This window comes from uncultured Amnibacterium sp. (assembly GCF_964250715.1).
GTDB lineage: Bacteria > Actinomycetota > Actinomycetes > Actinomycetales > Microbacteriaceae > Amnibacterium.
This window is the reverse complement of the sequence record NZ_CAXUGX010000009.1, coordinates 1-112,596: the sequence shown is the minus strand read 5'-3', so window position 1 is coordinate 112,596 and position 112,596 is coordinate 1. Positions and strand designations below refer to the sequence as shown.

Sequence of the window (112,596 nt, the reverse complement as noted above, 5' to 3'; positions counted from 1 at the left end):
CCCCACCGTGTCCGTGATCTTCGCCGGCATCGCGTTCATCGTCACGCTGCTGCTGTTGGCGATGCTCGCCCTGATCGCATCGGGCAGTCCCACCTACGGCGATCGCCCCGTGCTGCACCCGCCCGAGGACGACCCGCCCCACGAGTGACCGGGCGCCGGCTCACTCCGAGTGCCGGTTCAGTCGGAGTGACGCGCGAGGTCGGCCGCCAGCCCCGTGTACGACGAGGGGGTCAGGCCCCGCAGACGTGCTCGTGCCGAGTCGCCGAGGTCGAGCCCGTCGATGAACGCGGCCAGCGATTCGGGCGTCACCCGCCGGCCGCGGGTCAGCTGCTTCAGCGCGTCGTACGGATCGGTGACGGTGCTGCGGCCCGCCACGATCTCCGCGCGCAGCACGGTCTGGATCGCCTCGGCCAGCACCTCCCAGTTGGCCGCCAGGTCGGCGGCCAGCACCTCGCGGTCCGGGTCGATCTCGAAGAGCCCCCGCAGCAGGTTGTCGAGCGCCACCAGCGAATGCCCGAAACCCACGCCGATGTTGCGCTGGGTGGTGGAGTCGGTCAGGTCCCGCTGCAGCCGGGAGGTGACGAGCGTGCGCTCCAGGGTGCCGAGGATCCCGGTGGACAGCTCCAGGTTCGCCTCGGCGTTCTCGAAGCGGATCGGATTGACCTTGTGCGGCATGGTCGAGCTGCCCGTGGCGCCCTCGACGGGGACCTGGCGCCACACCCCCTGCGAGATGTAGGTCCAGGCGTCGGTGCACAGGTTGTGCAGCACCCCGTTCGCGTGCGAGATCGCGCCGTAGAGCTCCACCTGCCAGTCGTGCGACTCGATCTGCGTGGTCAACGGGTTCCAGGCCAGCCCGAGGCCGGTCACGAAGCGCTCGGAGAAGGCGGGCCAGTCCACCTGCGGGGCTGCGACGACGTGCGCGGCGTACGTGCCGCTCGCGCCGTTCGACTTGCCCTGGATGCGCACCCCCGTGATGCGGTCGCGCACACGGTGCAACCGATGGGCGAAGACCGCCAGCTCCTTGCCCATCGTGGTGGGCGTCGCCGGCTGGCCGTGGGTGCGGGCGAGCAGCGGGACCTCCGCCCACTGCAGCGCCAGCGTGCCGATCCGCGCCCGCACCGCGTCGAAGGCGGGCAGCCACACCCCGTGCAGCGCGTCACGCACGGTCAGGGCGACCGCCAGATTGTTCACGTCCTCACTGGTCATCGCGAAGTGCGCCAGCTCCGTCAGGCGAGCAAGGTCCAGCTCGGCCAGCCGTTCCCGCAGCAGCAGCTCGACGGCCTTCACGTCATGCCGGGTGGCGGCCTCCAGCGTCGCCAGACGGTCGATCTGCGGCTGTCCGAAATCCCGCACCGTGGCGCGCAGCGCAGTCGCCGCCGTGTCGGAGGGGGGTTCCACGCCGAACTGGCCGGTGGCGACCAGTGCGAGCAGCCACTCGACCTCCACCCGCAGGCGCGCCCGGTTCAGCGCCGCCTCGGACAGGTGCTCGGCCAGGGGCGCAGTGACACCGGCATACCGGCCGTCCAGCGGCGACAGCGGTTGCGGGGGCAGGGCTGGCACGGTCGGGCTCCTCGCGGTCGCTGACGGAACTGTCGTCCCCATTCTCCGGCAAGCCCGCCCGCTCCTCCCCAGGCGGGTACCCAGGGCGCTCGTGCCGGACGGCGGCCGCTGGACCGGACCGCGCCGCCGCTGCGTCGGACGATGGTCGTCGACGGAGGTGCGATGGGCATTCAGGACGAACCGGCGGCCGCGGTGCTGGCGGCTTCGGTGCTGGCGGGCGACGCCCGCGGTCTGGTGCATCGCGCGGACGCGGTGCCACTGCCGCCGCAGCAGGTGGACGGCTGGGCGTCGCCGGCGGCCCGCGCGTACGCGGACGACGTGCGGGCCCTGCATCGCGCCGTCGCCGACCTGCGCGGCGCGCTCGCCGAGCTCGCGGGGCTGCTCGCCGGCGCGGTACGGTGAGCGACCAGATCACGGTCTCCGGCGGCGGCAGTGTGGCCGTCGAGACGCCGGTGATGCTCGCCGCGGCGGCCGCGCTCGGCGAGACGCACGACGAGCTGCAGCGGATCGACGCGATCCTCGCCGCTCTGCGGCTGCAGCCGGCCTGGGCGGCGCTCGATCCCGCGCTGCGCGCGCGGGCGGACGGGGCTGCAGCGTCAGCAGCAGCGCACTGCCGGGTCGCGACGCGCACCGCCGGCGCGACTGCGGATGCGGTGCGGACGGCCGCGGTGCAGTACGGCGCGGTCGAGCATCTGGTCGTCACGATCCTCGACTCGACCACCGCGGGGGTGGCGTCGATCTTCGGGGGCGCACTCCGGCTCGCCGCGGCAGCCGGTCCCCTGCCGCTGGCCGTCACCGCGGGGGCCGAGCTGCAGCTGACGCTGCTGCCTCTGCTGCAGCAGACCATCGCGCACACGCTGACGACCGGTCGCTTCGAGCCGCAGCTCGATCCGATGCTGCTCGCCGAAGCGCAGCGCGACATCTCGTCTGCCGACGACTTGCTGCGCGGCTTCCTGCTGATCGAGACCCCGCAGGAGATCGCGCGGAACGACCCGGGCGCACCGTTCGGCACCGAGGCGATCGCCGGGGCGCTCGGATTCGGCTATCTACTGCTGGAGCACCCCGACCCGCGGCTGCGCCTGCAGCGAAGCGGCTCGGGCCCGATGCCCCGTCCCACCGACCTCGCCGACCTCGGCCGCCGGGTTCCGCAGGACGGGCCCGCCACGCCGCAGCTGCGTATCGAGCGCTACGCCGACGGCGACGGCGCGGTGCGGTGGATCGTCTACTCCTCCGGTACGGTGCACTTCGCCCCGGTGCACAACCGGGAGCCGTTCGACATGCTCGCCAACCTGCAGGGTGTCGCCGACGAGCCGAGTGCCGCCCAGACGGCGACGGTCCGGGCGATGCACGCCGCCGGGATCCGGCCGGGCCAGCCGGTGCTGCTCGTGGGGCACTCGCAGGGCGCCCTGAATTTGACGCGGGTCGCCGCGGACGGCGGGTTCGACGTCGCGGGCGTGGTGACCCTGGGCGGGCCGACCGGCCAGATCGCCCTGCCGCGCTCGCTGCCCGTACTGGCGCTCGAGCACGACGAGGACCCCGTGCCCGTCATCGCCGGGATACCCGCCGCCGGCGCCGCCGGGCTGAACCGCGTCGTGGTGCGGCGGCGCCTCTACGACGACGAGGCGCCGCCCAGCAACGGAGTCGCGGTGCCGTCGCACGAGACCGACGAGTACGTGCGCACCCTGCTCGACGCCGAGCGGTCGTCCGCGGCGCCGGTGGCCGGGTTCCAGCGGCAGACTCGCGGCTTCTTCACCGGCGACGCCGGCACCGTGTCGAGCTGGCAGGCGAGCCGCGCCACCGGCGACGTGGATCAGCGGCGGCCGCGACCGGCTACGAGCGGGCGCTTCCAGTAAGCGGCCGCAGCAGCGAGCCGATCAGCCAGCCCAGCACGCCGAGCAGGACCGCGCCGAGCACGCCGTCCCAGAATCCGGCGACCTGCAGGCCGAATCCGAACCAGCTGCTGATCCAGGCCACCAAAAGGAACAGCAGCCCGTTGACGACCAGCGAGATCAGACCCAGTGTCAGCAGGTAGAGGGGGAACGCGACGATGCGGATGGCCGTGCCCAGCACGCCGTTGACCAAGCCGAAGAGCAGCGCCAGCAGCAGGAACGTCACGACCGCCGGCAGCGGACCGCCGGCGTACGGCTCCACCCGCACGCCGGCGGGCTGGCCGAGCAGGGCGAACAGCAGCGTCGTCAGCCAGAGGGCGATCGCGTTGCCGACCACGCGGACGACGAACCGGCGCATCCGTCCACTATGGCATCGGGCGTCCCGCGTTCGCGGTGTGCCCGCCGCCCCACACCTCCTCCGCTTCGGTGCCTCGTACACTCCGATGGGTGACGACCCGACCCGCGCAGGTGCGCCTGCGCCCCGAGATCACTGCGCTCGCCGCCTTCCAGCAGGGCCGCACCCCGCCGCCGGGCGGATTCAAGCTCTCCTCGAACGAGAACCCGTTCCCGCCCCTGCCCACGGTCGTCGCGCGGGTCGCTGAGTTGACCGAATTCAATCGGTACCCGGACGACTCGGCGACGGCGCTGACCGCGCGGCTCGCGGCGCGTCACGGGCTGCAGCCCGCCGAGGTGCAGGTAGGTGCCGGTTCCATGTCGGTCATCACCCAGCTGATCACGGCTGTGGCGGGGCCGGGCGACGAGGTGGTGCACGCCTGGCGCAGCTTCGAGGCCTACCCCGGGGTCATCACGGTCGCCGGAGCCACACCGGTCCCCGTGCCGAACACCGTCGAGGGCGCGCACGACATCGACGCGATGATCGCCGCGGTGACGCCGCGCACGCGGGCCGTCATCGTCTGCTCGCCGAACAATCCGACCGGCACCGTCGTGGCCGCCGCCGACTTCGAGCGCCTGGTGGCCGCCATCCCGTCCGACGTGCTCGTGCTGCTCGACGAGGCGTACTGCGAGTTCGTGCAGCGGAGTGCGGGTCCGGATGCGCCGGTGGACGGCGATGCGGTCGTGCACCGGCATCCCAATGTGGCGGTCGTGCGCACCTTCTCCAAAGCCTGGGGCCTCGCCGGACTGCGGGTCGGCTACGGGATCGGGTCGGCCGAGGTGCTGGCGGCGGCCCGCTCCTGCGCGGTCAAGTTCTCGGTCTCCGGCCTTGCGCAGGCCGCCGCCCTGATCTCGCTCGACCACGAGGCCGAACTGCGGGACCGCGTCGAGGCGATCGCGGCACTGCGCGACGACGTCTGGCGGCGACTGACCGACCAGGGCTGGTCCATTCCCCGGCCGCACGGCAACTTCGTCTGGCTGCCGACCGCCGAGCGCACCGACGATGCGGCGGACGTGCTGCACGCCCACGGGATCACCGCCCGTCCGTTCAGCGGTGAGGGCGTGCGCGTCACCATCGCCGAGCAGGAGTCCGTCGAGGCCCTGGTGCGGGCGGCGGCCGACATCCTCGTGGCCGGCGACGCGCTGCTGAGCGCCGCCCACTAGGTTGATCCGGGCGCCCGCCGGGTCGGCGGTGCCGGCCGACTGGAGCGGGCGCGGCAGCACCGATGGCGCACCGCACAAGGGTGAGGGCGAGGACGCGGTGGCCGACACGACGGATCTGATCCGCATGATCGGGACGGACGGCACCTGGGCGCCGACACCGGCCGCCGAGGAATACCTGGACGCAGCCGGAGCGGTCACGACGGAGCAGTTGGTCGGCTTCCTCGGTGACATGGTGCGCTGCCGCGCCTTCGACGTCGAGGCCGGACACCTCCAACGGCAGGGGCACCTGGCGCTCTGGGTCCCCTCGTACGGTCAGGAGGCGGCCCAGATCGGCTCCGGCCGGGCCGCCCGAGCGCAGGACAGCATCTTCCCCGCCTACCGGGAGCATGCCGTGGCCATGGTGCGCGGAGTCGACCCCGTCTCCATCCTCAGCCTGCTACGCGGGGGGACGCTCGGCGGCTGGGTGCCGTCCGAACGCGGCAACTTCCACCTGTACACCCTGGTCATCGGCTCGCAGACGCTGCACGCCACCGGGTACGCCATGGGTGCCCAGTTCGACGGCACCACCGCGACCGGCGATCCGGCGACGGACGAGGCGGTAATGGTCTACTTCGGCGACGGTGCGACCTCGCAGGGGGACACGAACGAAGCGCTGATCTTCGCCGCCAGTTACCAGACCCCGCAGGTGTTCCTGCTGCAGAACAACCACTGGGCGATCTCGGTCCCCGTCGAGCGCCAGTCCCGCGCCCCGCTGTATCGCCGTGCCGCCGGCTTCGGTATGCCGGGCGTGCAGGTGGACGGCAACGACGTGCTCGCGATGTATGCCGTCACCGGCACCTACCTGGACCGGGCGCGGGCCGGCGGCGGTCCGGCCCTGATCGAGGCGCTCACCTACCGGATCGGCGCGCACACCTCGGCCGACGATCCCACCAAGTACCGCACCGAGACCGAGCTCGCCTCGTGGACCGAGCGCGATCCGCTCACGCGCCTGCGTTCGTACCTCACCGGCCGCGGTGTCGGGCAGGACGTGTTCGACGGGCTGGAGCAGGAGGGCGCGCAGCTCGCCGCCGACGTGCGCCGGCGCACTCTGCAGCTGACCGATCCCGAGCCGGCGTCGATGTTCGCCCACGTCTACAGCGAGCCCCACCCGCTGCTGACCGCGCAGGCCGCCTGGCTCGCGGACTACGAAGCGTCGTTCGGCGGTACCGAATGACGATGCTCCCCATGGCCCGCGCACTGAACGCCGGGCTCCGCGAATCGCTGCTGCGCGACCCCAAGGTGCTGCTCGCCGGCGAGGACATCGGCCGGCTGGGCGGGGTGTTCCGCGTCACGGAGGGGCTGCAGGCCGAGTTCGGCGAGCAGCGCGTACTCGACACGCCGCTGTCCGAGGCGGGAATCGTCGGCACCGCGATCGGTCTCGCGATGCGCGGCTACCGCACCGTCTGCGAGATCCAGTTCGACGGATTCATCTATCCGGGCTTCGACCAGATCACGAGCCAGCTGGCCAAGCTGACCAACCGGCACGACGGCTCCGCCCGCTTCCCGATCGTCATCCGCGTGCCGTACGGCGGCCATATCGGGTCGATCGAGCACCACCAGGAGAGCCCCGAGGCGTACTTCGCACACACGCCGGGCCTGCGCGTCGTCACGCCCAGTACGCCGAACGACGCGTACTGGATGATCCAGCAGGCCATCGAGTCCGACGATCCGGTCATGTTCTTCGAGCCGAAGGGCCGGTACTGGCCCAAGGGCGAGGTGGATCTGACCCGGCCGGCCGCGCCGCTGCACGCGTCCCGCGTCGTGCGCCTCGGCACCGACGTCACCGTGATCGGCTACGGGCCGATGGTCAGCGTGCTGCTGCAGGCCGCCGAAGTCGCCGCCGACGAGGGCCGCAGCCTCGAGGTCGTCGACCTGCGCTCCCTCTCCCCCATCGACTGGGAACCGGTCGTCGCCTCGGTGGAGAAGACCGGCCGCGCCGTCGTCGCCCAGGAGGCACCCGGCTTCGTCAGCCTCGGCTCCGAGATCGCCGCGACCGTCGCCGAGCGGGCCTACTACTCGCTGGAGGCGCCCGTGCTGCGCGTGGCCGCATTCGACGTGCCGTACCCGCCTGCCAGACTCGAGAAGCTCTACCTGCCCGATGCCGACCGTGTCCTCGAAGCCGTCGACCGCACCCTGGCCTACTGAGGAGCCCGGCATGACGACATCGCACTTCGCGCTGCCCGACGTGGGCGAGGGCCTGACCGAGGCCGAGATCGTGTCCTGGAAGGTCGCCCCGGGCGACATCGTCACCGTCAACCAGGTGATCGTCGAGATCGAGACGGCCAAGTCGCTCGTCGAGCTGCCGTCGCCGTACGAGGGCCTCGTCGATGCGCTGCTCGTCGCCGAGGGCGACACGGTCGAGGTCGGCACGCCGATCATCCGGGTCGCCTCTACGGGTCCGGAGCAGCTGAGCTCGCCGCTGCACACGCCCGCCCAGTCGGCCCTGCCGACCGAGGTGCAGGTCACGAGCACGCAGTCGACCGGCACGCAGTCGGTCGAGGGGGCCCAGTCGGCGGACACCGAGGAGCCGGAGCGTTCCGGCGCGGTCCTCGTCGGCTACGGCATCAGCGGTTCGGTGCCCACCCGCAGGCGCGGTCGTCGCACCGCTCCCCCGGCCCCGAAGCCGGGCGTCGCATCACCGGTCAAGCCGCCGATCCGCAAACTCGCCAAGGATCTGGGCGTCGACCTGGCCCAGGTCATCCCGACCGGCAGCGCCGGCGAGGTCACCCGCGACGACGTGCTGCGCGAGAAGCAGCAGGCCGGCGTGTTCCGCAACGTCGAGACGCCGGCCTGGCCGAACGACCGGGAGGAGCGGATCCCCGTCAAGGGCGTCCGTAAGGCGATTGCGCAGTCGATGGTCTCCAGCGCCTTCACCGCGCCGCACGTCAGCCTCTTCGTCGACGTGGACGCGACCCGCACGATGGAGTACATCCAGCGGCTGAAGGCGTCGCCCGACTTCGCCTCCGTGCGCATCTCCCCGCTGCTCGTCGTCGCGAAGGCGATCATCTGGGCCGTGCGACGCAACCCCACCGTCAACTCCAGCTGGACCGACCGCGAGATCATCGTGCGCCACTACGTGAACCTCGGTATCGCCGCCGCGACCCCCCGTGGCCTGATCGTCCCCAACGTGAAGGACGCCCATGCGCTCACCATGCGCGAGCTGGCCGGTTCGCTCGAGCACTTGATCGTCACCGCCCGCGAAGGACGCAGCACCCCCGCCGACATGGCCGACGGCACCATCACGATCACCAACATCGGCAGCTTCGGCATGGACACCGGCACCCCCATCCTGAACCCCGGCGAGGTGGCGATCATCGCCCTCGGCACCATCCGGCAGAAGCCCTGGGTCGTCGACGGCGACGTCGTCCCGCGGTACGTCACCACCCTCGGCGCCAGCTTCGACCACCGCGTCGTCGACGGCGACGTCGCCAGCCGCTTCCTCGCCGACGTCGCCAGCGTGGTTGAAGAGCCGGCGCTGCTGCTTGATTGAGGGCCGCCGGCACGGCGGCCCTCAATCCGTGCCTATTGCGGCGCCGCCGTCCCCCGCCCGGTAGGGGCGGTGGGCCCACCTGCGGCGCCGGTCGTGGGTAGTCCGCTGCGGCGGGAAACCCGCCACCGCTCCCGTTCCCGAGGCCGGAGCACGGTGCTGTAAGGTTTGTGGTTGGCCGCGTCGCGGTCGTCGGGGCGCGCGAGCGTCACCGGCAGACAAGTGATCTTGGGTGGTACCGGCTTGGTCGGTGGCACGGTAGAGCATCAGGAGGATCAAGTGGCAGGAGTCTGCCAGGTGACCGGCGCCGGACCCGGCTTCGGCAACAGCATCTCGCACTCGCACCGGCGCACCCGCCGTCGGTTCGACGTGAACATCCAGAAGAAGTCGTACTTCGTCCCGTCGCTGAAGCGCTCCGTCACCCTCACGGTGTCGGCCAAGGGCATCAAGGTGATCGACGCCCGCGGCATCGAATCCGTGGTGAAGGACATCCTGGCCCGCGGAGAGAAGATCTGATGGCCAAGCAACAGGACATCCGCCCCATTATCAAGCTCAAGTCGACCGCCGGTACCGGGTACACCTACGTCACCCGCAAGAACCGTCGCAACGATCCCGACCGTCTCGTGTTGAAGAAGTACGACCCGGTCGTCCGCAAGCACGTCGATTTCCGCGAAGAGCGCTAAGAGCGCGACAGCGCTCAAGAAGGAACAGTCATGGCGAAGAAGAGCAAGATCGCTCGCAATCAGCAGCGCGCAGTGGTCGTCGAGCGCTATCGGGTCAAGCGCGCCGAATTGAAGAAGGCGCTCGTCGACCCCGCGTCCAGCGACGAGGCGCGCGAGGAGGCCCGGCTCGGCCTGCAGAAGCTACCCCGCAACGCGTCGCCGGTGCGTCTGCGCAACCGGGATGCGGTCGACGGTCGCCCCCGCGGCAACCTCTCCAAGTTCGGAATCTCCCGCGTGCGATTCCGCGATATGGCCCACCGCGGCGAACTTCCCGGAATCACCAAATCCAGCTGGTGAATTCCGTAGCTCCGTCCGATGCACCTGATAGCTTGACCTCCGGTTCCGGCTCGAAGCCGGAAATGGACGAAGCAAGTGACAGGCGGTCGCGCCCCGCGCCCGCGATCGATGGAGGACGAATATGGCATCTCTCAACCGGACCGATCTGGTCGCCGCAGTCGCGGCCGAATCGAACCAGAGCCAGAGCTCGGTGAACAGCGTGCTCGACGCCCTGTTCAGCACGCTGGCCAAGAACGTCGCCGACGGCACCAAGGTGACCATCCCGGGGTGGCTCGCCGTCGAGCAGACCTCGCGGGCCGCCCGCACCGGTCGCAACCCTCAGACCGGCGAGCCGATCCAGATCGCCGCCAGCAAGGGCGTCAAGATCAGCGCCGGCAGCAAGCTGAAGGCCGCAGTCAAGTAGTTCGGGTGGCCCGGGTCACCTCGTCACCCGCGGACACGGCGATGCGCCGCCGCCCGCGTACCCTGATTCGGTGACCCGCACCTCCCCCGCTCCGGCGAATGCCGTGCACGAGCGGAGCGTGCAGGAGCGAGGCACGGACCGCAGGGGATCGGCACCGGCCTGGACCGTCCGGGTCGCCGGGCCCGCCGTGGTCACCGTCGTCGCGTTGCTCGCCGCCGCAGCAGCGCTTGAGATCGGCGGTGCCGCCCGGCCGCTCGCCCTCGGCGATCCCGGCCCGGTGGTGCGGTGGGGACTGCCCGCCGTGCAGGTGCTCGTCGACCTCGGTGCTGCCGGTGCCCTCGGCACTCTGGTACTCGCCTGCTTCGCGATCCCTGCCGGCACCGGTGCCTGGGACCGGGCACTGGATACGGCCGCCGCGTCGGCGGCCGTCTGGACCGTGGCCGCCGTCGCGACGGGCGTCTTCGAATTCGCCGACGACGTAGGCGGATCGACCCTGGTGCCCTTCTCGGGCGACTGGGGCAATCAGTTGCTGCTGTTCCTCACCGACAACCCCGCCGGCCAGGCGTGGCTGCAGACGGCGGTGCTCACCGCCGTCGTGACCGTGCTCTGCATCGCCGTCCGCTCCCCCGTCGGTACCGCGGTCGTCGCGGCGCTCGCCGGCCTCGCCCTCGTGCCGATGGCGCTGCAGGGGCACGCCGGAGCGACCGCGACGGCCAGTCACGACTCCGCGATCACCTCGTTCGGGCTGCACATCGTCTTCGCCGCCGTCTGGCTCGGCGGCCTGATCGCGCTCACCATCGTCGGCCGGGGTCTGCCCGGCGACCAACTGGCGGGCCTCGTGCGCCGCTATTCGTCCATCGCGCTGGTCGCCTATCTGGTGGTGGCCGTCTCCGGCGTCGTCAACGCGGCCATCCGCCTCGGCTCGATCCAGGGTCTACTGACCCCCTACGGTGCGCTCATCATCATCAAGGCGCTCGCGCTCGTGGCGATGGGGGGCCTCGGCGCGCTCTACCGGCTCGCGGTGATCCGCCGCATCCCCACCGCCACCGGGCGCCGCGCGTTCTGGTCGATGGTGGGCGCCGAGCTCGGCCTGATGGGTGTGGCGTCCGGATTCGCCGCGGCGCTGTCGCGAACCGCGCCACCCGTCACGTCGACCTCGCCCACCGCCGCCGCGGGCTTCACTCCCGCCCAGATCCTGACCGACGGGCAGGCCCTGCCGCCCGCGCCCAGCTTCGTGAACTACGTGACCCAGTGGCACGTCGACCTGATCTGGGTACTGCTCTGCGGATTCCTGCTGCTGTTCTACTGGGCAGGAGTGGTCCGGCTGCGACGACGAGGGGATGCGTGGCCCCTCTATCGACCCGTCCTCTGGACCATCGGCGTCCTCCTGCTTTTCGTGCTCACGAGCGGCGGCCTGAACGAGTACGAGAAGTTCCTCTTCAGCGCCCACATGCTGCTGCACATGATGCTGACCATGGTGGTCCCGCTGCTGCTGGTCCCGGCGGCCCCGGTCACGCTGGCGATGCGGGCGATCGCGCGGCGTCGCGACGGCAGCATGGGCGGACGGGAGTGGCTGCTGCTCGTGGTCCACTCCAAGCCGGCCGGCGTGCTGGCGAACCCAGTCGTCGCCGGCGCCCTGTTCGCCGGGTCGCTCGTCGTCTTCTACTACACGCCGGTGTTCAGCTGGGCGACGACCGACCACGTCGGGCACGAGTGGATGACCGCGCACTTCCTCGTCACCGGCTACCTGTTCGTCCAATCGCTCGTGGGGGTCGATCCGCTCCCCCATCGCTGGCCGTATCCGCTGCGACTGCTGGTGCTGCTCGCCACCATGGCGTTCCACGCGTTCTTCGGGCTCAGCCTGCTGAACGGCAAGGGACTGCTGCTGGCCGACTGGTACGGAGCGATGGGCTGGGGGACCAGCGCGCTCGCCGATCAGCAGACCGCGGGCGGCATCGCGTGGAGCGTCGGGGAGATCCCGACCCTCGTCCTGGCCATCGTGGTGGCGGTCAGCTGGTCCCGCAGCGACGAGCGGGACAGCCGTCGACTCGACCGGGCCGCCGACCGGGACGGCGACGCCGACCTCACCGCCTACAACGACATGCTCGCCCGGCTTCGGACGCGCACCTGACGCCTCCCCGTTCGGGTGGCATGTCGCGCTCTGGATGTCACCGCCTGCGCTGGCATCCTGCTCGCGTCGGCGTGGGGGCGCCGGCGTTTCACGAGCGGGTCTTGGGGGAGACATGTCGTTCGCACCACATCAACCTGTCCGGCGACGATCGGTGCGCGGAGGCGCGACCTGTCGTGGCTCGACCGCGGGGACGTTCACCGTCCGGTCGGGCGCGAGGCGCATCTGGGGCCGCGTCTGGCGAGTACAACCGAGGCCACCGCTGCTCGGAGGGACGTCGGTGGACGGAGCGGCTCCAGTACCGGGGCCGGTCGCCGTCCGGCGCGGACCGGAGCGTCGTATGAGTCGATCGATCGACGGGGCGCGGGGTCCCTGAGCGACGCTGTCGCCGCCCGCGTTAGGGTGGCGGCCGTGTCGGCGCACGGGGACGATCAGGGCGCATTCGCTCCGGTCGAGCTGACCGATCAGCAGCGCCTGGTCGAGCAGGCGATCGAGCAGGGCGGCGGTCATTTGCTCATCACCGGGCGTGCCGGTACCGGCAAGTCGACGCTCCTGAACCACGTCGTGGCGACCACGCGGCGCGTGGTGGCGGTGTGCGCACCGACGGGTGTCGCGGCGCTGAACGTCGGCGGCCAGACGATCCACTCGCTGTTCAAGCTGCCGATCGGACTGATCGGTCCCACGCAACTGCGGCAGGACAGGGCGCTACAGCGCCTGCTGACCGTGTTGGACGTGCTCATCATCGACGAGATCTCGATGGTCAGCGCGGACGTGCTGGATGCAGTCGACCGCAGCCTGCGGCTGGCGCGCAAGCGGACCGAGCCGTTCGGCGGCGTGCAGCTGGTCCTGTTCGGCGACCCGTACCAGCTGGCGCCGGTACCGGGCAGCCTGGAGGAACGCGTCTACACGCAGGCGATGTACCGGTCGATGTGGTTCTTCGACGCGCACGTGTGGGAGCAGGCCGAGCTGCAGGTGCACGAGTTGGAGGCGATCCACCGGCAGCGCGACGAGCGGTTCCGACGGTTGCTGACCGCCGTGCGGCACGGGCGGGTGACCGCTCCGATGGCGGCGGTGCTGAACGAGACCGGGGCGCGTCCCGTTCCCGTCGACCGTCCGCTGACGCTCGCCAGCCGCAACGACGCCGTCGCGTCGATCAACCGGGCGGCCCTGGCCGCGCTGCCGGGAGCCGTCGCCACCAGCGTCGCCGAGGTGAACGGGGACTTCGGCCAGCGCACCTTCCCGGCCGAGGAGGTGCTGCAGGTCAAACCGGGCGCCCACGTGATGCTGCTGCGCAACGACCCCGACTTCCGCTGGGTGAACGGGTCGATGGGGGTGGTCACACGGATCCAGAGCGGCCAGGCGCGGGTGGAGGTCGCCGGCGTCGAGCACGACGTGCTGCCGGCCACGTGGCAGCGGTACCGCTACAACTACTCCGTCACCACGAAGCAGCTGACCCGGGAGGTGGTCGCCGAGTTCACGCAGCTGCCGATCCGGCTCGGCTGGGCGGTGACCGTGCACAAGGCGCAGGGCAAGACCTTTGATGCCGCGGTGATCGACCTGGGGCGCCGAGCGTTCAGCCCGGGGCAGACCTACGTCGCGCTCAGCCGGTTGACCGCACTGGAGGGGCTGTACCTGAGCCGGCCGCTGATCCCGGGCGACATCATCGTGGACCCCGACGTGCAGCGCTTCATGGCCGAGTCGGTGCGGGCGGGAGTGGCGGCACCGGTCGCCTGACCGCGATCAGCACCGGCTACCGAGCAGTGCCGGCTACCGAGCAGTGCCGGCTGTCGATCGGTACCCGCTACCGAGCTGTGCCGAGCCACCGGTTCAGTGCCCCATGCCCTGCATCCCCAGGGCACCCAGCTCGGTGCCGCCGAGGGCGGTACTGGTCACGGCCGCCACGAGGCCGCCGCCGGCCACGACGCCGAGCAGGTAGGGGAGCGCGCTCGGTGTCCCGTCGACTCCCTCCGGTGCCATCGGTCCGCGACGCAGCCGGACCGCTATCACGATCGCGGGGATCAGGTCGAGCACGCTCGCCAGCAGCAGCGGAAGGCCCGGTAGCAGGGACATGCCGCTCGCGACATGCACTGCGCCGTGCCCGGGTCCGAGGACAGTTCCGACAACCGACCCGGCAATCGGTCCACCGGCTTCGCCGTGCGCCATCGCGCCGCTGACGAGAGCGACCGTGATCCAGGTCACCGGTGGCAGCAGGACGATCACGAGGCCGAGGCGCGGCAGGGGCAGTGTGCGCCCCGCGAGGGCGGCGACACCCCAGGCGAGTTCGCCCAGGCCGAACAGGGTGAAGATCGCGAGCAGTGCCGGGGGAGCGGTCGCCGCCACGCCCAGGTGCACCATGCCGGCGCCCAGGACCGCGAGCCCCAGCCAGGTGCGGATCAGCACCGCCACGGGACGGCTCAGACGGTCGCGGCGGTCGCGTGCACGTCGCGGTCGGCGCCGAGGCCGCTGGCCAGCAGGATCACCGCGCTGCCCAGGTGCAGGATGTGGTCCGCGGTGTTCAGCGACAGGAAGTTGATCGGCGACTGGCCGTTGTCGGGCGCCGCCAGAAAGAACCCGACGATGCCGAGCAGCAGGTACACCGCTCCGATGGTCGTATTGGTGCGCTTGGCGGCGTAGGCGGTGCTGACGCCGGCGAGCAGCAGCGCGGCACCGACCAGCAGGTGCACGGCGTTGTGCAGGGGGTTCACCTCGAACAGGCCGATGAGCAGGTTGCTGCGGCCGTCGCCGGGCCCGGCGAACGGCACGCCCTCGACCCAGAAGAACCCGAGCAGGCCCACCAGCAGGTACACGGCACCGAACAGTGTGCCGATGATGCGGTTCGGTGAGGTCTGGAACGCCGGACCGGGGTTCGACATGGGCGCCTCCTTCCGCGGCTTGCTCGTCTTTCGAGCGAGTGACGGGAATCGAACCCGCACTACCAGCTTGGGAAGCTGGAGTTCTGCCATTGAACTACACTCGCGCACCGGCGATCCGGTCCCCGCATCGACCGCTCGCCGCGCCTCGCCAGTGTAGCGAGGGGGCCGGGCACCGGAAGCAGCCCGGGGTCGGGCGCCGCCGATAGGTTGGCGGGGTGCTGCTCTCGGACCGCGACATCCGCGCCGAGATCGAGTCGGGCCGGGTGGCGCTCGAGCCGTACGAGCCGGGCCTGCTGCAGCCCTCCAGCTTCGACGTACGGCTCGATCAGTACTTCCGCCTGTTCGACAACCACAAGTACGCGGTGATCGACCCGGCGGAGGAGCAGCCCGAGCTGACCCGCCTGATCGAGACGCGGCCCGACGAGCCGTTCGTGTTGCATCCGGGGGAGTTCGTGCTCGGCTCCACCTACGAACTGGTGTCGTTGCCCGACGACATCGCCGCCCGGCTGGAGGGCAAGAGTTCGCTCGGTCGGCTTGGCCTGCTGACGCACTCCACGGCGGGATTCGTCGATCCGGGATTCTCGGGGCACATCACCCTCGAGCTCAGCAACGTGGCGACCCTGCCGATCAAGCTGTGGCCGGGCATGAAGATCGGCCAGCTGTGCTTCTTCCGTCTCTCCTCGCCCGCCGAGCAGCCGTACGGGTCGGCCGCCTACGCCTCCCGCTACCAGGATCAGCGGGGCCCGACGGCGTCCCGCTCGCACCTGAACTTCCTGCGCACCGACGTGGGCCGCGATCGCGCGGACGACCCCGACCGCTGACGACGACCCAGACCGCTGACCGCCGCCGGACCCACGACTCAGAGCACAACAGCAGGACAATGTCGCGATCGCAGGTCGGTGGTCGACCAGTGGCCTGCTGTGGAGACCTGGTCCTGCTGACGGGACCGGCGAGGTCGCCCTGTGGCCGGGAGGGCCTCAGGCGCGCGCGGCCGCCAGCGCCGGCAGTTGCAGGGTGAGCCACGGGCTGAACGCCCAGGGAGTGGCCTCGACGGCCGCGGCGAGCAGGTCGCGGTCCACCCAGCGGTACTCCATGACCTCGTCCGGATCGGCCAGCACCGGATCGTCCGCCCGAGCGACGTAGACGGGACAGATCTCGTTCTCCACGGTGCCGGCGGCGTCGGTGGCGATATAGCGGAAGTCCGGCAGCTGCACCGCGAGCTCGGTCAGGGTCAGCCCCAGCTCGGCCAAGGCGCGGCGGGCGACCGCTGCGCCCATCTCCTCACCGGGTGCGGGATGCCCGCAGAAGGAGTTCGTCCAGACGCCGGGCCAGGTGCGCTTGCCGAGCGCCCGGCGGGTGACGAGCAGCCTGCCGTCGTCGTCCACGACGTGGCACGAGAAGGCGAGATGGAGGGGGGTGTCGGCGGTGTGCACCGTCGCCTTGTCCGCCTGGCCGATCGGGGTGCCGTCGTCGTCGACCAGCACCACCAGCTCTCGCGCGTCCGTCATCCGCCCCGCTGTATTCTCGATCCGTGCGCAGACGACAGGCTCTCCGGCGCGGTCTCGCACCGGTCGTCCGCCGCACGAGCCTACCCGCCACCGGGTGCGCGCCCCGTTCGGCCGCCTCCGCGTGACCACCCCGCTGCAGCGCTACAACCGCGCGGCCGAGCGCTCGGCCGGCGTCGTCATCGGGCACTACTCCACCTCGTTCGGGCTCGCCACGCGGCTGCTGCCGGCTCCGACTCGCACCCACATCCGCAACGTGTACGCCCTGGTCCGCCTGGCCGACGAGATCGTCGACGGCGTGGCTGCCGAGTCGGGGCTCGACCGGGCGGAGGTCGCTGCGGCCCTCGAACTGCTGGAGCGGCAGACCGAGCAGGCCCTCGCGACCGGGTACTCGACCAATCTGGTCGTGCACGCGTTCGGCAGGACGGCGCGCGATGTGGGTATCGAGCTGGACGTCGTCACCCCGTTCTTCACCTCCATGCGCATGGACGTGCACCAGACCGTGCACGACGACATGTCTTTCGCGACATATGTGGACGGCTCCGCCGAGGTGGTCGGACTCATGTGCCTGCGCGCGTTCCTCGCCGCCGGTCCGCCCACCGATCCGGCAACCCGTGCCCGGCTCGAATCCGGGGCGCGACGCCTGGGCGCCGCGTTCCAGAAGGTGAACTTCTTGCGCGACCTCGCCGCCGACGCGCACGGCCTGGGCCGCTCCTACTTTCCGGGCGTCGAGGCCGGCGCGCTGGACGAGCCGACCAAGCACCGGCTTCTGGACGACATCGACGCCGACCTGGCTGCCGCAGCGACGACCCTGCCGCTGCTGCCCCGCGGTCCACGGCGCGCGGTGGCACTGGCGCACGGACTGTTCGCCGAGCTCTCCGCTCGGCTTCGGCGCACCCCGGCGACGGTCCTGCAGGCCAGTCGAGTGCGGGTCCCCGATCCGGTCAAAGTGCGCCTGGCCGCCCTGGCCGTCGCCGATCGCCTGCCGAGGACCCGATGAGCGCGCCGCGGAGGGCCGTCGTGATCGGCGGCGGCATCAGCGGGCTCGCCTCCGCGGCACTGCTCGCGCGGGAGGGCTACGCCGTCACCCTGCTCGAGGCGCGCGATACGGTCGGCGGCCGGGCGGGGGAGTGGGACACCGCCGGGTACCGCTTCGAGACCGGGCCGTCGTGGTACCTGATGCCCGAGGTCTTCGACCACTTCTTCCGGCTGCTCGGCACCTCCGCCGACGAGCAGCTGCGTCTTTCGAAGTTGGACCCCGGGTACCGCGTCGTGTTCGAGCCGACTGGGACCGGTCCCGGCGAGATCGTGGACATCCAGGGGGACCGCGAGCGCAACCTGGCCGAGGCGGAACGGCTGGAGCCCGACGGCCGGGCCAAGCTGGCCCGATATATGGACTCCGCGGCATGGGTCTATGGGATGGCCAAGCGCTATTTCCTGTACACGACCTTCGCCGATCTGAAGCCGCTGCTGCGGCGCGACGTGCTCGCGGGACTGCCGAAGCTCGTGCCGATGCTGGCGAAGTCGCTGAACAGCTACGTCGAGGCGCGATTCAGCGACTCGCGCGTGCGTCAGATCCTGCAGTATCCGGCGGTGTTCCTCGGCAGCTCGCCGTATTCGACGCCGGGCATGTATCACCTGATGAGCACCCTCGACCTGGAGGGCGGGGTGCTCTACCCGGAGGGCGGCATCAGCGCCTTGATCGAGGCCGTGCGCCGGGTCGCGGTGCAGCAGGGGGTCGTGATCCGCACGGGCGAGCCGGCCGTCCGCATCCTGACCGATGGAGCGATCGCCGGACGTCCGCGCGTCACCGGTGTCCGCACGGCCTCGGGCCGAGTCGAGGCCGCCGACCTGGTCGTGTCGTCCATGGACCTGGAGGCGGCCGAGCGCACGCTGCTGCCCGAGTCGCTGCGCACCTATCCCGCGTCGTGGTGGCGTCGCCGCACTCCGGGGCCGAGCGCCGTGCTCGTACTGCTCGGCGTCCGTGGACCGCTGCCGGCCCTGCTGCACCACACGCTGCTGTTCACCAAGGACTGGCGGGCCAACTTCAGTGCGGTCGTGCCGAAGCGGGGCGGCCCCCGGCCGCCGCTGCCCGACGAGCTGTCCCTCTACGTCTGCCGCCCCACCGCCACCGAGGCCGGCCTGGCGCCCGCGGGGCACGAGAACCTGTTCGTGCTCGTGCCCGTACCGGCTGATCCCGGCCTCGGTCGCGGCGGCGAGAACGGCGCCGGGTCCCGCGAGGTCGAGCGCATCGCCGACGGGGCGATCGACCAGATCGCGCGATGGCTGGACGTGCCCGACCTGGCCGACCGCATCGAGGTGCGGCGCACCATCGGCCCCGCCGACTTCGCGCAGGACCTGAACGCGTGGCAGGGCACCGCGCTCGGTCCCGCTCACACGCTCGCGCAGAGCGCCCTGTTCCGGGCCGGCAACATCAGCAAACGGGTGGACGGCCTGCTGTTCGCGGGCGGGTCCACGATCCCCGGGATCGGCCTGCCGATGTGCCTGATCAGCGCGGAGCTCGTGATCAAGCGGCTGCGCGGCGACACCTCCGCCGGTCCGCTGCCCGAGCCGCTCGACCCCGCCGCGCCGCCGGTGGTGCGCCCGAGCCCGGCGACGGCGTGATCCGGCCCCGCCCGTGACCGAGCCCTGCGCGTGAACGGGCTGTACCTCGTGGGGCTGCTGGTCGGGATCGCCGGGGTGACGGTGCTCGACCTGCGCTACCGGTTGTTCTTCGGTGCCGATCCGCTGCGTGCGGCAGTCGTGCTGGTCGTCGGAGTCGCGGGGTTCCTCGTATGGGACACCGCCGGTATCCACCTCGGCATCTTCTTCGAGGGCAATCGGTCGCTGATCACCGGCGTGCAACTGGGCCCCCAGCTGCCCCTGGAGGAACTGTTCTTCCTGATCCTGCTCTGCGCGACGACCATGACCGTCTTCGGTGCCGCCGCGCGCCTGCTCGCCCGGGCGGACCTCGCTGCGCGGTCGACCGCGCCTCGGGCCGAATGAGGCGGGCCGAGTGAAGCAGGCAGCGTCGTGACCACCTACCTGGTGCTCTCGGTCGCCGTGCTCGCGCCGGTGCTGACGCTCTCGGTCGTCGCGATCCTGCTGCGCTCCGGACCGCTTGGCCGCGGCCGCACCCTGCTCGCGTGTGCGGCGACCCTGGTGGGCCTCACCCTGCTGACCGTGGTGTTCGACTCCGTGATCGTGGGTACCGGCATCGTCGGCTACGACGGCTCCCGCATCCTCGGCGTGCGCATCGGCGCGGCACCGGTGGAGGACTTCGCCTATCCGATCGCCGCCGCGTTCGCCCTGCCGGCGCTGTGGTGTCTGCTGCCGCACCGGAGCCGCCGGACCCGGAGCCGCTGATGCTGCGCCAACTGCTCGTCGCCTCGCGCCCGTTGTCGTGGGTGAACACGGCCTACCCCTTCGCGCTCGCCTACCTGCTGCTCGCCCAGCCGGTGCACGCCGGGGTGCTGGTGGTCGGCGTCGTCTACTTCCTGGTGCCCTACAACCTGGCGATGTACGGCATCAACGACGTCTTCGACTACGAGTCCGACCTGCGCAATCCCCGCAAGGGCGGGGTTGAGGGAGCGGTCCTGGACCCGCGGTACCACCGGCCGATCCTGGTCGCCGTCGTCGTGACGAACGTGCCGTTCCTGATCGCGCTGGTCGCGTTCGGCGGCCCAGTGTCGTGGCTGGTGCTGGCCGTCTCGGTGGTCGCCGTGGTCGCCTACAGCGTCGCCGGACTGCGCTTCAAGGAGCGACCCGTGCTCGACTCCGTCACCTCCAGCACCCACTTCGTCAGCCCGGCCGTCTACGGCGCCGCGCTCGCGGGATCGGCCCTGGACGCCCGGGCCGTGCTGCTGCTCGCCGCGTTCTTCTGCTGGGGGATGGCGAGCCACGCCTTCGGCGCCGTGCAGGATGTGCCCGCCGATCGGGCCGGGGGCATCGCCTCGATCGCCACGGTGTTCGGGGCCCGACCGACGGTGCGACTGGCCGGAGCGCTCTACCTGGCGGCGGGCGTGCTCGCCCTGATCAGCGGGTGGCCGACCGCGCTTGCGGCGCTCGTCGCCCTGCCGTACCTCGCGATGGTCGCGCCGTACCTGCGCATCACCGACGCCGGCGCGGAGCGGGCGAACGGCGGCTGGCGGCGGTTCCTGGCCATCAACTACGTCGCCGGGTTCGCGGTCACCCTGCTCGCCATCGGGGCGGCGATCGCGGGCTGACCGCTGCTCGACCGCGGCTGACCGCTGCCACCGGCCGCGCGAGCGAGACTGGAGCCATGCGGATGCGACAGCGTGTGGAGCCCGGGCCTGGCCAGGACTCGGTGTGGGACTACCCGAGGCCGCCACGCGTCGAGGCGGTGCCCGAGCGTGTGCGGATCGAGTTCGGCGGCCACGTGGTCGTGGACACCGTCGATGCGGTGCGGGTGTTGGAGACCAGTCATCCGCCGGTCTACTACGTGCCGCGCGACGCCGTGACGGCCGAGCTGCTGCCGGCCCCCGGGGCGAGCCTCTGCGAGTTCAAGGGCGCGGCGAAGTACCTGTCGATGCGGGTGGGGGACCGGGTCGCGGATTCGGCGATCTGGTACTACCCGACCCCGTCGCCCGGCTACGAGGCCCTCGCGGGACGCATCGCGGTGTACCCCGGCCGCGTGGACCGCTGCGAGGTCGCCGGCGAGACCGTCGTCCCGCAGCAGGGCGACTTCTACGGCGGCTGGATCACCTCCAAGGTCGTCGGGCCGTTCAAGGGCGCGCCGGGCACCTGGGGCTGGTGAGCCGAGCGCGCGAACGGGCTATCGGAGCGGCGGGCTATCGGGACGGAGGCGCCGTTCGCTCCGACGGGCCGCCGGCACGGACGGGAATGAGCAGCAGCAGACCGGCCAGCAGCACCAGCACGATGCCGAGGATTCCGAAGGCCTGGTCACGGGTGACGGCGATGAACAGGGTGAACATCGCCGGCGCCAGGAAGGTGGCCGCCCGGCCCGTGGTGGCGTAGAGGCCGAACAGCTCGCCCTGCCGCTCGGCCGGCACCATGCGGGCGAGCATCGAGCGGCTGGCCGACTGCGCGGGACCCACGAAGAGGCAGAGCGCCAGGCCGCCGACCCAGAACGCGGTCGTGCCGCCGCCGCGGGCCAGGAACACCCCGCCGCCGGCGACCACCAGCCCGACCAACGACGTGAGGATCACCGCCTTGGGTCCGAATCGGTCGTCGAACCGGCCGGAGACGATCGTGCTGACTCCGGCGACGACGTTCGCGGCGATCCCGAACACCAGCACCTGGCTGAACGTGAAACCGAAGACGGTCGCGGCGATCACGCCGCCGAAGCTGAACACCCCTACCAGGCCGTCGCGGAAGACGGCGCTGGCGATCAGGAACCGCACCAGCGTGCGGTCGCTGCGCCACAGCCCGGCGACATCGCGGATCAGCTGCCGATAGGCCTGCAGCACGCCGGGACGCGGTCCGCCCGACAGCGGGGGAGCCTCCGGGACCGCGAGCAGCACCGGCAGCCCGAAGACCGCCGCCCACACCGCGCACGCCAGGGCGACCACGCGGATGTTCAGGCCGTCGGCCTCGGGGATGCCGAACGCGTGGTGCTCGCCGGCGATGAGGGTCGTGTACAGCACCAGCAGCAGCACGATGCCGCCCAGGTAGCCGCTCGCCCAGCCCAGCGCGCTGACGCGGCCGATCGTGCGCGGCGTCGAGATGCCCGGCAGCATCGCGTTGTAGTTGACGGTCGCGAACTCGTAGAAGACCGTGCCGATGCCGACCAGCACGACTCCGAGGGGGAAGTACGCCGGGGAGCCGACCACGCCGAACATCGCCACCATCGCCAGCACGACCACCGCGGTGTTGATGCCGAGCCACCGGCGGCGGTGCCCGGAGTAGTCGGTGCGGGCGCCGAGCACCGGAGCGACGAGGGCCACGACGAGGCCGGCGACCGACAGGCCGAGCCCGAGCCCGGTGGAGAGGGATGCCTTCGCCGCGTCGTACGCCGCCGTGCCGACCCGCAGCGAGGGGTCGAGGAACAGGGCGCTCGTCAGGTAGACGGTGAACACGAAGGTCGTGATCACGGCGTTGAACGCGGCGCTGCCCCAGTCCCAGGCCGCCCAGGCGAGCACTCGGGCGCGCTGCGGCGACGCGATGGGGGCGAGCGTCATGCGCGCAACCTATCCGCCCCATGTGTCACCGCCGGTATTCCGGCGTTCGGACACGGCGCCCACCCGGCCCAGACACGGCTCCCACCCCGTCCCGTCAGCAGGACCAGGTCCCGTTCGCAGGCGGCTGGTCGACCACAGACCTGCTGTCAGGACCCTGTCCTGCTGTCGTGCTCAGGTGCGAGCCGGTTGAGGCGCGGGTCGGGTGGCTGGGATTGATAGGTGGTGGCTCAGGTTTGGGGCGCTGAGTTTGACCTTGTCGACGGGGCGCGTATACTTGAGCCATCGGGACTCAACCCGAGCAGACCTACTCGTGAAGGAACAAGGAGACACTCATGGCTCGTGCCGTCGGCATCGACCTCGGAACCACCAACTCGGTGGTGTCCGTGCTGGAGGGCGGCGACCCCGTCGTCATCGCGAATGCGGAGGGGTTCCGTACCACACCGTCCGTCGTGGCATTCACCAAGGACGGTGACGTGCTGGTGGGCGAGACCGCCAAGCGGCAGAACGTCACCAACGTCGACCGCACCATCAGTTCGGTCAAGCGCCACATGGGCACCACCTGGACCCAGACGATCGAGGGCAAGAAGTACACCGCGCAGGAGATCAGTGCCCGCATCCTGGGCAAGCTGAAGCGCGATGCCGAGCAGTACCTGGGTGACACGGTCACCGATGCGGTCATCACCGTGCCGGCATATTTCAACGATGCCGAGCGCCAGGCCACCAAGGAGGCCGGCGAGATCGCGGGCCTCAATGTGCTGCGCATCATCAACGAGCCCACCGCGGCCGCGCTCGCCTACGGCCTCGACAAGGGCAAGGAGGACGAGCTGATCCTGGTCTTCGACCTGGGCGGCGGCACCTTCGACGTGTCCCTGCTGGAGGTGGGCAAGGACGAGGACTTCTCCACGATCCAGGTCCGCTCCACGGCCGGCGACAACCGGCTGGGTGGCGACGACTGGGACCAGCGCGTCGTCGAGTACCTGATCAAGAAGTTCAAGGACACGACCGGCGTCGACGTCTCCAAGGACAAGATCGCACTGCAGCGCCTCAAGGAGGCGTCGGAGCAGGCCAAGAAGGAGCTCTCCAGCTCCACCAGCGCCTCCATCCAGCTGCCGTACCTGTCGCTGACCCAGGAGGGACCGGCCAACCTCGACGAGACGCTCACGCGGGCGCAGTTCGAGCAGTTGACGAGCGACCTGATCGACCGCACCAAGAAGCCGTTCAACGACGTGATCGCCGAGGCCGGCGTCAAGGTGGGCGACATCGCCCACGTGGTACTGGTCGGCGGCTCCACCCGCATGCCCGCCGTCTCCGAGCTGGTCAAGAAGCTGACCGGCGGCAAGGAGCCGAACAAGGGCGTGAACCCGGACGAGGTCGTCGCCGTCGGCGCGGCCCTGCAGGCCGGTGTGCTGAAGGGCGAGCGCAAGGACGTGCTGCTCATCGACGTCACTCCGCTCTCCCTCGGCATCGAGACCAAGGGCGGCATCATGACCAAGCTGATCGACCGCAACACCGCGATCCCGACCAAGCGCAGCGAGACCTTCACCACGGCCGACGACAACCAGCCGTCCGTGGCGATCCAGGTCTTCCAGGGCGAGCGCGAGTTCACCCGCGACAACAAGAACCTGGGCACCTTCGAGCTGACCGGCATCGCGCCGGCCCCGCGCGGCGTGCCGCAGGTCGAGGTCACCTTCGACATCGACGCGAACGGCATCGTGCACGTCTCCGCGAAGGACAAGGGAACCGGCAAGGAGCAGTCGATGACCATCACCGGCGGGTCCAGCCTGCCCAAGGAGGACATCGAGCGCATGGTCCGCGAGGCCGAGGAGCACGCCGCCGAGGACAAGCACCGCCGCGAGGTGGCCGAGGTGCGCAACTCCGCCGAGCAGCTCGTCTACTCGATCGAGAAGCTGATCAAGGACAACGACGAGAAGCTGCCCGCCGACGTGAAGGAGTCGGTGCAGGCCGACGTCGACGCGCTGAAGTCGGCGCTCGCGGGCGACGACGACGACGCGGTCAAGACCGCGTTCGACACGTTGAGTGAGAGCCAGACCAAGCTCGGGCAGGCCATCTACGCGCAGTCGCAGGCCGACGGTGCGCCCGCGGCCGGCGGCGCCGCAGGAGCGCAGGCGTCCAGCGAGGACGACGACATCGTCGACGCCGAGGTCGTGGACGACGACGACAAGAACACCGCGGCCTGATGGCACGGCGAGGCAAGAACGAGGATCCGGAGGAGGTGCCCGGCGACGAGTCGGGCACCCCGAAGGACGGGGCGGCGAACGCCGATTCGAGCGACGCGGCGACAGATGCCGCTGAAGGCATGATCGCGGCCGAGGACGCCGACGTGGAGACGTCGTTCTCGGATGCGGACGAAGCCTTTTTGGCTGATCTGGCCGCAGGCTCCGTGCCGGAGCAGTCGGGGACGGAGCAGCACGGTGCCGGGACGGAAGCGGCTGAGCCGCCCGAGTCGGAGCACCTGGCCGATCTGCGCCGGGTGACCGCCGAGTACGCCAACTACCGGCGCCGGGTCGAACGCGACCGGGTGGCCGAGCGCGAGCGGGCCGTCGGCGACGCCGCGCGCGTGGTGCTGCCGGTGCTCGACGACCTGGACCGGGCGGAGGCGCACGGCGATCTGGCCGAGGGCGGGCCGCTCACCACCATCGCCCACAAGCTGCGCGCGCAGGTCACCAAGCTTGGCCTCGCGCCCTTCGGCGAGGCCGGTGAGACCTTCGATCCGCAGCAGCACGAGGCGATCTTCCAGCGGCCCAACCCCGATGTGCAGCGGGCGACCGTCGCGGATGTGGTCGAGCGCGGCTATCGCATCGGTGACACGCTGCTGCGGGTCGCCAAGGTGGTCGTCGACACCCCGGAGGGCTGAGCCGTGGCCAGCCAGGATTGGTTCGAGAAGGACTTCTACCGGGTCCTCGGGGTCGACAAGTCCGTCTCGTCCGCCGACCTGAAGAAGGCGTACCGCAGGCTGGCGCGGCAGTACCACCCGGATTCGCATCCGGGCGATACCGCCTCCGAGGCGCGCTTCAAGGAGATCAGCGAGGCGTACAGCGTGCTGTCCGACGCGGACCAGCGCCGGGAGTACGACCAGATCCGGGCCATGGGTTCCGGCGCGCGCTTCACCTCCGGCGGCCCCGGGCAGGGCGGCGGCTTCGAGGATGTCTTCGGCGGCATGTTCGGCGCCGGGGGCGCCGGCGGTCGTGGTCGCAGCGGCCGGGGTGCCGGCTTCGAGGACCTGCTCGGCGGAATGTTCGGGGGACCCGCCGCCGGCGGCTTCGGTCAGACCTCCGGCGGTTTCCGCGGCTTCGGCGGTCCGACACCGGGCCGCGACGTGACCGCATCGGCGACGATCGACTTCGTCACGGCGACGCAGGGCGACACGATCCGCATCCAGGGCGCGGACGGCAAGCCCATCTCCGCCCGCATCCCGGCGGGGGTGGCGGACGGCCAGAAGATCAAGCTGCGCGGCCGCGGCGAGCCGAGTCCCGACGGCGGAACCGCCGGCGACCTGGTGCTCAGCCTCACCGTCGCCAAGCATCCGGTGTTCGAGCGGGACGGCCTCAACTTGAGGTTGAACGTTCCGGTCACCTTCGCGGAGGCGGCCCTCGGTGCGACCATCGAGGTGCCGACCCTGCTCGGCGACCCGGTGCGGTTGAAGGTCGCGGCGGGCACCTCCAGCGGCCGGGTACTGCGCGTCAAGGGACGCGGGGTCACGACCACGAAGGGGACCGGCGACCTGCTCGCGCGCATCGAGGTCGCCGTGCCGAGCCATCTCTCCGCCGCGCAGAAGGAGGCGATCGAGCGGTTCACCGCCGCCAGCGGCGACGAGAACCCGCGCGACGACCTGCTCGCCAAGGCCAGGGGCTGACCATGGAGCCGGACGACCCGATCTTCGCCATCGCCGTGGCGTCGGAGCTGGCCGGGATGCATCCGCAGACCCTGCGCCAGTACGACCGGCTGGGGCTCGTGCAGCCCACGCGCACCGCCGGCAAGTCGCGCCGGTATTCGATGCGCAATATCGCCCAGTTGCGCGAGATCGCCAGGCTCTCGGGCGAGGGCGTCTCGCTGGAGGGCATCCGCCGGGTGCTGGAACTGGAGGACGAGGTCGTCCGTCTGCGCCGCAGGGTGCGCGACCTGGAGGGCGCCCTGGCCACGGAGCTGCTGAACCGGCCGGGCAGCCGGGTGTTCGCCTCCACGCCCGACGGCGACGTCGTGCCGCTGCGGCACGGCATGCGGGCCCAGCGGCGCACCGAGGTCGTCGTCTGGCAGCCCTCGCGCTGACACCGAAGCACGCGGCGCCCGTCGCACGGGCACACACTGGAAGCCACAGCTGTTCTGTGGGCACGGATCGTGAGGAGTGCATCATGGCGAACATGCGAGGTGCTGCGGCGCCGCCGGAGCACAGCGGATCGGCGCTGCAGCAGTACGGCATCAACCTGACCGAGATCGCGCGAGCCGGCAAGCTCGACCCCGTCATCGGGCGTGACTCCGAGATCCGCCGGGTCAGCCAGGTGCTCACCCGCCGCACCAAGAACAATCCGGTGCTCATCGGCGAGCCGGGCGTGGGCAAGACCGCGGTCGTGGAGGGCCTCGCCCAGCGCATCGTCGCCGGCGACGTGGCCGACTCCCTGAAGGGCAAGCAGCTGGTCTCCCTCGACCTGGCGGCGCTCGTCGCCGGCGCCAAGTACCGGGGCGAGTTCGAGGAGCGACTGAAGGCCGTGCTGAAGGAGATCTACGACTCCGACGGCCGCGTGATCACCTTCATCGACGAGCTGCACAGCCTGATGGGTGCGGGCGGCGGCGAGGGCTCGGTGGCGGCCTCGAACATGCTGAAGCCGATGTTGGCGCGGGGTGAACTGCGCATGATCGGTGCGACCACGCTGAACGAGTACCGGGAGTACATCGAGAAGGACGCGGCGCTGGAGCGCCGGTTCCAGCAGGTGTTCGTCGGCGAACCGAGCGTGGAGGACTCCGTCGCGATCCTGCGCGGGTTGAAGGAGCGCTACGAGGCGCACCACAAGGTGGCGATCGCCGACTCCGCGCTCGTCGCGGCGGCGTCCCTCTCCAACCGGTACATCACCGCCCGGCAGCTGCCGGATAAGGCGATCGACCTGATCGACGAGGCCGCCAGCCGCCTGCGGATGGAGATCGACTCCGCCCCCGTCGAGATCGACGAGTTGCGGCGCTCCGTCGACCGGCTGCGCCTGGAGGAGCTGGCGCTGAAGCGCGAGAAGGACGACGCGGCCAAGGAGCGGCTGGTGCGGTTGCGCGCCGACCTCGCCACCCGGCAGGAGAAGCTCGGCGTGCTCGAGGCGCGCTGGGAACGGGAGCGCGCCGACCTGAACCGCGTCGGCAATCTGAAGGAGAAGGTGGACAGCCTGCGGATGCGGGCCGAGCGGGCGCAGCGCGAGGGCAACCTGGAGGAGGCGTCACGGCTGCTCTACGGCGAGATCCCGGTCATCGAGCACGAGCTGGCGGACGCCGAGCAGGCGGAGGAACGCACCGACGTGCCGCGCATGGTCAACGACCAGGTGACGGACGAGGACATCGCCTCGGTGGTCGCCCAGTGGACGGGTATTCCGGTCGGCCGCCTGCTGCAGGGCGAGACGCAGAAGCTGCTGCGCCTGGAGAGCGAGCTGGGGCGCCGGCTGATCGGCCAGCGCACCGCCGTACGCGCCGTGTCCGATGCGGTGCGTCGCACGCGCGCCGGCATCGCCGATCCGGGTCGGCCCACGGGGTCGTTCCTGTTCCTCGGGCCCACCGGCGTCGGCAAGACCGAGCTGGCGCGGGCGCTGGCGGAGTTCCTGTTCGACGACGAACGTGCGATGGTCCGCATCGACATGAGCGAGTACGGCGAGAAGTTCTCCGTCTCCCGGCTGGTCGGGGCGCCTCCGGGCTATGTCGGGTACGAGCAGGGCGGGCAGCTGACCGAGGCGGTGCGGCGACGGCCGTACAGCGTCGTGCTGCTGGACGAGGTGGAGAAGGCGCATCCCGAGGTGTTCGACGTGCTGCTGCAGGTGCTCGACGACGGCCGGCTGACCGATGGGCAGGGCCGCACCGTCGACTTCCGCAACACGATCCTGGTGCTCACCTCCAATCTCGGCAGCCAGTACCTGGTTGATCCGGAGCTGACCGCCGATCAGAAGGAGCAGACGGTGCAGGCGATGGTGCGCCAGGCGTTCAAGCCGGAGTTCATCAACCGGCTGGACGACATCGTGGTGTTCCAGGCGCTGACCGAGAGCGACCTGGGCCAGATCGTGGAGCTGTACATCGACCGGCTGGGCAAGCGACTGGCGGACCGCCGGCTGGAGTTGGCGGTCACCCCTGCGGCGCGGGCCTGGCTCGCGGAGCGCGGCTACGACGTGATGTACGGCGCCCGGCCGCTCCGCCGCCTGATGCAGCGCGAGATTGACGATCGGCTCGCGCGTGCCCTGCTGGACGGTTCGGTGCGCGACGGCGACACCGTCCGGGTGGACGTCTCGGCCGTCGGCGACGACCTGACCGTCGGCCGCTCCGAGGTCCCGGTGGCGTAGTGCGCCGCCTCGTGCACTCCTAAATCATCCGGCTGACCCAGTCGTCCATGCCGGCCGCAGCGGCTCTCGAGACCGGTGAGTCGGGCGCGAGCTGCTTGTAGCTGTGCATCGCGCCCGAATACACATGCAGGTCGAGGCTGCCTCCGGCCGCCCAGACGCGTGAGGCGTAGTCGACCGCCTCGTCGCGGAACACCTCGCCTGCCGCAGCCAGCAGGTAGGTCGGAGGGAGGCCGCCGAGGTTGCTCGCGCGAGCGGGAGCGGCGTACGGGGATACCTCGCGGAAGGCGTGCCCTTCCCCGAGCAGTGCGGTCCAGCCCACGTCGTTGGTCACTCGGTCCCAGATACCAACGTCGTCGAACTGATGACTCGACACCGTCCCGTTCCGATCGTCGAGCATCGGGGAATCGAGCAGCTGGCCGGCGAGCGTCGGGAACGCCCGGTCCCGGGCCATCAGCGCCAGCCCCGCCGCCAGACCGCCACCGGCCGACGCGCCGTACACGATGATGCGGTCCGCGGCGACGCCGAGGTCGTCGGCGTGCTGTGCGAGCCAGACGAGGCCGGTGTAGCAGTCCTCGATCGGCGCGGGATGCGGATGCTCCGGAGCGAGTCGATACTCTACGGACACCACGACGACGCCGAGGCGCTCGACCCAGCCGAGTGCCTGCTCGACGCCGTTGAAGCGGTCTCCCGACACCATCCCGCCGCCGTGCACGTGGTACAGGACCGGCGCGGCCGCTCGTCGGGTCGTGGGCGTGAAGATCGAGAGCAGCACGGCCGGGGCGCCGTCCCGCCCCGGTACGGTCCGCTCCTCGTGGTCGAAGTTTGCTGCGGCCCGGAGATCATCCAATGAGGCAGTGGGGAAGCCGCGGAGGACGTCGATCTGCGCGGCGGACGGCATCAGCCGGCCGGGCAGCAGGTCGAGCACCTCGGCGAAGGACGGGTCGTACGGCGCCGGCGCCGCGAAGGTGGGAGCGGGCGAGTCGGGCACGAGATCTCCGTCGGTCGATTGGTCAGGGCGGTACCGGCACCCATGGAATTGCGAGCGCGATCGGGCCCGATGAACGCCGTCGATCGCCCCGGAACGAAAGTATTGCGCTCTAAATATTTGTAAGCGTAGAGTCTGGCCGCCGTCAAGTAGGACGCGGTCCGTGGACTGGAAGTCCGTCGTGCTCAAGGTCGACCACTCAAAGGAGCGTCACATGTCCACAGAATCGCTGTCGCACGAACGGGGGGCGTCTGCCGAGCCATCCGGTTCGACGCCGTCACCTGATCTGAAGCTCGAGGGGCGGATGGGCACGCCGGAGCTGGTGTTCACCGTTCTGGCGTTCAACGGGCCGCTCGCCGCGGTCGCCGGGTACCTGGCGTTCATCATCTACTTCGGCGGGGTCGGCGCACCGCTGATGCTCGCGATCGCTGGTGTGATCAACCTGGTCTTCGCGGTGGGTTTCACCGCGATGAGTCGGTACATGCCGAACCCGGGAGCGTTCTACTCCTACATCACGGCCGGCCTCGGTCGAGTGCTGGGATTGGGTGGCGCATTCCTCGCAGTCTTCGCGTACGCGCTCGTCATCCTCGGCGTCTATGCGTTCTTCGGCATCATCAGCGACCAGCTCGTGTCGAACACGTTCTCCGGTCCGCACATCGCCTGGTACTGGTACGCCCTGGTGGCTTTCATCGTGATCACGTTCCTGAGCTACCGGAACATCGCCGCTTCGGCGAGGACGCTGCTGGTGGCGCTCGCCGTCGAGCTCGTGATGGTCTTGATCTTCAACGCTGCGGTGCTGATCAACGGCGGCCCCCAGGGCCGCTCGCTCGTGCCGTTCGATCCGAATGTCGCGTTCTCGGGCAACGTCGGATCCGCACTGCTGTTCTCGGTCGGCCTCTTCCTCGGCTTCGAGGCGACCGCGGTCTTCCGGGAGGAGGTCAAGCGCCCGCTCAAGACCGTTCCGCGTGCGACGTACATCGCAGTCCTGGCGATCGGTGTGCTGTACGTGCTGACGTCATGGCTTCTGATCACCGCGTACGGCGTGGACAAGGCCGCGAAAGTGGCACAGACCAGTCCGTCGGACATGTTCATCACGGCAGTGGGCCGGTACGTGGGCACCGTCGGTGTCGACATTGTCTCAATCCTGCTCATCACCTCGACCTTCGCGGCGTTGCTGTCCACCTCGAACGTGCTGGTGCGGTACCTATTTTCGCTCGGAAAGGACGGCGTGCTGCCCGGCTTCCTGGGTCATGTGCACCGGCGTCACGCATCCCCTTACAAGGCGGCGCTCGTCGTCGCGGGCACGATGCTGATCGGCGGGATCATCATCGTCGTCTCCGCCGCCGACCCTGGCATCGCATACGGCAGCCTCGCCGGCGTCGGAGGATTCGCGATCATCGTTCTCGAGACGATCACCTCGGTCGCGGTTCTCGTGTACTTCCGACGGGCGGGCCGGATCACCGGCGTCTCGTCATGGCAGACGGTCATCGCCCCGATCGTCGCCACCCTGGGTCTCGGGCTGGTCGTCTACCTTGCCCTCACGAACTTCTCGACGTTGATCGGCGGATCGGAAACGCTCGCGATCATCTTCCAGATCGTGACGTTGGCAGTGGTGCTGACGGGCGTTGTCTTGGCGCTGGTCTACCGCAGGACCAGACCGGCCGCCTACCGGCGCATCGGCCGCCAGGACGTCTGACCGCTCGTGGGCGAGGCGGCGGTGTCGGTGGGAGAGCAGTGAGCGCTGAGCCGGGACCTCGGTGGGTGACCGCCTGGCCGCGGGAGGGCGGCATCCACCTGCGCCCCGGCGCCGTCGCGCTGCACGACGCGGAGTGGGTCGCGTGGCCCGGGACGGGACTGGAAGGCCGTGACCTGGGTCTTGCCGAGGTCAGCGGAGCTGTGCTGGCGGGCCAGCACGTGCGGGCGTCCGGGGTGCCGGGCGGCGAGGGCGATTGGCACTGCTACGACCTCGACTTCGAGTTCGTGTACGTCCTCGTGGGCTCGCTCGAACTGGAGACCCGTGACGGGGAGCGGCACCTGCTGGTTGCCGGCAGCTCGTTCGCCCACACCGCGTTCCTCTGGCATCGGGACCTGCAGCGCTCCGCGGACCTCGAGGTGGTGCGACTCACCGTTCCAACAGCGGAGCAGCGTTTCGACGGATTGGATGCCGCGCTGCCGGCGCGATCGACCTCGGGTGCCCCCGCCGCCGTCTACAGCAGCGTCGCAGAAGGATCCGCACCTGCTGCTCCGGAAGTCGAACCGGACTCAGTGACGTGGGCCGAACGGGACCTGGGCACCGCCGGCCTGACCGAGGGCCGCATCCGGTTGCAGGTCCTCGAAATCCGGGACACCAGCGTCCACCGGCTGCCGGCGAGTCAGTGGCTCTACGTCCTCGGCGGCACGGCCGAACCCTCCGACGACACCGCGGTCGCACTGCTGACCGCGGGGGACAGCCTGTCGACGGACGCTCGCTCGCATGCGGATCGCACCGGACGGTACGAGTTCTCCCCGGACTTCGCGGTCCTCACCCTGTCCACCGGTAACGGCCGCTTGTAGCCGGGCACTCCATCGTTCGAGGTTCGGTCCGCGACGCCGTGCGGCGGCCGAGGCGTCGAGAAGTGAACCTTCGCGAGGTGCAGGCGTGCCCTGCGCAGCCCTACCCGGTCGTCGTGGGCGGCTAGTACTCGATCGCGGTGTCCGAGATCAGCACGGTGACGTCGTGGAAGTCGGGGGACATCGTGAAGTTGACGACCTGGCCCTCGCGCAGGTAGCAGGCGTCGCCGGGTCCGAGTTCCCGTCGTTGCTCGCCGTGCACGGTGATCGAGGCATGCCCGGCGATCACGAAGAGGAACTCGTCGTACCCCATCGTCAGCGTGTGGCTGCCCGACTCCTTGAAGCTCCCAGCCATGCGCCGGCCGTCGGGGGACCGGTACAGGACCGCCTGAGAGCCGCCGAACTGCGGCATCGGATCGTGCGTCACCGTGTGCACGTTGAATGACGGCGTGGCTGATTCATCGGTCATGGGAACTCCCACTCGTGCTGGTCTGCTGCCGGACGGCGGTGCCGGCAGGGGTCCGGTCGGTTCGGAGGATCGCGGTGGCGCGCTCGGCGGCCAGGCGTCCGGAATCCACGGCGCCCTCGATCCAGCCACCCCAAACACCGGAAGTTAGGTCGCCGCCGGCGAACACCACCCGGCCGTGGGGCCTGCCGACGACCGAGCCGAAGGTGAGCGCCTCGCCGGGGCGATGGAAGTGGTTGATGCCGCGGGCGAAGTCGTCGCGCGCCCAGTCGTGCCCGGCCGTGCCGACGACGACGGCGTCGGGCAGGTACTCGGCGACGGCCTGTTGGGCCTCCTCCTGCGACGGATACTCGCCGGTACCCCAGGCGACCATGAGCGAGCGCCCGTCGGACAGCACTCGATCCTCGTACAGCCAACCGATCTGTGGGTCGTGCGCACCGCCGAACCCGCCGAAGCCCATGTAGCCGCCGGGGACCTGCTCGGCGATCAGGAAGGTCTTGAAGCCGGGGGCCACGTACTGGTCCGCCAGCATTCTGGTCCGCTCGACGTCGAGCGCCGGGACGAACTCGATGCGCGGCAGCACCTGCGACCCGACGGCGACCACGCAGGCTCGAGCCCGGTGTTCCTCACCGCGGGAGGTCCGCACCGCGACCGTGTCGTTCTCCTGCAGGATCGAGGCGACGTCGGCCCCGAACCCGATGTCGGCGTCCGCGTCGTCGGCCATCGCCTGCCAGAGCGCGCTCGTGCCGTCGCGCAGCGTCTCGTCGGTGACCGAGAAGAACATGCCGATCGGGCTGCCTTCACCGGCCATCCACACCAGCCACTGCAGCATGGACACCTGACGGATGTCGCACTGCGTAACCGCCGCGATGATGCCGTAGACGAACTCCCTCGTCTCCGGGGGGATCCGGTAGGGAGCCAGGAACTGGTCGATGGGAACGTCCAGATCCGAGAGGTACTGGTCCTGCACCGGCGCGTTCGCGTCGATCCGGGTGCACGCCCTGGCCATTGCGAGCACGACGCGCTCGAGCGCCACGATCTGGTCCGGCGGGATCGGTGCCGACCGCGTCGTTCCACCGATCCGGAAACCCGCGGCTCGCCACTCGCCGCCGCCGTGGGCGAGCGGCTGGTCGTACCGCTGGATCTCCCGGTTCAGGTTGTGCTGCACGCCGGGATGGACGTAGGTGCCGCCGAGCTCGATCGACTCGCCCGGGTAACCGTCGAGGCGGCCAGTGACCGTCCGGCCGCCGAGTCGGTCGCGGGCTTCGAGGACCAGTACGGAGCGGCCCTGACCGCGCAGGTCCCGGGCGCAGGTGAGTCCTGCGGGTCCGGCGCCGACCACGATCACGTCGTATTGGTTCCGCCCGGCGGCTGTGGCGGGTGCGGCGGCGTTCAGCGGCACGCGGTGACGCCCCCGTCGACACCGAGTGCCTGCCCGACGATGAACGACGCCTCGTCGGAGGCGAGGAACGCGACCGCGGCCGCGATCTCCTCCGGAGTGCCCTGCCGGCCGAGCGGGACCTGGCCCTCCACCATCGCCTGGACCTCCTCCTCGGACATGTCGCGCAGGAAGGGATCGTTGAAGCCGGTCGGCACCCACCCGGGGCAGACGCAGTTGACCCGGATGCCGGCCCTGCTGAAGTCGGCCGCGAGCTGCCGGGTCAGATTCACCACCGCGCCCTTGGAGGTGGCGTAGGCGATGTTGTCGGCCTCACCCACGAGGCCTGCGGTCGAGGCGATGTTGACGATCGAGCCGACCCCGCGGTCGACCATGCCCGGCAGGACCGCTCGACTCAGCAGGAACATCGCGCGGACATTGACCGCGAACGTGCGGTCCCAATCCTCGATGGTCTGCGTCACGGCCGTCCCGGGCCGCAGGTAGCCCGCGTTGTTCACGAGCACGTCGACGCGGCCATACCGGTCGTGGATCTGCGCGACCGCCGCCTCGACCTCATGGTCGATGGCGACGTCCACCTGAAGGCCCGTCGCCCGCCCGGACCGCAGGGCGATGCTCTCGGCGGTGCGCTCGGCCGCATCCCCGTCGCGGTCGAGGATGACGACGCTGGCGCCCTCGGCCGCCAGCCGTCGGGCGGACGCCCGCCCGATACCGCTCCCGCCCCCGGTCACGACGGCGGTCCTGTCTTGGAATCGCATGACGAGCTGCTCCTGATCTATGCCGTCGCCGGCGCCTGCTGCGCAGCGGCAAGCAGGCGTTCGAGTTCTGCCCGCTTCGCGACGGGCAGGGGGAGGGTGGGCGACCTCGGATCGCCCACGGGGATACCGCCCAGGGTGGTCGCCGCCTTCACCGCGGCGACGTAGCTCTCCTGCTCGAAGAACCGCATCAGCGGAGCGATGTCGCGCCACGCCGCACGAGCCGAGGACTGGTCTTCCACGAGCACCGCCAGTCTGTGCAGCCGCACACAGGCCTCCGGGAACGCGTTCGCCGACCCGAGGACGGCCGCTCGTGCGCCGGACAGGAAGCCGAAGAGCGCAAAGGAGTCCTTGCCGAGCAGCACCTGGAATTCGGCCGGCGTGCCGAGCTGCACCTCGACCATCCGCGCGGCGTCCGAGGAGCTGTCCTTGAGGTACCGCACACCCTCGATCTCTGCGAGTCGAGCGATGAGGTCGACCGACAGCGAGATGCCGGTCGACACGTTGTTGTACGCCATGACGGGCAGCCCCACCGCGGCGACGGCTGCGAAGTACAGGGCCACCTCGTCGTCCGTCAGCGACACATCATAGGGCGCCTGCAGCATCGCGATCTCGGCGCCGATCGTCCTCGCCCGCTCGGCGTTCCGCACCGCCGCCGCGGTCGACAGGGCGCTGACGTGCGCCGTCACGGTCGCCCGTCCCGCGGCGGCCTGCACGACCACCGACAGCAGTCGCGCCCACTCCTCGTCCGTGAGCGCCAGGCCCTCACCCGTGCCCCCGGCCACCACGAGTCCCCGGACGCCGGCGTCCACCTGTGCGTGGACGAGCCGGACCACCGCCTGCTCGTCCAGTTCGCCGCGGTCGTCGAACGGGGTGACGAGCGCGGTGTGTATGCCCTCGAGCTGCATCTGTGCGGGTCTCCTCGTGACTGGTGGCGATCGATCGGGAACTGGCGGATGAATCGAAGGTGGAGCCGGCGGTCTGCCGGCGGGGCCAGTCGGCCTATTCGCGGCGCTCGCGCGGCGCCCAGAGGTCGGTGACCGTGAAGCCCTCGGGGAACGGGTCGTCGGGCGCCAGCACGTACGTGGCGTATCCGCTGATCCACGCCTGGCCGCTCACCGAGGGGCGGATGGCGGCGTACTGCCCCACCGTGCAGTCCGAGAGCGCCCGCCCCGTCCATACGAGATCGAGGACCGACTCGTGGCGGAACGCCTCGCCGACGTCGAGCTCGCCCCGTGCGCGCAGCACGGCCATGCGCGCCGACGTGCCGGTGCCGCAGGGGGACCGGTCGAGCACGCTCTTCCACGTCGTCCGGTCATCCGGATCGATCGACCCGGTCGACACGACCACCGCGTTCCGCCCGCTGTTGGCGGGGTCCTTCGGCGGGCCGTACCAGAGCAGGCTCTCGATCTTGTCGATTTCGGGGTTCTCCGGATGCGCCACGGTCAACTGCTGCCGAGCCGCGAGCTTGATACGCTCACCGATCTCGGCGAGCGCGGCGCCGTGCTCGGGCTCCAGCGCGAGGTCGAGGCGCGCAGCCGGCAGGAGCACGTAGAACATCCCCCCGTAGGCGATGTCGACGGAGACCGTGCCGATGCCGTCGACCTCGACCGGCACATCAAGATCGACCGCGAAGCTCGGCACGTTCTGGACCTCGACGCTCTGCACCCGGCCGCCGGCGCACGTGGCGACCGCCCGGACCAGACCGGCCGGCGTCTCGACCGTGACCACCGTGGTCGCACCGGTGATCGGCAGGGTGCCGGTTTCGAGCAGCACGGTCACCACGCAGATCAGGTTGCCGCCCGACATCGGCGGGTAGTAGTCGGTGGCCTCCATGATGATCAGGCCGATATCCGCTGCGGGGTCGATCGGCGGCAGCACCAGGTTCAGGCACTGCGCGGGCATGCCCCGCGGCTCCCGGATCATGAGCCGTCGCAACCAGTCGCCGTGCTGCTCCAGGTGGCGCTTCTTCTCGAACATCGTCCGACCGGGCACGTTCGTGAACCCGACCCCACCGAGGAGCACGCGGCACGGGGAACCGACGTGCGCGTCCACTGCGGAGACCATGAGTGGGGCGTGGGGGCCGATCACGACGTCTCCGATCCGAGGGTGCGCTTGGCGAGCATCACGTGCTTGGTCCTCGTGAAGTCGTCGAGCGCGAGCGTGGACATGTCGCGACCGTAGCCGGATGCACCGAAACCGCCCCAGGGCATCTCGGTGGCGAGGGTCAGGTGACTGTTGACCCAGACGGTGCCGAAGTCGAGTTCGTCGACGAGACGGAGTGCGCGTGCACCGTTCTCGGTCCACACCGACGCGGCCAGTCCGTACGGCACGGCGTTCGCTCGGGCGACGGCCTCGGCCTCGGCCGAGAACCGCTCGACCGTGATGACGGGCCCGAAGATCTCCTCGCGCAGGATGCGGCTCCCCTCCGGTATGCCGGTGAGGACCGTCGGTGCGTAGAACGATCCGGCCCGGCCGAGTCGTTCGCCGCCGGTCGCGACCGTCGCACCGTCCTCGACCGCCCTGCTGACGGCGGAGGCCACTCGGTCGGCCTGGGTGTCGCTGATTAGGGGGCCCATGGTGACGGCGGCGTCGTCCGCCGGATCGCCGAGGGAGAGCGCTGCCGCTCGCGCGGCGAGTCGTTCGACGAGCGCGTCATGGATGTCGTGCTCGCAGAGGACGCGGGTGGCCGCGCCGCACTCCTGTCCGCTGTTCCAGAACCCCATCGTCGTCACGGCCTCGGCCACCTCGTCCAGATCCGCGTCGGCGAAGACGATCACCGGTGCCTTGCCACCCAGCTCGAGGTGAACCCGCTTGAGCGTCGCCGCGGCGTTGGTCGCGACGGACCGGCCGCTGGCCACGCTGCCGGTCAGCGACACCATGTCGACGCCGGGATGGCTGGACAGCGCCTCGCCGACCACGTCTCCGGTGCCGAGGACGACGTTCAGAACCCCCGGCGGCAGGATGTCCCGGGTCGACTCGGCGAAGATCACCGTGCTGAGCGGCGTGAGCTCCGAGGGCTTGAGCACCACGGTGTTGCCGGCCGCCAGGGCCGGCGCGACCTTCCACACGGCCATCATCAGCGGGTAGTTCCACGGCGTGACCGCGCCGACGACGCCGACGGCCTCGCGCAGCACGAGCGACAACTGCCCCGTCACGTACTCCGCGGCGGCGGGAGCCTGCGCCGTCCGCACCGCTCCCGCCATCAGTCGCAGCGCATCGGACGCCAGCGGGATCTCCGCCTGCGCGACGGCGAGCGGCTTGCCCACGTTCAGGGTCTCGATGGCCGCGAACAACTCGGCCTCGGCGTCGATCACGTCGGCCAGCGCGAAGAGCATGCGGGCCCGCTCGGCAGGGGGCCGCCGGCGCCAGGCGGGCAGCGCCCGGCGAGCCGCGGCCACCGCGGCGTCGACGTCCGCGGGCGTCCCCAGGGGGACTCTGCGCAGCAGGGCACCGGTCGCCGGATTACGGACGTCGAACTCCTCGCCGCCTCCGCGAGCCGGGCGGCCGTCGATGAAGTGGCCCCCCGTTGACGACGCGATCCTGAGACGCGCCTCGGTCAGGCCGGCCGCGAGTGCGGGATCGAGCAGCATCGACATCGGGATGCCTCCACGGCGAGGGCTGGGCGGGCAGAACGGGCCAGGTGAGTCTATGTTCGCAAATATTCGGAATGCAATAGTTGATTTCGTGACAACTGCGCGTCAACCATGACCGTCCCCGGGCCGCGGCGGTGGTAGGCCTGGACCCGTCCGCCCACCAGCTTGGAGCTACAGCGCCATGACCGCCGAGCACTCTGATGCGCTCCCCACCCTGGAGCCCGGCCCGCCCGAACCGTCCGGGACCGCCGAGCGGGTGGTGTTCGGGCGCCTGCAGACGGAGGACCCGGGCTCGCTCGTGGCGCGCCGCATCCGCACCGCGATCGGTCTCGGCGTCCTCGGGAACCACGACAAGCTGCCGAAGGAGGCCGACCTCGCCCGGCAGCTGGGCGTGACGTCGTTCGCCCTGCGCGAGGCCCTCGGCGCGCTGCGCGCCGAGGGCATCATCGTCACCAGGGCCGGCAAGAACGGGGGCAGCTTCGTCCGGCTGCAGCTGGATGCGGGGCGCCGGTTCGCGATCGACGAACTCGCGAAGATCTCGGCCACCGAGCTGCGCGACCTCGGTGACTGGCGGCAGATGCTGACGGTGCAGGAGGCGTCGCTCGCGGCGGTGCGGGGCTCGACCTCCTCGGCGGATCAACTGATCGCACTCGCTCATCAGCTTCCGGGAGCGGATTCGGCCGAGACGGCGCGACGGATCTTCGGGCGCTTCCACCTCGAGCTGGCCGCGGCGGGGCATTCGATGCGGCTGAGTCGGGCCGAGCTCGTGATGCACGAGGATTTCGACTGGTTGACGACCGCGCTGCTGGATCGCGAGCAGCACCGTGCGTCCTGCGCCCGTGCGATGCTGCGGATCGCGACCGCCGTGCGCGACCGCGACACGGATGCGGCTCGGGTGTCGGCGGCGGACCTGATCGGGTACCTGGTGACGGAGCTGGCCGGCAGCCGGCTGGGGTTGATCGCGCAGCGCCACGCGCGCGGGACCGGCGGGGCGAACGCCGCCGTCGGGTTCGTCGACGCCGTGCGCTCCTTCGCCGACACGCACACGCGACGCCTCACCGACATCGGCGGCGAGGTCGCGCCGCTGCTGGCCGGGGCGACCGACGGTGCGACCCTTCGGGCCGGCGTCGCTCGGAGCCTGCTGGTGCGCCTCGCCGACCTGGAGGCCGTCCACGGCGTCGGCGTGCTCGCCGCCCGGGACGTCGTGCCCGGCGACCGGTACTGGATGGAATGGTGGCAGCGGGGCCCCACCGGGGAGCTCGGCAGGAACGAACGCCACGTCCTGAACCCGGGTCGTGACGACTTCTACGACTACTCCTCGAAGGAGTACTTCGTGAGGCCGCGCGACACTGGGCGACCGGAGGCGATCGGACCCTACGTCGACTACGGCGGGGTGGACGACCTGGTCGTGACGGTCGCGATCCCGCTCAGCGACGAGTCCCGCTTCGTGGGCATCGCGGCGATCGACCTGCGGGTGGCGGAACTGGAGCGCCACTTCGCCTCCTGGCTCGCCGATGCGGACGGGCGGTTGATGCTGCTGAACGCCGAGTCGCGGGTCATCCTCTCGAACACCGTCGAGTACAACTCGGGCGACGTGCTGCCCTCGACGGAGGGGCTCTCGGCCGCCGAGGTGGGCTGGTTCGGCTGGTCTGTGGTGTCGTCGGCTACAGGAACGTGACGCCCTGGGCGAGCGGCAGCTGCCCGGAGAAGTTGATCGTGTTCGTGGCCTGCCGCATGTAGGCCTTCCACGAGTCGGTCCCGGACTCCCGCCCGCCGCCGGTCTCCTTCTCGCCGCCGAACGCTCCGCCGATCTCCGCACCCGAGGTGCCGATGTTCACGTTCGCGATGCCGCAGTCGGATCCGCCCGCGGACAGGAACCGCTCGGCCTCGGCCTGGTCGCCCGTGAAGACGGCGGAGGACAGTCCCTGGGGAACGGCGTTGTGCAGCGCGATGGCGTCATCGAACGACTCGTACGTCATCACGTACAGGATGGGCGAGAAGGTCTCGTCGTGCACCACCGGCGTCTGCGCGGGCATGCGGACGATGGCGGGCTCGACGTAGTAGGCGTCGGGGAACTCCTCCGTCAGGAGCCGCGCCCCGCCGGTCAGGACGGCGCCCCCCTCCGCTGCGGCCCGGGTCAGGGCCCGCTCGTGGGCCGTGTAGCCGTCGCCGTTGATGAGGGGGCCGACGAGGGTCGACTCCAGCGAGGGATCGCCGATCCGCAGCGTCCGGTAGGCGCCGACGAGCCGGGCCAGGAACACGTCGGCGACGGACGCGTGGACGATGAGCCGACGGAGGGTCGTGCAGCGCTGGCCCGCGGTTCCGGCGGCGGCGAAGACGACGCCCCGCAGGGCGAGATCGAGGTCGGCCGACGGCGTGACGATGGCGCCGTTGTTGCCGCCGAGCTCGAGGAGTGCCCGGCCGAACCGCCCGGCGATCACGGGCGCGATCTCCCGGCCCATGCGGACCGAGCCGGTGGCCGATACCAGCGCCACGCGCGGGTCCTCCGCGAGCTGCCGGCCGCCGTCGCGGCCCGCCAGCACCAGGTGGTGCAGGCCCTCCGGCGCCCCCACGTCCGCCGCTGCGCGGGTGAGCAGTGCGTCGACCGCGAGGGCGCAGAGGCGGGTCGCCTCGGCCGGCTTCCAGATCACCGTGTCGCCGGCGACCAGGGCGAGCGCGGCGTTCCAGGCGAAGACCGCGACGGGGAAGTTGAAGGCGGAGATGATCGCCACGACCCCGAGCGGGTGCCAGGTCTCGGCGAGCCGGTGGCCCGGTCGCTCCGACGGCATCGTCCTGCCGTACAGCTGCCTCGACTGACCGACCGCCAGGTCGGCGATGTCGATCATCTCCTGCACCTCGCCGAGGGCCTCGGACCGGGTCTTGCCCACCTCGGCGGTGATCAGTGCGGCCAGGTCGCTCTTGTGCTCCCGCAGCAGCTCGCTCCAGCGCTTCACCAGGGCGCCCCGAACCGGCGCCGGCACCTCGCGCCAGGTCTGGAACGCGTCGACGGCCGCCTCGATCGCCGACGAGATGCGCTCCGTGTCGTGGCTGGTGGTGGTCAGCAGCGTCTGGCCGGTGATCGGGGAGCGGGTGGGCGTGTCGCCCTGCAGCCCGTCGGCGTCCACGCCGACGGCGCGCAGGGCCTCGAAGACCTCGGTCCGGATCCGCACCGTGGTGTCGGTGTCGGTGTCGGTCGATGTGGGTGTGGACGTGGATGCGGTGGGCATGGCGGCCTTTCTGCGGTCAGGAGGGACGGTCGGTGATCGTGCGGCCGAGCGTGCGCTCGGCGTCGTCGATCGATGCGGTCTGCTGGGCGGCGTACAGCGCGTTGGGTTCGTGAATGGCGCGTCCCATGGCCGTTCCGAGGCGCTCGATGTCGTAGACGGTGCCTCCCTGGTCGTCGTCCCGGAATCCGCTCTCGGTCAGGTTCGACTGGAAGATGCCGGCGGCCGACCTGGGCAGGAAGTCCTCGTAGACGATGGGTTCCGGTTCGAGGACACCGGCGGCGACCAGGTCACGGAGCGGAGCAGGAGCGGACCCGTCGGCCCGGGATCCGTCCGCGACCCGGTAGGTGAAGAAGCCGAGGCCGGTCAGGGCCAACGCCTGCTCCGTGCCGGGGAGGCGGTCCTTCCACACGTCCGTCGCCACCTCGACGCGGGTCGCGCCGGTCGACTCGCCGAGGAGGCGGTCCACCTCGGCGACCAGGTCGTCGTAGAGGTCCCTGCCCCGCACCGTCAACGCGATGCCCCGCTGCTCGACCTCGCCGAACCGCACGCGGAGCGACCCGGCCTCGATCCGGCCGTCGGAGTGGCGGAAGTTCCGTTCCTCCGCAAGCGCCTTGAACGAGGTCTGGCGCAGCAGCACGTCCGGTCCGTCCCAGTCCGGGGGTCCCTGGATCTCGTCGATCATGGCGATGCCGCGCTCGGTCATCCGCCGGTAGAGATCGTCGATGTCGAGCACCCGGGGTGTGAGGTGGTTGATGTGCGTCGACGTCACCCCGCCGATGTCCGCCGCGACGGCGGAGATGCGCTCGAGCGCGAAGTACCAGTCGTGGTCGACGGGCGCGTCCGACAGTTCGAACGACGCGGCGGCGAGGTCCAGCAGCCGGTCGGCGTCGGGACGGGACAACTGCCGCTCCGCGGCCGCCTTGTCCGCCAGGTACAGCAGCTCGTCGCCGAAGAGGGTACGCGACCCGATGACGTCGTCGAGGCGCTCCTGCAGGTCGCGGTCGAAGAAGCGCCGATCGTCGGTCGTCAGCATGGAGGTGAAGACGCGGAACGGGTTGGCGGCCAGCTCCTCCGCATCCGTGGGCCGGAACGCGGTCGACACGACCGGGACCGAGCTCGCGGACGCGTCGCGCAGGTCGTAGAAGCCGACCGGATGCATGCCGAACGCGGCGAACACCCGCCCCACCTGCGACAGCTCCTTCGCGGAACCGACGCGGATCGCACCGTGCCGCTCCGCGGTGACCCGCGCCACACTGCCCAGGCGCTCGGCGTCCTGGCCGTGACTTCGGACGAAGTCCTCGTTCACCTCGCGCGAGACGTCTACGAGCGCTGTGTAAGCCGGTACCTCGCGACCGTAGAGGGCCGCCAGGCGCAGCGCGAACCGCGCCCGCAGCTCCCACGGCTGCAGCGTGTCCTGCGATGTAGTGGTGCTCATCGATCCGCCGTCCTCTCTGTGCTCTAGATGATGTGCACTTCGTCGATGCGCGCCGCCGCGTTCGAGAACCGGTCCGCGCTGAACGGGGCCGGGTCGAGGAAGGACTCGACGCCGAGATAGAGGTCCCGCACCAGCTCGCCGACCGCGGGTCCCTGCAGGAAGCCGTGACCGGAGAAACCGGTCGCGTAGAAGAACCCGTCGACCGTGGCCGAGGAGCCGATCATCGCGTTGTGGTCGGGGGTGTTCTCGTAGAGGCCGGCCCAGCCGGCGGCGAGATCCCGCCGCGCCAACGACGGGGCGATCACCTCGGCGGCGCGGTCGAACGCCGGCACCCACCCGTGGCTGAACTCGCGGCCGAACCCCGGCTCCTCGTCCTCGTTCGAGATGCCGAGCAGCATGCCGTCGAAGTAGTTGTGGAAGTAGAGCGTCGTGGCGAGGTCCAGCGTGAACGGCACGGCTGGGAACCGATCGCGCCCACTGCCGGTCATGCCGATCTGACGCCGGACGGGCCGGATCGGCAGGTGGACCCCGGCCATCGCCCCCAGTCGCATCGACCACGCCCCCGCCGCGCAGACGACCGCGCCGGTGCGGACCGAGCCCCGCTGCGTGACGACGCCGCGCACGCCACCCCGGCCCGCGTCGATGTCCAGGACCTCGGCGTGCTCGACGATCGCCACGCCGAGTTCAGCGGCCGCCGCCCGGTACGCCGCCACGACGGCCGCCGGCTGCGCGAACCCGTCCCGCGGCGAGAACGATCCGGCGAGCAGCGACCGTGTCTGGAGCAGGGGATTCAACCGTCCGGCCTGCTCGGGGGAAACCATGCGGCTCGATCCGCCGAGGTCGTTCTGCACCTCGATGCTGCGCTGCACCTGCTGCACCTCGGCCTCGGTGCGGCAGAGGAACAGGTAGCCGACCTGCCGAAGTCCGATGTCGGTCTTGAACGTCTCGTCGAAGCGCTCGAAGGCCTCCAGACTGCGCTGTCCGAGGACGATGTTGCCCGGGTCGGAGAACGTCGCGCGAACGCCGCCCATCGGCTTGGCCGACGACCCCGAGCCCACCGTGTCGCGCTCCAGCAGGACGATGTCCCGCACGCCCGCCGCGGCCAGGTGGTAGGCGATGCTGACGCCCATGATGCCGCCGCCCAGGATCACGACCTCGGCTGCTCCGGGCAGCGCGGGGGCGGAGTCCGAGCGCGCAGCCACGCTGTCGCTTCTCGACATCGACATCCTCCAGGGGCATGTGCTGTCAGCTTGGGACCCGTGACCCTTCAGGTCTATCGATGGTTTGTGAACCGTTCCATTAGTATCGCTCTATGAAGTGGACCCTCGACCAGTTGCGGTCCTTCTCGACGGTCGCCGACCTCGGCACCATGACCGCCGCCGCCGAAGCCCTCGGCTTCACACCGGGTGCCGTCTCGCAGCAGATGTCCGCCCTCCAGGCAGGCCTGCCGCGCCCGATCTTCGTCCGCGACGGTCGCCGGGTCTCGCTGACGGACGCCGGACTCACGCTGCTCGTCCATGCCCGCCGTCTGCTCGACGAGGAGCGGCGAGCGGAGGCCGCGATCCTCGCCCCGGAGTCCGAGCAGGACGCGGTCGTCTCGGTCGGCGTCTTCGGGTCGGCGGCCGTCTCCGCGCTGCGCCCGGCGATCGAGCGCCTCCGGACCGTCGCGCCGCGTCTGGTCCTGCGGGCAGTGGAGGTGGACGTCGAGGTGATGTCAGAGGCGGCGGCCGGCGGCGAGGTCGACATCGCCCTGGGGGTCGACTACGACGACGCGCCGCAGCCGCCGTCGCGAGGGGTGGTGACCCGGGTGCTGCACCGCGAGCCGTTCCTGATGCTGCTGCCGCCGAATGCTGCCCCCCTGGTCGGCGTCGGAGCGGTACCGCACACGGTACAGCCCGACCCGGCACTGCTCGAATACGTGAACAAGACCGCCTGGGTGCTGCCGCCCGTGGACACCGACTACGGGCGGGCGGCGCGCATCGCCTGCGCGCGCGGGGGGATTGAACCTTCGATCCAGCACCTCGTCACTGACACCGCGGTCTCCATCGCGCTCGCCGAGGCCGGGGTCGGGATCACGCTGGCGACGCCGCTCATGCTCGCGCTCCGGCCGACGCGGAGCGCCGTCGCGCCTCTGCCCGCAGCCTCATTCCGCAGCATCGTCGCCGTCGCGCGCGCGGTCGCGCTCGAGCGGCCCAGTGTCGTGGCGGTCCGGGACGCCCTGGCTGCCGCGTTCACGCGCTGACCGCCGAGGGCGTCCCGGGCGGCGTCACCGCAGGAAGACCTTGCCCGGGTTGAGGATCCCGTGCGGATCCAGCGCGGACTTGATCGACCGCTGCAGGCGGTACTGCTCCTCGCCCAGCTCGGCGTGCAGCCACTGCCGCTTCAGCAGCCCGATCCCGTGCTCGCCGCTGATGGTCCCGCCGAGCGCGATCGCGCCGGTGATCAGGTCGTCGGCCGCTGCCCACGCATGCGCGGGCACGGCGCCGTCGGCATCGAGCTGGTCGATCGGCACGCGGATGTTGGCGTGCAGGTTGCCGTCACCGATGTGCGCGAGGACGGTGAGCACCACCGACCGCCGGGTCCGGATGTCCTCGATGAGGTCGATCATCTCGACGATGCGGCCACGAGGGACCGCGATGTCCTCGTTCAAAGTGATCTCGCGCCGATCGGGGGACTCCTCGGATGTCCACCGCCGGACCGCGAGCAGCTCCCGCGACCGCTCCGCATCGGTGGAGACCTCGATGTCGGCGCCCTCGGCGGCGAGCGCGGCGGCGACCAGCGCGGCCTCCGCCTCCGCCGCGAGGCCGTCGGTCTGGATCAGCAGCACCCCGGCACCCCTCGCCAGCAGGGCGGTCCCCCGCCAGGCGTCGATGCGTTCCAGGTGCACCCGGTCGACCAGCTCCAGCATCGCCGGCCGCACGTTCGTGCGGGTGACGGCCAGGCTCGCTCTCGCCGCCGCGGCCGTGGAGGGAAAGAAGGCCGCGATTGTGTGCACCGGGCCGAGCGGAATCGGCAGCAGCCGCACGGTGGCGCCGACCACGATGCCGAGCGTGCCCTCCGAGCCGATCATGAGGGCGGTCAGGTCGTATCCGCTGACGCCCTTGATCGACCGGTGCCCCGTGCGCACGAGGTCGCCGTTCGCCAGCACGACGTCGAGCGCCAGCACGGAGTCGCGGGTGACGCCGTACTTGACGCAGCACAGCCCGCCTGCGTTGGTGGCGATGTTGCCGCCGATCGTCGAGATGGCCGTGCTCGCCGGATCGGGCGCATACCGAAGGCCGAACTCCGCCGCTGCGGCCGAGACGGCGGCGGTGATCACGCCCGGTTCTACGACGCAGAGCTCGCTGTCCGGGTCGATCTCGACGATCCGGTCCAGGCGTTCGAGCGACAGCACGATCGACCCGGTCAGCGCCGCCGCCCCGCCGGCGTACCCCGTCCCGGCACCCCGGGGGACCACGGGCACGCCGAACCGGGAGGCGAGTCGGCAGACCGCCTGCACGTCGGCGACCGACGCCGCCAGGACCACCGCGAACCCGGTGACGGTCGAGACGTGACCCGATCGATCGTTGCGGTAGGGCTCGACACCGGCCTGCCCGGCGATCACCTCGCCGTCGAGCCCGCCCCGAAGCGCCGCCACCATCCGGTCGAGGGCCTCGAGTCGCGCGTCGTCGTCCGCCTCGGTACCCGTGCCCGGGCCGTTCTCCGCTGAACCCCGTGCCTCGATCCGTGTCACAGTAGGTCAGTGTGCTGGCTCGGCACGGTCGTCGTGCGCCGGGAGGCACAAGCGCCGGTCGCCCTAGCCCGCTGATCGCTTGACCTCGGGCGGACGACGCGGCGATCCCGAAGGCGTCCCCGTGATCAACCCGATGCAACTGCAAACGCTCGACTCGGTGTGCCGAACCGGATCGTTCGCGGAGACGGCTCGCGTGCTCGGCTACACCCCCTCCGCCATCTCGCAGCAGATCCAGGCCCTCGAGCGGACCCTCGGGGTGCAGCTCTTCGAGCGGGAGGCGCACCGGGCCCAGCCGAACCGGATCGCGCTCGCCATCGTCGAGGCGAGCCGTGGAGCGGTCGTCGAGCTGGCGAAGCTCGACGACGAGGTGCGACGACTGGTCGAGGGCCGGGGCGGCGCCTTCTCCATCGCGACGTTCGCCACGGCGAGTGTCGGGTTCGTCTCGGCGGGCCTCGCCGAGACGATCCGAGCCCGCCCCGGACTGTCCCTGTCGCTGATCGAGGGGGAGCCGGACGACACGGTGCCGCTCGTCGTCGACGGCACCGTCGACCTCGCAGTCGTGTACGAGTACGGGCTGGCGCCTCGCACCTGGCCGGCGACGATCGCGCTCGAGGAGCTGGCCGACGAACCGCTGCACCTGCTGGTGCCCACCGAGCGCACCCCGTGGGCCCCCGCGCTCGACCCCCTCACCACGGAGGACGCGGGAGAGGTCGTCCGCCGACTGCGCGACGCGCCCTGGATCTCGAGCGGCAGCTCCACCGGCGGGGCGGAGGCGCTCGAGCGGCTGTGCGCGAGCCAGGGCTTCGCGCCGCGTGTCGCGTTCCGCGCGAACAACTACGACGTGCTGCTGCACCTCGTCGGCAACGGCCTGGGCGTCGCGATCGCGCCCGACCTGGCGCTCCGCCCGCATGCGGGGATCCGAGTCCTGCGGCTGACGTCGGACCGCGCATTCCGTCGGATCCTTTTCGCGTCCCGCCGGGCACACGTCGACGGGGTGCGGGCGGAGGTGACCCGGACCCTGGCCCAGGCGTGGCAGCGTCGGCACACGGGCTGACTGCTCGCGGCCGTGCCGGACCGGTCCGCAGCCGTGCCGGGCTTGTGCCGGAAGCAGCGCGAGGGGAAGGCGTGCTGCGGCCAGCAGACCGGTCGCTCGGGCCTTTGACGGCCACGACCGGTCGCCGTCAGGCTCGGTCCATGGCCGCGACACGTGATGGGGACAACGATCCGCTGGGGATGGTCGACGACTGGGGTCCGGAGAAGGTCGTCTGCGTCAGCGATCGGCGGACGGGCATGCGCGGGGTCCTCGTCATCGACAACACCGCGCGTGGCATCGGCAAGGGCGGGACGCGGATGTCACCGACCATGGGCGTGGGGGAGATCGCGCGGCTGGCCAGGAACATGACCTGGAAGTGGGCCGCGGTGGACATGTTCTACGGCGGTGCGAAGGCCGGCATCGTCGCGGACCCGGCGGGCGCCGACAAGGAGGCGGTCCTCCGCGCGTTCGCTAGAGCGCTGCACAACGAGGTCCCCGCCGAGTACGTCTTCGGGCTCGACATGGGCCTCACGGAGCGGGACGCGGCGGTGATCGTGGACGAGCTCGGCCGGGCCGCGGCGGTGGGCACACCCGGTGTCCTCGGCGGCCTCGCCTACGACTCCCTCGGCATCACCGGGTACGGCGTCGCCGAAGCCGCCGGCGCGGCCGCCGCGTTCCTCGGGATGGACGTCGCGGCCGGCGCCCGCGTCGCGGTGCAGGGGTTCGGGGCTGTCGGCACGGCACTGGTGCGGCGCCTCGGCGAGATGGGCGCGGTGGTCGTCGCCGTCTCCACCGCAGAGGGTGCGCTGTCCGAGCCGGAGGGATTCGATGTGGAGGCGCTCCTGCAGGCTCGGGAGGCGCACGGCGACCAGCTCGTGCGCCACCTGCCCGGCCGGCGACTCCCGCTCGGCGAGGAGCTCACGGTGGACGCGGACATCCTCCTTCCAGCGGCGCGGCAGGACGTGATCGACGAAGCGCTCGCCGCACGCATCCGGGCACGCCTCGTCGTCGAGGGGGCGAACCTGCCGACCACGCCGGCCGCGCAGGACGTGCTGGCGGAACGGGGTGTGACCGTCGTACCGGACTTCATCGCGAACGCGGGGGGCGTGATCGCGGCCGGATTCGCGATGGACGCCCGCACCTCGGCGTTCCGCCCGCAGGTGGAGCCCGTGCTGCGGGCGGTGGCGGAGAAGATCCGCGTGAACACGGTCGACTGCCTGAGCGGCGCGCGCGCGAGCGGCCTGACGCCGCACCGCGTGGCGCGGAAGGTCGCGATGGACCGGGTCAGGGACGCCATGACCGCGCGGGGTCGGATCGGCGGGTGACTGCGGCTCAGGCGATCGCGAGGTGCAGGCCGGCGGCCCGCATCACGACTTCCGCGAACCCGTAGATGCAGTACAGGCCGAGCAGGACGCCGAAGGCGTGCTCGCGGATCGAGCCGGCGTGGCCGAGCAGGGGGAGCGAGAAGTAGCCGTTTCGCTTCCACAGGTGGTTCAGGATCGGCGTCCTGCGCCAGGTGCGAGGCGGCTTGACCTGGATCGGCCAGGTGGGCGCGGGAACGCCCTCCACGGTCAGCAGGTCCCCGGCGATGTGCGCGACGAAGCCCAGCCCGATCGCGATCGGGAACCAGATCGTCGAGTCCGGCGAGAAGATCAGCACCAGCAGGCCCGCGACCAGGCCGAGCAGCCACGCGGTCGCCCAGTTCGAGACGAAGTCGCGCGCCTTCACGGCGAAGCAGACCAGTGGCACGGTCGCGATCGCCGGACCGAGCGCCACGGTGCCGAGCAGCGGCACGGGCGTGAGGATCCGGCCGAGCGCGACGGCGGCGGCCGTGACGAGCGCGGCGGCGAGCAGGGTGTGCGCTCCGTGCCGATGGCCTCCCGACAGGCTGCCGATCTCTCCGGTCACCACTCCGCCGAGCAGCGGGACGGAGTGGGCGATGGTGGCGCTGTGATGATCGGCGTCGGGCAGCAGTGCGGCTCCGGCGCAGACGAGCGACCCCGACAGCGCGCCGGCAGGATCGAGCGGGTAGATGTCGGTGCCCAGCATGGGCAGCGCGGCGGTCGTCGCCAGCCACACCGCGGCGCCGCTGGTGGCGTGGTTGATGCCCATCACATCCGCATCGTCGCGCGGGGTCAGGCGGAGGCCCGCGGGGCGCGCCGCGCTGGACCGGGTCAGCGGGACGCGGGCGCGCTCGGCACCGGCGCGCTGCATCTACTCCGCTGATCCACTACCGCTCCGCTCGAACGCGGTGTCGAGCAGTCTCGCGAGGCGCTTCGCCATCTCCGGATCCTTCGTATATCGCGCGGCACGGGTCTTCGCCAGGTCATAGACCTCGCCGTCCGCCCGCTTGCCGATGACCCACACGACGCAGACGGAGCCGTCCTTCTCGACCCGGTAGATGATCCGGTGGGAGCGGTCGCCGACAACCAGCTTGCGCAGGCCGGTCAGGTCGGAGGCCGCATTGGCACCGAGCGGTGCGCCACGCTTCTCGGGCTCGGATTCGAGCTTCTTGAGCCCCTTCGCCACGATCTTCTGTGTCGCTCCGTCGAGTGCGCGCAAGTCGTCCCGTGCATCCTCGGTCAGCACCACCCGAGCCATGATCAGTCCTCGTTGTCCTCGCCGTCTCCGTCGTCCTCGTCGTCGAGTTCGATTCCGAGCTCGCCCAGCACATCGTCGAGGTCGTAGCGCTTGCCGCTGTCCGCAGCCATGCGGACGAGTGCGACGGCGAGCAGCCGCAGATCGTCTTCGAGCGAGTCGAGGTGGTCGAGTCTGCGGCCGGTCTGGATGTCGATGAGAACCGCCGTGGGCCTGCTGCCCTTCAGGATCACGATCGACTCGCCATCACTCGCGCGGTCGATGTACGGGCGGGGGTTTCGACTGAACTCCGTCGCCCCGACCAGACTGTCGAGGAGTTCCATGGCCATCGTGAGCTCCCTTCCACGCGTTGCTCGTACTCTTATACGGATTATTCTACTCACTTGAACCAGTCAACCGGCTCGGCTCGGGTCGTGGTCAGGCGGTGAGCAGGTCCGCTGTGCGGACCACTGTCGCGAACTCCTCGTGCAGGGCGATGCCGGTGGCGCGCGACTGCTCCGCGGCGGAGACGGTCACCCCGTCGGGGCCCTCCTTGTCCAGGGTGTGCATCGCGTCGAGCACGAAGGTGACGTCGTAGCCAAGGTCCGACCCCACCCGCGCCGTCGTCTCGCAGCACGCGTTCGTCTGGATCCCGCAGATCGCGATCGCCGTCAGGCCGCGGCTCTGCAGCCACCCGTGCAGGTCCGGATCCCCGTGGAACGCCGAGTGCACCCGCTTGTGCACGCGCAGGTCTGCGTCGCCGGTTACGACGTCCTTCAGCTCGTGCCCCGGATCGCCGGGCGCCAGGGGTGAGCCGGGTTCGTCGGAGTCGTGCTGCACGATGACGATCGGTTCGCCCCGGCGCCGCCACTCCGCCAGCAGCGCGGCCACGTTCGCCTCGCAGTCCGGATTGTCTCGGGGACCGAGCTGCTCGAATCCGCGCTGCACGTCGATCACGATGAGGGCGGCACCGGCGGCGAGGCGGCCGGTCGTGTCGGTACCGGTCACGTCGGGGTCGGTGATGCCGGTGTCGTTCATGCGAGCACCGGCTGGGCCAGCGCCTCGCGGACCGCGGCGACGAAGCCGTCCACGTCGGCCTCGGTGGTGTCGAATGCGCACATCCAGCGCACCTGTCGCCGGGCGCGGTCCCAGTCGTAGAACGGGTACCGCGTCCGCACCCGGTCGGCAGCCGCCGGATCCAGCTCGGCGAAGATCGAGTTCGCCTGCGTCGGCGTGCTGAAGGCGATGCCCGGCAGGTCTTCGACACCGGAGCGGAGCCGCGCGGCCATCGCGTTCGCATGGCGGGCGGCGCGCAGGCCGACGCCGTCCTCGAACAGCGCCAGCAGCTGCGCGCTCGCGAACCGCATCTTGCTGGAGAGCTGCATGCTCAGCTTGCGCAGGTAGGTCAGGCCGTCCACCCGGTCCGGATCGATCACGACGATCGCCTCCGCCCCGAGCAGGCCGTTCTTGGTCCCGCCCAGACTGAGCACGTCCACGCCCGCCTCCGTGGTGAATGCCGCGAACGGCATATTCAGCGCGGCGGCAGCGTTCCAGATGCGCGCACCGTCCATGTGCACGGCCATGCCGCGCTCGTGGGCGAAGTCGGCGACGGCGCGCACCTCGGCCGGCGTGTAGACGGTGCCGAGCTCCGAGCTCTGCGTGATGGATACCGCCAGGGGCTGCGCGCGGTGCTCGTCGCCGTAGCCCCACGCCTCCGTCTCGATCGCCTCGGGCGTCAGCTTGCCGTTCTGGTGCGGGACGACCAGCAGCTTCAGCCCGCTGACCCGCTCCGGTGCGCCGCCCTCGTCGGTGTGGATGTGCGCCGACCCGGTGGCGATCACCGCACCCCACCGCGGTAGCAGCCCTGTCAGTGCGACGACGTTCGCGCCGGTGCCGTTGAACACCGGGAAGACCTCGGCGTGCGGACCGAACTCGGCCCGCACCGTTTCACCGAGCCGCGCGGTGTACACGTCCTCCCCGTAGGAGATCTGGTGCCCGCCGTTCGCGTCGGCGATGGCGGCGAGCACCTCGGGCAGGGCGCCGGCGTAGTTGTCGGAGGCGAAGGTCCGGCTGTCGGGATCGTGCAGTCTCACCGCCCCAGTCTCCCAGCACCCGGCAGGCTGCTCGGGGCCAGGTCACCCGTCCTGCATGATCGATGTCGGACAGGAGGCCGCATGATCGAAGTCCAGGGGCTCACCAAGGCGTTCACGTCGCGCGGTGGCAAGCAGAAGACCGAGGTCGTCGCCGTCGACGGGGTCGACCTGACCGTGGACGAGGGCGAGATCGTCGGCTTCCTCGGCCCGAACGGCGCCGGCAAGACCACGACGCTGCGCATGCTGACCACGCTGTTGAAGCCGACCTCCGGCACGGCCGTGGTCGCCGGCCACGACGTCGCGAAGGACCCGGTCGCCGTCCGCCGTGCGATCGGGTACGTCTCGCAGAGCGGATCGACCGGGCCCGAGGCCCGAGCCGGTGAAGAGGTCGTCGATCACGGGATGCTCTACGGCGTCTCCCGCGACGTCGCGACGACGAGGGCGAAGGAGCTGTTCGCGCAGCTCGAGCTGGACGGGTTATGGGAGCGCAAGCCGCGCGCGATGAGCGGCGGCCAGCGCCGGCGGCTCGACATCGCGATGGGCCTCGTCCACGACCCGCGACTGGTGTTCCTCGACGAGCCCACGACCGGCCTCGATCCCCAGGCCCGCGCGAACCTCTGGGAGCACATCTCGGCCCTCCGCACCGACCGCGGAGCGACGATCTTCCTGACGACGCACTACCTCGACGAGGCCGACGCCCTGTGCGATCGCATCCTGGTCATCGACCGGGGTCGGATCGTCGCCTCCGACACTCCCGATGCGCTCAAGTCGCAGATCTCCGGCGACCTCGTCGAGTTGACCGTGACCGCGCCCGACCAGGTCGCAGCTGCCATGGTCGCGCTGACGGACGCGGACCCGGACGACGCGCCCAGGGTCGACGACCTGCACGTCTCGGCGCGGGTGCGCGACGTCGGCGCCCGGCTGCCGCGGCTGGTTCGAGCGCTGGACGACGCCGGAGTGGTGCTCGCCGCCATCGAGGTGCGACGGCCGACGCTCGACGACGTGTTCCTCACCGTGACCGGCCGATCCCTTCGAGAGGACGCCTGATGACCTTCTTCCGAGAGATGTTCATCGTCTTCCGTCGCCAGTTGCGCATCGCGCTGCGCAATCCCGCATGGGTGATCATCGGTCTGGTGCAGCCGATCCTGTACCTGTCCCTGTTCGGGCCGCTGCTGGAGCCCCTGGCCAGAACGTTCGGTTCGGACAACGCCTACACCCTGTTCGTACCCGGGCTGCTGGTGCAGTTGGGCCTGTTCGGTGCGCTGTTCACCGGGTTCGGGCTCGTGGCGGAGTGGCGGGCCGGGGTGATCGAGGCCGAGCGGGTGACACCCGCCTCGCGGACGGCCCTGCTGTTCGGCCGCGTCCTGCTGAACGCGGTCCAACTGCTGGTGCAGTCGATCGTGCTGGTGCTGCTCGGCTTCGCCTTCGGTCTGCGTGCCGCGGTGGGCGGCATCCTGTTCGGGGTCGTTCTCACCGTGCTGCTCGGCGCCGCCTGCGCGTGCGTCTCGAATGCGATCGGTCTGATCACGAAGAGCGAGGACGTGCTGGCACCGCTGCTGAACAGCATCGCGCTGCCGGTGCTGCTGCTCTCGGGCATCCTGCTGCCGATGACGCGGGCGCCGGAGTGGCTGATGACGCTGTCGAACATCGTGCCCTTCAAGCACGTGGTCGACGGCATCCGCGCGGTCTTCACCGGCACCTTCGATTCGACCGTCTGGTGGGGCGCCTTCTGGGCGGTCGCGGTTTTCGCACTCGCCGGCTGGTGGGGCACCACGGTCTTCCGCCGCGAGAACGCCTGAGACGCCTGCCCGCCGATGCTGACGATCGTCAGGTGATGGCGGTGATGCCCAAGGTCGAGTCGATCGTCGGGCGTAGCTTCTTCGCCAGCGCCTCGTAGAACATCGACAGCGGGAACTCGTCGTCCAGCACCGCGTCGGTGAACCCCTTCGGGGCGCCGGCGAGTACCTCGTCGGGCAGTCCGCGCGCCCAGCGGGAGGCGGGGTGAGGGGTGAGCGTCGCCCGGATCAACTCGTAGGCGGCGAGCCAGTGCGCGGTCTTCGGCCGGTCGATGGACGCCCAATACAGCTCGTCGATCGCGTCCGAGAGGGCCACGACCGTGTCCGGCAGCGCGTCCCAGTCGAGCGCGAGCCGGGTGTCGGTCCAGTGCAGCACGCCGCGCCGGTGCAGCCAGGCGAACAGCAGTTGGCCGCCCAGCCCGTCGTAGTTGCGCACCCGCGTGCCGGTCAGCGGGAAGCGGAAGATGCGGTCGAACAGGATCGTGTACTGCGCCAGCCGCGCATGGTCCCGGGTGACCGGATCGACGGCGCCGTCGCGCGCCAGCTCGACCGCGGCGCGGAACGCGGTCAGGTCGCAGCGCAGCTCCTCGAGCGAGTACAGGAAGTACGGCATGCGCTGCTTGATCATGAACGGGTCGAACGGCAGGTCTCCGCGCATGTGCGTGCGGTCGTGGATCAGGTCCCACAGCACGAACGTGCGCTCCGCGAGGGCCTGGTCGTCCAGCAGGCGCCGCGCATCCGCCGGCAGCTCCAGCTTGGTGATGGCGGTCGCCGCTGCCACCACGCGGCGGAAGCGCACCGCCTCGCGATCGGCGAAGATCGCGCCCCAGGTGAACGGGATCAGTTCCTTCATCGCGATCGTCTCGGGGAACAGCACCGCGGAATTCGTGTCGTAGCCGTCCGTGAAGTCGACGAAGCGGACGGGCACGAACAGGCCGTTGGTGTAGCGGTCACGCTCCAGCTCGTCGATGAACTCGGGCCACAGCACGTCGACGAGCAGCGCTTCCAGCAGCCGGTCGGGGCTGCCGTTCTGGGTGGTCATGGGGAAGACGACCAGGTGGCGCAGACCGTCGACGCGGTCTCGCTGCGGGTGGAAGGCACCGAGGGAGGAGCGGAAGTCCGGCACACCGAAGCCGGAGGCGGCCCAGGCGGCGAGGTCGTCGTCGAGCGCGGCGAGGTAGCCGGCATCGTGGGGGAACGCGGGTGCGAGCGCACCGACCCCGTCTCGCACCTGCCCGATCAGGTCGCGGGCGGCCGCCCGATCTGCGTCGGGCGCGAGAGCGCCGTCGCGCTGCTGCAGCCGCTGGAAGGCGGTGACCGCGTCCTTCAAAGCCAGCCAGTCCAGCTGCGCTGCATCGATCGACACCTGCTCCAGCATGGTCATGCGGCTCCTCCTCCAACACGGAAGAAACGACGATATCGGGCGCCTAGCGACCCGTTCCTACAACGGTGGTGCGCGTCATTGCTCATCGTGCACGAATGGTGCGTCGAGAGTCAGGCCTGGAAGCCGGGAACGCCGGAGGAGGTCAGCATGTAGCCGGCGGCCAAGACTGCAACGATCACCGCGAATCCGACGACCGGTACCCAGAAGGCCAGCCGTCGACGGACCAGGCGGACGACCGCGATGAGGATCGCGAGAGCCGCAACGACGAGTGGTCCGATCGCGCCGGTCAGCACGCCGGAGGTGACGGCCGCGTCGTTGCAGCGTCCGACGGTCCCGCAGGAGTCGGTCAGGAAGACCAGGAAGACCCCGACCAGGGCGGCGACGACCGCCACCGCGACCATCGCGACGAGCAGCACGATCGTCAACGCCAGGTCCCAGGTGCGGCGCACCCTGGCCGGTCGCCGCCCGTCGAGGGTCGTCACGCGCCGACGGTACCGCGTCGCCCGCCGGCGTCGCGGGCCGCCCGACGGAGAAGGATGGTGGCGTGGGCGGGGTGCTGGAAGGGTTCGCGATCATCGGCGTGGTGATCGCGGTCGGTTACGCGCTCGGCCGAAGCGACTTGATCGGCGAAGGTGCCGGGAGGGTGATGAACCGCCTGGTGTTCTTCGTCGCGACGCCCGCCCTGCTGTTCACGGTGCTCGCGACCGCGGATACGCGGGTGCTCTTCTCGCCCCTGCTGGTCGTCTCGGCCCTGGCCGCGATCGTGTCCGCTGCGGTCGCCGTTCTGATCGGCCGCTTCGTCTGGCGGCGGAACACGGCGACCCTCGCCATCAGCGGCTTCGCGGCGGGCTATGTGAATGCGAATAACATCGGGCTGCCGGTGGCGGTGTACGTGCTCGGCAACGCCGCCTACTCCGCCCCGATCATCTTGCTGCAGCTGGTGCTGTTCGCGCCGGTCGGCCTCGTCGTGCTGCAAGCCAGCACGCAGCCCGGCTCGTCGCTCGGTCGCACCGTGCTGGTGTCGCTGCGCACGCCCCTGCTGGTCGCCGTGCTGCTCGGTCTGCTGGTCGCCGTGGTGCACCTGCATATCCCGGCACCGGTCCTCGCGCCGCTGCGCATCCTGGGCGGAGCGTCGGTGCCGCTGATGCTGCTGGCGTTCGGCATGTCGCTGCACGGCAGCCGCGTGCTGGCGCCCGGCAGCGGGCGGCGGGACGTGCTGGTGGCCACGGCCTGCAAGCTGCTGGTAATGCCGGTCGCGGCATACGTGATCGGCGCGTTCCTGTTGCGCCTCGACGCCGTGCAGCTGCATGTCGCGGTCGTGCTGGCCGCCTTGCCGACCGCGCAGAACGTGCTCAACTACGCCAGCCAGTACGACACCGGCGTGGTGCTGGCCCGCGACACCGGCTTGCTGACGACCCTCGGCGCGCTGCCGGTGCTGTTGGTCGTCTCTGTCCTGCTCGTCCCGTCCTAACGCGGACCGCGCCCGGCGAGACTTGCCTCAGCCGGCGGGGGCGTTCAATTCGGCACGCACGTGGTCCACGATCGCGTCCGCCGCTGCCTCCACCTGGGCCAGCGTCGCCTCGAAGTCCTTCTCGTCCCCGTACCAGGGGTCCCGCACGTCCAGCCGTGCCTCCGCCTGATCCGCCGATCCGCCGGCGGCCTGCGCTGCCGGGTCGAACGAGCGGTACATGCGGATGCGGGACGCCGCACGGTCGTCCGACGCCAGAGCGCGCAGCACCTGGGCGTGCCGCGCGGTCATCGCCAGGATCAGGTCGCGCTCGCCGATCTCGCTCCGCCGCACCTGTCGGGCGCGGTGGGCGGGGACGGGGTAGCCGGCGCCGCGCAGCACGGCCGCCGCCCGCGGGTCGATGGGGTTGCCCGACTCCTCGCCCGAGACGCCGGTGGAGTCCACCTGCACGGAGTCGCCGAGTCCCGCCGACTCGAAGCGGTCGCGCAGCACCGCTTCGGCGATGGGGGAGCGGCAGATGTTGCCGGTGCAGACGGTCATGACGCGATACACCGGTGGGCGCACGGCCACGGTCAGAAGATCATCGGCCGGTCGTCGTCGAGCGGCGAGTCCGTGTCGATCTCGACCACCACCGGCACGTGGTCGCTCGGGGCCTCGCCCTTGCGTTCGGCACGCACGATCTCGGCTCCGGTCACCAGGTCGACGAACGCGGGCGAGCCGAGCACGAAGTCGATGCGCATGCCCTCGTTGCGGGGGAACCGCAGCTGCTTGTAGTCCCAGTAGGTGTACCCGGTGGGGACGAGGGGCCGAACGACGTCCGCCAGGCCGAGCGACTCGAACGCCGCGAAGGCGGCGCGTTCCGGTGCGGACACGTGGGTCGCGCCCTCGAACACCGCCGGGTCCCACACGTCGGCATCGAGGGGTGCGATGTTCCAGTCACCCATCAGGGCGAGCGGAGTGGTGGAATCGGCCGCGAGCGTCGAGCGCGTGTCGTCCGCCAGCCGGGCGAGCCACTCCAACTTGTACGGGTAGTGCGGATTGTCCAACTCCCGGCCGTTCGGCACGTAGAGGCTCCACAGGCGGACCCCGCCGCACGTGACCGCCATGGCCCGGGCCTCCAGCGGCAGACTGCCGTCCGGTAACGGCTTGCCGAAGCCGGGCATACCCGGAAAGTCGCGGGCGACCGCGTCGAAGCCGATGCGGCTGGCGAAGGCCACCCCGTTCCACTGGTTGTACCCGTGCGTCTCGACCTCGTATCCGGCCGCCGCGAAGGCCTCGTGGGGGAACTGGTCGTCGCGGCACTTGATCTCCTGCATGCCGAGCACGTCGATGTCCGCCCGCTGCAGCCAGTCGGTGACCCGGGCCGCTCTGGCCCGGATGGAGTTCACGTTCCAGGTCGCGACACGCATATGCCAACGCTAGACGGCCGGTTCCCGAGGTTCTCGATAGGTGTCGATGGCGCGGCGTCGAGTAGCGGGGCCCGGTCGTCCCGGGTTAGAAGGGCGGGTCGTCGGGGAGCGGGGCGGGTGCGCGTGTCTTGACGGTGAGGTCTGGTCGGGTGATCCGGTTGCCGCCCCATTTGTCGTGCCAGCGGATGGTCCCGTCGGGGAGGGTCTGGACGTCGAAGTACCCCTCGTCTTTCATCTGGTGACTCTTCCGACAGAGGATCTGCAGGTTGTCGTGTCGGGTCCGTCCGTCGTGTTCGACCCGGATCACGTGGTCGATGTCTGCCCGGTGGGCGGGCAGTCCGCAGTCGTCGCCGACGCAGGAGGGGCTGCGCAGGTGGAGAAGTTTCTTCAACCCGGCCGGGATGTACCGGTCATGCGAATCGATACCGAGGATGGAGTCGTCGATGGGGTCGACTTCGACGCGGGTCCAGCTGCGGGTGTGTGCGATGAGCTGTCGGGTGGTCTCCGCATCGATCGCGCCCATCCCCGCCAGGTCTGCGGGTGCGTTCCCGGCACCGGTCGCGGTGTCCGCCGGCACGACGAGGAGGACCGTCGCCTGCACCGCCTTCCGGTGGGGTGCCTTCAGGGTCCCGATGCGTTCCATCGGATAGGCGGGGTCGGTCGTCTCGGGTGCGGGGACGGCGATGCCGTGGAGGACGACGTCGGTGGCGACGTCGGCCATGAGTTGTCCGAGGGTGCGGCATTCCCCGTCCCGCCCGTGCAGGTCGACGGCCGCCTGTCGGATCCCGTCGTACATGGCTGCGATATCGATGGCGGTGGAGTGCACTTCCAGGACGGCCATCCCGTCGCTGTCGGGTCGGGCGCTGACCCACCGTCGGGTCGCTGCCTGTTCGTGGCGTTGAATCGCCCCGTCCGGGTCGAGCCGGTCCCGCAGGAGCCCGAGCTGCTTCTCGACGGTGGTCGGCTTCACCGTCTGGACGAGGTCGGCGGCTTTGGCATCGAACTCGGCGAGTGCTTCCGCCTTCAGTCCGGTGGTCTGGCGGGCGGCGGCTCGGATGGCTTCTTCGGAGGCGAGTCCTTCGAGGAACACCGCCCAGGTGGTGGGGAGCTTCTCCCGCACGGTCCGGCCGTCGTCGATGCGATGTTCGACCGCATGCCGGGAGACGCGGAGCACGTTCGCCTGGTGGAGGCAGAACGCCCGCACGGCGGCATCGTCCGGCCGCAGTGCTCGCCCGGTCTCGGCTTGCTCCTCCAGCAGCATCGCGTCGAACCCGGCCAGCATCACCTGCAGACGGACCGCCTCGGCCATGTTGGCTACCCGATCCGCCTGCTCCAGCGCCGAGGTGAACAGAGCCTCGCGGGCATCCAGGTCCGTACCGTTCGGCCGCACCGGAGTGGAGTCGCCCGGTCCGCCGCCCGACCCGTCGTCGGCAGGCTCATCCGACGACGGTACCCGCTCCATGTTCTACACTCTATCACAGGAAGAGCCCAAGCAATAGAAGTCATGTTCTATACAACGACGACTCGTTGGCTGTCACAGGTCATACGGTCGCGCACCACGAACTCCGCGGAACGAGCCGGCTGGGCGTGTCCACGACGGCGGAGCGTGGATGCGGCACGCTGACGCGTGTGGTGAGCATGCGGGCGCGGGGCGTCGAGGCCTTCCTGCGGGCAACGGGCGCCCAGCGTCGCTGGCGCTCGCCGGAGGCGCTGCAGCGGGCGATCGACCGTCGGCCGGCCGAGTCCTCGCCCGCGCCGAAGCGGCTGCGCGGGGTGCGTACCCGGGCCGAACACCGGCAGGGTTGGCCGGTGTGGGTGCTCGAGCCGCAGGACCGGCACTCCGTGGGCTCGCTCGTGTGGCTGCATGGCGGTGGGTACGTGTTCGACCTCGCTGCCCAGCACTGGACGTTCCTGGCCGACCTCGCCGTGCGCTCCGGGCGGCGCGTGCTGGTTCCGCGCTATCCGCTCGCACCGGAGGGTCGGGCGGAGCAGACCGTCCCCACCGCCGCCGATCTGGTCGCCGAACTACTCGACGCGGAGCCGAGCGCCGAGCTGCCGGAGCACGGTCCCCTGGCGCTCGGCGGCGACTCGGCCGGTGGCGGGATGGCGCTCGCCGTGGCGCAGGAGCTGCGGCTGCGCGGCCACGGGGGCATCCCTTTGGTGCTGTCGTCGCCCTGGGTCGATGCGACGCTGTCCGATCCCGCGGTACCCGCTGCGGCCGCACTGGACCCGTGGCTCGCCCCGCCCGGCCTGCGCGCTGCGGGCTCCGCCTACGCTGGATCGCTCGGCCCGAACGACCGGCGGGCCAGCCCCATCCACGGCCCGTTGATCGGACTCGGACCCGTTCTGATCCTGACCGGCACCCGCGACGTGCTGAACCCCGACGCACGTCGGCTGGCTGCGGCGCTGCAGGCGGCCGGCGGCCAAGTCGAGCTGCTGGAGCGAACGGGGCTGCTGCACAACTTTCCGCTGATGCCCATTCCCGAGGCCGCGCCCGCCCGGGACGCGATCACGGCGTTCCTGACGCGCGAGGGGGCTTCCTGAGCGGCGGAGCGGTCGGGAGCGGTCGCGTTCGTAGCATTGGGGCGTGCCCGACACCCGCGACCAGCTGATCGCCGCTATCGCCGACTCGGCGGTCTTCCACGGCGACTTCACGCTGACCTCCGGCCGCAAGGCCTCCTATTACGTGGACCTGCGCCGGGTCAGCCTGGATCATCGGGTCGCTCCCCTGATCGGCCAGGTGATGCTCGACCTGATCGCGGACGTGCCGGATGTCGCCGCGGTCGGCGGCCTGACGATGGGCGCCGATCCGATCGCCGCCGCGATCCTGCACCAGGGCGCCGCGCGTGGCGTCGCGGTGGACGCGTTCGTCGTCCGCAAGCAGCCGAAGGACCACGGTCGCGGCCGGCAGGTGGAGGGTCCGGATCTGGACGGCAAGCGCGTGATCGTGGTGGAGGACACCTCGACCACCGGCGGGTCGCCGCTGGCCGCCATCGCGGCGCTCGAAACGGTGGGGGCGGTCATCGCGGGCGTCGCCGTGGTCGTCGACCGCGACACGGGTGCCCGCCAGGCGATCGAGGCCGCCGGCTACGAGTACCGCGCGGCGATCGGCCTGGCCGACCTCGGGCTGGCGTGACACAGGCGCGACCTCGGGGTGCCGCCGAGCGGCGCCTGATCGTCGCGTCCCTCGCCGTGATCGCGGTCTCTGTGCTGCTCGCGGCGTTCTTCGTGGGGAGCCGCTTGGCGGCTCGGGCGGCGGACCCTGCCGCCGTCCCTGCCGTTGTCCGCACGAGCGCGCCGGCGACGGTCGCCCCTCCGCCGAGCGCTTCGCCGTCGACTCCGGCTCCGACATCATCCGTCGGGCCGATCGCGGCCGGCGTACACCCCTGGCAGGCATTGCTCGGCGGCGAGTGCCTCGACCCCTACGAGTCGCCGTGGCAGGCCACCTATACGGTGGTCGCATGCTCCGGCAGGCATGCAGGGCAGCTGACCCGCCGCGTCGAGTTGGAAGGCGTCGAGTACCCGGGGTCGGCGGCCTTGATCGCGACGCTCTCGCTGTCGTGCAGCGGCGTCGACGCCGTGACCCTGTCGAGTGCCGCCCGCTACAGCGACCTGCAGACCGCCTTCAGCTATCCGACGGAAGACCAGTGGCGGTCGGGCGACACGACCGGCTACTGCTTCGCCTCACGCGCGAAGGGTGCGCCGATGACGGGCAGCGTCGCGCCCAGGTGACCCTTCCTGCTCGCCGCCACATCGGACGCTCGCGTCCGCGTGGTCAGAGTTCGGTCTCGCGCGGCTCCCGCTCCAGCAGGTCGGCGACGGATTCCAGTATCTCGTCGGGCCGGACGGGTAGCGGTCGATCTCGGCCCGGTCGCTGATGCCCGTCATGACGAGGATGGTGTGCAGTCCGGCTTCGATCCCAGCCACGATGTCCGTGTCCATGCGGTCGCCGATCATCGCCGTGCTCTCGCTGTGCGCGCCGATGCGGTTGAGCGCTGAGCGGAACATCATCGGGTTCGGCTTGCCGACCACATAGGGCGTCGCACCGGTCGCCCGCGTGATCAGCGCCGTCACCGCGCCGGTGGCCGGCAGCGGTCCCTCCGGGCTCGGACCCGTCGCGTCCGGGTTCGTCGCGATGAAGCGCGAGCCGGCGGCGATGAACCGGATCGCCTTCGTGATCGCCTCGAAGGAGTAGTTGCGCGTCTCGCCGACGACGACGTAGTCGGGCGCCGTGTCGGTCATGATGAAGCCCGCCTCGTGCAGCGCGGTGGTCAGGCCTGCCTCACCGATCACGAACGCGGAGCCGCCCGGGATCTGCGAGTGCAAGAAGTCGGCGGTGGCGAGGGCGGAGGTCCAGAGGAACTCCTCCGGCACGTCCAGCCCGCTCGCCCGCAGCCGCGCCGCCAGGTCGCGCGGCGTGAAGATCGAGTTGTTGGTGAGCACCAGGAACGGGTCGCCGGCGTCCGTCCACTGCCGGATCAGCTCGGCCGCACCCGGGACCGCGCGATTCTCGTGCACCAGCACGCCGTCCATGTCGGTCAGCCAGGCATCCACATCCGCTCGCGACTTGGCCATCGTGTCTCCCCTCACTCCCTGACGGCATGCGAGGCAAGGCTAGGGCGACTGCTACCAATGGGTCGTGCCCTTCTTCGTATTCGACCTGCCCGTCGCGGTCGGCGTCGTCGCCGAGGCGATCGCGATCGTGCTGGCACTCGTCGTCGCACCGCACGGCCGGCGGCCGTCGTCGGCACTCGCCTGGATCGTGCTGATCATCACCGTGCCGGCGCTCGGCATCATCTTGTTCGGCCTGATCGGCAGCGCCAAGCTGCCCGCGGCGCGGCAGGAGCGGCAGCGAGAGATGAACCGGCTTATCTCGCACGCGGCGCACGAGATCGCCCCGGTGATCGCGCGCTACGACTCGCCCGGCTGGCTGTCGTCGATCGCGCACCTGAACGAGCAGGTGGGCGCCCTGCCGCTGGTCGAGGGGCGGGAGGCCCGCCTGCTGTCGACGTTCGACGACCAGTTGCGCGCGCTGATCGCCGCCGCGGACGGCGCGCGAACGACGCTGCACGTCGAGTTCTACATCCTGGCGCTCGACGACACCACGGCGCCGTTCTTCGCAGCGCTCGAGGACGCCCGCGCCCGCGGCGTGCAGGTGCGGGTGCTGCTGGATCACCTCGGTTCGGCCGGCTACCCGGGATACCGCCGCGCCCGGAAGGAGCTCGACCGGCTGGGCGTGGAGTGGCACCTGATGCTGCCCATCCAGCCATTCCGCGGCCGGTATACGCGGCCCGACCTGCGGAACCACCGCAAGCTGCTGGTCGCAGACGGCGACCTGGCGATCGTCGGGTCGATGAACGTCATCGATCCCTCCTACGAGCGGCGGAAGAACCGGCGGCGCGGGCTGCGGTGGCGCGACCTGATGGTGCAGGTGCGGGGCACGGTCGTGGCCGAGGTGCAGGTGCTCTTCATCACCGACTGGTACAGCGAGACCGACGAGCTGCTCGATCTCGCGGAGCCCCTCCCGCCGAACGGGGGCGGCGACCTGCTCTGTCAGATCGCGCCGAGCGGTCCCGCGTTCCCCGCCGAGAACAACCTGGCGCTCTTCAATTCGCTGATCTACGCCGCGGAGCGACGCCTCAGCATCACGAGTCCGTACTTCGTGCCGGACGAGTCGCTGCTGGGCGCGCTGCTCACGGCCGCTCGCCGCGGCGTGGCGGTGGAGCTGTTCGTCGGCGCGATCGGCGATCAGCTGTTCGTCTTCCACGCGCAGCACTCCTACTACCAGGACCTGCTGGATGCCGGAGTGCGCATATACCTTTATCCGGCGCCGAACATCCTGCACGCCAAGCACCTGACGGTCGACGACCTGGTCGGGGTGATCGGCTCCTCGAACATGGACATCCGCTCATTCCAGCTGGACCTGGAGCTGTCGCTGATGGTCTGCAGCCGCGCGTTCACCGACGACCTGCGGCGCATCGAGGACGGCTACCGCGCGGTGTCGACCGAGCTGACGGAGGCGGAGTGGTCCGCTCGCTCCCGCCTGCACCGCATCGGCGACGACCTGGCCCGCCTCACCTCCGCCGTGCAGTGAGCAGTGAGCAGTGAGCCCTGCGCCGCGCGGATGCCGGGAGGGGAGGCCGTGTGGTGAGACGCCGCTCAGCCCGCGGCGCCCGAGACCGTCGTGCGGATGCCCTCGCAGAGCGAGCCGGTCGGGCAGGTGAAGCGCAGCAGGTCCTTCGTGCGGTCCTTGCCGTGGACGATCAGGTGCACGGTCGCCTTCGACTGCGTGTTGGCGTGGCCGTAATACGACTTGGGGTACTCCACCGTGAAGTAGGGGCCGGAGTAGACCGGGTCGACGATTGTGTAGGTGGCGGTGCCCTGGTCGGAGTCGATCCGCATGTCCGCCTCCTTGTTGCCCAGCAGCACCGGGCGGGTGATCACGACGGTGCCGCTGACCCGCTCGAAGTTGAGGCCCGCGCGGCGGTTGTCGGTGGCGATCACATCGGTGACCGTCGCGTTGTGCACCGTCCAGAACGAGGCGCCCATGCTGCCGGTGTTGTCGTGGAAGTAGCTGTCCTCCACCGTGATGTCGCTCGACCCGTTCGCGCCCAGGCCGACGGACCCGATACCGGCGCCGTCCACCTCCACCCGTGCGTAGGTGGCGTGGGTGGAGCGGTAGTCGTTGATGCCGAAGGTCTCGCCCGGCGGCCGGGAGTTGTGCCCTGGGATCGCCTGCACACGCACATCGCTGACGCATGGGCTGACCGCGCGGTCCAGGCGCAGCCCGTTGTAGAGGTGGCCCTGGTCGCTGCCGCGCAGCGTGAATCCCGACAGGCGGGCGTGGGCCGCGGTCACCTTGAGCAGCGACAGCTGGTTCGTCGCCGGATAGGTCGTGGGCACGGACGCCGCGCGGGTGGAGGAGTGCGGCGCCATCTGGAACGTGGTCGCCGACACTCCGGATCCCTGCAGGCCGTGGATCGCCGGGTCGATCGCGGCGCCGTTCTTCGCGGACGAGCTGCCGGTGAAGTCGTGGAACGTGAAGGTGCCGGGCCCGAAGGTGACGATGCTGCCCGCGGGCGCGGCATTGGCGGTGTGGCCGACGGTGGAGTGGGCGGCGAGCCGCTCGAAGGGGACGAGGCCGGATCCGGTGGGCCGGGGAGCGGTCGACGGGTGCCAGTACGTCGGCAGGGCGGTCGTGCCGGTGGAGGCGGTCGCGGCGTGCCCAGCGGAGATGCCGACGACCTCGGCGCACGAGGCTGCTGCGGTCGGCGAGGGTGATACCGGAGGCGTGTGCGCAGCAGAGACCTTCGGCGTGGCCGGTGCCGCGGTGCACCCGGCGAGCACCAGCACGCCGAGGACGGGCGCGAGTGCCCGAAGCCGACGCGGCGCGCTGGCGCTCCGAAGCGAAGTCACTGCCCAGGCCTGCCTTTCAACGTGCGGGCGCCCGGCTGCGGCGCCCGCACAGGCTACGCCGTCGTCGCCCGCACGCGTGCGGCCCTGGCCGCCCCTCCCGCTGCCTGCGTGGCGAGGAATTCAGGAGAAATCGAGAACAAGGCGTCCTGGGCGGCTCGGATCGCCTGCAGATCTCGGGATCACCTGAATTCTTCGGACTCCCGAGCAGCGCTCAGACCGCTTCGACGCCGGGCAGCCGGCCGCGGATCACCTCGACCGCGGCGGCGCTCTCGTCCATCAGCACGAATCGACGCCCCAACGCCCTCGCCGCGGCTCCGGTGGTCCCACTGCCGGCGAAGGGGTCGAGCACCCAGTCGCCCGGCTCGGTGGAGGCGCCGATGATGCGCCGCAGCACCCCCACGGGTTTCTGGGTCGGGTAGCCGGTCTTCTCGTTCCCCGTCGGCGACACGATCGTGTGCCACCACACGTCGGTGGGCAGCTTGCCTCGCTCCGCCTTCTCCGCCGTCACCAGCCCCGGCGCCATGTACGGCTCGCGATCGACCGCCTGCGCGTCGAAGTGGTAGCGGCGCCGGTCCTTGACGTAGACGAGGATCGTGTCGTGCTTCGCCGGCCAGCGATGCTGCGCCCGGGCGCCGTAGTCGTAGGCCCAGATGATCTCGTTCAGAAAGTTCTCGCGACCGAACAGGCCGTCCAGCAGCACCTTGGCGTAGTGCGCCTCGCGATAGTCCAGGTGCAGGTAGAGCGTGCCGCGCTCGTCGAGCAGCCGATGCGCCTGGATGAGCCGGGGCTCCAGGAACGCCCAATAGTCCGTGAAGCGGTCGTCGAACGTGGCCGCCTGCAGCCGCAGCGTCTCGTAGCGGGTGCCGGCGAAGCCCGTGCGGTCGCCGTCGGCGCTGCGCACCACCTGCATCCGCTGGCGCTCCTGCACCCGGCCGGTGTTGAACGGCGGATCCAGGTACACCAGTCGGAACGCGGCGTCCGGCAGCCGGGGGAGCAGGTCGAGGTTGTCGCCCTGCGCGACGAGGTCGGGCCCGGTCGGCGACCAGTCGAGGGGCACGTGGGTCACGCTACCCAAGTGCACTTCGCGGCCGGGCGCACATGTCGACCGCGCGGATCAGACAGAATCTCCCGTCGTGACCAACAGCAGCGCGGACGTGGAGCTGGACCCCTCCGTCTGCTATCGGCACCCCGACCGGCAGAGCTGGGTGCTGTGCCAGCGCTGCGGCCGCACGGTCTGCCCGGAGTGCCAGATCCTGGCCCCCGTGGGTGTGCACTGCCCCGACTGCGTTCGCGAGACCGCCGGCGGCGTGCAGTGGCGTCCGGCCGGCCCGACGAAGCCGCCGCGCCGGGGACGGACCCGCAGCGCCGGCCGGGTGCGCGTGCTGCTCGACACGGATTCCGGCGGGCCGGTCGCGACCCGCGTGATCCTGGCGGCGGCCGTCGTGCTGTGGCTGGCCGGCTTCTTCACCGGCAATCTGCCGTTCGCCGTGCTCGCCGCCATCCCCGGTACCGAGCTGCAGATCTGGCGGTTCGTCACCGCGCCGTTCGCCAGCTTCTCGTCGCTGACCTTCGGCGGGGTGTTCTCGTTCCTGCTGTCGGCGGTGTTCTTCTTCCTGAGCGGCCCCACCCTGGAGCGGATGCTCGGCAGGCGCCGATTCATGGGCGTCTTTGTGGTGTCGTCCGTGGTCGGCACCGCCTGCATGCTGCTGACCGGCGGAGTGGGTGCCGGGCTGACCGCACCGCTGTTCGGGCTGTTCGGGGCGCTGCTGGTGCTCGTCTGGTCCGATCAGCGGACCCGGACGCAGATCCTGATCCTGATCGGGATCAACCTGCTGCTCAGTATCGTCACGGGCGGAGGGGCGTCGCTACCGGAGCTGATCGGCGGCATGATCGCCGGTGCGGGCACCATTTATCTGTTCCGGACGGCCGGCGACCGGCCCTGGAAGCCGCGCACGCCGGCGGTGATCGTCGTTGCATCGGCGGCGGGGTTCGTCGTGCTGGCGATCCTGCGGGCGCTCGCCTTCAGCTGACCGGCGAGCCCGGTTCCTCCCGCGGTAGTTCTGGCACTCGCGCGGTGGGTCCGCCTCCCGCGCGAGCGCACACCTACCGCGCGACGCCGTCTCGGCGCGCTCGCTACGGTTGGCCGGTGCCGGAGGGGATGTCGAGCGCCGATCGGCCGGGCGCCGAGCCCCGGACATCCGGGGTCGGGCCGTGGCCCGGAGGCCGCGACGCGTGGCCGGACCACGAGCGATACGACTCCGAGCTGCTCGAGCTGGGCGACACCCGCAACGTGGTCGACCGGTACCGCTACTGGACGATGGATGCGATCGTGGCCGACCTGGACACCCGGCGCCATCCCTTCTCGGTCGCGATCGAGAACTGGCAGCACGACATGAACATCGGCTCGATCGTGCGCACCGCCAACGCGTTCGCAGCCCGGACGGTGCACGTGATCGGGCGGCGGCACTGGAACCGTCGCGGCGCGATGGTGACCGACCGCTACCAGCACGTGCTGCATCACGACACGATCCAGGACTTCGCGCGATGGGCGGCCGCCGAGGGGCTGCCCATCGTCGCCGTGGACAACCTGCCGGGAGCCATACCGATCACGGCATACGACCTGCCCGAACGGTGCGTGCTGCTCTTCGGGCAGGAGGGACCGGGGCTGACCGACGAGGCGGTCGCCGCTGCGGGAGCGCTGGTGGCGATCGACCAGTACGGATCGACCCGGTCGATCAACGCCTCCGCGGCGGCCGCGATCGTGATGCACGAGTGGGTGCGCCGGTGGGCTGATCCACCGGCCTGATCTGCGCTCGCAGCCGCTCGCACGGGCAGCACGACAGCAGGACAGGGTCCCGACAGCAGGTTCCCTGTCGACGGTGGTCCTGCTGTCGGGACCTGGTCCTGCCGTCGTGCTCGGGTGTGCGGCGTCGGGTGGAGATGGAGGGTGCAGGAGGGGGAGGCGCAGGGTGAGGGCGTTGTCTGCGGCTCGGACGCAGACTGGCGGAGTGCATGTCGGGATCGATCTTGCGTGGGGGCCGCGTGGGCGCACCGGTCTGACGATCGTGGACGCCGACGGGCGCTATGTCGACTCGGCCGCGGTGCGCACGGACGGCGAGATCGACGGCTGGCTTGCGGATCGTGCTCTGGTCACGGTCGCAATCGATGCGCCGCTGATCGTCTGCAATCCCATCGGGATGCGGGAGGCGGAGCGAGCACTGTCGAAGGACTACGCCACCTTTCATGCGGGCACGCATCCGACCAACCTCGGTACCCGGCACATGAATCCGCCGCGGGGCGGTCGCCTCGCCGCCCGACACGGCTGGTCCCTGAATCCCTGGCCGCCCGCCACCGCCGAGCAGACGGTCGCCATCGAGGTCTACCCTCACGCGGCGATGGTCGGCCTCTTCGGCCTGCCGCGGATCGTGCGCTACAAGCGCAAGCGCCATCGCACCCCCGCCGATCGCCGCAGCGGGTTCGAGCAGGTGCTCGAGTTGTTCGAGGGGATCGAGACGCTGCAACTGCCGCGGCAGGACCGCTGGCGGCAGATCCGGTCGCTGGTGGCCGCCACGACGTCGCACGCCGACCTCGGGCAGCTCGAGGACGAGATCGACGCGATCCTCTGCGCGCACCTCGCCTGGTTGTGGCACACGCACCGCGACCGCTTGCGGGTCTACGGCGACTGGGAGTGGGGCGCGATCATCGCGCCGCCGCCTCCGCTGCGGCCTCCTCCACGCTCCGGAATCTGAGCCCCGGCCCGCACCGTCAGCAGGACCAGGTCCCGACAGCAGGTCCCCTGTCGACGGGTGGCCTGCTGAAGAGACCCTGTCCTGCTGTCGGACTCATGCCATCCGGGGGGGAGCGAGGGTCGAGAAAGCGCGGAGCGAGGGCGGCGGAGGGTCAGCGCGCTGGCGGGCGGTTGGCGCGCAGCACCTCCAGGCGGGCGCGGTACTCGACCTCTTCGATGTCGCCCTGTGCGAAGCGCTCGGCCAGGGTCGCCTCCGCGGAACGCCCGGGCGCCCACGGCGGGCCGTCGGCGCCGAAGCGGCGGCGGGCGCGACGGCCGAAGAACAGGACCAGGCCGACGATGACGACGAGCCAGATGAGCGGGATGAGGAAGAAGAACGGTCCGGGGCCGTAGCCGCCGGCCCAGGGACCGACCGCAGGTGCGGCCAGGGGAGCGAGTGCGGTGAACATGATGTGCCTTTCCAGTGGTGTTCGCGGCCCGTGTCGGACCGTGCTGCCACTCTCGCCGCCGCCGGGGCGCAGCGCGTCCGCCGCAGGGACGCACCCCGTCTGCACCGCCGGGTGTACGCGAGGTGCCGGCACTACCGCGACCACGGGGCCCGATGCGTACCGCGCCCAACCCGCCGCGACTGCGTCCCAGCCGCCCCTATCCCTGCCAGCCGGGCGTGACGAGCCCCGCCTCGTACGCGACGACCACCAGCTGCACCCGATCGCGGGCGCCCAGCTTGCCCATCACCCGCGAGACATGCGTCTTGGCCGTCAGGGGGCTGAGGAACAGCTGCCGCGCGATCTCCTCGTTCGTGAGTCCTCGGCCCACCAGGGTCAGCACCTCGCGCTCGCGATCGGTCAGCACCTCCAGCCGCTCGTCGTCCCGCGGCGCACGCAGGGCGCCCGCGACCCGCTCCAGCAGCCGACGGGTGGCTCCGGGACTCAGCAGCGCGTCGCCCGCCGCAGCGACCCGTACCGCACGGATCAGCTCCGCCGGCTCGGTGTCCTTCACGAGGAACCCGCTGGCCCCGGAGCGCACCGCCTCCGCCACGTACTCGTCCAGCTCGAAGGTGGTGACCACCACCACGTGGCAGCCCTCCAGGCCCGGTGTCGCCACGATCTGCCGGGTCGCCCACAGACCGTCCCCGTCGGGCATGCGGATGTCCATCAGCAGCACATCCGGCCGGTGCTCGCGCGCCAGGGCCACCGCCTCGCGCCCGGTGCGCGCCTCGCCCACCACCTGGATGTCCGCCTCCGGCTCGAGCAGCGCACGGAATCCGCCGCGGATGAGCGCCTGGTCGTCCGCCAGACCGACGGTGATCACGGCAGATCCTCCGGTGCCGGTGCCGGTGCCGGAGCGGGTGCTGCGCCGGGTGCCGGCTCAGGAGCCGGGTCAGGTGCCGCGCCGCCGGGGATGCGGGCGACCACCGCGATGCCGTCGGGGTGGGCGGTGACCTGCAGGGACCCGCCGAGCAGCTGCGCGCGCTCCCGCATCCCGAGGATCCCGTTGCCGGCCACCGGCGCGGACCGGGTGGGGGCGGAGGAGGTCGCGGTACCGCGGTCGCGCACCGTGACGACCGCGTCGCCGCCGAGCCACGCCAATTCCACGTCGACCGACGCTCCGGGGGCGTGCCGCCGCGCGTTCGTCAGCGACTCCTGCACGATGCGGTACAGCGCCAGCTGCACCTGCGCGGGCGGCCGGGGCTGCAGTTCGTCGCGCAGCCGAACCTCGGTGCCGGTCGCCGCTTCGTCGCGCACCAGCAGGCCGACCGCATCCAGGTCGGCGGTGGGCCGGTGCGGTACGTCGTCGTCGCCGCGCAGCACCCCGAGCACCGACCGCACCTCGGCCAGCGCGTCGCGGCTGGTGGCCCGGATCGTCTCCAGCGCCTGCGTCGCGGCCTCCGGTCGCGCAGCGGCCAGGTGCAGGCCGACGCCCGCCTGCACGGTGATGGAGGAGAGGGAGTGGGCGAGCACGTCGTGCAGCTCGCGGGCGATCCGCACCCGTTCCTGCTCCGCTGCGATCCGGCGCCGATCCACCTCCGCCGTCTCCCGGTCCCGGGCGCGCAGCAGCCGCACCCGCATGCCCTCACCGAAGACGGTCGCGACCACCAGCAGCAGCGCCGTGCCGAGCGAGCGCACCGCCAGCAGCGGATTGCTCGACAGCGCGAACTCGGCCACGGGCAGCAGCAGCGCGGCAGCCACCGAGGCGAGCGCCCACACCCGCGCACCGCGAACCATCGCCGACACGATGGCCAGCGCGAACGGCAGCAGGGCGGTCGGCGGGAACGGCACCAGCAGCACGCCGGTCAGCGAGACCACACCGACGACGACGACCCGCGGCCCCGGGTGACGGCGCAGCACGACGAAGGCCACCGCGGACGCGACCGCGCAGCCCGCATACCCGGCCCCGAGCCCCGGCTGCCCGTGCGTCGCCACCTGCTGTCCGTGCAGCGTCACCGCCGCAGCGACACCCAGCTGCAGCAGCGTCGCGACGCCCAGCGGCAGGATCACACGTCGACGGTGCCCGCCGTCGATGCGAGTCCACTCGCCGTGCGCGGGCGGCCACGTCCGGTCCCGCGCGATCGTGTCCACCTTCGAACGCTAGCGACGGGGACGCACACCCGCGTCCTCCGCGGGGAGTAGACCCTCCGCCGCCTGGCAGACGACCCGGGGGCTGGCCGCGGCGATGCCCATGCGCCTACGGTCACCGCATGGCGCTGACCCGAATCGCGAACCTGCCGACCGGACTTCCCCGCCTGGGCGAACCGCGGGTGCTGCTGGCGGAGGCGCTCGGCACGTTCTGGCTCGTCTTCATCGGCTGCGGCTCGGCGGTGATCGCCTCCAACGTGCGGGCCGGCGACGGCGCCCAGGTGGGGATCGGGCTGCTCGGCGTGGCCCTCGCCTTCGGCCTCGCGGTGACGACGATGGCCTACGCCGTCGGTGGCGTCTCGGGCGGTCATTTCAATCCGGCGGTCACCGTCGGACTCGCGGTCGCCGGACGGTTCGAGTGGCGGCGCGTACCCGGCTACATCGTCACGCAGCTGGTGGCGGCCACCGCCGCCGGCATCGTGCTCTTCGCAGTGAGCGCCGACCGGCCGGGTTTCGACGCGACCGCCTCGGGGTTCGCGACCAACGGCTTCGGCGATCGGTCGCCCGACCACTACAGCCTGCTCGCCGCGCTGGTGGCCGAGATCGTGCTGACTGCCGTGTTCGTCGGAGTCATCGCTGCGGTCACCGGGGGAGCGGCCCCGCAGGCGGTCGCGCCGCTCGCCATCGGCCTGACCCTGACCCTGACCAACCTGGTGGCGATCCCGATCGACAACGCCTCGATCAACCCCGCCCGATCGCTCGGCGTGGCCTGGTTCGCCGGCAGCGGGGCGCTCAGCCAGCTGTGGCTCTTCCTGATCGCCCCCACGGTCGGCGGTGCGGTCGCCGGCCTGGTCGTCCGGTCGCTCGGCCAGGGCGGGAACGACGGCGACCTTCCGGAGAGCGCCGACTCCGCCACACGTGCTGACTCCGGGACACGACCGGCGACGGCGCCCGCGCACGACACCGTTCCGCTGCCGATGGACGGCGTGTCCGACGAGACGACGCCACTGCCCCCGGCGAGCCCGGGCCCGCGCGACTGAGGCCCGTTTCGCATCGCTCCGCCTGACCGGACGCATCGAGCAGTGAACCCAGAAGGGCACGGAAGGGGCGGCATGCGATTCGACGCGGTGCTGAGTGAGTCGCAGGCGCAGGTCCCGGAGCAGGCCGCCGCCTTCGAGGGCCAGGGCTACGGAGGGCTGGCGGCGACCGAGCTCACCCACGACCCGTTCGTCACCGCCCTGCTCGCGCTGCGAGCGACGACTCGCGTGCAGGTGGGCACGCAGATCGCGGTCGCCTTCGCGCGCAGCCCGATGACCGTCGCCGTCACCGCTCGCGACCTGGCCGATCTCTCCGGGGGCCGCTTCGTGCTGGGTCTCGGCACGCAGATCGAGGCGCACGTGACGCGCCGATTCTCGATGCCGTGGTCGCCGCCGGCCGCTCGGATGCGCGAGTTCGTCGCGGCGCTGCGCGCGATCTGGGCGTCCTGGGAGACCGGCGACCGGCTGGCCTTCCGCGGCGAGCACTACCGCCACACCCTGATGACGCCGGCCTTCTCGCCAGGGCCCGCGCCGTCCGGGCCGCCGCCCGTGCACCTTGCCGCCGTCGGGCCGCTGCTGGCGCAGACCGCCGGTGCCGTCGCCGACGGCGTCATCGCCCACGTCTTCTCCACCCGCCGGTTCCTGCAGCAGTCGCTGCTGCCCGCCGTGACGCGCGGACTGGAGGAGGCGGAGCGCGACCGAAGCGCGTTCACGGTCACCGTCCCCGTCTTCGTGATCAGTGGAGCGACGCCGGAGCTGCGTGCAGCGGCCGACCGGCGGGTGCGCGAGCGCATCGCGTTCTACGGCAGCACGCCGGCCTACCGGGGCGTGCTCGAGGCGGAGGGCCGCGCCGACACGGCCGACGCGCTGCACACCCTCTCCGTCTCCCGCGACTCCGATCGCTGGATCGCCATGGGGAGGCTGATCGACGACGACCTGGTGCAGGCGTTCGCGATCGTCGAGGACGATCCGCTCGCCGTGCCGGGGCGCATCCGACAGCGGTACGGCGACCTGGCCGACCGCGTGGTGGTCGAACCGCCCGAGGGCGCCGACCCGGTCGCGTGGAGTGCGGCGATCGCCGCAGCCGGCGCCTGACGCCACCACGTCCGCCCTGCGGATACGCGGGGCCCGCCGACTCCTCCTCGCTCGAGGTGCCAGGCTGGACCCGATGACCGACGTGCTCGAAGACACCCGGCTGGAGCAGCGGCTCGAGCTCGGTGCTCCCTGGGCGCTGATCGTCTGGGACGACCCCGTCAACCTGATGACGTACGTCAGCTGGGTGTTCCGCTCCTACTTCGGCTTCGAGCGCGAGAAGGCCGAGCGCCTGATGCTGCAGGTGCACACCGAGGGTCGCGCGCAGGTCGCCTCCGGTACCCGCGAGGAGATCGAGCGGCACGTGGAGGCGATGCACGGCTACGGCCTGTGGGCGACGCTCGAGAAGGTGGAGCTGTGATGTCCCCCGGCGAGTTCCGGCAGCGCAACGGCGGTATCGAGCGACGCTTCACGGGCGCCGAGCGCCGCATGATCGGCCGGCTGGCCGACGGCGTGGTGACCGCGCTCGCCGACGATCCCGACAGCGCCGTGACCCGGCGCCTGCTGCCGAACGCGTATCCGGACGATGCGGAGGCGTCGAAGGAGTTCGCCGACGCCGTGCGCGACCGGCTGGCCGAGGCGAAGACCGAGGGCGCGCAGCGGCTGACCGACGACCTGCAGGCTGCCCCGAACGGGCTGCTGCACCTGGACGAGCAGGGCGCCGTGGTCTGGCTGAAGGCGCTCGGTGACCTGCGCCTGGCGCTCGCGGAGCGGATCGGCCTGGACGAGGTCATGCGCGACGTGCGCACGCCCCAGGGCCTGATCTACGCCTGGCTCACCTGGCTGCAGGGCAGCCTGGTCGAGGCCCTCGACCCCGACTGACCGTCCGTGCCGCGGGCGGCCGCACGCCGATTCACGCGGAGGTCAGGATTGGGATCCGCCACCGGTCGTTCACGCGGTCGCGGTCAGAAGGCCGTGTAGCCGCCGTCGGCGACCAGGACCGATCCGGTCACGAACGACGATGCATCACTCGCCAGGAAGACGACCGCCGGGGCCAGCTCGTCCACCTCGCCGGCCCGCTGCATGGGCGCGTCCTCGATCCACTGCCGATGGAATCGCGGGTCGTCGACCGGCGCCATGTCGGTGCGCATGTAGCCGGGGGCCAGCGCGTTCACCCGCACGCCGAACGGCGCCCACTCCGCGGCCAGACTGCGCGTCAGATGGTGCACCGCGGCCTTGGAGGCGTTGTAGGCCGGCTGCCACTGCGGACGATTCACGATGATCCCGGACATCGAGCCGATGTTCACCATCACGCCGCTGCCCGCCTGCACGAAGTGCGCGCCGATCACCTGCGAGCAGGTCCACACCGCATCCAGGTTCAGGCTCATCACGGTGCGCCAGTCCTCCGGGGTCACCGCCAGGGAGTCGGCGTGCACGGAGGTGCCGGCGTTGTTCACCAGCACGTCCACGCGCCCGAACGCGTCCAACGTCTCCTTCAGCAGCCGCTCCACGTCGGCGCGGACGGTGACGTCGGCCCGCACGAAGGTCGCTCGACCTCCCTCCGCCTGCAGCTCGGCGACGACCGAGTGCCCGGCCTGCTCGTCACGGCCGACGACCGCGATCGCCGCGCCGGCCGCCGAAAGCGCCCGGGCGAAGCCCTCCCCGAGGCCCCGGGTGGCTCCGGTGACGATCGCGACGCGGCCGGTCAGGTCGAAGCGGGCGGCCAGACGCTCGGATGCGGTCTGAGATGCGGATGTGGACATGGGGCGGCTCCTTCGCTGCGGTCGGCACGTGGCCGGAGGAACCAGCTTGCCCCAATCGACCGGGACGCTCCCCAACTACGGAGTTCCTCCCCAACTACGGAGGAATCTCGCGACACGCCGCGTTCGACTCCGAATTCTCCGTAGTTGTGCAGGTGGATCCGTAGTTGGGCCGGCGGGCGGGCGGTTCCGGAGCCGGGGCGTGGCTTCGCCCGATCGAACATCGGCGTCGAATACCTCCCGACCCGTCAGGTGCCGATCAGGCTCGGTTGCAGGTCGCGCAGGGTACGCCGGCGCGTCATCCGCGCCGCGATCGCGGTCGTGAGCGCCAGCGCCACCAGCAGCCAGACGCTGAGCACGCCGCCGTCGCGCCAGGCGAGCGCCGCGTCGCCGCCGTACATCGCCTGCCGCAGGCCGTCGACGGCGTACGACATCGGCAGCGCCTGGTGCAGGGCGGCCAGCGGACCCGGCAGGGTCTGCCACGGGAACGTGCCACCGGCGACGACCAGTTGCACGAGCATCAGCACCAGTCCGAGGAACTGCCCCGTACTGCCGAGGGCCGCGTTCAGCAGCAGCAGGATCGCCGAGAAGGCGAAAGCGGTCAACACCATCATCCCGAGCATGCCCACCGGGTTCGCCACCACGAAGCCCAGCGGCCCGGTCAGGATCAGATAGAGCACCGCGACCTGCACGGCCGCCAGCAGCGCGGGCAGCAGCCAGCCTGCCAGCGCGACGCGCACGGGCCGATGCACAGCCGTCAGCGCGCGCCGGGAGAGCGGTCGGATGATCAGGAACAGCGAGTACGACCCGATCCAGAGCGCCAGGCTGAGGAAGAAGGGAGCCAGCCCGGCGCCGTAGGTGCCGGCACTCGTCACCTTCGTGGTCGAGACGGCGGCCGGGTCGCCGATCGCTGCGGACTGCGCGGTCCGTTGCGAGGCGGTCGTCGCCGGGATCTTGGTGACGCCGTCGGTCAGCCCGTCGTGCAGTCGAGCCGCGCCGCTCGCGACCGACCGGGTCCCCGTGGCCAGGTCGGCTGCGCCGCTCGCTGCGGAGACTGCTCCGGCGCTGAGCGTCGCGGTACCGGTGCGCAGCGAATCGAGTCCCGACGCGAGCGAGCTGGCGCCGGAGTCGAGGGTCCGCGTCCCGTCGCGCAGGTCCGCGGCCCCCGCGGCGACCTTCGCGCTGCCCGTCGCGAGCGTCCCTGCCCCTGTTCGCGCCTCGTGCACACCGCGGGCGAGCCTGGTTGCGCCGGCGGCTAGGCGATCGGTGCCGGACGCGACCGACCTGGACCCGGATGCGACGGAGGCGGCACCGCTCGCCAGGGTCGCCGCACTGCCGGCCGCGCTGTGCACGGCCGCGGCGCCGGGCTGCAGCACCGACAGCGCGTCGATGATCTGCGCGTCGGTCAGTCCGTCGGCCGCTAGGCGCTGTCGCAGCGCCGCCGCGGTCGGAGCGGAGCCGGCGTCGATCCTCGCCAACCCCGCCGCCAGGTCGCCGCTGGCGGAGCCCACCCGCTCCGCGCCGGTCGCGGCGGTGTCGGCTCCGGTGGCCAGCGACTTCGTGGCCGAGGGCAGGTCGCCCGCAGCGTCGTCCAGCGTGCGCAGCCCGGAGCGCAGGGCCGCCGCGCCGGAGGCCGTCGTCGAGGCGCCGGTCGCCAACGTCGCAGCGCCGGACGCCGCCGAGTCCGCGCCTGCGTTCAGCCGATCCGCCCCCGCTGCGGCGAAGGCGGCACCCGACGCGGCGCTCGCCGCCCCGCCCCGCAGCCGGGTCGCTCCGGCCGCCAGCTGCATCGCACCGCCCGCGGCCTTCGTCGCTCCGTCGGCCAGCGTCCCGGCGCTGTCGGCGGCGTCCGTCAGGTTCCCGCGAACGGTCGAGAGGCCGACCAGGAACTGCTTCGCGGCCGCCGACCCCACCTGCTGGGCGACGCTCGCCCGAATCGCGGTCGCGGCCTGGCCGGCGATCGTGGAGGAGAGGTAGCTGTTCGCATCGTTGGTGGCCAGTTCCACGTGCGCCCGGGTCGGGCGGTCGGTGCCGGCGGAGGTCAAGTCGCGCGAGAAGCTGCCGGGCAGGGTCACCACGAAGTCGACCCGGCCGTCGCGGATCCGCTCCGCCGCCTGCGCCGAGGTCATCCGCTGCCAGTCGAAGCGCGAGGACTTCACCAGGGAGTCGGCGACCGTGCTGCCGTAGTTCGTGCGCGTGCCGTCTCGGGTGACGCCGATGTCGGACACGACGAGCCCGGCGGGCACGTGCGTCAGGTTGGCGTAGGGGTCGCGGTTGCCCCACAGGTACAGGCCGCCGTACAGCAGCGGCACGAGCATGAGCGCGACGAACGCGATGACACCGAGGCGGGTCGCGGTCAGGCGGCGCAGCTCGGAGCGGATCAGGGTGAGCACGGTCATGAGGTGGGTCCAGGTCGGCCGGTCAGCACCGGCAGTGCGAATCGGGTGGCGGCCTCGACCGCGTGCCCGGCGATGACCAGCACGGGCGTGCCGGCCGCGGTGAATTCGGCGGCCAGCGCCAGCCAGTCCGCGGTCGGCCCGCCGTGCCGCTCCGGAGAGGTCAGCACGAGCGCGCGCACACCGGGGCGCCGCGCGGCGAGCGTGAGCAGCAGGCGGAGTCGGTCCGCTGCGGGCAGGTCGGCGATCGGGCGGTGCAACCAGCGTCGCAGACCCAGCTCCGCGAGCACCCGCTCCGCGTCGGCGCGACCGCCGTGGCGTTCGGCGAAGACCAGCTCCTCGCGGACCACGGTTGCGACGGGGAGGGCGGCGGCGGGCTCGGCCACCATCGGCGTGTCGACCAGGGCGACGGCCCGGCGCAGCACGGCCGCATCGTCGCTGCCGTCGAGCAGTACCGAGCCGCGCTCCGGCGCGAGCCGGCCGCCCGCGATCAGGGAGGCGAACAGGGGTCCGCGCTCGCCGCCCACCGCGACCACTGCCGGGCCCTCGTCCGTGAGCACGCCGCTGACCGGCGGCAGGGTCGGGGTGGCGGCGGGGCCCAGGGCGACCGAGACCAGCTCCAGCCTCACTCCGCCGCCTCCAGGCCGAGTACCGCCGCGTTCGCCTGCAGTACGGCGCCTGCCTCGCGCCACGACAGCCCCATCGCTCCGAGGCCCGCCAGGATCACGAGCCGGCGGCCCGTCCGGCTGTCGAGGGGCGTGCGGGCGGCCTCCTCCAGCACCGTGAACGCCGCGGCGGCGATCAGGCGGGCCACGAAGTCGGAGGGCAGGTCGGTCCGGGCGCTGCCGGCGGTAGCGGCTCGGGCCACGGTCCGCTCCAGGCGCTGGTGCATGGCGTCGAGCGAAGGGCGGATGCGGCTGCGGAACGGCTCGTGCAGGGCGACCTGCGTCATCGCGTGCGTGTGCTCCACCTCGTCCCAGGCGACCCGGCCCAGCAGCGCGGTCTCGACGACGGGGTCGGGATCGGCGACGCGGTCCAGGGCCGCGGCGATGCGGGCCGCGCCGCGCTCGGTGAGGGCGACGATCAACTCGTCCCGGCTGGCGAAGTGGCTGTAGACGGAGCGGCGGCTGAGACCCGCCGCGTGGGCGATGGCATCCAGCGGCGCGGCCGGATCGCGGTTCAGCAGCAGTCTGGCGGCATCGAGCAGCGCCTCGCGGTTGTGCGCGGCGTCGCTGCGGGGCGCGCGCGTTCGGCTGGTCGCAGTCACAGAACCGACGATACCACCGAAGCTGCACACGTCTGTGCAAGTTACGCGGTCGACTGCGGAGCGCCCGGATAGGCTGTGCGAGGGCGATCGAGAGGACCGCTATGCCGGGAATCGTGCTGGTCGGCGCGCAGTGGGGCGACGAGGGCAAGGGCAAGGCCACCGACCTGCTCTCCGGTCGCGTCGACTACGTCGTCAAGTTCAACGGCGGCAACAACGCCGGGCACACCGTCGTGATCGGCGACAAGAAGTACGCGCTGCACCTGCTGCCGTCGGGCATCCTGAGCCCGGGCGTCGTCCCAGTGATCGCGAACGGGGCGGTCATCGACATCGAGGTGCTGTTCAGCGAGCTGGAGGCGCTCTCCGCCCGCGGCATCGACGTCTCCCGCCTGCGAGTCAGCGCCAACGCCCACATCATCACGCCCTACCACCGCACCATCGACCGGGTGGGCGAGCGGTTCCTCGGCAAGCGACAGATCGGCACGACCGGTCGCGGCATCGGCCCCACCTACGCGGACAAGATCAACCGGGTCGGCATCCGGGTGCAGGACCTGTTCGACGAGGGCATCCTGCGGCAGAAGGTGGAGGGGGCGCTCGAGCAGAAGAACCACTTGCTGGTCAAGGTCTACAACCGCCGCTCGATCAGCGTCGACGAGGTCGTCGACGAGCTGCTCACCTTCGCCGACCGCCTGCAGCCCATGGTCACCGACGCCTCCCTCGAACTGAACCGCGCCCTGGACCAGGGACGCACCGTGCTGTTCGAGGGCGGCCAGGCGACGATGCTCGACGTGGACCACGGCACCTACCCGTTCGTCACCTCGTCGAACGCGACGAGCGGCGGCGCGGCCACGGGCTCCGGAGTCGCCCCCACCCGGTTCGACCGCATCATCGCCGTGGTGAAGGCGTACACGACCCGCGTGGGCGCCGGGCCCTTTCCCACCGAGCAGTCGAACGCCTCCGGCGAATACCTGCGCTCCAAGGGGTTCGAGTTCGGCACCACCACGGGGCGGCCCCGGCGAACCGGCTGGTACGACGCGCCCATCGCCCGGTACGCGCAACGAATCAACGGCGTCACCGACTTCGTGCTGACCAAGCTCGACGTGCTGACCGGCTTGGAGCGCATCCCGGTCTGCGTCGCCTATGACGTGGACGGCGTGCGCAGCGACGAGGTGCCGGTGTCGCAGTCCGACTTCCACCATGCGCAGCCGATCTACCGGGAGTTCCCGGGGTGGGATGAGGACATCTCGGGTGCCCGCTCCTTCGCCGACCTGCCCATGTCCGCACAGGAATACGTGCTGGCGCTGGAGGCGATGAGCGGCGCCCCGATCTCGGTGATCGGCGTCGGCCCGGCTCGGGACGCCGTGGTGGTGCGCCGCGACCTGCTCGGGTGACCCGCAAGCACGTCGGCGGGCGCGAGCACGTCAGCAGGACGATGTCCCGACAGCAGGTCGTGGGTCGACCAGCAGCCTGCTGACCGCACCCTGTCCTGCTGTTGTGCTCGGTGTTCGGGAGGCGGGCGGCGGGCTTGGGTGACAGCGGGCGTCGGCGGGCGGACGGCGACGGCGGGGTCGTAGGGTCGGGGGATGACCGACGTGGCCCGCACCCCGGAGGGCGCCGAGGTGCTCGGCGAGCTGACCTCGCTGCGGGACAGCATCGACAACATCGACGCGGCACTCGTGCACCTGCTGGCGGAGCGGTTCAAGTTCACCCAGCAGGTCGGTCGGCTGAAGGCCGCTGTCGGGCTGCCACCCGCGGATCCGCAGCGGGAGCGGCAGCAGATCGCCCGGCTGCGGGTGCTGGCCGAACAGGCGAACCTCGACCCCGAGTTCGCCGAATCCTTCCTGGCCTTCATCGTGGCCGAGGTCATCCATCACCACGAGCGCATCGCGGAGGGCCGCGCCTCCGAAGGATGAGACGCGCTCTCGACGGTGGTCGGTCAGCGCAGCGGGCGCGGAGACGCCAGGTCGAACAAAGTCGAGGGCGCCGTTCCGGGCAGGGGCACCGTCGCCCACCGGGTGGTGAAGGTGCGCGATCCGCGCTGCAATCGGATGGTCAGCCGGTGCGGCGTCTCCAGCAGGGCGACGTCCAACCCAGCCGTGTCGGGGCCGGTCCATCCGCTCGCCACTGCAATCGCCGGAAGGTCCGTCGCTTCCACGGTCGTCCAACCCGGTGCGCCGAGCGGCAGCCGCGCGGTCCTGCGTCCATCGCCGAGCGTGACGTGCCAGCCGTCGTCGTGGTCGACCTCGACGGTGGTCAGGCCGAAGTCTCCGGGCGCGATGGCCGGACTGAAGGCACCCGCCCAGCCAGCCGAATCCGCAGGCCCCGGCTCGGCCGCCGTCGTCGGCGCGGTCAGGCCCGCCAACCGTCGGGCCATGGGCGCATCGTCGGTGGAGTCGATCGCCGCATCGAACGCCGGGATCAGATGCTGCCACGCGGCGGTCAGCACCGCCTGCGCCGAGTCGGTGGCGGAGGTGACCATCACGACCGCGTCCTGCTCAGGCAGGATCAGGCACAGTTGGCCGAACGCCCCGTCCGCGCGGTATCCATACCGTGACAGCCATACCTGGAATCCGTAGCCCAGGCCCCAGTCGTCCTGCTCGTTCGGCGTCTCGACGTGACGAGCGCGCACCTGCTCGGCCCACCCCTCCGGCAGCAGCTGCCGGCCCTGCCATCCGCCGTCCTGCAGGTACAGCTGGCCCAACTCGGCGATGGATCCCGCGGTGGTGTGCAGCCCGCTGAAGCCCAGGTCGCGGCCGGGCGGGTACTGCTGCCAGCCGACCGGGCCGATGCCGAGCGGATCGAGCAGCCGCGGCCGCAGGTATTCGGTCAGCCCCAGCCCGGTGGCGCGCTGGATGATCGCGCCGATCGTGTACGTGCACAACTGGTTGTAGGTGAAGTGGGTCCCCGGCTCGAACTCGGGCTCCTGCAGCAGGAACCCGCGAATCGGCTCGCGTGGGTCGGCCACGACCGACCGTTCCAGCATGTCGACCGCGTGCCCACTGGCCATGGCCGCCAGGTGGCGGATCAGGATCCGGCGGCTGCGCGGACCGGTGACCTCGTCGGCGAACTCGGGGAAGTGGTCCACGACCGCGTCGTCCAGACCCAGCAGCCCCTCGGCCACCGCGAAGCCGAGCGCGGTCACGGTGAACGTCTTGCTCACGGAGTAGACCAGTCGTATGCGATCGGCGGTATACGGTGCCCAGAAGCCCTCGGCGATCACGGTCCCGTGTCGCAGCACGATCACGCCGTGCGGGTCGACCGCCGGATCCGTCTCCAGTGCATCGATGAACGCCTCGATGCCGCGGGCGTCGACTCCCTGCTCGCTCGGGGTGCCGACCGGCAGGTCGATCCCGGTGCCGATCGCGGCCGGCGTGCTCGTCTCCATCCCGGCACGGTAGCGCGTGTCTGGCCGAGTTCTGTTCACCGGCGGCCCTTCCGGTATCGCAGCGCATGCCTGCGCGGGCAGTCGAGCAGGATGGAGGCATGACGGCCGGGGGTGCGCTCGCCGTGCCTCGGATCTCGACCGCCCGGGTGTGGACGATGCTCGCCGTCGGCGTGTTCGCACAGACTGCGACGACCGCGTTCGTGGTAGCGCCGGCCCTGCTGATTCCGCTGCTGCATCTGCGCCAGGGCGTGCCGCTGGTGCAGGCCGGACTGCTGGCCGCCGCGCCGAACCTGGGCCTGGTACTCGCCCTGGTCGCGTGGGGCGCCGCGGCGGACCGGTTCGGCGAGCGGGTCGTGCTGGTCACCGGTCTGGTGCTGACGACGGCCGCAGCCCTGGTCGCAGCCGCGCCGGTCGGGTCGACCGGGCTGGGCATCGCGCTGCTCGTCGGCGGCGCCGCCTCCGCCAGCGCGAACGCGGCCAGCGGGCGCATCGTCGTGGGCTGGTTCGCCCGCGAGCGACGCGGCCTGGCGATGGGCATCCGCCAGATGTGCCAGCCCCTCGGTGTGACCATTGCGGCGGTGACCGTGCCGACGATCGCGGAGGGGGCCGGCGTCGGTGCCGCCCTGCTGCTGCCGGCGGCGCTGTGCGGCGTGGCCGCGGTCCTGCTCGCGATCGTGGTCGTCGATCCGCCCCGAGCCGATCGGACCGCGGAGGCGACCGCCAACCCCTACCGTCGCTCCGGGTTCCTGGTGCGGGTGCACCTGGTGTCGGCGCTGCTGGTCGTGCCGCAGTTCACCCTGTCGACCTTCGGCCTGCTGTGGCTCGTCGGCTCGCTGCACTGGCGGGTGCTGCCCGCGGGCCTGCTCGTGGGAGCAGCGCAGTTTGTCGGCGCGATCGGGCGCCTGGTCGTGGGCGCCCTGAGTGACCGGGCTGCGAGCCGGGTCGGCCCGCTCCGCCTGGTCGCCGTGCTCGCCGTCGCGGTGATGGCGCTGCTCGCCCTGGCGGCCGGGCTGGCCCCCGCGGCGGCGGCCGTCGTCTTCGTCGTCGCCTCGACGGTGTCGGTCGCCGACAACGGGCTCGCCTTCACCGCCGTCGCCGAGGCGGCCGGCACCTTCTGGGCGGGGCGAGCGCTCGGTGTGCAGAACACGGGCCAGTTCCTGGCGGCGGCTGCCGTGGGCCCGGTCGTCGGCGCACTCATCGCGGGCGTCGGATTTCCCCTCGCCTTCGTCATCGTCGCTGCCGCCCCGGCGCTCGCCGTTCCGCTGGTTCCGCCGCGCTCCGCGGAGCACGATCGACTGTGACGGTGCGCCGGTCGGACCCCGGGTGCACAGTGTCGGCATGATCGAACGCACTCCGCCCGTCCACCGATTCTGGAAGGAGCAGGCGGCATGACCGCGTGGCTCGGCGTCGTCTCAGCGGAACATGCCCGACGCGGCATCGGTCTCGGCATCGTGCAGATCGGGCACGGCAAGCGCGCGCCCTTGCTGCGACTGCATCCCGGGGACGGGTTCGTCATCTACTCGCCGCAGGAGCGGCTGGGCGAGCCGCCGCGCCTGCGGGCGTTCACCGCGGTCGGCACCGTCTCGGAGAGCGAGGTATGGCAGGCCGACGAGGGGGATTTCAAGCCCTTCCGGCGCCGGATGGAGTGGGACGCGAGCGGGGTCCCCGTCCCGCTCGACGACCTGCGCGGCGACCTTCGGCTCACCGCCCAGCCGAACTGGGGCTACCAGCTGCGGCGCGGCCTCATCCCACTCGACGACGAGGACTTCGCTGCTGTCCGAGCCGCGATGCGTCCTGAGACCTGATGGAGGCGCGGGCCCTCAGCCGCCGACGACCGGGCCCAGGTACCGCTGCAGCGTGCCGCGATGCGCGGTCCGCAGCTGCTCGAGCGTCACGGTGAACAGATCCTGGACCTCCAGCGCGGCCGAGGTCGCATCCGTGACCCCGATGCGCAGCGCCGGCACGCGCCGCCCGTTGCACAGGCCGACGAACTTCACGTCCTCCTCGCGGGGCACCGCGACCACGATCCGGGCGGTGGACTCGCTGAAGAGCGCGGTCGCCGCGTCCACGCCGTCGCGGTACCGGATCTCGTCCAACCAGACGCGGGCGCCCACGCCGAACCGCATGACACCCTCGGCCAGCGTGGCTGCCAGGCCGCCCTCGGACAGGTCGTGGGCGGCGGCGATCAGGTTCTCGCTCGACGCGGCGGCCAGCATCTCGGCCAGGCGACGCTCCTCGGCCAGACGCACGGCCGGCGGCCGGCCGCCCAGGTGGCCGTGGATCGTGCCGGCCCAGGCGGATCCGTCCAGTTCGAGCCCGGTCTCGCCCAGCAGGTACAGGTTCATGCCGTCGTCCTGCCAGCCCGATGGGATGCGCGCGGCGACATCCTGGATCACGCCCAGCACCCCGACGACGGGCGTCGGGTGGATCGCCTGCGCGCCGGTCTGGTTGTAGAAGGAGACGTTGCCGCCGGTGACCGGCACTTCCAGGGCCAGGCAGGCATCACTCAGGCCGGCGACGGCCTGCCCGAACTGCCACATCACCTCGGGATCCTCGGGCGACCCGAAGTTCAGGCAGTCGGTCACCGCCGCCGGCCGCGCGCCGGTCGCCGCGACGTTGCGGTACGCCTCCGCCAGCGCCAACTGTGCGCCCGCGTACGGGTCGAGTTGGCAGAAGCGGCCGTTCGCGTCGGTCGCGATCGCGAAGCCCAGGCCGCTCGCCTCGTCCACCCGAACCATGCCGGCGTCGTCGGGGAAGCTGAGCGCGGTGTTCCCCAGCACATATCGGTCGTACTGGTTCGTGATCCACGAGACGTCGGCCAGGTTCGGGCTGGCCAGCAGGGCGAGCAACTGGTCCCGCAGCGTCGCACCGTCCTCCGGCCGGGGGAGTACGGAGGCGGAGTCGGCCTGCAGCGCGTCGAGCCAGGCGGGCCGGGCGGCAGGGCGGTCGTAGACGGGGCCGTCGACGGCGACGGTGCTCGGGTCCACGTCGACGATCGTCTCGCCGTGCCAGGTGATCACGAGCCGGCCGGTGCCGGTCACCTCGCCGAGCACGCTCGACTCCACATCCCACTTGTCCGTCACCGCCAGGAATCCGGCCAGCTTGTCCGGAGCGACGACCGCCATCATCCGCTCCTGGCTCTCGGACATCAGGATGTCCTCGGCCGTCAGCGATGGATCGCGCAGCAGCACGGCGTCCAGGTCGATCCGCATGCCGCCGTCGCCGTTGGCCGCCAGCTCGCTGGTCGCGCAACTGATGCCGGCGGCGCCCAGATCCTGGATGCCCTCCACCAGACCCAGCGCGAACAGCTCCAGGCAGCACTCGATCAGCACCTTCTCCGCGAAGGGATCGCCCACCTGCACCGCCGGCCGCTTGGTGGGCCCGGCGACCGTGAAGGTATCGGAGGCCAGGATCGACGCCCCGCCGATGCCGTCGCCGCCGGTGCGGGCGCCGAACAGCACCACCAGATTGCCCTCGCCGGTGGCGTTCGCCAGGTGCACGTCCTCGTGCCGCAGTACCCCGACGCAGAGCGCGTTCACCAGCGGATTGCCCTGATAGACCGCATCGAAGACGGTCTCGCCGCCGATGTTGGGTAGGCCCAGGCAGTTGCCGTAGAAGCTGATGCCGCCGACCACGCCGTGCACCACGCGGTGGGTGTCGGGCGCGTCGATCGCCCCGAACCGCAGCTGGTCCATCACGGCGACGGGGCGGGCGCCCATCGCGATGATGTCGCGCACGATCCCGCCGACACCGGTCGCGGCACCCTGGAACGGCTCGATGTAGGAGGGATGGTTGTGGCTCTCCGCCTTGAAGGTGACCGCCCAGCCGTCGCCGATGTCCACGACGCCGGCGTTCTGCCCCATCCCGACCATCAGGTCGCGGCGCATCGCGTCGTTCACCTTCTCGCCGAACTGCCGCAGGTACACCTTGCTCGACTTGTACGAGCAGTGCTCGCTCCACATCACCGAGTACATCGCCAACTCGCCCGACGTCGGCCGCCGGCCCAGGATCTGGCGGATGCGCGCGTACTCGTCGGACTTCAGCCCGAGCGCGGCATACGGCTGCTCGCGCTCGGGCGTCGCCACCGCGATGAGGACGCTGTCGACCAGGCTGACGCCGGTCACGCGGCGAGGACCGTCTGCAGCACGGAGGCGAACAGCCGCAGGCCGTCGGTGCCGGACCGCATCGCGTCGGCGGTGTCCGGCCCGAAGCCCGGCTCGACCGCGTGCTCGGGATGCGGCATCAGGCCGACGACGTTGCCCCGCTCGTTCGTGATGCCGGCGATGTCGTGCAGGGAGCCGTTCGGATTCACATCCTGATAGCGGAATACGACGCGCCCCTCGCCCTCCAGCCGGTCGAGTGTGTCGGCGTCCGCGACGTATCCGCCCTCGCCGTTCTTCAGCGGGATCACGATCTGCTCGCCGGCGACGAATCCGCTCGTCCACGCCGTCGCGGTCTGCTCCACCCGCAGCCGCTGGTCGCGGCAGACGAACCCGCCATGGTCGTTGCGGATCAGCCCGCCGGGCAGCAGGTGCGCCTCGGTCAGCATCTGGAATCCGTTGCAGATGCCGAGTACCGGCAGTCCGCGGCCGGCGGCGTGCACGACCTCGCGCATGATCGGCGAGTGCGCCGCGATGGCGCCGCAGCGCAGGTAATCGCCGTAGCTGAAGCCGCCCGGCAGCACGACGGCGTCGACCCCGTCCAGGTCGTGGTCGGCGTGCCAGAGCCGCACGGGGTCCGCTCCGGCCAGGCGCACCGCCCGGCGGGCGTCGCCGTCGTCGAGCGAGCCGGGGAAGGTGACGACGCCGATCCGGCTCACGACGCGGACTCGCGCACGCTGACGACGTCCTCGATCACGCCGTTCGCCAGCAACTCCTCCGCCACGATCCGGGCGTCGGCGAGGGCAGCCTCGTCGATGACCCCGTCGATCTGCAGCTCGAACCGCTTGCCCACCCGCACGCCGCCGATACCGTGGTGGCCCAGCCGCTGCAGCGCGCCCGCGACCGCCTTGCCCTGGGGGTCGAGCAGCTCAGGCTTCGGCATCACGTCGACCACGATCGTCGCCACGGGCGCACCCTTCGGTTGTCGGGTCGACTCTATCGAGGCGTGATCGACGCCCGGACGATGTTGCGCCAGGGATCGGCGAAGGTCAGGGTGTCGCCGTCGTCCTCGACCGGGACTCCGGAGATCCGCAGCCGGTCGCGCAGGCCGGCCAGGGCGTCGGCGTCGGGTACCCGGATCGTCACCTGGCCGAGCCCGAGAGCGGGGGTCCGTGGGCCGGCGCCATTGCTGGCCCACGTGTTCATGCCGACGTGGTGGTGGTAGCCGCCGGCGGACACGAACAGGGCCTGGTCGCCGAACGCCACGGTCACCTCGAAGCCGACGACGTCCACGTAGAACGCCCGGGCGCTCGGGATGTCCCCGACCTTCAGGTGCACATGGCCCACGAAGGCGTCCGCCTGCGCGTCCTGGTCCAGGTGCTCGCGCAGGAACCGGTTCGGGTCAAGGGGCAGCGTCGCCATCCGCACGAGGGACCCCGGCTCGGGCTCCGGCCACTCGGCCCGCGGCCGGTCCCAGTAGAGCTCGACACCGTTGCCCTCGGGGTCGTCGAAGTACAGGGCCTTCGAGACCAGGTGGTCGCTGGAACCCGTGAAGGAGGCGGGATGCCGGGTGGCGACGGAGTAGGCCGCCCGGGCGAGCGCACCCTGGCTGCCGAACACGATCGCGGTGTGGAACAGGCCGGCCGCACTGGTCGGCGCGTGCTGCAGCTCGGGCGCGTGCCGTAGTTCCACCGCGGCGCGGTCGCCACGGCCGAGGACGATCGAATCGCGCCCAGTGGCCAGCACCTGCAGCCCGACCCCGTCCGCGTAGTACGTCGTCATGCTGTCCAGATCGGCGACCCGCAGGGTGACGGCGCCCAGGTCGGTGGCGTCGGCCAGCAGATCCGTCATGCGCTCAGTATATGACGGGTCAACTACTGGAGGGCCGGAGATCGCTCGGTGGCAGCTCGATGCCGAAGCAGCGGGAGAAGTCGTCCAACGCGTAGGCGCCCCAGCAGGGGATCGGCACCCAGCCCTCGCGGGCGTAGAAGCGCATCGCGTCCGGCTGGCCGGTACCCGTCTCCAGCACCAGGCGGCGCCAGCCGGCTGCGGACGCCTCCCGCTCCAGGGCGCGCAGGATCGCGATCGAGGCGCCTGACCCGCGCGCCTGCGGCGCCACGTACATGCGCTTGATCTCGCCGTGCTCGTGGTCGATGCGGCGCAGCCCGCCGCAGCCGACCGCGACGCCGTCCAGCTCGGCCAGCAGGAAGAGGTCGATGGTGTCGGCGGTGGGCTTCTCGCCCGGCTCGCCGTCCTTCCCGCCATATCGGGCGATGATCTCCGCCTGCTGCTCGTCCCGCAGTCGCGCGCCGGCCGGATCGTCCCAGGTCACCGCCCGGATCGTCAGACTCATGACACGAGCCGATCCACGAGTTCGGCGTACCGGGCGGCGGTCTGCGTCACGATCTCGGGCGGCAGGACGGGCGGCGACCCCTTGCCGTCCCAGTGCTCCTGTATCCAGTCGCGCACGATCTGCTTGTCGAAGCCGACCCCGCGCCGGCCCTCGTCGTACGCGGCGGCATCCCAGTAGCGGCTGGAGTCGCTGGTCAGCACCTCGTCCGCCAGCACCAGTTCGCCGGTGACCGGGTCGTCGCCGAACTCGAACTTGGTGTCGGCCAGCAGCAGTCCCCGCTCGCGGGAGATCCGCTCCGCTGTTGCGTACATGTGCAACGAGGTGTCGCGCAGCCCCGCGGCGGTCTCGGAACCGACCAACGCCACCACCTCGTCGAAGGTGATGTTCGGGTCGTGCTCGCCGGGCTCGGCCTTGAACGCCGGAGTGAAGATCGGCTCGGGCAGGCGGTCCCCGTCCTGCAGACCGGCCGGCAGCGCGACTCCGCAGACCGCTCCGGTGCGCCGATATTCCAGCAGGCCGCTGCCGGTGAGGTAGCCGCGCACGACGCATTCCACCGGGTGCATATGCAGGGACCGCACCAGCATCGCCCGGTCGCGCACGGCCCGCGGTACTGCCGACTGGTCCGCAACGAGGTGGTTCGGCACATCGGGCAGGTGCTCGAACCACCACCGCGACAGCCGGGTCAGCAGTGCGCCCTTGCCGGGGATCGCGGGCGTCAGCACGACGTCGAACGCACTCACCCGGTCGGTGGCGACGAGCAGCATCGTGCCGTCCGCCACCTGCGGGCGGTACAGCTCGCGGACCTTGCCACTTGCGACGTGCCGCCAGCCGGGCAGCTGCGGTGCGCTCACTGGCCCAGTCCTTCGGCGATGTCGCGGCGCAACTGGCCGCCCTGCAGGCGGATCCGGTCGATGCCCGCGTACGCCCGCTCGCGCGCGGTGAGCAGACCGGCGCCGGTGCCGACGACGCTGAGCACGCGACCACCGGTGGCGACCACCTGCGAACCGCGCTCCGCCGTCGCGGCGTGCAGCACCGTGACGCCAGCCAGCTGTTCCGCCTCGTCGAGCCCGTGCAGCGGACGCTCCGGCGGCGCGGACACCGGATAGCCCTCCCCGGCGAGTACCACCGCGACGGCTGCCTCATCCCCGAACACCGGAGGGGGGACCCGGTCGAGCGCGCCGCCCGCGGCCGCGGCGAGCAGCGCGCCGAAGGGGCTGCGCAGGCGTGGCAGCACCACCTGCGTCTCCGGGTCGCCGAACCGGGCGTTGAACTCGATCACCCGCACATCGGTGCCGTGCACGATCAGGCCGCAGTAGAGCAGCCCGACGAACGGCGTGCCCTCGACGGCCAGCTGCCGGACGACCGGCTCGGCGACGGAGCGCTGCACGATGTCCACGAACGCCGCCTCCGTCCCGAACGCCTGCGCCAGCCACGGCAGCGGCGAGTATGCGCCCATGCCGCCGGTGTTCGGGCCGGTGTCGCCGTCCCCCAGCCGCTTGGCGTCCTGCGCTGGCGCGAGTGGGACGACGCGATCGCCGTCGCAGACGAAGAACAGGGACACCTCGCGCCCCGCCAGGTGCTGTTCCACGAGGATCGGTCCCGCCTCCAGCCAGTGCGCGGCGTGTGCCCGGGCGGCCTCACGGTCCTCGGTCACGAGCACCCCTTTGCCGGCGGCCAGACCGTCGGCCTTCACGACGTAGGGCGAGCCGAGCGACTCCAGGGCCGCCTCGGCTTCCGCGGCCGTCCCCACGTGCACGGCCTTCCCGGTCGGCACACCGGCGGCGGCCATGACGCGCTTGGCGAACGCCTTGCTGCCCTCGATCGCCGCCGCGGCGCGGCCCGGCCCGAACACCGGCACACCGCGCTCTCGCAGCGCGTCGGCCACCCCCGCCAGTAGGGGCGCCTCCGGGCCGACGACGACCAGCTCGACGCCCTGGGAAAGCGCGAACTCGGCGACCTCGCCGGGGTCGCCCGGATCGATCGTGACCAGTTCGGCGAGCCGTGCGATACCCGCGTTGCCCGGCGCGGCGATCAGTTCGTGCTGCTCGTCGTCGGCGGTCAGGGCGAGCGCGATCGCATGCTCGCGCGCGCCGGAACCGAGGATGAGCACCCGCACGCGGCAAGCCTAGAGCGGCGCCCGTGAACGCCCTGCGGTCCCTCCTCCCACCTCGAGGAATTCAGGCGACCCCGAGGAATAGAGGCCGGGTCAGGCCGCCTGAGCCTTCGTTCCTCTCTTCCTCCTGAATTCCTCGGCGGCTGGCGGCTGGCGGCTGGCGGCGCGAGCCATACCTGGGCTCAGGGCGGCGCCTCGACCGACGGCGACGCTCAGAGGTCGAGCAGAAGTCGCCGCCCGGCACAGCGCGAGATGCACACCATCATGGTCTCGTTCGCCGCTCGCTCCTCAGGAGTGAGTACCGAGTCGCGATGCTGGGGAGTGCCTTCCAGCACGGTCGTCTCACACGTGCCGCAGATGCCGGCCCGGCAGGAGGACAGCACGAAGATCCCGTTGTCCTCCAGGGTCTGCAGGATCGACTTCTCCGGCGGAACCGTCAACGTCCGGCCGCTTGCTGCGAGCTCGACCTCGAACGCCTCGTCGTGGGCGGTGGGGTCCGCTGTTCGCGGCGTGAACCGCTCCACCTGAAGCGATCCGGCAGGCCACGAGCTGCACTTCTGCTCGACGGCGTCAAGCAAGGAGTCCGGTCCGCAGCAGTACACCAGGCAGTCTTCGACGGGAGAGCCGAGGAGTTCGTCCAGATCGAGCCTGCCCATCTCGTCCGAAGGAACACAACGGACACGATCGCCGTACTGCGCGAGCTCGGCGCGGAGAGCCATCGTCGACAGCGAACGGCCGACGTACGCGAGGCTCCAGTTCGCTCCGATCGCTGCAACCCGATCGATCATCGGCTTCAGCGGCGTGATGCCGATTCCGCCCGCGATGAAGAGGTACTGATCGGCGTCCTGCAAAGCGAAATTGTTGCGCGGTCCACGTACTTCCACGCGCGAGCCCACCTGCAGCGACTCGTGGATGTATTCCGAGCCGCCGCGACCCCGGGAAGGCGACTCACGCAGAACGGCGATCTGCCATGTCGATGCGTCGTCCGGGTCACCGCAGAGCGAGTACTGACGGGTGATCTCGGGAGTGAGGACGACGTCGATGTGCGCACCGGGCGACCACGTCGGCAGGGGCTCGTCGTCGATCCCGCGCAGGGTCAGGACCACCACGGCGTCACCATCCGCACGCTTGCTCGCGATCACCAATTGCATGGTCGCCTCACCGAGAGGCGCGACCGCGGCTCGCTCACGCACCGGGTCGTCGACCATGGTCATGAGGCCACCTCCGCGCAGAACGTGCCCATGGCGCTACGGCAGGCGGAGCATCATCGGTTGGTTTCGTCCAGGATCACGTGCAACTGCGCGGGACCGTGGAACGGCCAGCCGGTGGAGACGGCGGGCTTATGTGGATCCAGCGCGATGTGCGGGAACGCGCTGAACAACTCCTCCAGCGCCACGCGGGCGATCTGCGGCGAGATGGCGCTGCCGAGGCAGCTGTGCCGACCCTCGCCGAACGCGAGGTGCGCGTGGCTGGCACGGTCGATGTCGTACCGGTCGGGATGCTCGAATTCGGTGCTGTCATGGTTCGCAGAGCCGTAGACCAGCCGCACAACGTCGCCCTTCTTGAGCGGCACCCCGTGATACACCAGGTCGCGCTTTGCGCTGCGCGTCGGCCCGCCGTACAGCGGTGCCGTCCAGCGGAGCCCCTCGGCGATCGCTCTCGGCAGCAGGGTGCGATCCGCGATCGTGCGCTGGAGCTGCTCCGGAGCGGTGGTGAGACCGAGGAACGTGTTCCCCAGGGCGTGCCCCGGCTCCTGCAACCCGCCGAACAGCACCACGAGCATCGAGGGGAGGATGTAGTCGATCGACCACCGGACGCCGTCCGCGGTCTCCGCGTTCAGCCATCGGGCGACGACGCTGTCCGGTTCGTCGGGGTCGTCCTTCGACCTGAGCTCGAGGTACGACCGGATCTCCTCGCGGGTCTGGTCGGCCGCGTCGAAGCCGGCCGGGTTCGCGAACGAGCCGTCTTCGTTCGTCGCGGTGTTGATCGCCCCGGTCTTGATCGAGTGGAACCACCGTCGAAGCGTGTCGGTCGGCACGTCGAAGAAGCCGTAGGAATCGGCGACGCACCGGACACTGATCGGCTCGAAGTAGTCCGCCATCAGTTCGGCACGTTCTTGATCGCGGAGCTTCTGGATCAGCGCCTTCGCGGTCGGCCGCATACGCGACTCGATCTGACTGCGAATCGCTCGCGCACTGACGGGGGTGCCGAGGGCACGTCGAAGGTGGGCGTGCACCTCACCCTCGCTGTTGATGATCGCGGGGTGGCGGTACACGCGCTCGTGCCACGGGATGGCCAAGCTCTCGAAGTTCTCGGGGTCGTTGGCGATCTCGTGGCAGACGGCCCAGCTCGTCGCGAGATACGCAGCAGCAGCGGGCACCCATGCCAGCGGTGCTTGCTCACGAAGACGAGCGACGATCTCCTGCGGATGCATCAACTGCTCCGGCGTCACCTGCTCGACCCAGGAGAGATCCGGATCCTGCAGCGCCTGAGCGCCATTCGCGGTGGTGCCGATCATCCGATTCTCCAATCGCGACATTGCGTCAGAACAGCCATTCCTTCAGAAAGAACGGCCAGACGCGGCATTGTAACCCGTTCAGGTCACACGAGTACCGCGAGGTCGGCGACGAGGGCGCAGGCGACCGCCGCACGCGGTGCCCGCGGTTGCGGCGGCTACCGTGGCGGGATGGCGCGCGCACGCATCCCCGCGGAGCGGGGTGACCCCGCCGTCGTCGCGGCCCTAGCTGGAGACGTCGAGCGTTCCGTGCTCGCGAATGCGGTGCGCTACCTGCTGCAGCGTCTGGCGGAGCGGTCGGAGGGCAACACTGTCGAGGTGCGCGTGCCCCCGTTCGGCGCCGTGCAGTGCATCCGGGGGCCGCGCCACACGCGGGGCACGCCGCCGAACGTCGTCGAGATGGACGCGCCCACCTGGCTGGCGCTCGCCACCGGCGCCACCCCCTGGGCAGACGCCGTCGCGGCCGGGCGGATCAGCGCCTCCGGCACCCGGGCGGATCTCAGCGGGCACCTTCCTGTGTGGCACGGTTCGCTCGGGCACGCACCGGTGCCCGGTTGAGCGACCCGCGGCCGACTGCCGAGCGGCAGGTGCGCATCCGCCGCGGGCCCAAGGTCATCCGGTTCGTGGCGGTCGGCGCGGGGCTCGGCGCCATTGCGGCCTTCATCGACGTGCAGGTGACGCCCAAGGACGCGAACTACTCCACCGCGCAGGCGCTCGGCTTCATCGCCCTGGTGCTCGTGCCGATCGGCGCCGCCCTCGGCGCCGCGCTCGCGGTGCTGCTGGACCGCATCTCGATCCGCCGGTCCCGCATCGTGACCGCCGAGCGGATCCGCGCCCGGGCGACGCCGCACGCGGCGGAGGCGAAGCCGCAGACCGGTCCGGCCGGGCCTGCTCAGGATGGTGGGGTAGACCGGATCCCATGACCGCCGCCGCACCGCAGATCCCGTCCCAGGCCGGCCGCACCGTGGTCGTCACCGGCGCCAACAGCGGAATCGGGTTCGAGGCCGCTCGCACCCTTGCCGAGGCCGGCGCCCACGTCGTGCTGGCCTGCCGCAACCTGCAGCGCGCCGAGGAGGCGGCGCAGCGCATCCACGGCAGCACCGAGGTGCGGCAGCTGGACACCAGCTCGCTCGAGTCGGTCCGCACGTTCGCCGAGGCGACCACCGGTCCCATCGACGTGCTCATCAACAACGCGGGCATCATGGCGGTCGACGAGGCCAGGTCGCCCGAGGGGTTCGAGTTGCAACTCGCCACCAACTACCTGGGTGCGTTCGCGCTGACCGCCCGGCTGCTCGACCGCATCACCGACCGGGTGGTCATGCTGTCGAGCGTCGCGCACCGCATCGGCCGCATCGCGCTCGAGGATCTGCAGTGGCGGCAGCGGCCGTACTCCCGCTGGGGCGCCTACGGGCAGTCGAAGCTCGCCGACCTCATGTTCGCGTACGAGTTGCAGCACCGCCTCGTCGTTGCGGGCTCGAGCGTCCGTTCGGTGGCGGCCCATCCCGGGGTCTCCAGCACCAACCTCACCACGGGCATGCACATGCCGGCGCCCGTCGAGGCGGTCTCGACCTTCCTGATCAACGGCTTCGGGCAGCCGCCCGCGCAGGGAGCGCTGCCGACGGTGTACGCGGCGACGGTCTCGGATCTGCCCGGAGGCTCATTCATCGGCCCGAGCGGAGCCGGCGAGTTGCGGGGCGCGCCCGTGCCGGTCGGCTCAAGCCGTCGATCCCAGAACCGAGACATCCAGCGGCTTCTCGTCGCCGAGTCCGAACGGCTCACCGGGGTGGAGTTGCGCGTCGCCTGAGCGCAGCACGGACCGGACGCTAGTGACCCGACGATGAGTCCGACCGACTCCCCGCCCGGTTTCAGGCGGGCTGGCCTTCGAGGGCTCGGGCGTGGATCAGTTGCTGCAGCGTCGTCGCGATGTCGCGCAGTATCGCCAGATCGAACTCGCTCGCGTCATGCGGCACGAAGTCGTAGACGCAGAGCGCGCCGATCCGATACCCGTCGGCCGACTCGATCGGGACCCCGGCATAGAACCGCACCGGGTCGTCGCCCTGCACATTCGGGTTCGCGTTGACATTGGGGTCGGACGGAGCATCTCGCACCACGAACGGGTCCGCGCGCTGGATCGTGATGTTGCAGAACGCATCCTCGCGCGGGCCCTCGCCGCTCTGACCGTCCGCGGAGGCGGCATGCCACTCCCGTCCGCCGTCGATCACGTTCAGGAATGCATTCGGAGTGCCGAACGCCCTGCGAGCCCGGTCCAACAGGACTTGGACGAGCCCGTCGTCCTCGAGGTCGAGGATGCCGGAGGCCTCGACGGCGCGCTGCCGCGCCGCCTCATCGTCGGCCGAGTCGCGGAACCGCCACGCCCCACCCCGATCGGCCATGTGTTCCGCAAGGCGGGTGGCGAGAGCCGACGCCAACGCGGTCGGTCGCCCCTGTTCCGACTCCGCGGGCCCGTCGATCACAGTCAAGGCGGCGCCGGAGCGGACGATCTCGTCGCGGTACTCCTCGATGAACTGGCGGGCCCGTGCGCGGCGGGTGTCACCGTCGGACCCGGCCATGGACAGCACCACGACCTCGGTGTCCGCGTGCGTTGCGACGAGCACGGTGTTCAAGGCCGCACGGATCCAGCGCCGTCTCCGCGAGGGCAGCAGTCGTGATGGCGGGGCGAAGGCGAGCACCACGGCGTCGTACCGCCCGAGCCGCAGTGCGTCCGCGCCGCCGGCGACGGCGCGGGGGTTCCACTCCGGTCCCGTGAACAGATCCGCGTCCAGCCCGCGCTGTGTGCGCGGCGTCAGCAGATCGGCGACGAGGCCGGGTAACGCGCTCTCCGAACTGCCGGTCCCGACTCCGAGCACCGGGTCGTCGCCGATGAACGCCACCCGATGGGCGCGCGAACCGAAGCGGTGCAGCGTCGCAGCATGCCCCGTCGTGCTCCTCAATAGGTCCACGTCATTCCCCCGATTGATGGACGTGGTGAGCATGGTAGGGAGCATCCGACCCGATAGGGGCGGCAACTCGCCGATCCGGCGCCCCCAATTCGAGTGCGAATCGGTGACCCGATCGCCACAGTCCTATCGGGTCGTCAACCGGCCTATCGAGTCGTCAACTGGCCTGGTTCGCCTCGACCCAGGCCAGATACTCCTCTGTGACGGTCCCGGTGACGTACTCGCCGGTGAAGCAGCTCATCTCCAGCTCGGTCACCTGCGAACCCTCAAGGATCGCGTCCCGCATGTCGTCGACCTCTTGATAGATCAGGTAGTCGGCGCCGATCTCGTTCGCCACCTCGGGGATCTTGCGGCCGTGCGCGACCAGCTCGTCGCGGGTGGGCATGTTGATGCCGTACACGTGTGCGTACCGCACCGGGGGAGCGGCGGAGGCGAACGTGACCTTATTGGCCCCGGCCGTGCGGGCCATCTCGACGATCTCGCGGCTGGTGGTGCCCCGCACGATGGAGTCGTCGACGATCAGCACGTTCTTGCCCCGGAACTCGGTGCCGAGCGCGTTCAGCTTCTGTCGCACGCTCTTCTTGCGCACCGCCTGCCCCGGCATGATGAAGGTGCGGCCCACGTAGCGGTTCTTGTAGAACCCCTCCCGATAGGTGATGCCCAGCCGCTGCGCCAGTTGCATCGCCGAGGGGCGGGACGAGTCGGGGATGGGCATCACCACGTCGATGTCGCCGAGCGGCGTGTATCGGGCGACGGTGTCGGCCAGCCGGTCACCGAGCCGCAACCGCGCGTCGTAGACGGAGATGCCGGACATGACCGAGTCCGGCCGGGCCAGGTACACATACTCGAACGAGCATGGAACCAGGCGGGGGTTCTCGGCGCACTGCCGCAGATGCATCTCACCGGACTGGGTGATGTACACCGCCTCGCCGGGGGCGACGTCGCGCACCATCTCGTAGTCGCTGCGCTCGAACACGAGCGACTCGCTGGCGACCATCCACTCGTCCCGCGTGCCGCCGTCGTGGGTGCGCGAGGTGCGCCGCCCCAGGGTCAGCGGCCGGATGCCCAGCGGGTCGCGGAACGCCAGCAGTCCGTGCCCGGCGATCAGTGCGATGGCCGCATACGACCCCTCCACCCGCTCGTGCACCCGGGAGACGGCGGCGAACACCTGGTCCGCGTCCAGTTGCAGGCCGCCGATGCGCGACTGCAGCTCGTTGGCGAGTACGTTCACGAGCAGTTCGGTGTCGGAGTCGGAGTTCAGGTGCCGCCGGTCCACGTGGAACAGGTCGGCGGTCAGCTCCCGCACGTTGGTCAGGTTGCCGTTGTGCACCAGTGTGATGCCGTAGGGCGCATTGACGTAGAAGGGCTGCGCCTCCTGCTCGCGGGCCGCGGAGCCGCGCGTCGCGTAGCGCACGTGCCCCAGGCCGACGGTGCCGAGCAGGCCGCGCATATCCCGGGTGCGGTATGCCTCGCGCACCTGGCCGCGGGCCTTCACGATGTGGAACGAGCCGCCGTCGTCGGTGGCCATGCCGGTGGAGTCCTGGCCACGGTGCTGCAGCAGCAGCAGGCTGTCGTACAGCAGCTGGGCTGCGGGTTCGGCGGCGACGATCCCGACGATCCCGCACATGCCGTGTCCCTTGCCCTACCCTCGAAGCGCCGGCTCAGTCTGTCATGGCCCCGGGTCAGGGATTGTCGGCGAGCGAGGGGCGGGCTGATGGACCGGGCGGCGATCCACGACCCCTACACGGCCGCCGGAGTCGACACCGCGGCCGGCGACCGAGCGGTGGAGCTGATGAAGGCGTCCGTCGCGGCGACGCAGGGATCGCAGGTGCTGGGCGGCATCGGCGGATTCGCCGGCCTGTGGGACGCGTCCGCCTTGAAGGCCTACCGCCGGCCGGTGCTCGCCAGCTCCACCGACGGGGTCGGCACCAAGGTCGCCATCGCGCAGGCGATCGACAAGCACGACACGATCGGGCACGACCTGGTCGGCATGGTCGTGGACGACATCGTCGTGGTCGGCGCGACGCCCCTGTTCCTCACCGACTACATCGCGTGCGGCAGCGTGGTGCCCGAGCGCATCGCCGAGATCGTCGCCGGTATCGCCGACGGGTGCCGCCGCACCGGCACCGCCCTGATCGGCGGCGAGACGGCGGAGCACCCCGACCTGCTCGCACCCGACGAGTACGACCTGGCCGGCGCCGCGGTCGGCGCGGTCGAGGCGGACGCGCTGCTCGGGGCCGCCCGGGTGCGTGACGGCGACGCCGTGCTGGCGATCGCCTCCTCCGGCCTGCACGCCAACGGCTTCTCGCTGGTGCGCCGCATCGTGCGCGACGCGGGGCTGCGCTACACCGACCGCATCGACGAGTTCGCGGCGCCGCTCGGCGAGGTGCTGCTGGAACCGACGCGCCTCTACACCGCGCCGCTGCTGCGGCTGCTGGCCTCGCCATCGGGGCCAGACGTGCACGCGCTCAGCCATGTCACGGGCGGCGGCATCGCCGCCAACCTCGCGCGAGTGCTGCCGGCGGGCTCCTGGGTGGAGGTGGAGCGCGGCTCCTGGACGCCGCCCGACGTCTTCGCCGTGCTGGCGGACCGCGGCGGACTGACGCTGACGGACGTGGAGGGCGCCTGGAACCTGGGCGTCGGCATGCTCGCGGTGCTTGATCCAGCGGCGATCGCGCCGACCCAGGCGCTGTTGCAGGAGGCCGGCATGGACTCCTGGGTCGTCGGCCAGGTCTCGACCGGCCAGCGACCGGTGGCCGCCTTCGAGCAGCACGCGAAGGGCGCCGCCGGCGGCGCGGTCCGCCTCACGGGCACCTGGGGCGACCCGCACCGCTGAGCCCTGCCATCTGACGCCCCCAGTTCTGGAGACATTGCTGCCTGAGTTGCTCCGGGCAGACCCTGGAGTCAGTACGGTCTCGCCACCGGGAAGAAAACGGATCGCTGACCGGCTGCTCACAAGCTCGGGTAGCCGGAAGGGTGGCACGTGCGTCGTCCACTCCGCGTTGACATCCCTGGCGCGCTGGTTGCAGCCCTGGCAGCGGCAGTGCACCCGCCGACGTCTGCAGCGATGGCGAGCATGGCCGGTCCTTGTCCGCGGGCGATGGAGCGCCTTCGGGAAGCAGGGATCCCGTACGAGGTGCATCTGCCGGTGACTGGCTGATGAGATCATTTCAAGACCTCACTGCCGAACAAGCGGCGGCGTATAGCGCGTATGTAGATCGTATTCACTCACAGCGGCTCAATGAGTTGGCGCAGGCGATGGTTGACGGTGGAGTGGATCTGACTCAGATGAATGCCTCAGAACAGAGTCTTGTCACGCTGTGGATATGGGCGTTGAAGTGTGTGGACCAAGACTACGCCTCCCTGGCTCAGGATGCCATTGCTTCGCCTGCTGTAGCTCTCAATGGAGGCTTCACCGGAGAAGTGCTCGATTCAACCTTGGGTCGGGAGACACGACTGCGTCAGTATCTGAGCGAGTTGCTTGAGCATTACGTATTTGAGGTAGTGCGGAGATTCGTGCCATCGGCAAGGTGGGCGCCGGAGCCTAGGGTCAAACGGGGTCCGAGGTCGAGTGACGAGAATGAGCCTTTCATTGAGGTGGCGAAGCAGGACCAGCGGAGGATCATGGGGCTCTTCGTTCTCTCGTTGAAGCAGGCTGCGGCGGGGCATGAGGGGGCGCGACTTCCTGGGGAGATGGTGCGGTTGACTCGACGGGTGGTGTTGCGTGACCTGCCGATCGCGGGGGCGGGGCCGTCGGTGTTGGCGCCGCTGCTGGGTCGCAGCTTCGAGGCGATTCTTCCGCCGGACCTGTCGGGTGGGGGCGAGCCGGCCGCGCCGCCGCCACCGCGGCGGACTCCGCTGCCGACGAATTCGGTCGCGCAGCAGGCGAGTGAGTTCAACTTGGCGCTCGGCATGGTCACGGTGGATGACGTCGACGACGCGGCATCGCTGGATGTCGAGGCGATCACGAAGGCGTTGAACGAGTTCGGGTTCGTGACTGATGACGAGAAACCGATCACCCGTCGCGACCTGGTCCGGTCCGGTGACTTCCTCTCGATCGAGGGCACCGTGCTGGCCAGCCCATCCGTCCATCGCAAGCGTCTGATCTCGGTGGGGTTCGAGATTGTGACGGGCGACTACGACGAACGTGAGGCGGCATTCGCGAAGATCGCGGGCATCGCCCGTGCGGTTGGCGGGACGCTGGCCCTGGACGACAGCACCGTGGTCCCGCTGACCGGCGAGGGCTTCCAGCTCTGACCCGATCGCCGCAATAGGTCGTATGGACCCACCGATCCCGCATCTGCGCAGACTCGGGTCATCTGCGCCTGCGCGCGCATGAACACGTGGCTGCCGATCCGGGCAGGTGGATCGGCACGGATCAGCGGCGAGAGTCTTCCCCGGCGAAGTCGTCCTCGGACCAGCCCGAGTGCTCGCCCTCGGGGTGCGTGGAGAGTTCGCGTTCCAGATCGGTGTAGTTGGTGTTCGGGCTGAAGTACTTCAGGTCGCGTGCGACCTTGGTGTGCTTCGCCTTCTGACGGCCCCGCCCCATGCGCGACCCCCTCTATCTTCGTCGGCCGGCTGTGTTCATCGACCGGCGGCTTCGGCGTCCGGCGCCGCCGTTAGGGATGAGCGGGCCGCGAACCGGGCTGAAAACGTGGGGGCCACTGTATCACGCAGGTTCTGCGGCAGGATGGGGCTCTGGCGCAGCACGAGCACCGTGAGGGGGCACCGATGGGTCTGCCGAGCCGTGCCGATGTCGTGGTCATCGGCGCGGGGCAGGCCGGGCTGTCCGTCGCCTACTACCTGCAGCGGCTCGGGGTGCGGCCCGGCACCGATCTGCTCGTGCTGGATCGCGGTCCGCGGTCGGGTGGGGCGTGGCAGCACCGCTGGGACGCGCTGCGACTCGGCTCCGCCCACCGGGTACATGACCTGCCGGGCATGCGTCGGCTCGGGCTCAGCTTCGAGACCGCCGACCGCGCCCGGGCCGCCGGCGACGTGGTGGCCGAGTATTACGAGCGGTACGAGCAGTTCTACGGGCTGGACGTGCGGCGTCCGGTCACCGTCAGCGCCGTGTACGACCGCGAGGCCGATCTGGTGGTGCGCACGCAGGCCGAGGAACTGACCGCGCGCATCGTCGTGAACGCCACCGGCACCTGGGGCGCGCCGTTCGTGCCCTACTACCCGGGCATCGATCGGTTCGAGGGGCGCCAGGTGCACACCGCCACCTATGTGTCCGCCGCCCAGTTCGCCGGCCAGCACGTGCTGGTCATCGGCGGCGGCACCTCCGCGATCGGTTTCCTGCTCGAGCTGGAGGGCGTCGCCGCTCGCACGTTGTGGGTCACCCGGCGCCCCGTCGACTACCTGCCGCAGGGCGAGCTGGGGCCGGAGGCGGCCATCTCGGCGGTCGCCGACCAGGACGCGGCCGCCCGCCAGGGGCGCGCCCTACCCAGCATCGTGAGCGGCACCGGCGTGCCGAAGACCCGGCGCATCGCGGCGGCGATGGAGCGCGGCGTCCTGGATGCGGTCCCACCCTTCGCTCGCCTGGAGCAGCACGAGGCCGTCTGGGCCAACGGGCACCGCGAGCGCGTCGACGCGATCATCTGGGCCACCGGCTTCCGCCCTGACATCCGGCATCTCAGTCCGCTGCGGCTGCACGAGAAGGCCGGCGGAGTGACGGTGTCGACCGGAGCGGCCGCGCGGGATCCGCGCATCTTCTTCGCCGGGTACGGGCCGACCGCCAGCACCATCGGAGCGAACCGTGCGGGCCGCACACTCGCCCGCCAGATCTTCGCTGCGCTGGGCGGCTCCGGAGCGATCGGGCCCGAGCCGACCGGCGCCGAGCCGACCGGCGCGACGGCCGTCACCGCGCCCGAGCAGCCGGATCACGTCGCCGACCTGGTGGCGCGGTTCTTCACCGACGCCTGAGCGACGCCTGAGCGACGCGCTCCTGCTTGCGGACACGAGAGAGCGCCGCGGGCCCGGCTGGGGGAGCCGGGCGCCGGCGGCGCTCGTACCTCGTCAGCGTCGGTGCTGAGCGGGTGACCGGTCGGATTGGGGGATCAGGTGACCGGGTCTTACTGATGATGGGCGGCCGGCCGGGGGGTGCCGGGCTGCGCATCTCGGAGCGGGTACTCCGTCTTGGGTGGTGGGGGCCACCGGAAACGACGCTAGCAGACGCGAGGACAGAACGACCTGTCTGTCCTCACCAGTCGCGACCCCATTTGTAGGGTGTCGTCCCTTCGAGAGGCCCGTCGAACCTGCCACCGCACACACGAAAGCGCCGCGCGGCCGGTTCGGGATCGGCTGCTGCGGCGCTCTCATGGTCATCAGTGGGGGCTGACGACCGGTGTGTTCGGGTGGGGGGTTCCGGGTGGGGGGTCCGGGTGGGGGGTCCGGGTGGGGCGGGGTGGTGACGATTCGGGTGAGTGGAGGGCGGGTGTGGTGCGGGTGCTGCTCGACGAGTGGGGGCCCGTCAGCGGTGGGGAACCGCCTGACATGACTGTAGCAAGTCGGAGGACAGACAGGTCTGTTTGTCCTCATTTCTTCCCGCCCCAGTTCGAGGGAAACCCGACTGGGGGCCGACTCGGAATGCCGAATCTGGGGTCGACTCAGTGGACCGCCGCAGCGGCGATGCCCTCGAGCCGGCCGACCGCGTCCGCCGGCAGGTGCAGGTCGACTGCAGCGAGGTTCTCGGCCAGGTGCGCGGGGGAGGAGGTGCCGGGGATCAGCAGCACGGCCGGGCTGCGCTGAAGCAGCCAGGCCAGCGCCACCTGCAGCGGTGTCGCACCCAGGTCGGCGGCGACCGCGTCCAGTTCGCCGGACTGCAGCGGGGTGAAGCCGCCCAGTGGGAAGAACGGGACGAAGGCGATCTCCTCGTCTGCGCACAGATCGAGCAGTGCGTCGTCATCTCGGTGCGCGACGTTGTAGAAGTTCTGCACGCAGACGATCGGGGCGATCGATCGGGCCTCGGCGACCTGCTCCACGGTGACATTGCTGACGCCCAGATGGCGGATCAGGCCCTGCTCACGCAGCTCGGCGAGCACCTCGAACGGCTGCGCGATGGAGCCGCGCCGGGGGCCGTTCTGACCGCCGACCCGCAGGTTGACCACGTCCAGCACATCGAGCCCCAGGTGCTCCAGGTTCTCGTGAACCGCCAGGCGCAGATCGTCGGCGCCGAGCGCTGCGGGCCAGCCCTTGTCCGGGGTGCGCCGCGCCCCCACCTTGGTGACGATGTGCAGGCCGTCCGGATACGGATGCAGGGCCTCGCGGATCAGCTCGTTCGTGCTGGCCGGGCCGTAGAAGTCGCTCGTGTCGATGTGGGTGATGCCCGCCTCGACCACGTTCCGCAGCACCTGCACCGCCGCGTCGTGGTCTTTCGGCGGTCCGTAGACGCCCGGACCCGCCAGCTGCATCGCGCCGTAGCCCATCCGCGTCAGCGTCAGGCCGTCGGCCGGAGTCAGGGTGCCACCAAGCGCAGTCGTCATACCCGTAAGTGAACGCCATGGACCCGGGAGCGCGCCCAGCCGGGCCTCAGAAGTCCGCCGCCTGCAGACTGAGGAATTCAGGAGAAATCGAGGAATGAAGGAGCGACACGCCGGTGTGCGGCGTCCGGACCTTCGGGATCACCTGAATTCCTCGGCGCCCATTCCTCGGCGCCTATTCACGGCGCGCGGACTCCTCGGCGCGGACTCCTCGGCGCGGGAGCGGGTCAGGAGTGCGGGGCGCCCTGTCCCGCGGGGACGGTGCGGGGCGAGTCGCCGGCCGTCTGGCCGACCTCGTCATTGTTCGGTCGCCCGCTCCAGGGCTCCGACACCGGCTCCCCCGCGACCGCCGGTTCGGAGTGCGCGAGCCGGGCAGGCAGCAGGGGCCGGCGATCGACGATGCGCGGCGGACGCACGGGCTCGCCGCGCCGCTCCTGGCCGGGGATCGGCCGCGAGCGGCGGCCGTAGACCACCTGGGAGGAGTCGAGCAGCCACGGCACGAGCGCCAGCGTGACACCGTGCACCAGCATCAGCTTCTGCCGGATGCGCCGGGCCTTGTGGTTGTGCAGGATCGTCTCCCACCAGTGCCCGACCACGTAGATGGGCGTGTACACCGTCACGACCTCGGAGCCGTTGCGCTCGCGATGAGCGCGGATGTACTTGATGAGCGGCACCCCGATGTCGCGATACGGCGAGGGCAGGACGATGAGCGGCACGGCGATGTTCATCTGCGTCCATTCCGCCTCCAGCCGCTTGGTCGCGGCCTCGTCGACGGACACGTGCACGGCCTCGATGGAGTCGTGCCGCGCCGCGATGGCGTAGTCCAGCGCCTTCAGCACGGGCTTCTGCATGCGGCCGACCAGCACCATCGCGTGGTCGCCGCGGGAGCCGAACGTGGTGTGGGGATCGACCTCGATCTCCTTCTCCACGTCGCGGTAGTAGCGGTTCACGCCCAGCATCACGAACCACAGGATCGGCATGATCACGAAGACCAGCCAGGCGCCGTGCGTGAACTTGGTGATCGTGACGATCACGAGCACCGTCGCGGTGAGCGAGGCGCCGACCAGGTTGGTGGCCAGGCTGCGCAGGATCGACCGGCGGCCGGGCGCCTGCTCGTGTAGCAGCCGGATCCAGTGCCGCACCATGCCGGTCTGGCCGAGTGTGAACGAGATGAACACGCCGATGATGTAGAGCTGGATCAGATTGGTGACGCTGGCTCGGTAGATGAGCAGCAGCAGGCCGGCGACCAGCGCCAGCAGGATGACGCCGTTGCTGAAGATCAGGCGGTCGCCCCGGGTGGACAGGGACTTGGGTGCATAGCCGTCGCGGGCGAGCACCGAGCCGAGCAGCGGGAAGCCGTTGAACGCCGTGTTGGCCGCCAGCAGCAGCACCAGCGCGGTCGTCGCCTGCACGATGTAGAAGGGGATGGAGGTGCTGCCGAACACGGCACCCGCGACCTGCGCCATCAGGCTGCGCTGCGGCTCCGTCTTGCACCCCGTGAACCCGATCAGGGAGCAGGGGTTCTCCGCATAGTGCACGCGGGTGATCAGCGCCATGCTCAGCAGGCCGACGAAGAGCACGATCGCGATCGCACCCATCGCGACGAGCGTCTTCTGCGCGTTCCGCACCTTGGGACGCCGGAAGGCGGGCACGCCGTTCGCGATCGCCTCCACGCCGGTCAGGGCGCTGCAGCCGCTGGAGAACGCCCGAAGCAGCAGCAGCACCAGAGCCGCCTGGGCGACCTGGTCGCCGTGCACGGAGTACTTTGCGGACTCCGCGACCGGCACGCTGCCGAGCGCGGTCCTCGTGAGACCGACGACGATCATCACGAACACGCTCGTGATGAACAGGTAGGTCGGCAGCGCGAACGCCTTGCTCGACTCCCGCACCCCGCGCAGGTTCACGGCGGCCAGCAGCGCGACGATGACGAGCGCCATCTCCACCCGGATGCCGGCCAGCTGGGGCACCGCGGAGATGATGTTGTCCACGCCGCTCGCGACCGACACGGACACCGTCAGGATGTAGTCGACGAGCAGGGCGGAGGCGACGACCAGGGCCGGCTTCTCGCCCAGGTTGCGCTGCGCGACCTCGTAGTCGCCGCCGCCGGACGGATACGCCTTGATCAGCTGCCGGTACGACAGCACCACGACCACGAGCAGCAGTACGACAACCGCCGCCACCCAGGGGGCGAACGCCAGGAACGACAGGCCGCCGAGCGTCAGGATCAGCAGCAGCTCCTGCGGCGCGTAGGCGACGGAGGAGAGCGGGTCGCTCGCGAAGATGGGCAGCGCGAGGTGCTTGGGCAGCAGCTGGTCGTCGAGCTTGTCGCTCGACAGCTTCTCGCCGAGGATCAGGCGCTTGACCGAGCGCTCCTCGTCCTCGGGCGCCGAAGTCACGGGGCACGAGCGTACCCGCGGCCCAACGGCTGTCAATCCCCGCGAACAGCGGGTCCCGCCGGCGTTCCCGGCGCGACTCCGTGGTGCCGGCGAGGCGTCTGGGCTCGCGCGGTAGCTGTTGCTTCACCCGGTAGGCGTGCATACCGCGTGAGGCCACGCACACCGCGCGACGTGGGTGTGTGAGTGGTCGTGGGAGGGGGACGAGGGGGTCGCACGGGCATGTCGCCGGGCGACCGCATACTCGGATCGTGCACCTGCTCGCGGCGTTCAGTCTGCGCAACCGCGCCCTCATTGCGCTGGTCACGGTCGTGGCGGCGTTCTTCGGGGTGCTGGCCGCCGGGGCGCTCAAAGAGGAACTGATCCCCAACATCCAGCTGCCGCAGTTGGCGATCGTCTCCACCTACACCGGGGCGGCGCCGGCCGTGGTCAGCGAGCGGGTCAGCGCGCCGATCGAGCAGGCGGTGCGCGGTATCCAGGGGCTGAACGACACCTCCTCCACCTCCACGACCGGCAACTCGACGGTGACTGCCGAGTTCCAGTACGGCACGAATCTGGACGCGGCCGAGCAGAAGATCGGCTCCGCTATCAACCGCATCCGAGCGACGCTGCCGGACGGCGTCGACCCGCAGGTCATCTCGGGCAGCCTGGCGGACTTCCCGGTGCTGAACATCGCCGTCACCGGCGATCGCGGCACCGATGAGATCGCCACCTCCGTGCGGCAGTCCGTGCTCGACGAGCTGCAGAAGCTGAAGGGGGTGCGGGCCGCCTCGCTGAACGGGGCTCCCGGTCAGCGGGTCTCGATCACGCCCAAGTCGGGCACGCTGACCGACCACGGGCTGCAGGACACCGTGATCGACTCCACGCTGAAGTCGAGTGGCGTGCTGGTGCCTGCGGGATCGATCACGGACGGGTCCAGCACCCGCTCCATCCAGGTCGGCACCGAGACGGGGTCGGTCGCGGACCTGCGCGACCTGCCCCTGGCCGGAGTCACGCCGGCGCAGTGGAACGGCACGACCGTGCCGACGATCGGCGACGTCGCCGCGGTCCGCCTGGTGGACGACCCCGTGACCAGCGTCTCGCTGGTCAACGGCAAGCCCGCGCTGACGATCTCGGTCACCAAGCTGCCGGCCGCGAACACGGTGGACGTCTCGCGGGTGGTGCGCGCCGCGCTGCCGGATCTGAAGGCCGTGCTCGGAGCCGGTGGCGCCTACACGGTCGTGTTCGACCAGGCGCCGTTCATCGAGCAGTCGATCGACTCGCTGTTCGAGGAGGGGCTGCTGGGCCTGCTCTTCGCGGTGGTCGTCATCCTGCTGTTCCTGCTGTCGGTGCGGGCGACCCTGGTCACGGTCATCAGCATCCCGGCGTCGGTGCTGATCACCCTGATCGGCATGCAGGCGGTGGGGTATTCGCTGAACATCTTGACCCTGGGCGCGATCACGATCGCGGTGGGCCGGGTGGTGGACGACTCCATCGTCGTCACCGAGAACATCGCGCGGCACTTCAGGGACGACCCTCGGGGCGTCCCTGAAAATAGGCACAGTCGGGACGACCCTCGGGGCGTCGCGGCGCACAGGCACAGCGCGGACGACCCGCGGGCCGAGACGCATGCCGGTGATGGCATGGGCGACGGACGGGTGACTCCGGAGCAGCGGCGGGCTTCGGTGTTCGCCGCGGTACGCGAGGTGGCCGGCGCCGTCACCGCGTCCACGGTCACGACGGTCGCGGTGTTCCTGCCCATCGCGTTCGTGGCCGACGTCGCGGGCGAGCTGTTCCGGCCGTTCGCGCTGACGGTGTCGATCGCCCTGGCCGCGTCGCTGATCGTGTCGTTGACGATCGTGCCGGTGCTCGCGTATTGGTTCCTGCGGCCCGCCAAGCAGCATCCGAGGCGCCGAGAGACCGCCCAGCGTGAGCCGCTGCTGGTCCGCGCGTATCGACCGATCCTGCGGGGCACGCTGCGGGCGCCGGTGATCACGATCCTCGTGGCGCTCCTCGTCTTCGGCGGATCGGTCGCGCTGGCCACCCGGTTGCAGACGAACTACCTGGGCTCCAGCGGCCAGAACACCCTGACCGCCAGCGAGACGCTGCCGGACGGCACGAGTCTCGACGCACAGACCGTCAAGGCGCGGGCGGTGGACGCCGCGCTCCGTCGGGTCGACGGCGTGCAGACCGTGCAGGCCTCCATCGGGACCAGCGGCAGCGCCCTGCGCGACGCGTTCGACGCGGGGTCGGGCACGGTGATCACCTACTCCGTCACCACCGATCCCGCCGCCGACCAGGACGCGGTGCAGCGCCGGGTTCGCTCGGCGGCCCGAGCGGTCCCCGGCGTGGGCCGGCTGGACGTTGCGGCGTCGCAGGGCCTGGGCAGCAACTCCGACATCCAGGTGGACGTGACGGCGCCGACGGCAAGCGCACTCACGACGGCGACCACCCGCGTGCTGCACGCGGTGGACGGCCTGGCCTCGGTCAGTCAGGCCACCAGCAGCCTGACGGCGGCCCAGCCGTATGTGGCGGTCGACATCGACGGGGCGAAGGCGGCGAAGGCGGGCTTCAGCGAGGTGGCCCTGGCTCAGCTCGTCGCCCGGGCATCGCAGCCCACGGACATCGGCTCCATCACGGTCGACGAGCAGAGCCTGACGGTGTATCTGACCCCGTCGTCGCACCCCACGACGCGGGCTGCGCTCGCGGCGCTGAAGGTGCGCACGCCGACCGGGACGGTGCGGCTCGACTCAATTGCGACCGTTCGGATCGCGACGCAGGCGTCGGCGATCACCAGCACCGACGCCAGGCGCACCGCCTCGGTCAGCGCGACGCCCGCCACCGCCAACACGGGTGCCGCGAGTGCCGCGGTGCAGCGGGCTGTCGACGCGGTCGCGTTGCCTGCGGGGACCACGGCGACCGTCGGCGGCGTGACCGCCGACCAGGCCGCCGCGTTCCAGCAACTGCTGCTCGCCCTGCTCGCGGCGATCCTGATCGTCTACACGGTGATGGTGGCGACGTTCCGCAGCCTGCGGCAGCCCCTGCTGCTGCTCGTCTCGGTTCCCTTCGCCGCGACGGGCGCGGTGCTGCTGCAACTGGCGTCCGGCATCCCGCTCGGCGTCGCATCCCTGATCGGCCTGCTGATGCTCGTCGGCATCGTGGTGACCAACGCGATTGTGCTGATCGACCTGGTCAACCAGTACCGGGCGCGCGGCGGCACCGTGCGCGATGCGGTGACCGCCGGGGCCAGCCGGCGACTGCGGCCCATCCTGATGACGGCTCTCGCCACGATCCTGGCCCTCGTCCCGACGGCGGCGGGGTTGATCGGGACGAGCTCGTTCATCTCGCAGCCGCTCGCGCTCATCGTGATCGGCGGCCTGCTCTCCTCCACCGTGCTCACCCTGATCGTGCTGCCGACCCTCTACTTCCTGGTCGAGGGCCGGCGGGAGTGGTGGGCGGCGCTCCGAGGCAGGGCGGCTGCGCGGCGGGACCGGCGGCTCGCCCGCAGGCAGGGCGAGCGTGCGGTGGAGGCCCGACCCGCCTGACCGCCGCGGTCGGCTATGGTGGAGGGTCGGCTCAGGACCGCTTCGTGGTGTCCTGCGGGCCGGAAGCGACCGCTCATCATGCGGTCGCCGATCATCCAGTCCGCGCCGCTGCGACCGTTCATGCGGTCGTTCCTCGTGCGCGTGCGCAACGAAGGAACGACGTCACCGCCATGCCCCTGCACGCCCGCAACAACAAGACCACCACTGGAGCCAAGCGCCGCTGGAGCGCGGACGACCGCGCCAAGCGCACCGAGCCCGGCCGCCGCGGCCTGGATGCTGCTCCCTCGCGTGCCGAGCGCCGCGCGGACCGCTTCGGCGCGCCCCGTCCCGATGCGCCTGAGCGCACCTCGCCCGCCCGAGGCCGCGACGGCGGCCAGGACCGCCGGCAGGACTGGTACCCCGGCCCGCGCACGAACCCCAGGCGCGACGAGGCGCAGGGCCGCTCGACCCGGCCCTGGGAGCGGAACGCGCCGGCCGAGCGCGCCCGCGACGAGCGGCCCCGCCGCGACGACCGCCCGGCGCGTGACGACCGCCCGGCGCGCGACGACCGCCCGGCGCGCGACGACCGTCCCGCTCGCGACTTCCGGCCCGCTCGCGACCACCGTCCCGACCGTGACGCTCGCCCCAGTCGGGACGACCGCTACCAGCGCGACGACCGTCCTGCGGCCCGCTCTCAGCGCGACGACCGTCCCGCGCGCGACGACCGTCCGTCGTACTCCGGTCGTCCCGCCCGCGACGACCGCCCGGCCGCCCGGTACCAGCGGGACTCCCGGCCCAGCCGCGACGACCGGCCCAGCCGCGACGACCGGCCCCGCACCGACCGCGCACCGCGTCGCTCCGCCGAGGCGGGACAGCCGCGCCAGCGGCCATCGTTCGACGACCGCGACGCCCGCCGCTTGGCCGACGACCGGCCCGCCCGGCGCGCGCAGGCCGAATACGGCACGCGCTTCGACCGCTCCCGGTCGCGAGCCTCCGACCGCGATGCCGCGCCTCGCCGTGACGACCGTGCGCCGCGCCGCGACGACCGCAGCCCGCGGCGCGAGCACGCGCCGTCGCGCAGCGACTGGCGCGAGCCGCAGGCCGCCGCGGCCTGGACGCCCACGGAAGACGTGGTGCTGGACCGCATCGAGGCCGAGACGGTCACGGCCGACGATGTCGCCGAGACCACCTTCGCCCAACTGGGCCTGGGCGAGCAGATCACCCGCACCCTGGCCGAACTGGGCGCGGAGCGTCCCTTCCCCATCCAGTCGGCGACCATCCCCGATGCGCTTGCCGGCCGCAATGTCCTGGGCCGCGGCCGCACCGGCTCCGGTAAGACCATCGCATTCGGGGCCGCCATGGTGGAGCGCCTGATGCGCAACTGGCACGAGTCGGGGCGCTCCGGCTCCGGCCGGCAGATGGGCCGCCCGCCGCGCGCGCTGATCCTGGCGCCGACGCGCGAGCTGGCGCTGCAGATCGACCGCACCGTGCAGCCGATCGCCCG

107 protein-coding genes, 1 tRNA gene and 2 pseudogenes (1 of these 110 only partly in view) are annotated in these 112,596 nt (G+C 71.1%); 57 read left to right on the top strand and 53 right to left on the bottom strand.

Going from position 1 to position 112,596, the window contains the following annotated elements; translation table 11 throughout:
* Nucleotides 1–148, top strand: partial view of a hypothetical protein gene (locus ACFE7H_RS10300; protein WP_375401143.1) — the 3' portion only. Its footprint begins 116 nt before the window's first position; 148 of the gene's 264 nt are visible here — the last part of the coding sequence; its start codon lies off the left edge, out of view; its stop codon occupies nt 146–148.
* A gap of 29 nt (nt 149–177) precedes the next feature.
* Here ACFE7H_RS10300 and purB read toward each other — a convergent pair whose 3' ends face one another.
* Complete coding sequence (gene purB, locus ACFE7H_RS10295) at nt 178–1,560, bottom strand: adenylosuccinate lyase (RefSeq protein ID WP_375401142.1); 1,383 nt, start codon at nt 1,558–1,560, stop codon at nt 178–180.
* A 162-nt stretch (nt 1,561–1,722) separates the two neighbouring features.
* On the opposite strand from purB, the gene ACFE7H_RS10290 reads away from it, so the two are divergent.
* Nucleotides 1,723–1,962, top strand: coding sequence for a hypothetical protein (locus ACFE7H_RS10290; RefSeq protein ID WP_375401141.1), 240 nt, complete (start codon nt 1,723–1,725; stop codon nt 1,960–1,962).
* Nucleotides 1,959–3,413 (top strand): hypothetical protein, encoded by a 1,455-nt coding sequence (locus ACFE7H_RS10285; RefSeq protein WP_375401140.1) that lies wholly within the window; start codon nt 1,959–1,961, stop codon nt 3,411–3,413. The genes ACFE7H_RS10290 and ACFE7H_RS10285 overlap by 4 nt, the downstream gene beginning before the upstream one ends.
* Here the strand turns inward: ACFE7H_RS10285 and ACFE7H_RS10280 are convergent.
* On the bottom strand, nt 3,391–3,807 hold the full coding sequence (locus ACFE7H_RS10280) for a phage holin family protein (RefSeq protein WP_375401139.1): 417 nt from the start codon (nt 3,805–3,807) through the stop codon (nt 3,391–3,393). The two genes, ACFE7H_RS10285 and ACFE7H_RS10280, sit on opposite strands and share 23 nt — an antisense overlap.
* 89 nt (nt 3,808–3,896) lie before the next feature.
* Here ACFE7H_RS10280 and ACFE7H_RS10275 point away from each other — a divergent pair, with 89 nt between their 5' ends.
* From ACFE7H_RS10275 to ACFE7H_RS10230, 10 genes are all read left to right on the top strand, one after another.
* Entirely contained in the window at nt 3,897–5,006 is a 1,110-nt protein-coding gene (locus tag ACFE7H_RS10275; protein WP_375401138.1) for a histidinol-phosphate transaminase, read from the top strand.
* A gap of 97 nt (nt 5,007–5,103) precedes the next feature.
* Complete coding sequence (locus tag ACFE7H_RS10270; protein WP_375401137.1) at nt 5,104–6,219, top strand: thiamine pyrophosphate-dependent dehydrogenase E1 component subunit alpha; 1,116 nt, start codon at nt 5,104–5,106, stop codon at nt 6,217–6,219.
* Entirely contained in the window at nt 6,216–7,190 is a 975-nt protein-coding gene (locus tag ACFE7H_RS10265) for an alpha-ketoacid dehydrogenase subunit beta (RefSeq protein WP_375401136.1), read from the top strand. The genes ACFE7H_RS10270 and ACFE7H_RS10265 overlap by 4 nt, the downstream gene beginning before the upstream one ends.
* Before the next feature lie 10 nt (nt 7,191–7,200).
* Nucleotides 7,201–8,535, top strand: coding sequence for a dihydrolipoamide acetyltransferase family protein (locus tag ACFE7H_RS10260; protein ID WP_375401135.1), 1,335 nt, complete (start codon nt 7,201–7,203; stop codon nt 8,533–8,535).
* A 276-nt stretch (nt 8,536–8,811) separates the two neighbouring features.
* Nucleotides 8,812–9,048, top strand: coding sequence for a 50S ribosomal protein L28 (rpmB, locus tag ACFE7H_RS10255; RefSeq protein WP_375401134.1), 237 nt, complete (start codon nt 8,812–8,814; stop codon nt 9,046–9,048).
* On the top strand, nt 9,048–9,215 hold the full coding sequence (gene rpmG, locus ACFE7H_RS10250) for a 50S ribosomal protein L33 (RefSeq protein WP_375401133.1): 168 nt from the start codon (nt 9,048–9,050) through the stop codon (nt 9,213–9,215). Before rpmB ends, rpmG begins: the two co-directional genes overlap by 1 nt.
* Before the next feature lie 30 nt (nt 9,216–9,245).
* Nucleotides 9,246–9,551 (top strand): 30S ribosomal protein S14, encoded by a 306-nt coding sequence (gene rpsN, locus ACFE7H_RS10245; protein ID WP_375401132.1) that lies wholly within the window; start codon nt 9,246–9,248, stop codon nt 9,549–9,551.
* Nucleotides 9,552–9,672: 121 nt separating this feature from the next.
* Entirely contained in the window at nt 9,673–9,954 is a 282-nt protein-coding gene (locus ACFE7H_RS10240; protein WP_375401131.1) for an HU family DNA-binding protein, read from the top strand.
* Between the two features lie 70 nt (nt 9,955–10,024).
* Entirely contained in the window at nt 10,025–12,085 is a 2,061-nt protein-coding gene (locus tag ACFE7H_RS10235) for a cytochrome c oxidase assembly protein (protein WP_375401130.1), read from the top strand.
* A 408-nt stretch (nt 12,086–12,493) separates the two neighbouring features.
* A complete protein-coding gene (locus tag ACFE7H_RS10230; protein ID WP_375401129.1) occupies nt 12,494–13,816 on the top strand; it encodes an ATP-dependent RecD-like DNA helicase in 1,323 nt (440 codons plus the stop codon).
* A gap of 93 nt (nt 13,817–13,909) precedes the next feature.
* On the opposite strand, the gene ACFE7H_RS10225 is transcribed toward ACFE7H_RS10230, so the two are convergent.
* From ACFE7H_RS10225 to ACFE7H_RS10215, 3 genes are all read right to left on the bottom strand, one after another.
* Nucleotides 13,910–14,488: a hypothetical protein gene (locus tag ACFE7H_RS10225; protein ID WP_375401128.1), complete on the bottom strand. Its 579-nt coding sequence runs from the start codon at nt 14,486–14,488 to the stop codon at nt 13,910–13,912.
* Nucleotides 14,489–14,496: 8 nt separating this feature from the next.
* Nucleotides 14,497–14,955 (bottom strand): DUF4383 domain-containing protein, encoded by a 459-nt coding sequence (locus tag ACFE7H_RS10220; RefSeq protein ID WP_375401127.1) that lies wholly within the window; start codon nt 14,953–14,955, stop codon nt 14,497–14,499.
* Between the two features lie 33 nt (nt 14,956–14,988).
* Nucleotides 14,989–15,059 (bottom strand) — tRNA-Gly (locus tag ACFE7H_RS10215).
* A gap of 111 nt (nt 15,060–15,170) precedes the next feature.
* Here ACFE7H_RS10215 and dcd point away from each other — a divergent pair.
* Entirely contained in the window at nt 15,171–15,776 is a 606-nt protein-coding gene (dcd, locus tag ACFE7H_RS10210; RefSeq protein WP_375401126.1) for a dCTP deaminase, read from the top strand.
* Nucleotides 15,777–15,932: 156 nt separating this feature from the next.
* Here dcd and idi read toward each other — a convergent pair whose 3' ends face one another.
* Nucleotides 15,933–16,463 carry an isopentenyl-diphosphate Delta-isomerase gene (gene idi / locus ACFE7H_RS10205; RefSeq protein ID WP_375401125.1) on the bottom strand — a complete coding sequence of 177 codons (531 nt, stop codon included), beginning with the start codon at nt 16,461–16,463 and terminating at the stop codon, nt 15,933–15,935.
* A 94-nt stretch (nt 16,464–16,557) separates the two neighbouring features.
* On the opposite strand from idi, the gene ACFE7H_RS10200 reads away from it, so the two are divergent.
* Genes ACFE7H_RS10200 through ACFE7H_RS10175 form a run of 6 tightly spaced genes read left to right on the top strand, consistent with a single transcriptional unit; the run spans nt 16,558 to nt 21,237 of the window.
* Nucleotides 16,558–17,460, top strand: coding sequence for a phytoene/squalene synthase family protein (locus ACFE7H_RS10200; protein ID WP_375401124.1), 903 nt, complete (start codon nt 16,558–16,560; stop codon nt 17,458–17,460).
* Nucleotides 17,457–19,085: a phytoene desaturase family protein gene (crtI, locus tag ACFE7H_RS10195; RefSeq protein ID WP_375401123.1), complete on the top strand. Its 1,629-nt coding sequence runs from the start codon at nt 17,457–17,459 to the stop codon at nt 19,083–19,085. Before ACFE7H_RS10200 ends, crtI begins: the two co-directional genes overlap by 4 nt.
* Before the next feature lie 30 nt (nt 19,086–19,115).
* Nucleotides 19,116–19,466: a lycopene cyclase domain-containing protein gene (locus ACFE7H_RS10190; protein WP_375401122.1), complete on the top strand. Its 351-nt coding sequence runs from the start codon at nt 19,116–19,118 to the stop codon at nt 19,464–19,466.
* Nucleotides 19,467–19,493: 27 nt separating this feature from the next.
* The gene (locus ACFE7H_RS10185) at nt 19,494–19,826 is read left to right on the top strand and encodes a lycopene cyclase domain-containing protein (protein WP_375401121.1); all 333 of its coding nucleotides are present in this window, start codon (nt 19,494–19,496) and stop codon (nt 19,824–19,826) included.
* Nucleotides 19,826–20,686, top strand: a complete 861-nt coding sequence (locus ACFE7H_RS10180; RefSeq protein WP_375401120.1) for a prenyltransferase — start codon at nt 19,826–19,828, stop codon at nt 20,684–20,686. The genes ACFE7H_RS10185 and ACFE7H_RS10180 overlap by 1 nt, the downstream gene beginning before the upstream one ends.
* A 56-nt stretch (nt 20,687–20,742) precedes the next feature.
* A complete protein-coding gene (locus ACFE7H_RS10175) occupies nt 20,743–21,237 on the top strand; it encodes a DUF427 domain-containing protein (RefSeq protein WP_375401119.1) in 495 nt (164 codons plus the stop codon).
* 34 nt (nt 21,238–21,271) lie between these two features.
* Here the strand turns inward: ACFE7H_RS10175 and ACFE7H_RS10170 are convergent, their stop codons facing one another.
* Entirely contained in the window at nt 21,272–22,621 is a 1,350-nt protein-coding gene (locus ACFE7H_RS10170) for an MFS transporter (protein ID WP_375401118.1), read from the bottom strand.
* 332 nt (nt 22,622–22,953) lie between these two features.
* Here ACFE7H_RS10170 and dnaK point away from each other — a divergent pair, with 332 nt between their 5' ends.
* From dnaK to ACFE7H_RS10145, 5 genes are all read left to right on the top strand, one after another.
* Nucleotides 22,954–24,819, top strand: a complete 1,866-nt coding sequence (dnaK, locus tag ACFE7H_RS10165; protein WP_375401117.1) for a molecular chaperone DnaK — start codon at nt 22,954–22,956, stop codon at nt 24,817–24,819.
* Nucleotides 24,819–25,496 (top strand): nucleotide exchange factor GrpE, encoded by a 678-nt coding sequence (locus ACFE7H_RS10160; RefSeq protein WP_375401116.1) that lies wholly within the window; start codon nt 24,819–24,821, stop codon nt 25,494–25,496. Before dnaK ends, ACFE7H_RS10160 begins: the two co-directional genes overlap by 1 nt.
* Before the next feature lie 3 nt (nt 25,497–25,499).
* Entirely contained in the window at nt 25,500–26,495 is a 996-nt protein-coding gene (locus ACFE7H_RS10155) for a DnaJ C-terminal domain-containing protein (protein WP_375401115.1), read from the top strand.
* A 2-nt stretch (nt 26,496–26,497) separates the two neighbouring features.
* The gene (locus ACFE7H_RS10150) at nt 26,498–26,908 is read left to right on the top strand and encodes a heat shock protein transcriptional repressor HspR (RefSeq protein WP_375401114.1); all 411 of its coding nucleotides are present in this window, start codon (nt 26,498–26,500) and stop codon (nt 26,906–26,908) included.
* Nucleotides 26,909–26,991: 83 nt separating this feature from the next.
* Nucleotides 26,992–29,160 carry an ATP-dependent Clp protease ATP-binding subunit gene (locus ACFE7H_RS10145; protein WP_375401113.1) on the top strand — a complete coding sequence of 723 codons (2,169 nt, stop codon included), beginning with the start codon at nt 26,992–26,994 and terminating at the stop codon, nt 29,158–29,160.
* A 19-nt stretch (nt 29,161–29,179) separates the two neighbouring features.
* Here the strand turns inward: ACFE7H_RS10145 and ACFE7H_RS10140 are convergent, their stop codons facing one another.
* Nucleotides 29,180–30,148, bottom strand: coding sequence for an alpha/beta hydrolase (locus ACFE7H_RS10140; RefSeq protein WP_375401112.1), 969 nt, complete (start codon nt 30,146–30,148; stop codon nt 29,180–29,182).
* Between the two features lie 211 nt (nt 30,149–30,359).
* On the opposite strand from ACFE7H_RS10140, the gene ACFE7H_RS10135 reads away from it, so the two are divergent.
* Nucleotides 30,360–31,841 (top strand): APC family permease, encoded by a 1,482-nt coding sequence (locus ACFE7H_RS10135; protein ID WP_375401111.1) that lies wholly within the window; start codon nt 30,360–30,362, stop codon nt 31,839–31,841.
* Between the two features lie 65 nt (nt 31,842–31,906).
* Nucleotides 31,907–32,698, top strand: coding sequence for a hypothetical protein (locus ACFE7H_RS10130; protein ID WP_375401110.1), 792 nt, complete (start codon nt 31,907–31,909; stop codon nt 32,696–32,698).
* 121 nt (nt 32,699–32,819) lie between these two features.
* On the opposite strand, the gene ACFE7H_RS10125 is transcribed toward ACFE7H_RS10130, so the two are convergent.
* The 6 genes from ACFE7H_RS10125 to ACFE7H_RS10100 form a co-directional block, all read right to left on the bottom strand.
* Nucleotides 32,820–33,164, bottom strand: a complete 345-nt coding sequence (locus ACFE7H_RS10125) for a cupin domain-containing protein (protein WP_375401109.1) — start codon at nt 33,162–33,164, stop codon at nt 32,820–32,822.
* A complete protein-coding gene (locus tag ACFE7H_RS10120; protein ID WP_375401108.1) occupies nt 33,154–34,563 on the bottom strand; it encodes a flavin monoamine oxidase family protein in 1,410 nt (469 codons plus the stop codon). Before ACFE7H_RS10120 ends, ACFE7H_RS10125 begins: the two co-directional genes overlap by 11 nt.
* Nucleotides 34,554–35,315 carry an SDR family NAD(P)-dependent oxidoreductase gene (locus ACFE7H_RS10115; RefSeq protein WP_375401107.1) on the bottom strand — a complete coding sequence of 254 codons (762 nt, stop codon included), beginning with the start codon at nt 35,313–35,315 and terminating at the stop codon, nt 34,554–34,556. Before ACFE7H_RS10115 ends, ACFE7H_RS10120 begins: the two co-directional genes overlap by 10 nt.
* Before the next feature lie 17 nt (nt 35,316–35,332).
* A complete protein-coding gene (locus ACFE7H_RS10110; protein WP_375401106.1) occupies nt 35,333–36,220 on the bottom strand; it encodes a dihydrodipicolinate synthase family protein in 888 nt (295 codons plus the stop codon).
* Nucleotides 36,221–36,314: 94 nt separating this feature from the next.
* A complete protein-coding gene (locus ACFE7H_RS10105; RefSeq protein WP_375401105.1) occupies nt 36,315–37,379 on the bottom strand; it encodes a proline racemase family protein in 1,065 nt (354 codons plus the stop codon).
* A gap of 20 nt (nt 37,380–37,399) precedes the next feature.
* The gene (locus ACFE7H_RS10100) at nt 37,400–38,911 is read right to left on the bottom strand and encodes an aminobutyraldehyde dehydrogenase (protein ID WP_375401104.1); all 1,512 of its coding nucleotides are present in this window, start codon (nt 38,909–38,911) and stop codon (nt 37,400–37,402) included.
* A gap of 178 nt (nt 38,912–39,089) precedes the next feature.
* On the opposite strand from ACFE7H_RS10100, the gene ACFE7H_RS10095 reads away from it, so the two are divergent.
* Entirely contained in the window at nt 39,090–40,586 is a 1,497-nt protein-coding gene (locus tag ACFE7H_RS10095) for a GntR family transcriptional regulator (protein ID WP_375401103.1), read from the top strand.
* Here ACFE7H_RS10095 and ACFE7H_RS10090 read toward each other — a convergent pair.
* Genes ACFE7H_RS10090 through ACFE7H_RS10080 form a run of 3 tightly spaced genes read right to left on the bottom strand, consistent with a single transcriptional unit; the run spans nt 40,573 to nt 44,772 of the window.
* The gene (locus tag ACFE7H_RS10090; protein WP_375401102.1) at nt 40,573–42,135 is read right to left on the bottom strand and encodes an aldehyde dehydrogenase family protein; all 1,563 of its coding nucleotides are present in this window, start codon (nt 42,133–42,135) and stop codon (nt 40,573–40,575) included. The genes ACFE7H_RS10095 and ACFE7H_RS10090 overlap by 14 nt on opposite strands.
* Nucleotides 42,136–42,151: 16 nt before the next feature.
* Nucleotides 42,152–43,570, bottom strand: a complete 1,419-nt coding sequence (locus tag ACFE7H_RS10085; protein ID WP_375401101.1) for a 2-oxoadipate dioxygenase/decarboxylase family protein — start codon at nt 43,568–43,570, stop codon at nt 42,152–42,154.
* 23 nt (nt 43,571–43,593) lie between these two features.
* Complete coding sequence (locus ACFE7H_RS10080; RefSeq protein WP_375401100.1) at nt 43,594–44,772, bottom strand: NAD(P)/FAD-dependent oxidoreductase; 1,179 nt, start codon at nt 44,770–44,772, stop codon at nt 43,594–43,596.
* 110 nt (nt 44,773–44,882) lie between these two features.
* On the opposite strand from ACFE7H_RS10080, the gene ACFE7H_RS10075 reads away from it, so the two are divergent.
* Nucleotides 44,883–45,812 (top strand): LysR family transcriptional regulator, encoded by a 930-nt coding sequence (locus tag ACFE7H_RS10075; RefSeq protein ID WP_375401099.1) that lies wholly within the window; start codon nt 44,883–44,885, stop codon nt 45,810–45,812.
* A gap of 24 nt (nt 45,813–45,836) precedes the next feature.
* Here ACFE7H_RS10075 and ACFE7H_RS10070 read toward each other — a convergent pair whose 3' ends face one another.
* On the bottom strand, nt 45,837–47,303 hold the full coding sequence (locus ACFE7H_RS10070) for an FAD-binding oxidoreductase (protein ID WP_375401098.1): 1,467 nt from the start codon (nt 47,301–47,303) through the stop codon (nt 45,837–45,839).
* A gap of 121 nt (nt 47,304–47,424) precedes the next feature.
* Between ACFE7H_RS10070 and ACFE7H_RS10065 the strand changes: the two genes are divergently transcribed.
* Entirely contained in the window at nt 47,425–48,357 is a 933-nt protein-coding gene (locus tag ACFE7H_RS10065) for a LysR family transcriptional regulator (RefSeq protein ID WP_375401097.1), read from the top strand.
* A gap of 140 nt (nt 48,358–48,497) precedes the next feature.
* Nucleotides 48,498–49,661, top strand: a complete 1,164-nt coding sequence (locus ACFE7H_RS10060; protein WP_375401096.1) for a Glu/Leu/Phe/Val dehydrogenase — start codon at nt 48,498–48,500, stop codon at nt 49,659–49,661.
* A 7-nt stretch (nt 49,662–49,668) separates the two neighbouring features.
* On the opposite strand, the gene ACFE7H_RS10055 is transcribed toward ACFE7H_RS10060, so the two are convergent.
* The 5 genes from ACFE7H_RS10055 to ACFE7H_RS10035 all read right to left on the bottom strand — a co-directional run bounded on the left by ACFE7H_RS10055 (nt 49,669) and on the right by ACFE7H_RS10035 (nt 53,006).
* On the bottom strand, nt 49,669–50,550 hold the full coding sequence (locus ACFE7H_RS10055) for a metal-dependent hydrolase (RefSeq protein WP_375401095.1): 882 nt from the start codon (nt 50,548–50,550) through the stop codon (nt 49,669–49,671).
* Nucleotides 50,551–50,937, bottom strand: coding sequence for a type II toxin-antitoxin system RelE/ParE family toxin (locus ACFE7H_RS10050; protein ID WP_375401094.1), 387 nt, complete (start codon nt 50,935–50,937; stop codon nt 50,551–50,553).
* A gap of 2 nt (nt 50,938–50,939) precedes the next feature.
* The gene (locus tag ACFE7H_RS10045; RefSeq protein WP_375401093.1) at nt 50,940–51,263 is read right to left on the bottom strand and encodes a type II toxin-antitoxin system prevent-host-death family antitoxin; all 324 of its coding nucleotides are present in this window, start codon (nt 51,261–51,263) and stop codon (nt 50,940–50,942) included.
* An 88-nt stretch (nt 51,264–51,351) separates the two neighbouring features.
* On the bottom strand, nt 51,352–51,951 hold the full coding sequence (locus ACFE7H_RS10040; protein ID WP_375401092.1) for an isochorismatase family protein: 600 nt from the start codon (nt 51,949–51,951) through the stop codon (nt 51,352–51,354).
* Nucleotides 51,948–53,006 (bottom strand): threonine aldolase family protein, encoded by a 1,059-nt coding sequence (locus ACFE7H_RS10035; RefSeq protein WP_375401091.1) that lies wholly within the window; start codon nt 53,004–53,006, stop codon nt 51,948–51,950. Before ACFE7H_RS10035 ends, ACFE7H_RS10040 begins: the two co-directional genes overlap by 4 nt.
* An 81-nt stretch (nt 53,007–53,087) precedes the next feature.
* On the opposite strand from ACFE7H_RS10035, the gene ACFE7H_RS10030 reads away from it, so the two are divergent.
* A complete protein-coding gene (locus ACFE7H_RS10030; protein WP_375401090.1) occupies nt 53,088–54,053 on the top strand; it encodes an ATP-binding cassette domain-containing protein in 966 nt (321 codons plus the stop codon).
* Nucleotides 54,053–54,805: an ABC transporter permease gene (locus ACFE7H_RS10025; RefSeq protein WP_375401089.1), complete on the top strand. Its 753-nt coding sequence runs from the start codon at nt 54,053–54,055 to the stop codon at nt 54,803–54,805. Before ACFE7H_RS10030 ends, ACFE7H_RS10025 begins: the two co-directional genes overlap by 1 nt.
* Nucleotides 54,806–54,833: 28 nt before the next feature.
* Here the strand turns inward: ACFE7H_RS10025 and ACFE7H_RS10020 are convergent, their stop codons facing one another.
* Both ACFE7H_RS10020 and ACFE7H_RS10015 read right to left on the bottom strand, forming a co-directional pair.
* Entirely contained in the window at nt 54,834–56,186 is a 1,353-nt protein-coding gene (locus tag ACFE7H_RS10020; RefSeq protein WP_375401088.1) for a DUF6421 family protein, read from the bottom strand.
* Nucleotides 56,187–56,296: 110 nt separating this feature from the next.
* A pseudogene (locus tag ACFE7H_RS10015) lies at nt 56,297–56,677 on the bottom strand (DUF6264 family protein); the annotation flags it as partial.
* Between the two features lie 53 nt (nt 56,678–56,730).
* On the opposite strand from ACFE7H_RS10015, the gene ACFE7H_RS10010 reads away from it, so the two are divergent.
* Nucleotides 56,731–57,657, top strand: a complete 927-nt coding sequence (locus ACFE7H_RS10010) for an AEC family transporter (protein WP_375401087.1) — start codon at nt 56,731–56,733, stop codon at nt 57,655–57,657.
* A gap of 27 nt (nt 57,658–57,684) precedes the next feature.
* On the opposite strand, the gene ACFE7H_RS10005 is transcribed toward ACFE7H_RS10010, so the two are convergent.
* The 3 genes from ACFE7H_RS10005 to ACFE7H_RS09995 form a co-directional block, all read right to left on the bottom strand.
* Complete coding sequence (locus ACFE7H_RS10005; RefSeq protein WP_375401172.1) at nt 57,685–58,194, bottom strand: low molecular weight protein-tyrosine-phosphatase; 510 nt, start codon at nt 58,192–58,194, stop codon at nt 57,685–57,687.
* Between the two features lie 32 nt (nt 58,195–58,226).
* Nucleotides 58,227–59,063, bottom strand: coding sequence for an exodeoxyribonuclease III (locus ACFE7H_RS10000; protein ID WP_375401086.1), 837 nt, complete (start codon nt 59,061–59,063; stop codon nt 58,227–58,229).
* An 85-nt stretch (nt 59,064–59,148) separates the two neighbouring features.
* The gene (locus ACFE7H_RS09995) at nt 59,149–60,525 is read right to left on the bottom strand and encodes a DUF222 domain-containing protein (protein WP_375401085.1); all 1,377 of its coding nucleotides are present in this window, start codon (nt 60,523–60,525) and stop codon (nt 59,149–59,151) included.
* A gap of 176 nt (nt 60,526–60,701) precedes the next feature.
* On the opposite strand from ACFE7H_RS09995, the gene ACFE7H_RS09990 reads away from it, so the two are divergent.
* The 3 genes from ACFE7H_RS09990 to ACFE7H_RS09980 are packed head-to-tail and all read left to right on the top strand — an operon-like array spanning nt 60,702 to nt 62,795.
* Nucleotides 60,702–61,607: an alpha/beta hydrolase fold domain-containing protein gene (locus ACFE7H_RS09990; protein WP_375401171.1), complete on the top strand. Its 906-nt coding sequence runs from the start codon at nt 60,702–60,704 to the stop codon at nt 61,605–61,607.
* A 43-nt stretch (nt 61,608–61,650) separates the two neighbouring features.
* Nucleotides 61,651–62,199, top strand: coding sequence for an orotate phosphoribosyltransferase (gene pyrE, locus ACFE7H_RS09985; protein WP_375401084.1), 549 nt, complete (start codon nt 61,651–61,653; stop codon nt 62,197–62,199).
* Complete coding sequence (locus ACFE7H_RS09980; RefSeq protein WP_375401083.1) at nt 62,196–62,795, top strand: septum formation family protein; 600 nt, start codon at nt 62,196–62,198, stop codon at nt 62,793–62,795. Before pyrE ends, ACFE7H_RS09980 begins: the two co-directional genes overlap by 4 nt.
* A gap of 43 nt (nt 62,796–62,838) precedes the next feature.
* On the opposite strand, the pseudogene ACFE7H_RS09975 reads toward ACFE7H_RS09980, so the two are convergent.
* A pseudogene (locus ACFE7H_RS09975) lies at nt 62,839–63,638 on the bottom strand (HAD-IIA family hydrolase).
* Nucleotides 63,639–63,702: 64 nt separating this feature from the next.
* On the opposite strand from ACFE7H_RS09975, the gene ACFE7H_RS09970 reads away from it, so the two are divergent.
* The gene (locus tag ACFE7H_RS09970) at nt 63,703–65,157 is read left to right on the top strand and encodes a phospholipase D-like domain-containing protein (protein ID WP_375401082.1); all 1,455 of its coding nucleotides are present in this window, start codon (nt 63,703–63,705) and stop codon (nt 65,155–65,157) included.
* 65 nt (nt 65,158–65,222) lie between these two features.
* On the opposite strand, the gene ACFE7H_RS09965 is transcribed toward ACFE7H_RS09970, so the two are convergent.
* Both ACFE7H_RS09965 and ACFE7H_RS09960 read right to left on the bottom strand, forming a co-directional pair.
* Nucleotides 65,223–66,479 (bottom strand): hypothetical protein, encoded by a 1,257-nt coding sequence (locus ACFE7H_RS09965; protein WP_375401081.1) that lies wholly within the window; start codon nt 66,477–66,479, stop codon nt 65,223–65,225.
* 211 nt (nt 66,480–66,690) lie between these two features.
* Nucleotides 66,691–67,536: a DNA-methyltransferase gene (locus tag ACFE7H_RS09960; RefSeq protein ID WP_375401170.1), complete on the bottom strand. Its 846-nt coding sequence runs from the start codon at nt 67,534–67,536 to the stop codon at nt 66,691–66,693.
* Between the two features lie 76 nt (nt 67,537–67,612).
* On the opposite strand from ACFE7H_RS09960, the gene ACFE7H_RS09955 reads away from it, so the two are divergent.
* From ACFE7H_RS09955 to ACFE7H_RS09945, 3 genes are all read left to right on the top strand, one after another.
* Nucleotides 67,613–68,509, top strand: a complete 897-nt coding sequence (locus tag ACFE7H_RS09955; protein ID WP_375401080.1) for a rhomboid family intramembrane serine protease — start codon at nt 67,613–67,615, stop codon at nt 68,507–68,509.
* A gap of 128 nt (nt 68,510–68,637) precedes the next feature.
* Nucleotides 68,638–69,285 carry a TrmH family RNA methyltransferase gene (locus tag ACFE7H_RS09950; RefSeq protein ID WP_375401169.1) on the top strand — a complete coding sequence of 216 codons (648 nt, stop codon included), beginning with the start codon at nt 68,638–68,640 and terminating at the stop codon, nt 69,283–69,285.
* Between the two features lie 202 nt (nt 69,286–69,487).
* Complete coding sequence (locus tag ACFE7H_RS09945; RefSeq protein WP_375401079.1) at nt 69,488–70,228, top strand: DUF429 domain-containing protein; 741 nt, start codon at nt 69,488–69,490, stop codon at nt 70,226–70,228.
* Between the two features lie 151 nt (nt 70,229–70,379).
* Here the strand turns inward: ACFE7H_RS09945 and ACFE7H_RS09940 are convergent, their stop codons facing one another.
* From ACFE7H_RS09940 to ACFE7H_RS09930, 3 genes are all read right to left on the bottom strand, one after another.
* A complete protein-coding gene (locus ACFE7H_RS09940) occupies nt 70,380–70,676 on the bottom strand; it encodes an SHOCT domain-containing protein (RefSeq protein WP_375401078.1) in 297 nt (98 codons plus the stop codon).
* A 196-nt stretch (nt 70,677–70,872) separates the two neighbouring features.
* Nucleotides 70,873–71,538, bottom strand: a complete 666-nt coding sequence (locus tag ACFE7H_RS09935; protein WP_375401077.1) for a response regulator — start codon at nt 71,536–71,538, stop codon at nt 70,873–70,875.
* Nucleotides 71,535–72,806 (bottom strand): sensor histidine kinase, encoded by a 1,272-nt coding sequence (locus tag ACFE7H_RS09930; RefSeq protein WP_375401076.1) that lies wholly within the window; start codon nt 72,804–72,806, stop codon nt 71,535–71,537. The genes ACFE7H_RS09935 and ACFE7H_RS09930 overlap by 4 nt, the downstream gene beginning before the upstream one ends.
* A 119-nt stretch (nt 72,807–72,925) precedes the next feature.
* On the opposite strand from ACFE7H_RS09930, the gene aqpZ reads away from it, so the two are divergent.
* From aqpZ to ACFE7H_RS09910, 4 genes are all read left to right on the top strand, one after another.
* Nucleotides 72,926–73,843: an aquaporin Z gene (gene aqpZ, locus ACFE7H_RS09925; RefSeq protein ID WP_375401075.1), complete on the top strand. Its 918-nt coding sequence runs from the start codon at nt 72,926–72,928 to the stop codon at nt 73,841–73,843.
* A 72-nt stretch (nt 73,844–73,915) separates the two neighbouring features.
* Nucleotides 73,916–74,935 (top strand): TIGR03617 family F420-dependent LLM class oxidoreductase, encoded by a 1,020-nt coding sequence (locus tag ACFE7H_RS09920; RefSeq protein ID WP_375401074.1) that lies wholly within the window; start codon nt 73,916–73,918, stop codon nt 74,933–74,935.
* A gap of 73 nt (nt 74,936–75,008) precedes the next feature.
* Nucleotides 75,009–75,293 carry an ATP-dependent Clp protease adapter ClpS gene (gene clpS, locus ACFE7H_RS09915; RefSeq protein WP_375401073.1) on the top strand — a complete coding sequence of 95 codons (285 nt, stop codon included), beginning with the start codon at nt 75,009–75,011 and terminating at the stop codon, nt 75,291–75,293.
* On the top strand, nt 75,293–75,754 hold the full coding sequence (locus ACFE7H_RS09910) for a DUF2017 family protein (protein ID WP_375401168.1): 462 nt from the start codon (nt 75,293–75,295) through the stop codon (nt 75,752–75,754). The genes clpS and ACFE7H_RS09910 overlap by 1 nt, the downstream gene beginning before the upstream one ends.
* An 83-nt stretch (nt 75,755–75,837) precedes the next feature.
* Here the strand turns inward: ACFE7H_RS09910 and ACFE7H_RS09905 are convergent, their stop codons facing one another.
* The 4 genes from ACFE7H_RS09905 to ACFE7H_RS09890 form a co-directional block, all read right to left on the bottom strand.
* The gene (locus ACFE7H_RS09905) at nt 75,838–76,635 is read right to left on the bottom strand and encodes an SDR family NAD(P)-dependent oxidoreductase (RefSeq protein ID WP_375401072.1); all 798 of its coding nucleotides are present in this window, start codon (nt 76,633–76,635) and stop codon (nt 75,838–75,840) included.
* A 245-nt stretch (nt 76,636–76,880) separates the two neighbouring features.
* Nucleotides 76,881–79,031 (bottom strand): YhgE/Pip family protein, encoded by a 2,151-nt coding sequence (locus tag ACFE7H_RS09900; protein WP_375401071.1) that lies wholly within the window; start codon nt 79,029–79,031, stop codon nt 76,881–76,883.
* Complete coding sequence (locus ACFE7H_RS09895) at nt 79,028–79,657, bottom strand: hypothetical protein (RefSeq protein ID WP_375401070.1); 630 nt, start codon at nt 79,655–79,657, stop codon at nt 79,028–79,030. The genes ACFE7H_RS09900 and ACFE7H_RS09895 overlap by 4 nt, the downstream gene beginning before the upstream one ends.
* Nucleotides 79,654–80,295: a TetR/AcrR family transcriptional regulator gene (locus ACFE7H_RS09890; protein WP_375401069.1), complete on the bottom strand. Its 642-nt coding sequence runs from the start codon at nt 80,293–80,295 to the stop codon at nt 79,654–79,656. The genes ACFE7H_RS09895 and ACFE7H_RS09890 overlap by 4 nt, the downstream gene beginning before the upstream one ends.
* A gap of 101 nt (nt 80,296–80,396) precedes the next feature.
* Between ACFE7H_RS09890 and ACFE7H_RS09885 the strand changes: the two genes are divergently transcribed.
* Complete coding sequence (locus ACFE7H_RS09885; protein ID WP_375401068.1) at nt 80,397–81,683, top strand: adenylosuccinate synthase; 1,287 nt, start codon at nt 80,397–80,399, stop codon at nt 81,681–81,683.
* Between the two features lie 192 nt (nt 81,684–81,875).
* Nucleotides 81,876–82,205 (top strand): chorismate mutase, encoded by a 330-nt coding sequence (locus ACFE7H_RS09880; protein ID WP_375401067.1) that lies wholly within the window; start codon nt 81,876–81,878, stop codon nt 82,203–82,205.
* A 23-nt stretch (nt 82,206–82,228) separates the two neighbouring features.
* Here the strand turns inward: ACFE7H_RS09880 and ACFE7H_RS09875 are convergent, their stop codons facing one another.
* Nucleotides 82,229–83,677, bottom strand: coding sequence for a serine hydrolase domain-containing protein (locus ACFE7H_RS09875; RefSeq protein ID WP_375401066.1), 1,449 nt, complete (start codon nt 83,675–83,677; stop codon nt 82,229–82,231).
* Between the two features lie 98 nt (nt 83,678–83,775).
* Between ACFE7H_RS09875 and ACFE7H_RS09870 the strand changes: the two genes are divergently transcribed.
* Nucleotides 83,776–84,978 (top strand): MFS transporter, encoded by a 1,203-nt coding sequence (locus ACFE7H_RS09870; RefSeq protein ID WP_375401065.1) that lies wholly within the window; start codon nt 83,776–83,778, stop codon nt 84,976–84,978.
* 87 nt (nt 84,979–85,065) lie between these two features.
* On the top strand, nt 85,066–85,482 hold the full coding sequence (locus ACFE7H_RS09865) for an EVE domain-containing protein (protein ID WP_375401064.1): 417 nt from the start codon (nt 85,066–85,068) through the stop codon (nt 85,480–85,482).
* Nucleotides 85,483–85,497: 15 nt separating this feature from the next.
* Here the strand turns inward: ACFE7H_RS09865 and purL are convergent, their stop codons facing one another.
* The 9 genes from purL to ACFE7H_RS09820 all read right to left on the bottom strand — a co-directional run bounded on the left by purL (nt 85,498) and on the right by ACFE7H_RS09820 (nt 94,761).
* Nucleotides 85,498–87,801, bottom strand: a complete 2,304-nt coding sequence (purL, locus tag ACFE7H_RS09860; RefSeq protein ID WP_375401063.1) for a phosphoribosylformylglycinamidine synthase subunit PurL — start codon at nt 87,799–87,801, stop codon at nt 85,498–85,500.
* On the bottom strand, nt 87,798–88,496 hold the full coding sequence (gene purQ, locus ACFE7H_RS09855) for a phosphoribosylformylglycinamidine synthase subunit PurQ (RefSeq protein ID WP_375401062.1): 699 nt from the start codon (nt 88,494–88,496) through the stop codon (nt 87,798–87,800). The genes purL and purQ overlap by 4 nt, the downstream gene beginning before the upstream one ends.
* Nucleotides 88,493–88,744: a phosphoribosylformylglycinamidine synthase subunit PurS gene (gene purS, locus ACFE7H_RS09850; RefSeq protein WP_375401061.1), complete on the bottom strand. Its 252-nt coding sequence runs from the start codon at nt 88,742–88,744 to the stop codon at nt 88,493–88,495. Before purS ends, purQ begins: the two co-directional genes overlap by 4 nt.
* 29 nt (nt 88,745–88,773) lie before the next feature.
* Complete coding sequence (locus ACFE7H_RS09845; protein WP_375401060.1) at nt 88,774–89,628, bottom strand: VOC family protein; 855 nt, start codon at nt 89,626–89,628, stop codon at nt 88,774–88,776.
* Between the two features lie 19 nt (nt 89,629–89,647).
* Nucleotides 89,648–90,130, bottom strand: a complete 483-nt coding sequence (locus ACFE7H_RS09840; protein WP_375401059.1) for a GNAT family N-acetyltransferase — start codon at nt 90,128–90,130, stop codon at nt 89,648–89,650.
* Nucleotides 90,127–90,981 (bottom strand): phosphoribosylaminoimidazolesuccinocarboxamide synthase, encoded by an 855-nt coding sequence (locus ACFE7H_RS09835; RefSeq protein ID WP_375401058.1) that lies wholly within the window; start codon nt 90,979–90,981, stop codon nt 90,127–90,129. Before ACFE7H_RS09835 ends, ACFE7H_RS09840 begins: the two co-directional genes overlap by 4 nt.
* Entirely contained in the window at nt 90,978–92,246 is a 1,269-nt protein-coding gene (purD, locus tag ACFE7H_RS09830; RefSeq protein WP_375401057.1) for a phosphoribosylamine--glycine ligase, read from the bottom strand. Before purD ends, ACFE7H_RS09835 begins: the two co-directional genes overlap by 4 nt.
* A 209-nt stretch (nt 92,247–92,455) precedes the next feature.
* Nucleotides 92,456–93,457 carry a PDR/VanB family oxidoreductase gene (locus ACFE7H_RS09825; RefSeq protein ID WP_375401056.1) on the bottom strand — a complete coding sequence of 334 codons (1,002 nt, stop codon included), beginning with the start codon at nt 93,455–93,457 and terminating at the stop codon, nt 92,456–92,458.
* Between the two features lie 50 nt (nt 93,458–93,507).
* On the bottom strand, nt 93,508–94,761 hold the full coding sequence (locus ACFE7H_RS09820) for a cytochrome P450 (RefSeq protein ID WP_375401055.1): 1,254 nt from the start codon (nt 94,759–94,761) through the stop codon (nt 93,508–93,510).
* 168 nt (nt 94,762–94,929) lie between these two features.
* Here ACFE7H_RS09820 and ACFE7H_RS09815 point away from each other — a divergent pair, with 168 nt between their 5' ends.
* From ACFE7H_RS09815 to ACFE7H_RS09805, 3 genes are read left to right on the top strand one after another with little or no spacing between them, the layout of a single operon-like run.
* Nucleotides 94,930–95,316, top strand: coding sequence for a sterol carrier family protein (locus ACFE7H_RS09815; protein ID WP_375401054.1), 387 nt, complete (start codon nt 94,930–94,932; stop codon nt 95,314–95,316).
* Nucleotides 95,313–95,681, top strand: a complete 369-nt coding sequence (locus tag ACFE7H_RS09810) for a hypothetical protein (protein ID WP_375401053.1) — start codon at nt 95,313–95,315, stop codon at nt 95,679–95,681. The genes ACFE7H_RS09815 and ACFE7H_RS09810 overlap by 4 nt, the downstream gene beginning before the upstream one ends.
* A complete protein-coding gene (locus ACFE7H_RS09805; RefSeq protein ID WP_375401052.1) occupies nt 95,678–96,562 on the top strand; it encodes an oxidoreductase in 885 nt (294 codons plus the stop codon). Before ACFE7H_RS09810 ends, ACFE7H_RS09805 begins: the two co-directional genes overlap by 4 nt.
* 61 nt (nt 96,563–96,623) lie before the next feature.
* On the opposite strand, the gene ACFE7H_RS09800 is transcribed toward ACFE7H_RS09805, so the two are convergent.
* Both ACFE7H_RS09800 and purF read right to left on the bottom strand, forming a co-directional pair.
* On the bottom strand, nt 96,624–97,751 hold the full coding sequence (locus tag ACFE7H_RS09800; protein ID WP_375401051.1) for a GAF domain-containing protein: 1,128 nt from the start codon (nt 97,749–97,751) through the stop codon (nt 96,624–96,626).
* A gap of 121 nt (nt 97,752–97,872) precedes the next feature.
* Nucleotides 97,873–99,342, bottom strand: a complete 1,470-nt coding sequence (purF, locus tag ACFE7H_RS09795; RefSeq protein ID WP_375401050.1) for an amidophosphoribosyltransferase — start codon at nt 99,340–99,342, stop codon at nt 97,873–97,875.
* A gap of 87 nt (nt 99,343–99,429) precedes the next feature.
* On the opposite strand from purF, the gene purM reads away from it, so the two are divergent.
* Together purM and ACFE7H_RS09785 are read left to right on the top strand one after the other, a co-directional pair.
* Nucleotides 99,430–100,551: a phosphoribosylformylglycinamidine cyclo-ligase gene (purM, locus tag ACFE7H_RS09790; RefSeq protein ID WP_375401049.1), complete on the top strand. Its 1,122-nt coding sequence runs from the start codon at nt 99,430–99,432 to the stop codon at nt 100,549–100,551.
* Between the two features lie 761 nt (nt 100,552–101,312).
* The gene (locus tag ACFE7H_RS09785) at nt 101,313–101,972 is read left to right on the top strand and encodes a hypothetical protein (RefSeq protein WP_375401048.1); all 660 of its coding nucleotides are present in this window, start codon (nt 101,313–101,315) and stop codon (nt 101,970–101,972) included.
* A gap of 121 nt (nt 101,973–102,093) precedes the next feature.
* Here ACFE7H_RS09785 and ACFE7H_RS09780 read toward each other — a convergent pair whose 3' ends face one another.
* Nucleotides 102,094–102,264, bottom strand: coding sequence for a DUF3073 domain-containing protein (locus tag ACFE7H_RS09780; protein ID WP_375401047.1), 171 nt, complete (start codon nt 102,262–102,264; stop codon nt 102,094–102,096).
* A gap of 182 nt (nt 102,265–102,446) precedes the next feature.
* On the opposite strand from ACFE7H_RS09780, the gene ACFE7H_RS09775 reads away from it, so the two are divergent.
* On the top strand, nt 102,447–103,640 hold the full coding sequence (locus ACFE7H_RS09775; RefSeq protein ID WP_375401046.1) for an FAD-dependent oxidoreductase: 1,194 nt from the start codon (nt 102,447–102,449) through the stop codon (nt 103,638–103,640).
* Nucleotides 103,641–104,323: 683 nt separating this feature from the next.
* Here ACFE7H_RS09775 and ACFE7H_RS09770 read toward each other — a convergent pair.
* Both ACFE7H_RS09770 and ACFE7H_RS09765 read right to left on the bottom strand, forming a co-directional pair.
* On the bottom strand, nt 104,324–105,199 hold the full coding sequence (locus tag ACFE7H_RS09770) for an oxidoreductase (RefSeq protein ID WP_375401045.1): 876 nt from the start codon (nt 105,197–105,199) through the stop codon (nt 104,324–104,326).
* Between the two features lie 224 nt (nt 105,200–105,423).
* Nucleotides 105,424–107,592: an APC family permease gene (locus ACFE7H_RS09765; RefSeq protein WP_375401044.1), complete on the bottom strand. Its 2,169-nt coding sequence runs from the start codon at nt 107,590–107,592 to the stop codon at nt 105,424–105,426.
* Nucleotides 107,593–107,840: 248 nt separating this feature from the next.
* Between ACFE7H_RS09765 and ACFE7H_RS09760 the strand changes: the two genes are divergently transcribed.
* Together ACFE7H_RS09760 and ACFE7H_RS09755 are read left to right on the top strand one after the other, a co-directional pair.
* Entirely contained in the window at nt 107,841–111,113 is a 3,273-nt protein-coding gene (locus ACFE7H_RS09760) for an efflux RND transporter permease subunit (protein WP_375401043.1), read from the top strand.
* Nucleotides 111,114–111,283: 170 nt separating this feature from the next.
* On the top strand, nt 111,284–112,596 hold a 1,313-nt coding region (locus ACFE7H_RS09755; protein WP_375401042.1), incomplete at its 3' end, for a DEAD/DEAH box helicase.

What these genes read in the sequence shown, in the direction of transcription:
- ACFE7H_RS09770 (WP_375401045.1), bottom strand. Translation starts at nt 105,199, where the DNA reads ATGACGACTGCGCTTGGTGGCACCCTGACTCCGGCCGACGGCCTGACG.
- ACFE7H_RS09990 (WP_375401171.1), top strand. Translation starts at nt 60,702, where the DNA reads ATGCGGGCGCGGGGCGTCGAGGCCTTCCTGCGGGCAACGGGCGCCCAG.
- ACFE7H_RS10025 (WP_375401089.1), top strand. Translation starts at nt 54,053, where the DNA reads ATGACCTTCTTCCGAGAGATGTTCATCGTCTTCCGTCGCCAGTTGCGC.
- purF (WP_375401050.1), bottom strand. Translation starts at nt 99,342, where the DNA reads ATGTGCGGGATCGTCGGGATCGTCGCCGCCGAACCCGCAGCCCAGCTG.
- ACFE7H_RS10220 (WP_375401127.1), bottom strand. Translation starts at nt 14,955, where the DNA reads ATGTCGAACCCCGGTCCGGCGTTCCAGACCTCACCGAACCGCATCATC.
- ACFE7H_RS09910 (WP_375401168.1), top strand. Translation starts at nt 75,293, where the DNA reads ATGTCCCCCGGCGAGTTCCGGCAGCGCAACGGCGGTATCGAGCGACGC.
- ACFE7H_RS10290 (WP_375401141.1), top strand. Translation starts at nt 1,723, where the DNA reads ATGGGCATTCAGGACGAACCGGCGGCCGCGGTGCTGGCGGCTTCGGTG.
- ACFE7H_RS09900 (WP_375401071.1), bottom strand. Translation starts at nt 79,031, where the DNA reads ATGACCGTGCTCACCCTGATCCGCTCCGAGCTGCGCCGCCTGACCGCG.
- dnaK (WP_375401117.1), top strand. Translation starts at nt 22,954, where the DNA reads ATGGCTCGTGCCGTCGGCATCGACCTCGGAACCACCAACTCGGTGGTG.
- ACFE7H_RS09995 (WP_375401085.1), bottom strand. Translation starts at nt 60,525, where the DNA reads ATGGAGCGGGTACCGTCGTCGGATGAGCCTGCCGACGACGGGTCGGGC.
- ACFE7H_RS10145 (WP_375401113.1), top strand. Translation starts at nt 26,992, where the DNA reads ATGGCGAACATGCGAGGTGCTGCGGCGCCGCCGGAGCACAGCGGATCG.
- ACFE7H_RS09920 (WP_375401074.1), top strand. Translation starts at nt 73,916, where the DNA reads ATGCGATTCGACGCGGTGCTGAGTGAGTCGCAGGCGCAGGTCCCGGAG.
- ACFE7H_RS10280 (WP_375401139.1), bottom strand. Translation starts at nt 3,807, where the DNA reads ATGCGCCGGTTCGTCGTCCGCGTGGTCGGCAACGCGATCGCCCTCTGG.
- ACFE7H_RS09875 (WP_375401066.1), bottom strand. Translation starts at nt 83,677, where the DNA reads ATGGAGACGAGCACGCCGGCCGCGATCGGCACCGGGATCGACCTGCCG.
- rpsN (WP_375401132.1), top strand. Translation starts at nt 9,246, where the DNA reads ATGGCGAAGAAGAGCAAGATCGCTCGCAATCAGCAGCGCGCAGTGGTC.
- ACFE7H_RS10150 (WP_375401114.1), top strand. Translation starts at nt 26,498, where the DNA reads ATGGAGCCGGACGACCCGATCTTCGCCATCGCCGTGGCGTCGGAGCTG.
- ACFE7H_RS10050 (WP_375401094.1), bottom strand. Translation starts at nt 50,937, where the DNA reads ATGGCTCGGGTGGTGCTGACCGAGGATGCACGGGACGACTTGCGCGCA.
- ACFE7H_RS10000 (WP_375401086.1), bottom strand. Translation starts at nt 59,063, where the DNA reads ATGCGTGTCGCGACCTGGAACGTGAACTCCATCCGGGCCAGAGCGGCC.
- ACFE7H_RS10100 (WP_375401104.1), bottom strand. Translation starts at nt 38,911, where the DNA reads ATGTCGATGCTGCTCGATCCCGCACTCGCGGCCGGCCTGACCGAGGCG.
- ACFE7H_RS09940 (WP_375401078.1), bottom strand. Translation starts at nt 70,676, where the DNA reads ATGTTCACCGCACTCGCTCCCCTGGCCGCACCTGCGGTCGGTCCCTGG.
- ACFE7H_RS10040 (WP_375401092.1), bottom strand. Translation starts at nt 51,951, where the DNA reads ATGAACGACACCGGCATCACCGACCCCGACGTGACCGGTACCGACACG.
- ACFE7H_RS09885 (WP_375401068.1), top strand. Translation starts at nt 80,397, where the DNA reads ATGCCGGGAATCGTGCTGGTCGGCGCGCAGTGGGGCGACGAGGGCAAG.
- ACFE7H_RS09880 (WP_375401067.1), top strand. Translation starts at nt 81,876, where the DNA reads ATGACCGACGTGGCCCGCACCCCGGAGGGCGCCGAGGTGCTCGGCGAG.
- ACFE7H_RS10175 (WP_375401119.1), top strand. Translation starts at nt 20,743, where the DNA reads ATGCGGATGCGACAGCGTGTGGAGCCCGGGCCTGGCCAGGACTCGGTG.
- ACFE7H_RS09905 (WP_375401072.1), bottom strand. Translation starts at nt 76,635, where the DNA reads ATGTCCACATCCGCATCTCAGACCGCATCCGAGCGTCTGGCCGCCCGC.
- ACFE7H_RS10020 (WP_375401088.1), bottom strand. Translation starts at nt 56,186, where the DNA reads ATGACCATGCTGGAGCAGGTGTCGATCGATGCAGCGCAGCTGGACTGG.
- clpS (WP_375401073.1), top strand. Translation starts at nt 75,009, where the DNA reads ATGACCGACGTGCTCGAAGACACCCGGCTGGAGCAGCGGCTCGAGCTC.
- ACFE7H_RS10125 (WP_375401109.1), bottom strand. Translation starts at nt 33,164, where the DNA reads ATGACCGATGAATCAGCCACGCCGTCATTCAACGTGCACACGGTGACG.
- ACFE7H_RS10030 (WP_375401090.1), top strand. Translation starts at nt 53,088, where the DNA reads ATGATCGAAGTCCAGGGGCTCACCAAGGCGTTCACGTCGCGCGGTGGC.
- ACFE7H_RS09820 (WP_375401055.1), bottom strand. Translation starts at nt 94,761, where the DNA reads ATGATCGGCACCACCGCGAATGGCGCTCAGGCGCTGCAGGATCCGGAT.
- rpmG (WP_375401133.1), top strand. Translation starts at nt 9,048, where the DNA reads ATGGCCAAGCAACAGGACATCCGCCCCATTATCAAGCTCAAGTCGACC.
- ACFE7H_RS10090 (WP_375401102.1), bottom strand. Translation starts at nt 42,135, where the DNA reads ATGCCCACCGCATCCACGTCCACACCCACATCGACCGACACCGACACC.
- ACFE7H_RS10085 (WP_375401101.1), bottom strand. Translation starts at nt 43,570, where the DNA reads ATGAGCACCACTACATCGCAGGACACGCTGCAGCCGTGGGAGCTGCGG.
- ACFE7H_RS10105 (WP_375401105.1), bottom strand. Translation starts at nt 37,379, where the DNA reads ATGGTCTCCGCAGTGGACGCGCACGTCGGTTCCCCGTGCCGCGTGCTC.
- ACFE7H_RS10160 (WP_375401116.1), top strand. Translation starts at nt 24,819, where the DNA reads ATGGCACGGCGAGGCAAGAACGAGGATCCGGAGGAGGTGCCCGGCGAC.
- ACFE7H_RS10115 (WP_375401107.1), bottom strand. Translation starts at nt 35,315, where the DNA reads ATGCGATTCCAAGACAGGACCGCCGTCGTGACCGGGGGCGGGAGCGGT.
- ACFE7H_RS10170 (WP_375401118.1), bottom strand. Translation starts at nt 22,621, where the DNA reads ATGACGCTCGCCCCCATCGCGTCGCCGCAGCGCGCCCGAGTGCTCGCC.
- ACFE7H_RS10110 (WP_375401106.1), bottom strand. Translation starts at nt 36,220, where the DNA reads ATGCAGCTCGAGGGCATACACACCGCGCTCGTCACCCCGTTCGACGAC.
- ACFE7H_RS09825 (WP_375401056.1), bottom strand. Translation starts at nt 93,457, where the DNA reads ATGACCATGGTCGACGACCCGGTGCGTGAGCGAGCCGCGGTCGCGCCT.
- ACFE7H_RS10095 (WP_375401103.1), top strand. Translation starts at nt 39,090, where the DNA reads ATGACCGCCGAGCACTCTGATGCGCTCCCCACCCTGGAGCCCGGCCCG.
- ACFE7H_RS09865 (WP_375401064.1), top strand. Translation starts at nt 85,066, where the DNA reads ATGACCGCGTGGCTCGGCGTCGTCTCAGCGGAACATGCCCGACGCGGC.
- ACFE7H_RS10180 (WP_375401120.1), top strand. Translation starts at nt 19,826, where the DNA reads ATGCTGCGCCAACTGCTCGTCGCCTCGCGCCCGTTGTCGTGGGTGAAC.
- ACFE7H_RS10265 (WP_375401136.1), top strand. Translation starts at nt 6,216, where the DNA reads ATGACGATGCTCCCCATGGCCCGCGCACTGAACGCCGGGCTCCGCGAA.
- idi (WP_375401125.1), bottom strand. Translation starts at nt 16,463, where the DNA reads ATGACGGACGCGCGAGAGCTGGTGGTGCTGGTCGACGACGACGGCACC.
- ACFE7H_RS09805 (WP_375401052.1), top strand. Translation starts at nt 95,678, where the DNA reads ATGACCGCCGCCGCACCGCAGATCCCGTCCCAGGCCGGCCGCACCGTG.
- aqpZ (WP_375401075.1), top strand. Translation starts at nt 72,926, where the DNA reads ATGGCGCTGACCCGAATCGCGAACCTGCCGACCGGACTTCCCCGCCTG.
- ACFE7H_RS10075 (WP_375401099.1), top strand. Translation starts at nt 44,883, where the DNA reads ATGAAGTGGACCCTCGACCAGTTGCGGTCCTTCTCGACGGTCGCCGAC.
- ACFE7H_RS09800 (WP_375401051.1), bottom strand. Translation starts at nt 97,751, where the DNA reads ATGCTCACCACGTCCATCAATCGGGGGAATGACGTGGACCTATTGAGG.
- purM (WP_375401049.1), top strand. Translation starts at nt 99,430, where the DNA reads ATGGACCGGGCGGCGATCCACGACCCCTACACGGCCGCCGGAGTCGAC.
- ACFE7H_RS10260 (WP_375401135.1), top strand. Translation starts at nt 7,201, where the DNA reads ATGACGACATCGCACTTCGCGCTGCCCGACGTGGGCGAGGGCCTGACC.
- ACFE7H_RS10060 (WP_375401096.1), top strand. Translation starts at nt 48,498, where the DNA reads ATGGCCGCGACACGTGATGGGGACAACGATCCGCTGGGGATGGTCGAC.
- ACFE7H_RS10005 (WP_375401172.1), bottom strand. Translation starts at nt 58,194, where the DNA reads ATGACCGTCTGCACCGGCAACATCTGCCGCTCCCCCATCGCCGAAGCG.
- ACFE7H_RS09840 (WP_375401059.1), bottom strand. Translation starts at nt 90,130, where the DNA reads ATGAGTCTGACGATCCGGGCGGTGACCTGGGACGATCCGGCCGGCGCG.
- ACFE7H_RS09845 (WP_375401060.1), bottom strand. Translation starts at nt 89,628, where the DNA reads ATGACGGATCTGCTGGCCGACGCCACCGACCTGGGCGCCGTCACCCTG.
- ACFE7H_RS09815 (WP_375401054.1), top strand. Translation starts at nt 94,930, where the DNA reads ATGGCGCGCGCACGCATCCCCGCGGAGCGGGGTGACCCCGCCGTCGTC.
- ACFE7H_RS10055 (WP_375401095.1), bottom strand. Translation starts at nt 50,550, where the DNA reads ATGCAGCGCGCCGGTGCCGAGCGCGCCCGCGTCCCGCTGACCCGGTCC.
- ACFE7H_RS09775 (WP_375401046.1), top strand. Translation starts at nt 102,447, where the DNA reads ATGGGTCTGCCGAGCCGTGCCGATGTCGTGGTCATCGGCGCGGGGCAG.
- ACFE7H_RS10135 (WP_375401111.1), top strand. Translation starts at nt 30,360, where the DNA reads ATGTCCACAGAATCGCTGTCGCACGAACGGGGGGCGTCTGCCGAGCCA.
- ACFE7H_RS09780 (WP_375401047.1), bottom strand. Translation starts at nt 102,264, where the DNA reads ATGGGGCGGGGCCGTCAGAAGGCGAAGCACACCAAGGTCGCACGCGAC.
- crtI (WP_375401123.1), top strand. Translation starts at nt 17,457, where the DNA reads ATGAGCGCGCCGCGGAGGGCCGTCGTGATCGGCGGCGGCATCAGCGGG.
- ACFE7H_RS09950 (WP_375401169.1), top strand. Translation starts at nt 68,638, where the DNA reads ATGTCGAGCGCCGATCGGCCGGGCGCCGAGCCCCGGACATCCGGGGTC.
- ACFE7H_RS10240 (WP_375401131.1), top strand. Translation starts at nt 9,673, where the DNA reads ATGGCATCTCTCAACCGGACCGATCTGGTCGCCGCAGTCGCGGCCGAA.
- ACFE7H_RS09870 (WP_375401065.1), top strand. Translation starts at nt 83,776, where the DNA reads ATGACGGCCGGGGGTGCGCTCGCCGTGCCTCGGATCTCGACCGCCCGG.
- ACFE7H_RS10045 (WP_375401093.1), bottom strand. Translation starts at nt 51,263, where the DNA reads ATGGCCATGGAACTCCTCGACAGTCTGGTCGGGGCGACGGAGTTCAGT.